Source organism: Shinella sp. OV683 (assembly GCF_057787725.1).
In genome coordinates this window covers 4,601,551-4,711,522 of sequence record NZ_CM173543.1, presented here as the reverse complement: position 1 = coordinate 4,711,522, position 109,972 = coordinate 4,601,551, and the positions used below count along the sequence as shown (strand labels likewise).

General features: G+C 59.7%; 120 protein-coding genes, 3 tRNA genes, 1 pseudogene and 1 riboswitch (2 of these 125 running past the window's edge). Of the genes and pseudogenes, 71 read left to right on the top strand and 53 right to left on the bottom strand.

All coding sequences use genetic code 11. The features are described 5' to 3' along the window. Together ACXHRN_RS22785 and ACXHRN_RS22780 are read right to left on the bottom strand one after the other, a co-directional pair. Nucleotides 1–857: the 5' portion of an NAD(P)/FAD-dependent oxidoreductase gene (locus ACXHRN_RS22785; RefSeq protein WP_488638565.1), read on the bottom strand. The gene continues 262 nt to the left of window position 1, outside the view; the window shows 857 of its 1,119 coding nt (coding positions 1–857); its start codon is at nt 855–857; its stop codon lies beyond the left edge, outside the window. A 75-nt stretch (nt 858–932) separates the two neighbouring features. Then, nucleotides 933–1,886, bottom strand: a complete 954-nt coding sequence (locus ACXHRN_RS22780; protein ID WP_488638564.1) for a LysR family transcriptional regulator — start codon at nt 1,884–1,886, stop codon at nt 933–935. 141 nt (nt 1,887–2,027) lie between these two features. Here ACXHRN_RS22780 and ACXHRN_RS22775 point away from each other — a divergent pair, with 141 nt between their 5' ends. After that, nucleotides 2,028–2,795 carry an ABC transporter substrate-binding protein gene (locus ACXHRN_RS22775; RefSeq protein WP_488638563.1) on the top strand — a complete coding sequence of 256 codons (768 nt, stop codon included), beginning with the start codon at nt 2,028–2,030 and terminating at the stop codon, nt 2,793–2,795. A 162-nt stretch (nt 2,796–2,957) separates the two neighbouring features. On the opposite strand, the gene ACXHRN_RS22770 is transcribed toward ACXHRN_RS22775, so the two are convergent. The 7 genes from ACXHRN_RS22770 to ACXHRN_RS22740 form a co-directional block, all read right to left on the bottom strand. Then, the gene (locus ACXHRN_RS22770; protein ID WP_488638562.1) at nt 2,958–3,494 is read right to left on the bottom strand and encodes a GNAT family N-acetyltransferase; all 537 of its coding nucleotides are present in this window, start codon (nt 3,492–3,494) and stop codon (nt 2,958–2,960) included. Nucleotides 3,495–3,498: 4 nt separating this feature from the next. After that, nucleotides 3,499–4,068: a helix-turn-helix domain-containing protein gene (locus tag ACXHRN_RS22765; RefSeq protein WP_488638561.1), complete on the bottom strand. Its 570-nt coding sequence runs from the start codon at nt 4,066–4,068 to the stop codon at nt 3,499–3,501. 55 nt (nt 4,069–4,123) lie between these two features. Beyond that, complete coding sequence (locus ACXHRN_RS22760; RefSeq protein ID WP_488638560.1) at nt 4,124–4,663, bottom strand: glutathione peroxidase; 540 nt, start codon at nt 4,661–4,663, stop codon at nt 4,124–4,126. 96 nt (nt 4,664–4,759) lie between these two features. Continuing rightward, nucleotides 4,760–5,575: a pyrroline-5-carboxylate reductase gene (locus tag ACXHRN_RS22755; protein WP_488638559.1), complete on the bottom strand. Its 816-nt coding sequence runs from the start codon at nt 5,573–5,575 to the stop codon at nt 4,760–4,762. A 49-nt stretch (nt 5,576–5,624) separates the two neighbouring features. Continuing rightward, nucleotides 5,625–6,887 (bottom strand): MgtC/SapB family protein, encoded by a 1,263-nt coding sequence (locus ACXHRN_RS22750; protein WP_488638558.1) that lies wholly within the window; start codon nt 6,885–6,887, stop codon nt 5,625–5,627. Between the two features lie 72 nt (nt 6,888–6,959). Next, the gene (locus ACXHRN_RS22745) at nt 6,960–7,838 is read right to left on the bottom strand and encodes a LysR family transcriptional regulator (RefSeq protein WP_488638557.1); all 879 of its coding nucleotides are present in this window, start codon (nt 7,836–7,838) and stop codon (nt 6,960–6,962) included. A 219-nt stretch (nt 7,839–8,057) separates the two neighbouring features. Further along, on the bottom strand, nt 8,058–8,354 hold the full coding sequence (locus ACXHRN_RS22740; RefSeq protein WP_488638556.1) for a putative quinol monooxygenase: 297 nt from the start codon (nt 8,352–8,354) through the stop codon (nt 8,058–8,060). A gap of 124 nt (nt 8,355–8,478) precedes the next feature. Here ACXHRN_RS22740 and ACXHRN_RS22735 point away from each other — a divergent pair, with 124 nt between their 5' ends. The 3 genes from ACXHRN_RS22735 to ACXHRN_RS22725 all read left to right on the top strand — a co-directional run bounded on the left by ACXHRN_RS22735 (nt 8,479) and on the right by ACXHRN_RS22725 (nt 12,267). Further along, the gene (locus ACXHRN_RS22735) at nt 8,479–9,975 is read left to right on the top strand and encodes a CoA-acylating methylmalonate-semialdehyde dehydrogenase (protein ID WP_488638555.1); all 1,497 of its coding nucleotides are present in this window, start codon (nt 8,479–8,481) and stop codon (nt 9,973–9,975) included. A 158-nt stretch (nt 9,976–10,133) separates the two neighbouring features. After that, a complete protein-coding gene (locus ACXHRN_RS22730) occupies nt 10,134–11,219 on the top strand; it encodes a YjgN family protein (protein ID WP_488638554.1) in 1,086 nt (361 codons plus the stop codon). Then, on the top strand, nt 11,209–12,267 hold the full coding sequence (locus ACXHRN_RS22725) for a M48 family metallopeptidase (protein WP_488638553.1): 1,059 nt from the start codon (nt 11,209–11,211) through the stop codon (nt 12,265–12,267). Before ACXHRN_RS22730 ends, ACXHRN_RS22725 begins: the two co-directional genes overlap by 11 nt. A gap of 5 nt (nt 12,268–12,272) precedes the next feature. Here the strand turns inward: ACXHRN_RS22725 and ACXHRN_RS22720 are convergent, their stop codons facing one another. Continuing rightward, nucleotides 12,273–13,298, bottom strand: a complete 1,026-nt coding sequence (locus tag ACXHRN_RS22720) for an extracellular solute-binding protein (protein WP_488638552.1) — start codon at nt 13,296–13,298, stop codon at nt 12,273–12,275. 202 nt (nt 13,299–13,500) lie between these two features. Between ACXHRN_RS22720 and rirA the strand changes: the two genes are divergently transcribed. Both rirA and ACXHRN_RS22710 read left to right on the top strand, forming a co-directional pair. Beyond that, nucleotides 13,501–13,959 (top strand): iron-responsive transcriptional regulator RirA, encoded by a 459-nt coding sequence (gene rirA / locus ACXHRN_RS22715; protein WP_488638551.1) that lies wholly within the window; start codon nt 13,501–13,503, stop codon nt 13,957–13,959. A 148-nt stretch (nt 13,960–14,107) separates the two neighbouring features. After that, entirely contained in the window at nt 14,108–15,034 is a 927-nt protein-coding gene (locus ACXHRN_RS22710; protein ID WP_488638550.1) for a carbohydrate kinase family protein, read from the top strand. Here ACXHRN_RS22710 and ACXHRN_RS22705 read toward each other — a convergent pair. Next, nucleotides 15,031–15,687, bottom strand: coding sequence for a glutathione S-transferase (locus ACXHRN_RS22705; RefSeq protein ID WP_488638549.1), 657 nt, complete (start codon nt 15,685–15,687; stop codon nt 15,031–15,033). The genes ACXHRN_RS22710 and ACXHRN_RS22705 overlap by 4 nt on opposite strands. A 108-nt stretch (nt 15,688–15,795) precedes the next feature. On the opposite strand from ACXHRN_RS22705, the gene ACXHRN_RS22700 reads away from it, so the two are divergent. Continuing rightward, nucleotides 15,796–17,010: a polyhydroxyalkanoate depolymerase gene (locus ACXHRN_RS22700; protein WP_488641991.1), complete on the top strand. Its 1,215-nt coding sequence runs from the start codon at nt 15,796–15,798 to the stop codon at nt 17,008–17,010. 3 nt (nt 17,011–17,013) lie between these two features. Here ACXHRN_RS22700 and ACXHRN_RS22695 read toward each other — a convergent pair whose 3' ends face one another. The 6 genes and pseudogenes from ACXHRN_RS22695 to ACXHRN_RS22670 all read right to left on the bottom strand — a co-directional run bounded on the left by ACXHRN_RS22695 (nt 17,014) and on the right by ACXHRN_RS22670 (nt 21,999). Further along, nucleotides 17,014–17,436 carry a hypothetical protein gene (locus tag ACXHRN_RS22695; RefSeq protein ID WP_488638548.1) on the bottom strand — a complete coding sequence of 141 codons (423 nt, stop codon included), beginning with the start codon at nt 17,434–17,436 and terminating at the stop codon, nt 17,014–17,016. Then, nucleotides 17,429–17,692: a type II toxin-antitoxin system prevent-host-death family antitoxin gene (locus tag ACXHRN_RS22690; RefSeq protein WP_488638547.1), complete on the bottom strand. Its 264-nt coding sequence runs from the start codon at nt 17,690–17,692 to the stop codon at nt 17,429–17,431. Before ACXHRN_RS22690 ends, ACXHRN_RS22695 begins: the two co-directional genes overlap by 8 nt. A gap of 67 nt (nt 17,693–17,759) precedes the next feature. Then, nucleotides 17,760–19,382, bottom strand: coding sequence for a glucose-6-phosphate isomerase (gene pgi, locus ACXHRN_RS22685; protein ID WP_488638546.1), 1,623 nt, complete (start codon nt 19,380–19,382; stop codon nt 17,760–17,762). A 62-nt stretch (nt 19,383–19,444) separates the two neighbouring features. After that, nucleotides 19,445–20,158, bottom strand: a pseudogene (locus ACXHRN_RS22680) (transporter associated domain-containing protein); the annotation flags it as partial. A 136-nt stretch (nt 20,159–20,294) separates the two neighbouring features. Further along, the gene (gene aroB / locus ACXHRN_RS22675; RefSeq protein WP_488638545.1) at nt 20,295–21,416 is read right to left on the bottom strand and encodes a 3-dehydroquinate synthase; all 1,122 of its coding nucleotides are present in this window, start codon (nt 21,414–21,416) and stop codon (nt 20,295–20,297) included. After that, nucleotides 21,409–21,999 (bottom strand): shikimate kinase, encoded by a 591-nt coding sequence (locus ACXHRN_RS22670; RefSeq protein ID WP_488638544.1) that lies wholly within the window; start codon nt 21,997–21,999, stop codon nt 21,409–21,411. The genes aroB and ACXHRN_RS22670 overlap by 8 nt, the downstream gene beginning before the upstream one ends. A 234-nt stretch (nt 22,000–22,233) precedes the next feature. On the opposite strand from ACXHRN_RS22670, the gene ACXHRN_RS22665 reads away from it, so the two are divergent. The 6 genes from ACXHRN_RS22665 (at nt 22,234) to ACXHRN_RS22640 (ending at nt 27,356) form a co-directional block, all read left to right on the top strand. Further along, complete coding sequence (locus ACXHRN_RS22665; RefSeq protein WP_488638543.1) at nt 22,234–22,386, top strand: hypothetical protein; 153 nt, start codon at nt 22,234–22,236, stop codon at nt 22,384–22,386. Nucleotides 22,387–22,398: 12 nt separating this feature from the next. Further along, nucleotides 22,399–23,340 carry a site-specific tyrosine recombinase XerD gene (locus ACXHRN_RS22660; protein WP_488638542.1) on the top strand — a complete coding sequence of 314 codons (942 nt, stop codon included), beginning with the start codon at nt 22,399–22,401 and terminating at the stop codon, nt 23,338–23,340. Between the two features lie 51 nt (nt 23,341–23,391). Continuing rightward, nucleotides 23,392–24,339: an acetyl-CoA carboxylase carboxyltransferase subunit alpha gene (locus ACXHRN_RS22655; RefSeq protein ID WP_488638541.1), complete on the top strand. Its 948-nt coding sequence runs from the start codon at nt 23,392–23,394 to the stop codon at nt 24,337–24,339. Nucleotides 24,340–24,543: 204 nt separating this feature from the next. Continuing rightward, a complete protein-coding gene (locus tag ACXHRN_RS22650) occupies nt 24,544–26,019 on the top strand; it encodes a L,D-transpeptidase family protein (RefSeq protein ID WP_488638540.1) in 1,476 nt (491 codons plus the stop codon). A 37-nt stretch (nt 26,020–26,056) separates the two neighbouring features. Beyond that, the gene (locus ACXHRN_RS22645; protein ID WP_488641990.1) at nt 26,057–26,266 is read left to right on the top strand and encodes a sulfurtransferase TusA family protein; all 210 of its coding nucleotides are present in this window, start codon (nt 26,057–26,059) and stop codon (nt 26,264–26,266) included. Nucleotides 26,267–26,456: 190 nt separating this feature from the next. Then, complete coding sequence (locus ACXHRN_RS22640; RefSeq protein ID WP_488638539.1) at nt 26,457–27,356, top strand: VOC family protein; 900 nt, start codon at nt 26,457–26,459, stop codon at nt 27,354–27,356. On the opposite strand, the gene ACXHRN_RS22635 is transcribed toward ACXHRN_RS22640, so the two are convergent. From ACXHRN_RS22635 to ACXHRN_RS22620, 4 genes are all read right to left on the bottom strand, one after another. Continuing rightward, nucleotides 27,357–28,136 carry a dioxygenase family protein gene (locus ACXHRN_RS22635; protein WP_488638538.1) on the bottom strand — a complete coding sequence of 260 codons (780 nt, stop codon included), beginning with the start codon at nt 28,134–28,136 and terminating at the stop codon, nt 27,357–27,359. A gap of 191 nt (nt 28,137–28,327) precedes the next feature. After that, nucleotides 28,328–29,203 carry a dienelactone hydrolase family protein gene (locus ACXHRN_RS22630; protein WP_488638537.1) on the bottom strand — a complete coding sequence of 292 codons (876 nt, stop codon included), beginning with the start codon at nt 29,201–29,203 and terminating at the stop codon, nt 28,328–28,330. A gap of 143 nt (nt 29,204–29,346) precedes the next feature. Continuing rightward, nucleotides 29,347–30,129 (bottom strand): 3-hydroxybutyrate dehydrogenase, encoded by a 783-nt coding sequence (locus ACXHRN_RS22625; protein ID WP_488638536.1) that lies wholly within the window; start codon nt 30,127–30,129, stop codon nt 29,347–29,349. A gap of 3 nt (nt 30,130–30,132) precedes the next feature. Beyond that, nucleotides 30,133–31,248 (bottom strand): DUF3734 domain-containing protein, encoded by a 1,116-nt coding sequence (locus ACXHRN_RS22620; protein WP_488638535.1) that lies wholly within the window; start codon nt 31,246–31,248, stop codon nt 30,133–30,135. Between the two features lie 179 nt (nt 31,249–31,427). Between ACXHRN_RS22620 and ACXHRN_RS22615 the strand changes: the two genes are divergently transcribed. Next, on the top strand, nt 31,428–31,790 hold the full coding sequence (locus ACXHRN_RS22615) for a VOC family protein (RefSeq protein ID WP_488638534.1): 363 nt from the start codon (nt 31,428–31,430) through the stop codon (nt 31,788–31,790). A gap of 2 nt (nt 31,791–31,792) precedes the next feature. Here ACXHRN_RS22615 and thiD read toward each other — a convergent pair whose 3' ends face one another. The 4 genes from thiD to ACXHRN_RS22595 all read right to left on the bottom strand — a co-directional run bounded on the left by thiD (nt 31,793) and on the right by ACXHRN_RS22595 (nt 34,541). Further along, on the bottom strand, nt 31,793–32,602 hold the full coding sequence (gene thiD, locus ACXHRN_RS22610) for a bifunctional hydroxymethylpyrimidine kinase/phosphomethylpyrimidine kinase (protein ID WP_488638533.1): 810 nt from the start codon (nt 32,600–32,602) through the stop codon (nt 31,793–31,795). Beyond that, a complete protein-coding gene (thiE, locus tag ACXHRN_RS22605) occupies nt 32,599–33,243 on the bottom strand; it encodes a thiamine phosphate synthase (protein WP_488638532.1) in 645 nt (214 codons plus the stop codon). Before thiE ends, thiD begins: the two co-directional genes overlap by 4 nt. Further along, nucleotides 33,240–34,034 (bottom strand): hydroxyethylthiazole kinase, encoded by a 795-nt coding sequence (thiM, locus tag ACXHRN_RS22600; RefSeq protein ID WP_488638531.1) that lies wholly within the window; start codon nt 34,032–34,034, stop codon nt 33,240–33,242. Before thiM ends, thiE begins: the two co-directional genes overlap by 4 nt. A gap of 61 nt (nt 34,035–34,095) precedes the next feature. Continuing rightward, nucleotides 34,096–34,192, bottom strand: a riboswitch (TPP riboswitch). A gap of 46 nt (nt 34,193–34,238) precedes the next feature. Further along, entirely contained in the window at nt 34,239–34,541 is a 303-nt protein-coding gene (locus tag ACXHRN_RS22595) for an ArsR/SmtB family transcription factor (RefSeq protein ID WP_488638530.1), read from the bottom strand. A 57-nt stretch (nt 34,542–34,598) separates the two neighbouring features. Between ACXHRN_RS22595 and ACXHRN_RS22590 the strand changes: the two genes are divergently transcribed. Continuing rightward, nucleotides 34,599–35,543: a threonine/serine dehydratase gene (locus ACXHRN_RS22590; RefSeq protein WP_488641989.1), complete on the top strand. Its 945-nt coding sequence runs from the start codon at nt 34,599–34,601 to the stop codon at nt 35,541–35,543. 231 nt (nt 35,544–35,774) lie between these two features. On the opposite strand, the gene ACXHRN_RS22585 is transcribed toward ACXHRN_RS22590, so the two are convergent. After that, complete coding sequence (locus ACXHRN_RS22585; protein ID WP_488638529.1) at nt 35,775–37,358, bottom strand: peptide chain release factor 3; 1,584 nt, start codon at nt 37,356–37,358, stop codon at nt 35,775–35,777. 90 nt (nt 37,359–37,448) lie between these two features. On the opposite strand from ACXHRN_RS22585, the gene dut reads away from it, so the two are divergent. The 7 genes from dut to ACXHRN_RS22550 all read left to right on the top strand — a co-directional run bounded on the left by dut (nt 37,449) and on the right by ACXHRN_RS22550 (nt 41,449). Continuing rightward, complete coding sequence (dut, locus tag ACXHRN_RS22580; RefSeq protein WP_488638528.1) at nt 37,449–37,922, top strand: dUTP diphosphatase; 474 nt, start codon at nt 37,449–37,451, stop codon at nt 37,920–37,922. A gap of 215 nt (nt 37,923–38,137) precedes the next feature. Beyond that, nucleotides 38,138–38,449: a hypothetical protein gene (locus ACXHRN_RS22575; RefSeq protein WP_488638527.1), complete on the top strand. Its 312-nt coding sequence runs from the start codon at nt 38,138–38,140 to the stop codon at nt 38,447–38,449. Nucleotides 38,450–38,459: 10 nt separating this feature from the next. Beyond that, nucleotides 38,460–38,840, top strand: coding sequence for a hypothetical protein (locus ACXHRN_RS22570; protein WP_488638526.1), 381 nt, complete (start codon nt 38,460–38,462; stop codon nt 38,838–38,840). Nucleotides 38,841–38,850: 10 nt separating this feature from the next. Then, nucleotides 38,851–39,018, top strand: a complete 168-nt coding sequence (locus ACXHRN_RS22565) for a hypothetical protein (protein WP_488642041.1) — start codon at nt 38,851–38,853, stop codon at nt 39,016–39,018. A 10-nt stretch (nt 39,019–39,028) separates the two neighbouring features. After that, complete coding sequence (locus tag ACXHRN_RS22560; protein WP_488638525.1) at nt 39,029–40,426, top strand: APC family permease; 1,398 nt, start codon at nt 39,029–39,031, stop codon at nt 40,424–40,426. Continuing rightward, on the top strand, nt 40,426–41,172 hold the full coding sequence (locus tag ACXHRN_RS22555; RefSeq protein ID WP_488638524.1) for a hypothetical protein: 747 nt from the start codon (nt 40,426–40,428) through the stop codon (nt 41,170–41,172). The genes ACXHRN_RS22560 and ACXHRN_RS22555 overlap by 1 nt, the downstream gene beginning before the upstream one ends. A 7-nt stretch (nt 41,173–41,179) precedes the next feature. Next, nucleotides 41,180–41,449, top strand: coding sequence for a hypothetical protein (locus ACXHRN_RS22550; RefSeq protein WP_488638523.1), 270 nt, complete (start codon nt 41,180–41,182; stop codon nt 41,447–41,449). Here the strand turns inward: ACXHRN_RS22550 and ACXHRN_RS22545 are convergent. Next, a complete protein-coding gene (locus ACXHRN_RS22545) occupies nt 41,433–41,999 on the bottom strand; it encodes an NADPH-dependent FMN reductase (RefSeq protein WP_488638522.1) in 567 nt (188 codons plus the stop codon). The two genes, ACXHRN_RS22550 and ACXHRN_RS22545, sit on opposite strands and share 17 nt — an antisense overlap. Before the next feature lie 63 nt (nt 42,000–42,062). Here ACXHRN_RS22545 and ACXHRN_RS22540 point away from each other — a divergent pair, with 63 nt between their 5' ends. The 6 genes from ACXHRN_RS22540 (at nt 42,063) to ACXHRN_RS22515 (ending at nt 47,236) form a co-directional block, all read left to right on the top strand. Beyond that, nucleotides 42,063–43,625: a VOC family protein gene (locus ACXHRN_RS22540; RefSeq protein WP_488638521.1), complete on the top strand. Its 1,563-nt coding sequence runs from the start codon at nt 42,063–42,065 to the stop codon at nt 43,623–43,625. Nucleotides 43,626–43,675: 50 nt separating this feature from the next. Further along, nucleotides 43,676–43,981 (top strand): NIPSNAP family protein, encoded by a 306-nt coding sequence (locus tag ACXHRN_RS22535; RefSeq protein ID WP_488638520.1) that lies wholly within the window; start codon nt 43,676–43,678, stop codon nt 43,979–43,981. Then, complete coding sequence (locus ACXHRN_RS22530; RefSeq protein ID WP_488638519.1) at nt 43,978–44,859, top strand: GNAT family N-acetyltransferase; 882 nt, start codon at nt 43,978–43,980, stop codon at nt 44,857–44,859. Before ACXHRN_RS22535 ends, ACXHRN_RS22530 begins: the two co-directional genes overlap by 4 nt. Before the next feature lie 156 nt (nt 44,860–45,015). Further along, entirely contained in the window at nt 45,016–45,633 is a 618-nt protein-coding gene (locus ACXHRN_RS22525) for a LysE family translocator (RefSeq protein ID WP_488638518.1), read from the top strand. A 131-nt stretch (nt 45,634–45,764) separates the two neighbouring features. Continuing rightward, complete coding sequence (gene cysK / locus ACXHRN_RS22520; RefSeq protein WP_488638517.1) at nt 45,765–46,733, top strand: cysteine synthase A; 969 nt, start codon at nt 45,765–45,767, stop codon at nt 46,731–46,733. A 104-nt stretch (nt 46,734–46,837) separates the two neighbouring features. After that, nucleotides 46,838–47,236 (top strand): VOC family protein, encoded by a 399-nt coding sequence (locus ACXHRN_RS22515; protein WP_488638516.1) that lies wholly within the window; start codon nt 46,838–46,840, stop codon nt 47,234–47,236. Between the two features lie 10 nt (nt 47,237–47,246). Here the strand turns inward: ACXHRN_RS22515 and ACXHRN_RS22510 are convergent, their stop codons facing one another. Next, nucleotides 47,247–48,779: a YifB family Mg chelatase-like AAA ATPase gene (locus ACXHRN_RS22510; RefSeq protein WP_488638515.1), complete on the bottom strand. Its 1,533-nt coding sequence runs from the start codon at nt 48,777–48,779 to the stop codon at nt 47,247–47,249. Nucleotides 48,780–48,977: 198 nt separating this feature from the next. Further along, a complete protein-coding gene (gene gshB / locus ACXHRN_RS22505) occupies nt 48,978–49,925 on the bottom strand; it encodes a glutathione synthase (RefSeq protein WP_488638514.1) in 948 nt (315 codons plus the stop codon). 172 nt (nt 49,926–50,097) lie between these two features. Between gshB and ACXHRN_RS22500 the strand changes: the two genes are divergently transcribed. The 3 genes from ACXHRN_RS22500 to ACXHRN_RS22490 all read left to right on the top strand — a co-directional run bounded on the left by ACXHRN_RS22500 (nt 50,098) and on the right by ACXHRN_RS22490 (nt 52,348). Next, nucleotides 50,098–50,511: a tellurite resistance TerB family protein gene (locus ACXHRN_RS22500; protein WP_488638513.1), complete on the top strand. Its 414-nt coding sequence runs from the start codon at nt 50,098–50,100 to the stop codon at nt 50,509–50,511. A 5-nt stretch (nt 50,512–50,516) separates the two neighbouring features. Continuing rightward, nucleotides 50,517–50,807 carry a TfoX/Sxy family DNA transformation protein gene (locus ACXHRN_RS22495; protein WP_488638512.1) on the top strand — a complete coding sequence of 97 codons (291 nt, stop codon included), beginning with the start codon at nt 50,517–50,519 and terminating at the stop codon, nt 50,805–50,807. 137 nt (nt 50,808–50,944) lie between these two features. Further along, complete coding sequence (locus ACXHRN_RS22490) at nt 50,945–52,348, top strand: DHA2 family efflux MFS transporter permease subunit (RefSeq protein ID WP_488638511.1); 1,404 nt, start codon at nt 50,945–50,947, stop codon at nt 52,346–52,348. A gap of 100 nt (nt 52,349–52,448) precedes the next feature. Here ACXHRN_RS22490 and ACXHRN_RS22485 read toward each other — a convergent pair whose 3' ends face one another. Genes ACXHRN_RS22485 through ACXHRN_RS22475 form a run of 3 tightly spaced genes read right to left on the bottom strand, consistent with a single transcriptional unit; the run spans nt 52,449 to nt 55,056 of the window. Beyond that, on the bottom strand, nt 52,449–52,838 hold the full coding sequence (locus ACXHRN_RS22485; RefSeq protein WP_488638510.1) for a VOC family protein: 390 nt from the start codon (nt 52,836–52,838) through the stop codon (nt 52,449–52,451). A 2-nt stretch (nt 52,839–52,840) separates the two neighbouring features. Further along, nucleotides 52,841–53,557 carry an RlmE family RNA methyltransferase gene (locus tag ACXHRN_RS22480; protein ID WP_488638509.1) on the bottom strand — a complete coding sequence of 239 codons (717 nt, stop codon included), beginning with the start codon at nt 53,555–53,557 and terminating at the stop codon, nt 52,841–52,843. Nucleotides 53,558–53,559: 2 nt separating this feature from the next. Continuing rightward, entirely contained in the window at nt 53,560–55,056 is a 1,497-nt protein-coding gene (locus ACXHRN_RS22475) for a Ppx/GppA phosphatase family protein (RefSeq protein ID WP_488638508.1), read from the bottom strand. Between the two features lie 325 nt (nt 55,057–55,381). Between ACXHRN_RS22475 and ACXHRN_RS22470 the strand changes: the two genes are divergently transcribed. Further along, nucleotides 55,382–55,455, top strand: a tRNA-Gln gene (locus tag ACXHRN_RS22470). A gap of 269 nt (nt 55,456–55,724) precedes the next feature. Here the strand turns inward: ACXHRN_RS22470 and ACXHRN_RS22465 are convergent. Next, nucleotides 55,725–56,048 carry a hypothetical protein gene (locus ACXHRN_RS22465; protein ID WP_488638507.1) on the bottom strand — a complete coding sequence of 108 codons (324 nt, stop codon included), beginning with the start codon at nt 56,046–56,048 and terminating at the stop codon, nt 55,725–55,727. Nucleotides 56,049–56,245: 197 nt separating this feature from the next. On the opposite strand from ACXHRN_RS22465, the gene ACXHRN_RS22460 reads away from it, so the two are divergent. Continuing rightward, the gene (locus tag ACXHRN_RS22460; RefSeq protein ID WP_488638506.1) at nt 56,246–57,787 is read left to right on the top strand and encodes a sensor histidine kinase; all 1,542 of its coding nucleotides are present in this window, start codon (nt 56,246–56,248) and stop codon (nt 57,785–57,787) included. Here ACXHRN_RS22460 and ACXHRN_RS22455 read toward each other — a convergent pair. Next, nucleotides 57,737–57,889, bottom strand: a complete 153-nt coding sequence (locus ACXHRN_RS22455) for a DUF1330 domain-containing protein (protein ID WP_488638505.1) — start codon at nt 57,887–57,889, stop codon at nt 57,737–57,739. The genes ACXHRN_RS22460 and ACXHRN_RS22455 overlap by 51 nt on opposite strands. A 9-nt stretch (nt 57,890–57,898) precedes the next feature. Then, the gene (locus ACXHRN_RS22450) at nt 57,899–59,239 is read right to left on the bottom strand and encodes an FAD-binding oxidoreductase (RefSeq protein ID WP_488638504.1); all 1,341 of its coding nucleotides are present in this window, start codon (nt 59,237–59,239) and stop codon (nt 57,899–57,901) included. 223 nt (nt 59,240–59,462) lie between these two features. On the opposite strand from ACXHRN_RS22450, the gene ACXHRN_RS22445 reads away from it, so the two are divergent. Next, nucleotides 59,463–59,933: an aminoacyl-tRNA deacylase gene (locus tag ACXHRN_RS22445; RefSeq protein WP_488638503.1), complete on the top strand. Its 471-nt coding sequence runs from the start codon at nt 59,463–59,465 to the stop codon at nt 59,931–59,933. Nucleotides 59,934–60,071: 138 nt separating this feature from the next. Here ACXHRN_RS22445 and ACXHRN_RS22440 read toward each other — a convergent pair. Both ACXHRN_RS22440 and ACXHRN_RS22435 read right to left on the bottom strand, forming a co-directional pair. After that, nucleotides 60,072–60,148: transfer RNA gene (locus ACXHRN_RS22440), tRNA-Arg, on the bottom strand. Nucleotides 60,149–60,296: 148 nt separating this feature from the next. Beyond that, a complete protein-coding gene (locus ACXHRN_RS22435) occupies nt 60,297–61,631 on the bottom strand; it encodes a sensor histidine kinase (protein ID WP_488641988.1) in 1,335 nt (444 codons plus the stop codon). Nucleotides 61,632–61,993: 362 nt separating this feature from the next. On the opposite strand from ACXHRN_RS22435, the gene rpmH reads away from it, so the two are divergent. The 5 genes from rpmH (at nt 61,994) to yihA (ending at nt 66,175) form a co-directional block, all read left to right on the top strand. Then, complete coding sequence (gene rpmH / locus ACXHRN_RS22430) at nt 61,994–62,134, top strand: 50S ribosomal protein L34 (protein ID WP_488638502.1); 141 nt, start codon at nt 61,994–61,996, stop codon at nt 62,132–62,134. A 21-nt stretch (nt 62,135–62,155) separates the two neighbouring features. After that, nucleotides 62,156–62,551, top strand: coding sequence for a ribonuclease P protein component (gene rnpA, locus ACXHRN_RS22425; protein WP_488638501.1), 396 nt, complete (start codon nt 62,156–62,158; stop codon nt 62,549–62,551). Further along, nucleotides 62,535–64,328 (top strand): membrane protein insertase YidC, encoded by a 1,794-nt coding sequence (gene yidC, locus ACXHRN_RS22420; RefSeq protein WP_488641987.1) that lies wholly within the window; start codon nt 62,535–62,537, stop codon nt 64,326–64,328. The genes rnpA and yidC overlap by 17 nt, the downstream gene beginning before the upstream one ends. A gap of 135 nt (nt 64,329–64,463) precedes the next feature. Then, nucleotides 64,464–65,450 (top strand): DMT family transporter, encoded by a 987-nt coding sequence (locus tag ACXHRN_RS22415; protein ID WP_488638500.1) that lies wholly within the window; start codon nt 64,464–64,466, stop codon nt 65,448–65,450. 77 nt (nt 65,451–65,527) lie between these two features. Further along, nucleotides 65,528–66,175 carry a ribosome biogenesis GTP-binding protein YihA/YsxC gene (gene yihA, locus ACXHRN_RS22410; RefSeq protein ID WP_488638499.1) on the top strand — a complete coding sequence of 216 codons (648 nt, stop codon included), beginning with the start codon at nt 65,528–65,530 and terminating at the stop codon, nt 66,173–66,175. 97 nt (nt 66,176–66,272) lie between these two features. Here yihA and ACXHRN_RS22405 read toward each other — a convergent pair whose 3' ends face one another. Beyond that, entirely contained in the window at nt 66,273–66,830 is a 558-nt protein-coding gene (locus ACXHRN_RS22405; RefSeq protein WP_488638498.1) for a fasciclin domain-containing protein, read from the bottom strand. 73 nt (nt 66,831–66,903) lie between these two features. Between ACXHRN_RS22405 and ACXHRN_RS22400 the strand changes: the two genes are divergently transcribed. Then, on the top strand, nt 66,904–67,173 hold the full coding sequence (locus ACXHRN_RS22400; RefSeq protein WP_488638497.1) for a hotdog family protein: 270 nt from the start codon (nt 66,904–66,906) through the stop codon (nt 67,171–67,173). 20 nt (nt 67,174–67,193) lie between these two features. Here ACXHRN_RS22400 and ACXHRN_RS22395 read toward each other — a convergent pair whose 3' ends face one another. The 3 genes from ACXHRN_RS22395 to ACXHRN_RS22385 all read right to left on the bottom strand — a co-directional run bounded on the left by ACXHRN_RS22395 (nt 67,194) and on the right by ACXHRN_RS22385 (nt 69,600). Then, complete coding sequence (locus ACXHRN_RS22395; protein WP_488638496.1) at nt 67,194–67,625, bottom strand: MarR family winged helix-turn-helix transcriptional regulator; 432 nt, start codon at nt 67,623–67,625, stop codon at nt 67,194–67,196. Between the two features lie 314 nt (nt 67,626–67,939). After that, nucleotides 67,940–68,368 carry an RbsD/FucU family protein gene (locus ACXHRN_RS22390; RefSeq protein ID WP_488638495.1) on the bottom strand — a complete coding sequence of 143 codons (429 nt, stop codon included), beginning with the start codon at nt 68,366–68,368 and terminating at the stop codon, nt 67,940–67,942. Further along, the gene (locus ACXHRN_RS22385) at nt 68,368–69,600 is read right to left on the bottom strand and encodes an ROK family transcriptional regulator (RefSeq protein WP_488638494.1); all 1,233 of its coding nucleotides are present in this window, start codon (nt 69,598–69,600) and stop codon (nt 68,368–68,370) included. The genes ACXHRN_RS22390 and ACXHRN_RS22385 overlap by 1 nt, the downstream gene beginning before the upstream one ends. A 231-nt stretch (nt 69,601–69,831) precedes the next feature. On the opposite strand from ACXHRN_RS22385, the gene ACXHRN_RS22380 reads away from it, so the two are divergent. From ACXHRN_RS22380 to pyrC, 4 genes are all read left to right on the top strand, one after another. Further along, nucleotides 69,832–70,857, top strand: a complete 1,026-nt coding sequence (locus ACXHRN_RS22380; RefSeq protein ID WP_488638493.1) for a substrate-binding domain-containing protein — start codon at nt 69,832–69,834, stop codon at nt 70,855–70,857. A gap of 114 nt (nt 70,858–70,971) precedes the next feature. Continuing rightward, a complete protein-coding gene (locus tag ACXHRN_RS22375) occupies nt 70,972–72,030 on the top strand; it encodes an ABC transporter permease (protein ID WP_488638492.1) in 1,059 nt (352 codons plus the stop codon). Beyond that, the gene (locus ACXHRN_RS22370; RefSeq protein WP_488638491.1) at nt 72,030–72,806 is read left to right on the top strand and encodes an ATP-binding cassette domain-containing protein; all 777 of its coding nucleotides are present in this window, start codon (nt 72,030–72,032) and stop codon (nt 72,804–72,806) included. The genes ACXHRN_RS22375 and ACXHRN_RS22370 overlap by 1 nt, the downstream gene beginning before the upstream one ends. 134 nt (nt 72,807–72,940) lie before the next feature. Then, nucleotides 72,941–73,978: a dihydroorotase gene (pyrC, locus tag ACXHRN_RS22365; RefSeq protein WP_488638490.1), complete on the top strand. Its 1,038-nt coding sequence runs from the start codon at nt 72,941–72,943 to the stop codon at nt 73,976–73,978. A 3-nt stretch (nt 73,979–73,981) separates the two neighbouring features. Here pyrC and ACXHRN_RS22360 read toward each other — a convergent pair whose 3' ends face one another. Beyond that, a complete protein-coding gene (locus ACXHRN_RS22360; protein ID WP_488638489.1) occupies nt 73,982–74,242 on the bottom strand; it encodes a BolA family protein in 261 nt (86 codons plus the stop codon). Between the two features lie 83 nt (nt 74,243–74,325). Here ACXHRN_RS22360 and ACXHRN_RS22355 point away from each other — a divergent pair, with 83 nt between their 5' ends. The 8 genes from ACXHRN_RS22355 (at nt 74,326) to ACXHRN_RS22320 (ending at nt 83,051) form a co-directional block, all read left to right on the top strand. Next, nucleotides 74,326–74,958 carry a J domain-containing protein gene (locus ACXHRN_RS22355; protein ID WP_488638488.1) on the top strand — a complete coding sequence of 211 codons (633 nt, stop codon included), beginning with the start codon at nt 74,326–74,328 and terminating at the stop codon, nt 74,956–74,958. Between the two features lie 66 nt (nt 74,959–75,024). Further along, on the top strand, nt 75,025–76,014 hold the full coding sequence (gene cobS, locus ACXHRN_RS22350; RefSeq protein ID WP_488641986.1) for a cobaltochelatase subunit CobS: 990 nt from the start codon (nt 75,025–75,027) through the stop codon (nt 76,012–76,014). A gap of 17 nt (nt 76,015–76,031) precedes the next feature. Then, the gene (gene cobT, locus ACXHRN_RS22345) at nt 76,032–77,933 is read left to right on the top strand and encodes a cobaltochelatase subunit CobT (protein WP_488638487.1); all 1,902 of its coding nucleotides are present in this window, start codon (nt 76,032–76,034) and stop codon (nt 77,931–77,933) included. A gap of 99 nt (nt 77,934–78,032) precedes the next feature. After that, entirely contained in the window at nt 78,033–79,058 is a 1,026-nt protein-coding gene (locus tag ACXHRN_RS22340; RefSeq protein ID WP_488638486.1) for an esterase-like activity of phytase family protein, read from the top strand. 189 nt (nt 79,059–79,247) lie between these two features. Then, the gene (gene sthA, locus ACXHRN_RS22335; protein ID WP_488638485.1) at nt 79,248–80,666 is read left to right on the top strand and encodes a Si-specific NAD(P)(+) transhydrogenase; all 1,419 of its coding nucleotides are present in this window, start codon (nt 79,248–79,250) and stop codon (nt 80,664–80,666) included. Between the two features lie 225 nt (nt 80,667–80,891). After that, entirely contained in the window at nt 80,892–81,248 is a 357-nt protein-coding gene (locus ACXHRN_RS22330; RefSeq protein WP_488638484.1) for a DUF805 domain-containing protein, read from the top strand. 259 nt (nt 81,249–81,507) lie between these two features. Then, nucleotides 81,508–82,398, top strand: coding sequence for a LysR substrate-binding domain-containing protein (locus ACXHRN_RS22325; RefSeq protein WP_488638483.1), 891 nt, complete (start codon nt 81,508–81,510; stop codon nt 82,396–82,398). 92 nt (nt 82,399–82,490) lie between these two features. Further along, nucleotides 82,491–83,051: a dihydrofolate reductase family protein gene (locus tag ACXHRN_RS22320; protein WP_488638482.1), complete on the top strand. Its 561-nt coding sequence runs from the start codon at nt 82,491–82,493 to the stop codon at nt 83,049–83,051. Here ACXHRN_RS22320 and ACXHRN_RS22315 read toward each other — a convergent pair whose 3' ends face one another. Both ACXHRN_RS22315 and ACXHRN_RS22310 read right to left on the bottom strand, forming a co-directional pair. After that, nucleotides 83,052–84,416 carry a Xaa-Pro aminopeptidase gene (locus ACXHRN_RS22315; RefSeq protein ID WP_488638481.1) on the bottom strand — a complete coding sequence of 455 codons (1,365 nt, stop codon included), beginning with the start codon at nt 84,414–84,416 and terminating at the stop codon, nt 83,052–83,054. 66 nt (nt 84,417–84,482) lie between these two features. Further along, nucleotides 84,483–84,809 carry a nuclear transport factor 2 family protein gene (locus ACXHRN_RS22310; protein ID WP_488638480.1) on the bottom strand — a complete coding sequence of 109 codons (327 nt, stop codon included), beginning with the start codon at nt 84,807–84,809 and terminating at the stop codon, nt 84,483–84,485. A gap of 54 nt (nt 84,810–84,863) precedes the next feature. On the opposite strand from ACXHRN_RS22310, the gene ACXHRN_RS22305 reads away from it, so the two are divergent. The 3 genes from ACXHRN_RS22305 (at nt 84,864) to apaG (ending at nt 86,585) form a co-directional block, all read left to right on the top strand. Next, nucleotides 84,864–85,244, top strand: a complete 381-nt coding sequence (locus ACXHRN_RS22305) for a winged helix-turn-helix transcriptional regulator (RefSeq protein WP_488638479.1) — start codon at nt 84,864–84,866, stop codon at nt 85,242–85,244. A gap of 90 nt (nt 85,245–85,334) precedes the next feature. After that, nucleotides 85,335–86,033 carry an orotate phosphoribosyltransferase gene (locus ACXHRN_RS22300; RefSeq protein ID WP_488638478.1) on the top strand — a complete coding sequence of 233 codons (699 nt, stop codon included), beginning with the start codon at nt 85,335–85,337 and terminating at the stop codon, nt 86,031–86,033. 159 nt (nt 86,034–86,192) lie between these two features. Further along, the gene (apaG, locus tag ACXHRN_RS22295) at nt 86,193–86,585 is read left to right on the top strand and encodes a Co2+/Mg2+ efflux protein ApaG (protein WP_488638477.1); all 393 of its coding nucleotides are present in this window, start codon (nt 86,193–86,195) and stop codon (nt 86,583–86,585) included. Here the strand turns inward: apaG and ACXHRN_RS22290 are convergent. The 3 genes from ACXHRN_RS22290 to ACXHRN_RS22280 form a co-directional block, all read right to left on the bottom strand. Further along, the gene (locus ACXHRN_RS22290; protein ID WP_488641985.1) at nt 86,578–87,567 is read right to left on the bottom strand and encodes an Hsp33 family molecular chaperone; all 990 of its coding nucleotides are present in this window, start codon (nt 87,565–87,567) and stop codon (nt 86,578–86,580) included. The genes apaG and ACXHRN_RS22290 overlap by 8 nt on opposite strands. 92 nt (nt 87,568–87,659) lie before the next feature. Beyond that, the gene (gene argF, locus ACXHRN_RS22285) at nt 87,660–88,574 is read right to left on the bottom strand and encodes an ornithine carbamoyltransferase (protein ID WP_488638476.1); all 915 of its coding nucleotides are present in this window, start codon (nt 88,572–88,574) and stop codon (nt 87,660–87,662) included. A 60-nt stretch (nt 88,575–88,634) separates the two neighbouring features. Next, nucleotides 88,635–89,825 (bottom strand): acetylornithine transaminase, encoded by a 1,191-nt coding sequence (locus ACXHRN_RS22280; protein WP_488638475.1) that lies wholly within the window; start codon nt 89,823–89,825, stop codon nt 88,635–88,637. Between the two features lie 427 nt (nt 89,826–90,252). On the opposite strand from ACXHRN_RS22280, the gene ACXHRN_RS22275 reads away from it, so the two are divergent. Beyond that, nucleotides 90,253–90,774 carry a GcrA family cell cycle regulator gene (locus ACXHRN_RS22275; protein WP_488641984.1) on the top strand — a complete coding sequence of 174 codons (522 nt, stop codon included), beginning with the start codon at nt 90,253–90,255 and terminating at the stop codon, nt 90,772–90,774. Between the two features lie 59 nt (nt 90,775–90,833). Here ACXHRN_RS22275 and ACXHRN_RS22270 read toward each other — a convergent pair whose 3' ends face one another. Both ACXHRN_RS22270 and ppk2 read right to left on the bottom strand, forming a co-directional pair. Next, complete coding sequence (locus ACXHRN_RS22270) at nt 90,834–91,226, bottom strand: GFA family protein (RefSeq protein WP_488638474.1); 393 nt, start codon at nt 91,224–91,226, stop codon at nt 90,834–90,836. A 16-nt stretch (nt 91,227–91,242) separates the two neighbouring features. Beyond that, complete coding sequence (ppk2, locus tag ACXHRN_RS22265; protein WP_488638473.1) at nt 91,243–92,124, bottom strand: polyphosphate kinase 2; 882 nt, start codon at nt 92,122–92,124, stop codon at nt 91,243–91,245. Between the two features lie 142 nt (nt 92,125–92,266). On the opposite strand from ppk2, the gene phoR reads away from it, so the two are divergent. The 7 genes from phoR (at nt 92,267) to phoB (ending at nt 99,979) form a co-directional block, all read left to right on the top strand. After that, nucleotides 92,267–93,493 carry a phosphate regulon sensor histidine kinase PhoR gene (phoR, locus tag ACXHRN_RS22260; RefSeq protein WP_488638472.1) on the top strand — a complete coding sequence of 409 codons (1,227 nt, stop codon included), beginning with the start codon at nt 92,267–92,269 and terminating at the stop codon, nt 93,491–93,493. A 193-nt stretch (nt 93,494–93,686) separates the two neighbouring features. Then, on the top strand, nt 93,687–94,721 hold the full coding sequence (locus ACXHRN_RS22255; RefSeq protein ID WP_488638471.1) for a substrate-binding domain-containing protein: 1,035 nt from the start codon (nt 93,687–93,689) through the stop codon (nt 94,719–94,721). A gap of 83 nt (nt 94,722–94,804) precedes the next feature. Then, on the top strand, nt 94,805–96,283 hold the full coding sequence (gene pstC / locus ACXHRN_RS22250; RefSeq protein ID WP_488638470.1) for a phosphate ABC transporter permease subunit PstC: 1,479 nt from the start codon (nt 94,805–94,807) through the stop codon (nt 96,281–96,283). Further along, nucleotides 96,280–97,596, top strand: a complete 1,317-nt coding sequence (gene pstA, locus ACXHRN_RS22245) for a phosphate ABC transporter permease PstA (protein ID WP_488638469.1) — start codon at nt 96,280–96,282, stop codon at nt 97,594–97,596. The genes pstC and pstA overlap by 4 nt, the downstream gene beginning before the upstream one ends. 18 nt (nt 97,597–97,614) lie before the next feature. Further along, complete coding sequence (pstB, locus tag ACXHRN_RS22240) at nt 97,615–98,427, top strand: phosphate ABC transporter ATP-binding protein PstB (RefSeq protein WP_488641983.1); 813 nt, start codon at nt 97,615–97,617, stop codon at nt 98,425–98,427. 39 nt (nt 98,428–98,466) lie between these two features. Then, nucleotides 98,467–99,183, top strand: coding sequence for a phosphate signaling complex protein PhoU (phoU, locus tag ACXHRN_RS22235; protein WP_488638468.1), 717 nt, complete (start codon nt 98,467–98,469; stop codon nt 99,181–99,183). A gap of 112 nt (nt 99,184–99,295) precedes the next feature. After that, nucleotides 99,296–99,979, top strand: coding sequence for a phosphate regulon transcriptional regulator PhoB (gene phoB, locus ACXHRN_RS22230; protein WP_488638467.1), 684 nt, complete (start codon nt 99,296–99,298; stop codon nt 99,977–99,979). Nucleotides 99,980–99,991: 12 nt separating this feature from the next. Here phoB and ACXHRN_RS22225 read toward each other — a convergent pair whose 3' ends face one another. Continuing rightward, complete coding sequence (locus ACXHRN_RS22225) at nt 99,992–101,263, bottom strand: hypothetical protein (RefSeq protein ID WP_488638466.1); 1,272 nt, start codon at nt 101,261–101,263, stop codon at nt 99,992–99,994. 261 nt (nt 101,264–101,524) lie between these two features. Between ACXHRN_RS22225 and ACXHRN_RS22220 the strand changes: the two genes are divergently transcribed. The 5 genes from ACXHRN_RS22220 (at nt 101,525) to ACXHRN_RS22200 (ending at nt 104,611) form a co-directional block, all read left to right on the top strand. Then, the gene (locus ACXHRN_RS22220; protein ID WP_488638465.1) at nt 101,525–102,484 is read left to right on the top strand and encodes an NAD(P)H-dependent flavin oxidoreductase; all 960 of its coding nucleotides are present in this window, start codon (nt 101,525–101,527) and stop codon (nt 102,482–102,484) included. A 178-nt stretch (nt 102,485–102,662) separates the two neighbouring features. Next, nucleotides 102,663–102,738 (top strand) — tRNA-Thr (locus ACXHRN_RS22215). A gap of 340 nt (nt 102,739–103,078) precedes the next feature. Further along, the gene (locus ACXHRN_RS22210; protein WP_488638464.1) at nt 103,079–103,702 is read left to right on the top strand and encodes a tyrosine-type recombinase/integrase; all 624 of its coding nucleotides are present in this window, start codon (nt 103,079–103,081) and stop codon (nt 103,700–103,702) included. Nucleotides 103,703–103,714: 12 nt separating this feature from the next. Further along, entirely contained in the window at nt 103,715–104,095 is a 381-nt protein-coding gene (locus tag ACXHRN_RS22205) for a DUF3768 domain-containing protein (protein WP_488638463.1), read from the top strand. A gap of 3 nt (nt 104,096–104,098) precedes the next feature. Then, entirely contained in the window at nt 104,099–104,611 is a 513-nt protein-coding gene (locus tag ACXHRN_RS22200; protein ID WP_488638462.1) for a hypothetical protein, read from the top strand. A 14-nt stretch (nt 104,612–104,625) separates the two neighbouring features. Here the strand turns inward: ACXHRN_RS22200 and istB are convergent, their stop codons facing one another. After that, nucleotides 104,626–105,420 carry an IS21-like element helper ATPase IstB gene (istB, locus tag ACXHRN_RS22195; RefSeq protein WP_488638461.1) on the bottom strand — a complete coding sequence of 265 codons (795 nt, stop codon included), beginning with the start codon at nt 105,418–105,420 and terminating at the stop codon, nt 104,626–104,628. Then, nucleotides 105,410–106,930, bottom strand: a complete 1,521-nt coding sequence (istA, locus tag ACXHRN_RS22190) for an IS21 family transposase (protein ID WP_488638460.1) — start codon at nt 106,928–106,930, stop codon at nt 105,410–105,412. The genes istB and istA overlap by 11 nt, the downstream gene beginning before the upstream one ends. 763 nt (nt 106,931–107,693) lie before the next feature. Between istA and ACXHRN_RS22185 the strand changes: the two genes are divergently transcribed. Continuing rightward, nucleotides 107,694–108,458 carry a DUF4145 domain-containing protein gene (locus ACXHRN_RS22185; RefSeq protein WP_488638459.1) on the top strand — a complete coding sequence of 255 codons (765 nt, stop codon included), beginning with the start codon at nt 107,694–107,696 and terminating at the stop codon, nt 108,456–108,458. Here ACXHRN_RS22185 and ACXHRN_RS22180 read toward each other — a convergent pair. Next, nucleotides 108,455–109,201, bottom strand: coding sequence for a DUF5677 domain-containing protein (locus tag ACXHRN_RS22180; protein WP_488638458.1), 747 nt, complete (start codon nt 109,199–109,201; stop codon nt 108,455–108,457). The genes ACXHRN_RS22185 and ACXHRN_RS22180 overlap by 4 nt on opposite strands. A 151-nt stretch (nt 109,202–109,352) precedes the next feature. On the opposite strand from ACXHRN_RS22180, the gene ACXHRN_RS22175 reads away from it, so the two are divergent. Further along, entirely contained in the window at nt 109,353–109,631 is a 279-nt protein-coding gene (locus ACXHRN_RS22175; RefSeq protein WP_488638457.1) for a RusA family crossover junction endodeoxyribonuclease, read from the top strand. Nucleotides 109,632–109,782: 151 nt separating this feature from the next. After that, a protein-coding gene (locus ACXHRN_RS22170; RefSeq protein ID WP_488638456.1) for a hypothetical protein crosses the window boundary here: on the top strand, nt 109,783–109,972 show its 5' portion. It continues 47 nt past the right edge of the window; only the first 190 of its 237 coding nucleotides appear in the window; the start codon lies at nt 109,783–109,785; its stop codon lies off the right edge, out of view.

Sequence of the window (109,972 nt, the reverse complement as noted above, 5' to 3'; positions counted from 1 at the left end):
TCGAAATGATGCGCCGCCCAGGCGATGTCGATCTCCTCGGGTTGCACGTCACCCGGCTCGCAAGGTGTTTCATCGGCGGGCGATACCAGCATCCGGCGAGCATCCGGCTTGATGTAGAAGGTGTCGTCGAGTTCGTTGATCTCGGGCATGTCGGTCGGATCAATGTCGCCGGGCAGGTCGATGAGGATGGCTGTCCGTCGATGCGGTACGATGCCCATCGGCCGTATCCCGAAGATTTCGGCTGTTTTGTCGGCCCAGCCGCCTGCTGCGTTGACGACGGTTTTGGCTGCCAGCGATCCGCCTGGTGTTTCGATGCGCCAGTTCTGCCCATCGTGGCGAACGGATGTGACGCCGGCATCGGTTCTAATCTCGGTGCCTGCTCGCCTTGCACCTTTGACATAGCCCTGCAGCAGGCTCTCGACCTCGATGTCCCAGAAATCCGGATCGTGATAGGCGGCGGTCACATAGGCAGGATCGAGAAACGGCACCATGGACATGGCTTGGTCGACATCAAGCATCCTGAGTGGCGCATTGTGGACCTCGCCGGCAAAATGAGCCCTGAGCCGTTCCGCCTTGTCGGCATCGGCGATCATGATGCCGCCTCGGCGTTTGAGCAGCGGTGTATCGGAAAAGCCGGGTGGAGGGCTGTCGAGAAAGTCGCGGGAAATGGCCGCGAGCTGACAGACTTCGACGCTGTTGTAGCGCAACACGAATTCTGCCGCCGAACGTCCGGTCGAGTGGTAGCCGAGCGCGCTTTCGCGTTCGAGCACCACGACGCTGCGGCGATCACCGAGGAAATAGGCAAGCGACAGGCCTGCAATGCCGCCGCCGATAATGGCTATGTCGTAAGTCTGCATGGCTCGCCCCTGATTTCCGGGCGAACCTAAAGCGTCACGCACAGGCCTTCAAATTTATAGTCGGAAAGGTCGATATCAATTCTCTTGATAATGGAAAAGGTCATCGAATGTCTCCAGCCCATCCATATGCGCCAGGAACGCCGTTTCAGCGGGATTGAGGATCGCTGTGGGATTGGTGATCCGAAACACTTCGGCGATTGGCAGGATCTCGTAGGGCGGCAATTGCCATAGCTTTCCCTGCTCAGCCAGGGGCGCAGCCAGATGATGCGGCAGCATGCCGATGCCGACATTGGCCGCGACCAGCCTGATCACCTCCTCGACATGCGAGGAGACCGCCCGCACTTCATGGCCGAAGGAGCCCATGGCGCGAACGGCGGTGACGGCATTCATGTGCTGGCCACCCAACACATCAGCGGTAAAGGCGACATAGGGATCGCCGCGCAACGCGTTGAGATCGGCGCCGTCGACACCGAACAGCCGGTGGCCAGGACCGCAATAGAGTGCATAGCGTTCCTGCTTGTAAGGCAGCTTGTTAAGTCCTGGCGGAATGATGCCGTCGCACAACCCGACCGTGGCGATACCGCGCTCGACCGAGGTGATGACATCGGCCGTGGTTTCGATGGTCACATTCATCGTCACCTTGGGATGCATCTCGAAAAAACTCGACAGCCGCTCGTCCCAGCCGGGATGATGCGCATGGCTGACGGCGTGGACGCTGACATGACCGGAAACATCGGTCCCGGCGCTTTCGAGCACATCGGGCAACCGCACCACGGCGGCAAAGATTTCGCGCGCCTGCCGGTGCAGCCGTTCTCCCGCTTCGGTGACCTCGAACCGTCCCGGACGCCGGTCGATCAGCCGATGCCCGGTCGTCTGCTCGAGACGCTTGAGTGCCATCGACACGGCGGGTTGTTGCAGCAGCAGCCGGTTGGCTGCAGCGGTAATCGACCCTTCCTCGACCAGCACCACGAAAGTGCGGAGCAGGTTCCAGTCGAGATTGTGGGCAAAGCGCTCCAGCCGGCCTGCCATCAAAAGTCCCTCCAGGCTTGCGTGACAGGCAATAAATCACATTGATATTGACTATTGCAACTATCTATTTCGCTTATGTTGCAGCTGCGCATAGACTGGAAATCAAGGCATCGCAAAGGTGCCAGCAACAGGGGAATCTCAATGAAAAAGCTCGTACTCGCATTGGCCTTCGCGGCCATGTCCAGCCTTTCTGCACAAGCGGCCGACAAGCTCGTGATCGGCACGGAAGGTGCCTATCCACCATTCAATTTCGTCGATTCCGCCGGCAAGGTCGATGGTTTCGACATCGATATCGGCCTGGCACTCTGCGCCGAGATGAAGGTCGAATGCACTGTCGTGACTCAGGATTGGGACGGCATCATTCCGGCGCTGCAGGCGAAGAAATTCGATTTCATGATCGCCTCGATGTTCATCACGCCGGAACGTGCCCAGAAAGTCGCCTTCACCAAATCCTACTACAAGGCGCCGATGACCCACATCGCGCCGAAGGGTGCCAACATCACCGAGTTCACCAATGAAGCGCTGAAGGGCAAGACGATCGGTGCGCAAGCCGGCACGACCCAGGCCGAATATGCCACGGCCATGTATCCCGACGCCAATATCAAGCTTTACCCGACCCAGGACGAGGTCAATATCGACATGGTCAACGGCAGGCTCGATCTCGAAGTCGGCGACATGCTGCCGATGATGGCATGGCTGAACGGGGAGGACGGCAAGTGCTGCGAACTGATCGGCAAGCCGATCGGCGACGAGAAATATATCGGCCAGGGCGCCGGCATCGCGGTCCGCCTCGAAGATAAGGAACTGCTGGCAAAGCTGAATACTGCAATCGACGCGATCCGCGCCAACGGCACCTACCAGAAGATCAATGCCAAATACTTCCCGATCGATATCTACGACATGAAATAATCGCAGCGTCATTCCGACGACAGAGGCCGGCTTCATGCCGGCCTTTTGATTCAGGGATTGCTCATCTCGCGGTCGGGCTTCCGACATTCTCCAAGAAATTCCGCCGGCTGCGCCATGCACACAAGGCCGCGGACGTCATCATCTTTCGATGCGTCACGTCGCCTAGATCTGCTTGAACATGAAGGTTGCCGGATCGTAGTGATCGACGCGCGCGTCTCGGCTGTAGTTCGGGATGATCCCGGCCACCTGGAACCCCAGCGATGTGTAAAGCGTCTCGCCCTTGTCGCCTGTGCGGGTATCGAGGGTCAGCAGCGTGCGGCCGAGATCCGTTGCGATCCTCTCGATTTCCTTCATCAACATACGGCCGATGCCGCGTCGCTGGAACTCCGGATGCACCAGCAGTTTCTTGATATCGGCGCGATGCGGCTGGTTGGGTGGAGTGTCGTGGTCGAGCTGGACCGAACCGGCGATCCGACCATCCTGTCGGGCAACCAGCACGACAAGCCCGCCATCGGGCATGCGCGGCAGTACTTTCCTGCGCCAGAAGTTCTTCGCGTCCTCTATCGAATAGGGCAGGATGAAGTTGACGCTCGCTCCGTCGACGACGCAGGCCTGCAGGAGCCCGGCGAGTTCGTCGAGACTGGTCTCGACGTCTGTGGCGCTAAATTTAGAAAGTGTGATGGTCGGATCTGTCATCATCGTTTCAAACCATGAAAAGGAAATATTTGGCGGGAAGGGCGCCGGTCACGAATTCGCTTCGGCCGAACAACTGGTAGCGCAGGCAATCGCCCGGCTTGAGTTCGTGCTGCCGGCCTTCGACTGTGACGGCCAGCGCACCTTCGGTGAGGATGATATGATGCTCGAGCCCGGGGCGCGGCGGCTGCTCATAGACGATTTCCGTCCCGGGTTCGAGCCGGCATTCCACCGCCTCTGCGGCCAGCATCTGCGACGGTGGCGACACCGAGCGCCGGACAAAGCCAGTCTTCGGATCGGTCCAGACTGGCTGGGCGTTCCGCTCGATGAAGGGCGAAAAATCATTTTCGGCAAGCCGGATCAGCCGAGACAGCGTCATGCCATAGGCCGCGCATAGCCGCCCGAGCACGGCTGCCGTGGCGCTGACCTCGGCATTTTCCAGCCTCGACAGCGTCGCACGACTGACAGTGCTGCGTTTGGCAAGCTCGTCCAGTGACCAGCCCCGCTCGGCGCGCAACGCCTTGAGGCGTTGGGCGATCTGTCGGTCGATAGCGGAGTCGTCGGTAACTAGATTTTCCATATACGAGAAATATTCTCAAATATGGAAATATGTCAAGCCGGCAAGCGTGACGAAATCAGGCCAGGGCTTTCTCGATATCGGCGGCGATCACCGGATCGGTCACCGTCATGTTGGGCGAATAGCGGCCGATGACCTTGCCGTCGCGCGAGATCAGGAACTTTTCGAAATTCCACAGCACGTCGGACGGGCTGCCCGTGGCGATGCCGTTTTCCTCGAGTCGCTTGCGGAAGCCTTCGGTGCCCACAGCTTCAGGCTTGGCTTCAGTCAATGCGCGGTAGAGCGGATGCGTGTCCTCACCTTTGACGGACACTTTGCCGAACATCGGGAAGGTGACGTCATAGGTGAGCGTGCAGAATGCGGCGATATCCTCGTTGCTGTCCGGTTCCTGCTCCTTGAAATTATTGGCGGGGAAGCCGAGGATTTCGAGCCCATCGTCCTTCTTGTCGCGATAGAGCGCTTCCAGCCCTTCATATTGCTTGGTCAGTCCGCATTTCGAGGCGGTGTTGACCACCAGCAGCACCTTGCCGGCATAGTCGCCAAGCGTGGCTGATGTGCCATCGATGCGGGACAGGGGAATGGATTGGATGTCGGTCATGCGAAGCTCCGGGGAATGATTATCAAGGAGAGATAGGAAGGGGCGGCGGCGATGGGAAGATGTGCGATGCAAGGCTTGGCGCTGCAATTGGTCGCATCAATTTTCGACGCCGCCTCTGATGCGGCGGTGAATACGATCGAGACTTGCGGACATCGTATCGAAGATGCCTGCGTCCATGAGTTCGCGCAGCACCTGTTCGTTGACGCCGCCACGCGTCGCATATTCCTGCGCCAGTTGCGTAAAATCACTCTCCTGATCAATTTCGGGTGCGATCGCCAGCGCCTTGTAGATGCCGGTGACGTAATCGCGCGCCTTTGGCTCGGCCACCCCATGAGCGGCCACCCAACTGGTGACCGTATCCAGATACTTGAAATAGGTCGCAAACGTTGTGGTGACCACGCTGAGCGCATCGAACTCGGCGGCATCCTCGACTGCAACGACCTTGCCAAGCCGGCTAAAGATCTCCGCCGTCACCGGGTCAGGCGGATAGACGATCGTCGGTGCCTGCCGCTGGGCAACCATCGGCATCGGCAGCGCCTTGATCACCTGCCGGGCCGGCGTGGTAAAGCTGGCGATGTCCTCGCGCGAAATCGTGGCGATGAGACTGATGACGAGATGATCGGCGCGGAACTTGAGTGCGGGCAGGACATCCGCCGCAATCTGCGGCCGAACCCCGAGCATCACGACATCCGAGCCGTCAAGCACCGCCTGATTGTCGGACGCGACACGAACATCGCTGAACTGAGCCGCGAGACTTGCCGCGATCTCCTCATTGCGAGGCGACAGCAGGATGGAAATTGAATTGTCCGTAACGCACTTCAGCCCGGTAACGATCGCGGAAGTGAGGGCGCCGGTGCCGATGAAGCCGATTTTCATGTCGCGATAATCCATTTCATGCCGTACGTCGAACATAGCTTGTGCCTGACGTCGGGCAAGCGCTTGAGCCTCGATTGAGGCTGGCTTATCCGGCCCCAGCGGAACCCGCAAGCGTTGGAACAAGAAAATAAGCCGCCACGCCGGCTGTCGCCGCAGCGACATTTACTCCAGCGAGAGGCAGCGAAAACTCGCGCGGTCCCACGGCTGCTCCACCCAGGAACCGGACAAACGCGTTCGATGCAAGCGCCGCCAGCAAGGCCTCTCCTACAAGATGGTTCGAGAGGCCGCCGCTCAGCCGCAAGACGGACAGGACTGCGACGTCCACATCAACCATGCCGGAAATCGCCGTGGTGACAGCAAGGCCGCTATTTCCGAAATAACGCGAGGAGAGCACACTCACCACCGCCACTACTGCGAATATTACGGCGAACAGGACGAGGGGCTTGATTTCAAACGGATTGCGGACGGTATTTGGGGGCATATCTTCCTCCGACATGCCTCTCAACATCAGCCACCCGCAAAGGCCAAAGACGATGGCAGCAGCAACGGTGGCAGGCCCCGCCGTCAGCAGCGCGAGGGGCGATATTATTGCCGCGAATACGAGTACACGCAGCGTCGAGACCATTGCTGCAAGCGAAGCCGCGCCGGCAAGGCGTCGCCCATTCCCTGGAGTGCGTGCGAGCGAGAGTGTCATCGCCGTCGAGGAGACGAGGGAGCCTGCAAGACAGCCATAGAGAAGGCCACGCGCCGGCCCGAGCGCCTTGGTAGCAATATAGCCGAGGTAGGAGAGCGCGGCCGCGAGTAGGGTGAAGACCCAGATTTCCCGCAGATTGAGCGCGCCCCACGGATCGATTGGTTGGTTGGGCAATAATGGCAGAACAACCGCAGTCATGACCGCCAGGATCAGGGCCGAGCGCACTTCTATCCATGAGAGCCGCTGAAGAAGGCCGTGCAGTATTTCGCGACCTGCAAGCAATGCGGCCAGCGCGGCGCCCGCCGCCGCTGCCGCCGCATGATTGCCTGCGACAGCGAGGCCACCGAGCGCGAAGACAGCTAGCGCGGCAGCAACGCTGGTAAAGGAAAAATCCTCGTCGTGCTCTGCTTCATTCCACTTGAACCAGGCGAAAGCGAAGCTGTATGCGACGAAAGCTAGAGGCAGCAGCCACACATTCGCAGTGGCTTGGCCGAGTGCCGTCACCACGCCGCCCAGCAAGCCACAAATACCGTAGGTGCGGATACCCGCTGTGCGGCTGCCTGCAGGCGCTTCGCGCTCGCGCCAGCCGCGCTCCAGCCCCACCAGCAAGCCTATGGCGAGAGCTAAGCCCAGTCTCAGAATCAGTGGTTCCAATGGCCAACCCTTCTCCAGATAATGTCCCCGTCATAGCGCGTGCCGCTTACGGAGGCGTCAATCGACCTGCGATCACCAGATGCCTCGCGCCTCACGCACGATCTCATGCAGGAAATCTGCAACGATCCGCACCCGCGCCAGATCCCGCGCGCTCTCATGGAAGATCGTCCAGTAGGTGCGTTGAATCGAGGTGGCCGGCATGACGCGGACAAGGTCGTCATATTGGCGGGCGACGTAATTATGGAGGATACCGATGCCGGCGCCGGAACGCACGGCCTCGTTCTGGCCGATGGCCGAGGAGATCTCGAAGCCCGCATCCCAGTTGCGCATCACTTCGCCGGTGAATGCAAGCGATTGCGAGAAGATCAGGTCCTCGACATAGCCAATGCGGCGGTGCGCCTTCAGCGCTTCGGCATCTTCCGGCAGGCCATGCTGATTGGTATAGGCGCGGGATGCATAGAGGCCGAGCGTGTAATCGGTGAGTTTCGACGACACCAGCCGGCCTTGCTCTGGCCGTTCAAGCGTGACCGCGATGTCTGCCTCGCGCTGCGAAAGCGAAAACGAGCGCGGAACCGGCACCAGCTGGATCTTCAGTTCGGGATGCCGCTCGATGAGCCTTCCGAGGCGCGGCGCGAGGAATGAGACGCCGAACCCGTCCGGAGCACCGATCCGCACCGTGCCGGCGATCGCGGTATCGGTGCGGCCGAGATTGGCCTGCGCCGCCAGCATTTCCGTTTCCATCCGCTCGGCGGAGCCGAGAAACACTTCGCCCTCGGCGGTCAATTCGCAGCCATTGGTCCGGCGGATGAACAACCGCGTTTTCAGTGCCTCCTCCAGCGCGGTGACACGGCGGGAAAGCGTCGCATGATTGACGCCCAGCCGCTTGGATGCAGCCAGGATCTGCCCCGTGCGGGCAACGGCGAGGAAAATGCGGATGTCATCCCAGTTCATGGTTGATCCTGTTGTGGTCGGGCTTCACCCCTCACCAAGCGCGTCCAGCAATCGGCTTCGCCTCTTGCGGACTTGCTATCCTCTCCCACAAGGGGAGAGGCAAACCTGCGGCGATGCCACACTTCTACCTCTCCCCTTGTGGGAGAGGATATGAAGGCCGGGCGAGTTTACGAGCCCTTGGCCGTAGTTGGTGAGGGGTGGATCTGGCGTTCCGCATCCTCACTTCCCTCGCATCATCACCGGATCCACATCCACCAGCCTCAGCGAGCGGACCATGTCAGCCGTTCCCACCTTGTATTTCAAGAAATGCGGTGTCAGCAGATGCGCCTCGTAGGCCTGCCGGCTGGCATAGACCTCGAGGATGCGGATCTGCTCGGGCCTGTCCTTTTCCGCCACGGCATGCAGCATCAGCACGCCGGGCTCTCTCTCGACCGATGCCTCGATCTCTTCGGAGAGCAGCGCTCGATAGGCGTCCAGCTGATCCGGATCGATCTCCAGTTCCGCAATTCTGACCATTTTGTCATCCATGATTTGGCGAACCTTACATCAATCCATGCACAACGGATGCTTATCCCAGATCATTGCTTTGTGCAAATTCAAGTGCAATGATCGCTCATCAAAATAAACAGGAGGATCATCCATGCGTCAGATCGGTCATTTCATCGGCGGCAGCCACGTTGCCGGCACGTCCGGCCGCAAGGCCAATGTTTTCAATCCGGCAACCGGCGAAGTCCAGGCTGAAGTCGCGCTTGCCAGCGATGCCGAACTCGATGCAGCGGTACAGAACGCCAAGGCTGCCCAGCCGAAATGGGCTGCCACCAACCCGCAGCGTCGCGCCCGCGTGTTCATGAAGTTCGTCGAACTCCTCAATACCCACATGGGCGAACTCGCTGAAATGCTCTCCAAGGAGCACGGCAAGACCATCGAAGACGCCAAGGGCGACGTGATCCGCGGCCTCGAAGTCTGCGAATTCGTCATCGGCGCCCCACACCTGACCAAGAGTGAATTCACCGAAGGCGCCGGCCCGAACATCGATATGTATTCGATCCGCCAGGCCGTCGGTATCGGCGCGGGCATCACCCCGTTCAACTTTCCCGGCATGATCCCGATGTGGATGTTTGCCCCGGCCATCGCCTGCGGCAATGCGTTCATCCTCAAGCCGTCCGAGCGCGATCCTTCTCTTCCGATCCGTTTGGCCGAGCTGATGATCGAAGCCGGCCTGCCCGCCGGCATCCTCAACGTCGTCAACGGCGACAAGGGTGCGGTCGATGCGATCCTGACGCATCCGGACATCGCCGCCGTCTCCTTCGTCGGCTCGACCCCGATTGCCCGCTATGTCTACGGCACGGCAGCGATGAACGGCAAGCGTGCCCAGTGCTTCGGCGGCGCCAAGAACCACATGATCATCATGCCGGATGCCGACCTCGACCAGGCCGCACAGGCGCTGATCGGCGCGGGCTACGGTTCTGCCGGCGAGCGCTGCATGGCGATCTCCGTTGCGGTTCCAGTTGGCGAAGAAACCGCCAACAAGCTGATTGCCAAGCTGACCCCGATGGTGGAATCGCTGCGCATCGGCCCCTATACCGATGACAAGGCCGATCTCGGCCCGGTCGTCACCAAGGAGGCTCAGGCCCGCATCACCGGCCTGATCAACCGCGGTGTCGAAGAAGGCGCCAAGCTCGTGGTCGACGGTCGCGATTTCAAGCTCCAGGGCTATGAAAATGGCTATTTCGTTGGCGGTTGCCTGTTCGACAACGTCACCCCGGACATGGACATCTACAAGACCGAAATCTTCGGACCGGTCCTGTCGGTCGTTCGCGCCAAGAACTATGAGGAAGCCCTCGACCTGCCGATGAAGCATGAATACGGCAATGGCGTTGCGATCTACACCCGTGATGGCGATGCGGCCCGTGACTTCGCATCGCGCATCAACATCGGCATGGTTGGCGTCAACGTGCCGATCCCGGTGCCGCTCGCCTATCACTCCTTCGGCGGCTGGAAGTCCTCGTCCTTCGGTGACCTCAATCAGCACGGCACGGACGCGATCAAGTTCTGGACCCGCACCAAGACAGTGACCTCGCGTTGGCCATCGGGCATCAAGGATGGCGCCGAGTTCTCCATCCCGACGATGAAGTAAGCATCCACACCCAAAAATAAGAACGGGCCCCTTGCGGGCCCGTTTCAATTTCCGCTTGCAAATCATCGCATCGCCATGCTCATCTCCGGCGACCCGGTTCTGAATAAGAGGGGCCACCGGGCCGTATCTTGAATACGATGCGATGATGAGGGGCATGCATGACGGCGGCAACACTAACAGCCGGCGCGCCGGCAAAGCGTGGCGAGTTTCGCGGCAATGCGGGCGAATATTTTGGTATCTGGATCGTCAATATCCTGCTGACGATCGTCACCTTTGGCATCTATTCCGCGTGGGCTAAGGTGCGTCGCAAGCGCTATTTCTACGGCAACACCTTTCTCGACGGCTATTCCTTTGACTATCACGCCAAGGGAAAGCAGATCTTCATCGGGCGCATCATCGTCTTTGTCGTGCTGGGCATCGTCCAGGTCATCTCGGCGATCTCGCCGATCGCAGCCCTGATCGCGCCGCTGCTGTTTCTTCTGGCGCTGCCATTCTTTATCGTTCGCAGCCTGCGCTTCAATGCGCGCGTGACAAGCTATCGCAACATCCATTTCGATTTCACTGGCAAGTCCTGGGGCGCGTTTACTGCGATCATCCTCGGCAGTCTTGTCGCGACATTCTCGCTTGGCATCCTGGCGCCGCTCGCCAGCCGCTGGGCCAACCGATACATCTTCAACCACTTACACTATGGCGACCGGCCATTTTCGTCCGATCCGCGGCTGAAATCGCTTTATGGCGCCTGGGTGGTGCCAGCGCTGATGGTGGTCATCGGTATCCTCATTGCCGCGGCATTAGGCTGGGTCCTCGCGTGGCCGGCCTTCCGGCAGTTTGCCGAGGGTTACAACGATGGATCAGAACAGCATCAGATGATCATCGGCATTCTGGTGATCTATAGCATCCTCATTCCGCTGATCCTGATCTATGTGCTTTCCGGCTTCGTCTATCGCATCGCCGTTCGCAATGTCGTGCTCAACAGCACCCTGCTCGATGGCAAGCATCTGCTGGTCAGCGATCTCTCCCGCCTTAGAATGCTCTGGATCATGCTTTCCAATACCGTCGTCACCATTGTCACCATCGGCCTCTTGCGCCCATGGGCGGCGGTGCGTGAGCAGCGCTATGTGGTCAGTCGCACCGGCATCGCGCCGCAGGGCGATATGGGCGTGATCATGGCGTCGATCGAAGCGAGCGGCTCGGCATTCAGTTCGGAGTATATGGATATCGAGGGGATGGATTTTGGTTTCTAGTGCCGTCGACATCGCCAGGGGTACATGGCATCCGCCCGGCTCCAACCAGGCAAGCGATGCCGTGCTGCTGGCTCAGGGAGGTACCCTGTCGGTGCGGTTGGTTTCCGGTCAGGCACTGCAGGCGGCAGACGATATCGCCAAGGTCGATGTCTCTGATCGGATCGGCCGCATTCCGCGCCGCCTGCGCTTCGTCAATGGCGGCGCCTTCGTCACCGAGGACAATGACGCCGTCGATATGCTGCTCGCGGCGCATGGCAGCAATCGCACCGGCTGGATTCATGAGATCGAGCGCTTTCATCCGCGGCTTGCCGGATTTGTCGTCCTGGTCTTCCTGCTCGGCGCGCTGATCTATCGCTTCGCCCTGCCGGCGCTGGTGGAGGCCGCCGTCTGGGCGACGCCACCCGCCGTCAGCGACATGATGGCAAGCGGCACGATGGCATCGCTCGACAAAACCATTCTCTCACCCAGCAAGCTGGCACCAGCCGAGCAGAAAGTCATCCAGGACGGGTTCAATCGGCTGGCATCATTCTCCAGCCGTGGCGCTGATGGCTATAAGCTCAATTTCCGCGACGGCGGCTATATCGGCCCGAACGCCTTCGCGCTGCCCGATGGCTCGCTTGTCCTGACCGATCAACTGGTCGAGATGGCGGGCGGCGATACCGAGATGATCCTCGGCGTGCTGGCCCATGAGATCGGCCATGTCGAGAAAAGCCACTCGCTTCGCCAACTCTATCGTGCGGCGGGCACGGCGGGCCTGATCATGCTGATCGCCGGCGATATCGGTTCGGGCGGCGAGGAGATTCTCACCGATGGCGCCGCCCTGCTGACACTCTCCTATTCGCGCGGTGCTGAAAGCGAAGCCGACCGCATCTCGGTCGAACTGATGTCGAAGGCAGGCAATGATCCGACAGCGATCGGCCGCTTCTTCGCGCTGCTCGAAAAGAAGCTTGGTGATCACGGCTCGACCAGCATGCTCTCGACCCATCCGGGCACGCCCGAGCGCCGGCAGGCAATTGAGGATTACGCCAAGGAGTTAAAGGAAAAGTAGACGCCCTAATTTGTGGGTCCGTCGTTGAACTGGACTTTTTCAACAAGGTCGAGCGCCTGCTTGCGCAACGTGCTGACCTGGCTCATCGGCAAATCCGCGGCCTTCCAGGGCCCAAATCCACCCAGGATCTCTGAGGGTTGGGCGCCCGGCAGCACGGGATACTCATTGGTCTCCTGCGAGTAAAGCTCCTGCGCCGGCTTGGCGGCGAGGAATTCCATCAACGCGACGGCATTGTCACGGTTGGGCGCAAATTTTGCCATTGCCATGCCCGATATGCCGACGCTCGTGCCGCGGTCGGCGGCATTCGGGAAAATCACTTTCACCTTGCCCGCAATATTCTTTGAGGCGGGTTCGGCAATCACTGCAGCGAGATATTCCGTGTTGCCGATCGCCAGCGCGCATTCACCCGAAGCGACGGCTTCGACCTGGCTGCCGTCATTTCCCCTGGGCTTGCGGGCGAGATTGGCCTTCAGGCCGGTCAGCCACTTCTCGGTAAAGGTCTCGCCGTGCAGGTCAAGCATCGAGGCAAACAGGCCGATATTGGAGGCATGGCGGCCATCGCGCAGGCAGACCTTGCCTTTCCATTCCGGCTGGGAAAGCTCTTCGTAGGTGATCTTCGTCGCTATGGCGGTCGACACGTAGAACACGCGTGGGCGCAATGTCAGGCCGAACCAATACCCCTCGCTATCCCGATATTTCGCGGGGATCTCGGCATTGAGCTTGGCGTCGGTCAACGCCTGTGTCACGCCGCCCTGTTTGGCTTCGCTGAGGCGGCTGTCATCGACGGTCAGGATCACATCGGCGGGCGAATACTCGCCTTCCGACTGGATGCGCTCAACCAGACCCTGGTCGAGATAGAGCAGATTGGTTTCAATCCCTGTCTGTTTGGTGAAGGCGTCCAGCAGCGGCTGGATGAGCTCAACGGGGCGATTTGAATAGACATTCACCTCGCCTGCCGCCTGCGCCGCGTTGGCAGACAGGATGATAAGGGTGGTAGCGAGGATCGAGGCTTGCTTGGAGCTGGGGCCCATGGGGTTCTTCCCGGACTGGAGTCTTTTAGTAAAGAAAAACCTCTATGATTCATCGCATGTTGCTGTCAATGATCGACGGTGAATTCCCGCGTCCTAAAACATGCCCCGAAAACCTGATTGTAAATTTCTTATTTTTGGAATTGTTCCAAACTGCAGGAGGCTCTATATAAGCCTACTGCATCGAAATCCCGAGGAGCATGGAATGCGGCTGACAAAGCAGACGAACTACGCAGTTCGCATCATGATGTATTGCGCGGCCAATGGCGACAAGCTCAGCCGCATCCCGGAAATTGCGAGAGCGTATAACGTTTCCGAGCTTTTCCTGTTCAAGATCTTGCAGCCGCTGCACAAGGCGGGACTGGTTGAGACCCTGCGTGGCCGCAATGGTGGTGTTCGCCTTGGTCGCGCGGCCGACAAGATCACCCTTCTCGATGTCGTCCGCGTCAGCGAGGAAAGCTTCTCGATGGCGGAATGCTTCGACGACAATGCGACGGATTGTCCGCTGATTGATAGCTGCGGGCTGAATTCCGCGCTTCGCCGCGCGCTCAACGCTTTCTTCGATGTGCTGAGCGAATACACGATCGACGATCTCGTCAAGGCCCGTCCGCAGATCCATTTCCTGCTTGGCCTCGAAATCCCCACCGCGACCGTGGCGGCTTGATCGCCACACATCAACCCGATTACAATCCCCTTCGTTGACAACGCGGTGATGCAGACGATGCTCAGCCCGGAAATATTTTCGGGCCTACTGGCGTTTCGTGCCGCGTTGTATTAAATCGATTGAAAAATCCGCGGGGAGGCATCCGAAAATGATTATCTGCTGTGGCGAAGCCCTGATCGACATGCTGCCGCGGCAGTCAACGCTCGGCGAGGCCGCCTATGCGCCCTATGCCGGCGGCGCCATCTTCAACACCGCCATTGCGCTCGGGCGTCTCGGCATTCCGACGGGTTTCTTCACAGGCCTTTCCAGCGACATGCTGGGCGATGTGTTGCGCGAAACGCTGGCCGCATCGAATGTAGATGCCAGTTTTTGCGCCATATCAGCCCGGCCGACCACCGTCGCCTTCGTCAAACTGGTCAATGGTTCGGCCACCTACGCCTTCTATGACGAAGGCACCGCGGGCCGGATGATCACCACCGATGACCTGCCGGTGCTGAGCGCAGATTGCGAAGCGTTGCATTTCGGTGCGATCAGCCTGATCCCCGATCCCTGCGGCGGCACCTACGAGGCGCTGTTGGCGCGCGAGCACGAAAGCCGCGTCATCTCGCTCGACCCCAATATCCGCCCCGGCTTCATCAAGGACAAGCCTGCCCACCACGCCCGCATCCTGCGGATGGCAGCGCAATCTGACATCATCAAGTTCTCCGACGAAGATCTCGAATGGTTCGACATGCACGGCGATCACGATGCGCTCGCGCAGAAATGGCTCGACATGGGCTGCAAGCTGGTCGTGATCACCAAGGGCGCTGACGGCGCTGACGGCTATACGAAGAACGTCAAGGTCTCGGTTCCGAGCCAGCGTGTCACCGTTGTCGATACGATCGGCGCGGGCGACACATTCGATGCCGGCGTCCTGGCGTCGCTGAAGCGCGACAATCTGCTGACCAAGGCGCAGGTCGCCAATCTCGATGAGAAGGCCGTCCACAACGCGCTGTCGCTGGCGGCCAAGGCGGCGGCGGTCACCGTATCACGCGCCGGCGCCAATCCGCCCTGGGCAAATGAAATCGGGCTCTAAAATTCGACCTCGAGCTCGATGATTTCATCGGCCTCGGTGCGGGCGCCTTCCGTCCATTCCGTGAATAACGGCCAGCTGAGGATCAGATCGCGGTAAGTCGCAAGTTCAGGTTCCAGATCGACGGCATAGGTCTTGAAGCGTGAGCAGACCGGCGCATACATCGCATCCGCCACGGTCGGCTTCTTGCCGAAAAGGTAAGGGCCGCCATAGGCCTCCAGACACTCCGACCAGATCGTGCGGATGCGCTCTATATCCGGTTTGGCCCCGGAGAAGATCTTGAACGTGTCGTGATGCGCCTTGATGTTCATCGGCAGCGCCGAGCGCAGATTGTGAAAGCCGGAATGCATCTCGCCTGAAACCGCGCGACAGTGGGCACGGGCCGCCGCCGCTTTCGGCAGTAGACCTTTTTCGGGCACGATCTCGTTGAGATATTCAGCGATCGCCAGCGTATCCCAGACGACCACTTTGTTATGTGTCAGCCTTGGAACCAGCACCGAAGGCGACAGCAGCAGCAGCTCGCGCCGTGCGCTGGCGTCGTCGATATCGACCGGCTTTTCGACGAATTCCAGACCGGCCATCTTGCAGAGAAGCCAGCCGCGCAGCGACCATGACGAGTAATTCTTCGAGGAAATGGTCAGAGTCGTCTCAGCCATGATCGGGTCTGCCTTACACGTTAAGCTTAAATCACACTATTCGCTGGTCAGGTGATAAAAAATGCACTAGTTTTTTGCATTGCACAATGGGTAATGCGAGACATGATTATGCTCTATCAGGCCTATCAGTTCCAGGATGACCTGGTCGCGCCGTTCCGGTCAATGGCGCGAAGCTGGCTCAACATTTTCGGAACGAGCCTGTGCAACGTCAAGGGATTGATGGGCGGTCAGTATCTCGCCGCGCTGGAGATGATATCCCGCTTCGAGCTCACCCATGTCAGGCCCGATTTCGCCATCGAGAAGGTCATGTCGGGCAATGCCGAAGTCAAGGTGACGCCGGAAGTGGCACTTGCCCTCCCATTCGGCAATCTCCTGCATTTCGCCAAGGATTCGGATGTCCGCCAACCCAAGGTGATGGTGATTGCACCGCTGTCGGGACATTTCTCGACGCTGCTCAGGGGCACGGTCGAGACGCTGCTGCGTGACCACGATGTCTATATCACCGACTGGGCCAATGCCCGCGACGTGCCGGTCGAGGCCGGCAAGTTCGGCGTCGAGGACTACGTCACCTACATCGTCCGGTTCCTTGAGGAGATCGGCCCCGGCGCCCATATCCTTGCGGTCTGTCAGCCCTGCGTCCAGGCGCTGGTTGCCGTTGCCGTCATGTCGGCCGACAATCATCCGGCAACGCCGCGCAGCATGACGCTGATGGCTGGCCCGATCGATCCGCGCGAAAGCCCGACCGAAGTCAATGAATTCGCCGTTTCCAAGTCGCTTGCTTGGTTCGAGCAATCGGTCATCTCGACCGTTCCCCGGCGTTATGCCGGCGGTGGCCGCAAGGTCTACCCCGGCTTCCTGCAGCTGATGGGTTTCATGGCGATGAACATGGAGCGCCACAAGAGCGCCCACCAGAAACTCTACGATCATCTCGCCGCCGGCGAAATCGAGGCCGCCGAAAAGATCAAGACATTCTATGACGAGTATTTCGCCGTGCTGGATCTGACGGAAGAGTTCTATATTGAAACCATCGACCGGATTTTCCACAAGGCCGAACTGGCGACTGGTGATTTCACCTACCACGGCGACAAGGTCGATCCCGGCCTGATCCGCCGTACCGCATTGCTGACCGTCGAGGGCGGTCGCGATGATATCTGCGCGCTCGGCCAGACAGCGGCTGCGCATGATCTGTGTCACTCGCTACGGCCGCATCTCAAGCGCCATCACCTGCAGGCCAATGTCGGCCACTACGGCGTTTTCAACGGCAGGCGCTGGGAAAACGAGATCTATCCGGTGGTGCGGAACCATATATTGGCGATGGAGTAGGTCTCAGAGCGTACGGTCGACACGACCGGTGCCCTCGCGAAATGAGATGTGTAGCTCCTTCCAAACTCTGTTCATAAAAACGCTGCTAAAACGACCCTTTCTACGCTGGCTCGGCTCGAGAAAAAAGGAACGTTCGGCAATATCATAGTTGTATTCGTTAACCGTTATCCAAGCCTGCTTGAAGATGGAAAGCCCGGCACGTTTGATCTCAAGTGCAGGCATTTCGATTGCTCGCTGCCCGGCATACGGTGGCGTACCGGATATGGCAAGAAGCACGAGATGCGTTAGATCCTTGGCTTCATCACGCATCACAAGCGCCAGACAAACGGGTCTGTCTTTCTCGGCGTTCGAACGACCTTCATCCTGTTGCCAGCGCCACAGATAAGGGTAGCGGAGGATATCGCCGTTTTCGAAGCCCTCAGCCATCTTCGCCCTCGAATTTTTCTATTTGGCGCTCAAGTTCCTTTATTATCATGTCAGCGAGTTCGGGGGGGGTCTCCTCGATCGCGTAGGCTCTTCTGGGGTTATCTTGTCCGGACAGTCGTTCAAAGGCTTCTACCGACATTACAACTACGGACGCACGTCCGTGCTTGGTCAGGGTGATAGGAGCACGTTGCGCTTCGTCGTGATACTGACCGAAGTGACGGATGAATTCAGCGGTTGAAATGGTTTTTTTCGACATCGAAGTGGCCTCTCTGTATTTTCTGAATTATACAGAAAATACAGAGACGTTCAAGAGAAGATAAAAATCAGCTTGGCGATCTCAGCGCTGCCACCAATCCCACCGTTGACGAATCCAGCCCCTCCGTACCCTTCTTACCCTGAATGACCGGCAGCAGCCCGGTCGCCAGTTCCTTGCCCAGTTCCACGCCCCACTGGTCGAACGAATTTATGCCATAGAGCACGCCTTCGACGAACACCCGGTGCTCGTAGAGCGCGATCAGCCGGCCGAGCGCAAATGGCGTCAGCTTGTCGTGGACAAAGGTGATCGTCGGACGATTGCCGGTAAAGACGCGATGCGGGGCGATGTGGTCGATCTTCTTGTCGTCCCAGCCCATGCCCTTCAGCTGAGCCTTGGCTTCCTCCAGCGAGCGGCCCTTCAGCAGCGCTTGCGATTGGGCGACGCAGTTCGACATCAAGAGCTCATGCAGATAACGCAGCTCCGGCTCGAAGCCTTGCTTGGCGATCACGAACTCGACCGGAATGATGTCCGTGCCCTGATGCAAAAGCTGGAAGAAGGCGTGCTGGCCGTTGGTGCCTGGCTCTCCCCAGACGACAGGCCCCGAGGAACCGGCCACCGGCGAGCCATCCATCGTCGCGCCCTTGCCGTTGGATTCCATGTCGAGCTGCTGCAGATAGGCCGGAAAGCGGCTGAGCCGCTGGTCATAGGGGATCACAGCGCGCGAGGTCAGGCCGAGCACATTGCGCTGGTAATAGCCGATTAGCCCCAGGAGATAGGGAAGGTTCTTGTTGAGCGGTGCCGAGCGGAAATGGTTATCCATCGCGTGAGCACCATCAAGGAACTTGCCGAAGTCGTCGGCACCGATGGCGATCATCAGCGGCAGGCCGATGGCCGACCAGATGGAATAGCGGCCGCCGACCCAGTCCCAGAAACCGAACACGCGGCTCTGGTCGATGCCGAAGGCCGCAACCTTGTCGAGCGCGGTGGAGACAGCGGCGAAATGATGCTGGACGGCATCCTCGCCGAGCGCCGTGGCGATGAAATCGCGGGCCGTCTTGGCATTGGTCATCGTCTCGATGGTGGTGAAGGTCTTTGAGGCGACGATGAACAGCGACGTCTCGGGATCGAGCAGCTTGATCGTATCGGCGACATGCGCGGCATCAATGTTGGAGACATAGTGCAGCCGTGGGCCATCATGGAACGGCGCGAGCGCCAGCGTCGTCATCACCGGGCCGAGGTCCGAGCCGCCAATACCGATATTGATGACATCGGTGATCTTCTTGCTCGTTGCTCCGGTTGTCCTGCCCGAGCGGATGGATTCCGCGAATTCGCCCATCGCCTTCAGCACGGCGTTGACGTCGGGCATGACATCCTTGCCATCGACCAGCACGGGTGTGTTGGAGCGATTGCGTAGCGCGGTGTGCAGGACGGCCCGGTTTTCGGTGAAATTGATGATCTCGCCGGTAAACATCGCCTCGCGCTTGGTGGCGACGCCAGCCTTTTCGGCGAGTTCCGTGAGCAGGCCGAGGATGGTGTCGTTCACCGCCGTCTTGGAATAATCCATCAGCAGGTCATCAAACCATGCATGGTATTTGTCGAAGCGCTGGGGATCCGCGGCAAAGGCTGCGCGAATGTCGGCGGCACTGGTGGAACGGGCTGCTTCTTTCAGCTTGGCAACGATATCTTGCATGGAAAAATCCCCTGAATTCGTGATGGGAAACTAGCGATTTCAATCGATTTGAGCAAGCGCTCTTACTGTGCCGCGCCACTTTCGGCCGCCGGTCTGATCCGCAACCGTGTAATGCGATTCTTGATCCGTTTCATGACGATGAAGCGTTTTCCATGAAAGGTGAAGGCCTGCCTTTCGTCCGGAATCGAGCGGGATTCATGGATCACCAGCCCCGCGATCGTTGTCGCCTCGCTGTCCGGCAGCGCCCAGCCCATCGCCCGGTTGAGATCGCGTACCGTGACATCACCGTCAACGACGATAGAACCATCGGCCTCCTTGCGGACGCCGGTCAGGCCCACCTCGCGTTCGTCGGATACATCGCCGAGAACATCCTCAAGAATGTCCTGCATCGTCACCATGCCCTGCATCTCGCCATACTCATCGACGACGATGGCGAAATGCGTGTTGCGCTTCAGGAAGGCGCTGAGCTGTTCGCGCAGGCTGGTCGTGTCGGGCACGAACCACGGTCGGTCGGCGATGCGCATGATCTCGAGGGTTTCCGGCGATGCTCCCGGTTCGGCGAGTGCCCGCAGCAGATCCTTTGCATGCAGTACGCCGATGATGTTGTCGGTCGAGCCGCGCCAGACCGGCATGCGGGTGAAGGGACTGTCGAGAATGGTGCGGACGGCAATTTCCGGCTGGTCGTCGGCGTTGATCATCCGCATCTGGGTGCGATGGATCAGGATATCGGCGATTTCCCGCTGGTCGAGTTCAGCCCAGCCGCTGGGCCGGTCGCGCGGGCTGTTTTCACGCTGCGGTGAGGGTGTTCGATCGCTCGGCCCAGCATCGCGCTCGATCCGCCGCCCTTCGCCGGTAAAGCACTCAATCAGCCATGCGAAGATCGATCGGCCGCTCATGTCAGCTCCACTAACTCTACTTCTCGCCCAGCTTTTCCTTGAGAAACGACAAGACTTCCGAAGTCGGCACATCATCGGCGACGAAGGATTGGCCCAGACCGCGCGTCAGGATAAACGTCAGCTTGCCGCTCTTGACCTTTTTGTCCTGGGTAATGGCTTCCAGCAGCACTTCCGCCAGCGGCAGCTCGCCTGGTATCTCGTCCATCGATACCGGCAGGCCGACATCCCGCAGATGCTTCTCCACCCGCTTGCCGAGATCAGGACTCACGAGGTTCATGCGTGCCGAGAACTGATGCGCCAGCACCATGCCGATCGAAACACCTTCGCCATGCACGAGCCGTGAAGAATCGTATTGTGTGGCGGCTTCCAGCGCATGGCCGAATGTGTGGCCGAGATTGAGCAGCGCACGCAGCCCGTTCTCGCGCTCGTCCTTGGCGACCACATCCGCCTTCGCCTGGCAGGAAATGGCGATCGCCTCGATGCGCGATGGGCCACCGGCAAACACGTCCTGCCAGTTCTTTTCCAGCCATTCGAAGAAGTCCGGCTTGTCGATCAGCCCGTATTTGGCGACTTCGGCATAGCCGGCGCGGAACTCGCGCTTGGAAAGCGTGTTCAGCACGTCCGTATCGGCGAGCACCAGATCCGGCTGGTGGAAGACGCCGATCAGGTTCTTGCCGTGGCGCGAATTGATGCCGGTCTTGCCGCCGACCGAGGAATCGACCTGCGCCAGCAGCGATGTCGGGATCTGGATGAAGCGCGTGCCGCGCCGTGCGATGCCGGCTGCAAAGCCGGTGAGATCGCCGATCACGCCGCCGCCCAGCGCGATAACCGCATCGTTGCGTTCGATCTTGGAGGCGAGTATGTGGTCGGTGACCTGCATCAGCGGCTCAAAGCTCTTGGTCTTTTCGCCGGCGGGCAGCACCAACGGATAGACGGAGATATCGGATGCCTTGAGGCTTTCCGTCAAAGCGTCGAGATAGTGCGGTGCCACGTGCTCGTCGGTGATGACGGCCATGCGCTTGCCCTTGAGCCGGCTGGAGATCTCGCGGCCAGCCTCAGCAATCAGTCCGGGGCCGATCTGGATATCGTAGGCGCGATCGCCGAGTTCGACGCGCACCGTCTTCGTCACACTAGTCATCACTTTTCATCTGTTCCAGCGTTGCGGCAAGGGCGGCGATCACCTCGTCTGCCATGACTTCTTTTTTTACGTCGCGCGATTTGACCGTCAGATGCGCCAGCGCATAGGTGGGATATCTCAGGTTCATCAGGTCTTCGAGCGTCTTCTTTGGGTTCTCGGTTTTCAACAGCGGCCGGTTGTCGCGCTTGATCACCCGCTCCCAGAGCGTATCGAGGTCGGCTTCGAGCCAGAGCGATATGCCGGCATCGTCGATAGCCGCCCGCGTCTCCTCATTCATGAAGGCGCCGCCACCGGTCGAAAGCACACGCGGCCCAGTCTTCAGAAGTCGCTTGATAACACGCTGCTCAAGCTTGCGGAATTCAGGCTCGCCATAGGCCTCGAAGAGTTCGGGCACAGTCATTCGCGAGACGCGCTCGATCTCATGGTCGGAATCGATGAAGGGAATACCGAGCCCATGGGCAACCAGCTTGCCGATCGCCGATTTCCCAGCGCCCATCAGACCCACCAAGACAAGGTTGCGCTGGCCGAGTGCCTTTCGGGCCATCTCCACCGTGGAGTCGGCGCCTGGGCTGAACTCCTCCATATATCCCCTTTTCCGGTCAAGCCGCCGGCTCGTTATCGTACGTTCCGTTCCTATGGGAAAAAGAACCGTTGGCGTCAAGTCGGAGCTATGGCCGGGAGCCGCCTGCGCAACGTAATACCGGGCAATTCCTTTCGCACTTGCGCCGCCTGATTTGCCGAACCATAAAGAACACCATAATTGTTTGGAAATAGAGTGCGGAACACGAATCGATCCCGCAGGGTTATGATCAGATAAATGCCCACGCTTTTCAGGTTTCTCTATTGGTGCGGATTGCTGGCGGGCCTCGTCTATGCGGTGCTGTTCTGCCTTGCCTATCTGGTCGAACCGCGCGAGCGGCCAGCGACGATCGAGATTCCCTCCGAGCGTACCAATCCGCCGGCGACCTGAGAGGCGAGCCTCATGAATGACCTGTCGGCGGCGCATGCCGAAGCCTTCCTGGAGATGATGAGCGCCGAGCGCGGTGCGGCCAGGAACACGCTGCTGTCCTACGAGAAGGATCTGGATGAGCTCCGCTCGTTCCTGATGTCACGCAAGTCGACCTTGAACAGCGCAGGCTCCGCCGATCTCCAGGCCTTTCTCAGCCATATGGCGCGCGAGGGTTACAAGGCTTCGTCCCAGGCGCGCCGTCTGTCGGCCATCCGTCAGTTCTACAAGTTCCTGTATGGCGAAAATATCCGCGACGATGATCCATCGGGCATTCTCGATGCGCCGAAGAAGGAGCGCTCCCTGCCGAAGACATTATCGGAGGCCGATGTCAGCCGCTTGATCACGCTTGCCGCCGAGGAAGCCCAGGCACCTGATCCGGGACGGCTCGACCGACTGCGCATGCTGGCGCTGATCGAACTCTGCTATGCCACCGGCATGCGCGTCAGCGAACTCGTATCCCTGCCTGCCCGCGTGCTGGCCGAGGAAGGCCGCTATCTGATCATTCGTGGCAAGGGCGCCAAGGACCGGCTGGTGCCGCTGACCAAGGCGGCGATCTCGGCTGTGGCCGCCTATGGCGAGGAGTTGCGCAGGATCCATGGCGACAAGGAGTTCGCCTTCCTGTTTCCCGCCCACAGTTCCACCGGCTATCTGCCGCGCCAGGTTTTCGCGCGCGATCTCAAAAGCCTGGGCGCGCGCGCGGGCATCCGCAGTGCGATGCTGTCGCCGCATGTCATCCGCCACGCCTTTGCCAGTCATTTGCTTGCCAATGGTGCGGATTTACGTGCCGTTCAGGAATTGCTGGGACATTCCGATATCTCGACGACCCAAATCTACACGCATGTACTCGACGAAAAGCTGCGAGATCTGGTGGAAACGCACCACCCTCTTGCAAAAGCCACAAAAAACAGGGATTAGGAGCCCCAACGAACGGCGCCTGACCCAATTGGCCGTACGGAACGGATAAAAATGTACAACTACCTCGATTTCGAAAAGCCGATCTCCGATCTTGAAGGCAAGATCCTCGAGCTGAAGACCCTTGCCGCGCAAGACGAGAGCGTCGATACGTCGGAAGAGATCGCGCGCCTTGAAGGGCGCGTGCGCGATGCGATGGTCGATATTTATTCGAAGCTGACGCCGTGGCAAAAGACGCAGGTCGCCCGCCATCCGCAGCGCCCGCATTTCATCGATTACCAGACCAGCCTGTTTACCGAATTCACGCCGCTGGCCGGCGACCGCAAATTCTCCAACGATGATGCGATCCAGGCAGGCTTTGCGCGATTCCGCGGCCAGGCCGTCGCCGTCATCGGCCAGGAAAAGGGCAACGACACCAAGTCCCGTATCCGCCACAACTTCGGCTCTGCCCGTCCTGAAGGTTACCGCAAGGCGATCCGCATCATGGAACTCGCCGATCGCTTCAACATGCCGGTCGTCACGCTGGTCGATACGGCTGGTGCCTATCCCGGCGTCGGAGCCGAAGAGCGCGGCCAGGCCGAGGCCATCGCCCGCTCGACCGAAATGTGCCTCAATCTTCGCGTGCCCATCGTCTCCGTCATTATCGGCGAGGGCGGTTCGGGCGGCGCAATCGCGATCGCCACCGGCAACCGCGTCTACATGCTCGAGCATGCCATCTATTCGGTGATCTCGCCGGAAGGCGCGGCTTCTATCCTGTGGCGGGATTCGACCCGCGCCAAGGAAGCCGCTTCCAATATGAAGATCACCGCCGAGGATCTGAAATCGCTTGGCGTCATCGACGCGATCATCCCCGAACCCGTCGGCGGCGCCCACCGTGATGCGGAAAAGGTCATTGCTGCGACCGGTGACGTCATTGCCAATGCGCTGGCCGAACTTTCGCAGAAAAACGACCTGCGCGGCGATCGCAGGCAGAAATTCCTCGATATGGGCCGTCAACTCTAGGCTTCTCGGCATTCTGCCCCAATCACGCCATATTCCAAGGATTGGAAATGGGCTCGGGCAGAATCTTAAGGCATTGCAAATTGATAGCGTTAATCGGATGTGAATATTCCGGTAACTGTTTTTGCCTTATAAGGCTCTGAGTGTGATTCCCTACCCCGGGCGGGCGGGCATTTTGGCATTGTTGTGATGGCGGAACGGTCTGGCATGCGTCTCGTAAATATCGGATTTGCAATTGTCGTGGCTCTTGGACTGGGTGCGCTCGCGGGCTGCACCCCTCAGGAGACGCTGCAGATCGAGAATGTTTCAAACCGGATCGAACATCCGCTTCCGGCAAAGATGCGCGACAAGCTGCGGACAATGAATCTGGCAATGTCGTCGCCGATCATGATGCGCCTCTTCAAGGAAGAAGAGGTCATGGAGGTCTGGAAGGCGAACGCCTCCGATCGCTATCAGCTCGTCGCCACCTATCCGATCTGCGCCTGGTCCGGCATGCTGGGCCCGAAGAAGAAGGAAGGTGACCGCCAGGCGCCCGAGGGTTTCTACAACATCACGCCCGGCCAGATGAATCCGAATTCGAGTTATTATCTCTCGTTCGATATCGGCTACCCCAACAAGTTCGACCGCGCCTATGGCCGTACCGGCCGCAACATCATGGTGCATGGCGCCTGCTCGTCTGCCGGCTGCTATTCGATGTCGGATGCTGCGGTGCTACAGATCTACGCTTTCGCACGCGAAGCTTTCAAGGGCGGACAGAAGAGTTTCCAGGTCCAGGCCTACCCATTCCGGATGACAGCCGAGAACATGGCCAAGCATCGCTTTTCCGAGAATTATGACTTCTGGAAGAACATCAAGACCGGCTACGATTACTTCGAGATCACCCATCGTCCGCCTGAAGTCGATGTCTGCGGCAAGAAGTACGTCTTCAACCAGGTGGGTGGCGCGTGCTCCAACAGCACGCCGCCGGCACTGGTCTCGGCCTATTCCTCCTATTCCAAGTCTTATGAGACCGCTTTTTCAGCGGCATCCGGCAAATATGGCCAGAGCAGCTGGAAAGACACGCCGGAATTCGATCGCAAGGCCGCCGAACGCCTGGCGCGCCGAACGGGCAAGGCCAAGAAGGTGCCGAACGACGCCGACTACGTGCTCGTCGATCCCAGTGCCAAGCTGACCGCCACATCCGACACGGTCACCAGCTATTCCGCAGCCTATGCCAAGATCGAGGCCCGCAAGAACGGCACCGAACATCAGGTTGAGTGGATCTCTGTTGCCGAGGTCGCGGCCCGCAAGAAGGCAGCCGAGGAAAAGGCCAAGGAAGATGAGAAGCTGGCAAAGCGAATGGCCAAGGCTAACATTCCAGTGCCGCAGGCAAACCCGCTGAAGCCAGTGGTCGTAGCCAACAACGTCCAGACAGTGGACCAGGGCGACGTCGATACCAAGCCCTTCTGGCAGATCTGGAAGAGCGATGAGCCTAAGCCGAAGCCGGTCCAGACGGTGACGGCAGATGATCAGGTTATACCGATGCCGGATGCGGAAGCAGCCGAGCCTGCCAAGAAAAAGGTGGACGCTGCAGCAAAGAAGCCTGCTGATCTGGCCGAGCAGCCCGTAGTCGAAGCACCTGCGGTCCAGACCCTGACCACCGACAATGCGCCCAAGGAAAAGCCGTTCTGGAAGCTCTGGTAAGGCAGTGTCTGCGACCGATCCGAACCATTTGGCGCTTATGCTGGACCTTCGCGGGCTGAAATGCCCGCTGCCTGTGCTGAAGACACGCAAGGCAATGACATCGCTTGAGGCGGGCAGCCTTGTCTCTGTCGAGACCACCGATCCGCTTGCAGGCCTCGATATCCCGCACTTCTGCAACGAGGACGGACACCTTCTGGTCTCGCAGGAAAAGACCGATGCCGGACATCGCTTCGTCATCCGCAAATAATGAACAGTGTGTCGTCCCGCGTTTGGCCGCAAAAGGCCGCCTTCACCGACATGTGATCTTGGCCTGAATTCCGCAAGCCCCTATTTGTTGTTATCGAAGCATGGACACCAAGGGATGGAATGCCATGATCTTCGCCAACGACATTACGCGCCGCACAGTTCTTCAATTTCTTTCGACAGGAGCGATCATCATGGCGACAACGCCCACCAGTTCAGCCAGCACGGCGCCTGCTCCATCCTTTGCGGTGACGACGCCCATTCACATCAACTCGGTTTCGCTGAGGGTCCGTGATCTCAAGCTGATGACCGGCTATTATCGCGATGTCATCGGCCTCGACCTGATCGCGAGCACCGACAATCAATCGGTGCTCGGCAAGGACGGCCAGACGCTGTTGACCCTGATCGCCAGGCCGGGCGATGCGCCAGACGACAAGGTGTCCGCCGGCCTGTTCCACACCGCGTTCCTGATGCCGTCACGCGAAGCGCTCGGCGAATGGCTGATCACGGTGGCAAGGAATGGCGTGAAATTTACCGGATTCTCCGACCATCTCGTCTCGGAAGCCACTTATCTCGATGATCCAGAAGGCAACGGCATTGAAGTCTATGCCGACCGTTCGCCGGTGAGTTGGAGATGGGAAGACGGCTCGATCAAGATGGCGACGGAACGGCTTGATATCGACGATCTGGTCAAGGGCCAGCCGACCGACAACACCTTGCCCTACACCGCGCCATCCGGCTTCCGTATCGGCCATGTGCATCTTCGTGTCGGCAATGTCCCGAAGGCCGAGGAGTTCTATATCGGCACGGCCGGGCTCGAGCGCATGGCCAGCTACGGCGGCAGCGCCACCTTCCTTGCCAATGGCCACTACCATCACCACATCGGCGCCAATGTCTGGCAGAGCCGCAATGCCGGCCAGCGCAGCAATGTGATGTCCGGGCTTGGAGATGTGGCGTTTTCCACCGCCCTGCCGTTGATGGACGGGCTGCGTAACCGTCTGAAGGCCAGCGGTGCGGATTTTCACGAAAAGGGCGATGTGATCGAAGCACTCGATCCGTGGGGCACCAAGGTTCGCTTCATCCCGACGGCGTGATCAGGACGCCACGCCAATTGTGATGCTGGCGGAAAGCGCGCCCGCGGCGAGTTTTTCGAAATCGAAGATGTAATTCTCGCTGTGTTCGGCGGGAATGAGGTTGTCGTCGTTGTTGCGCGTCTCGCGCATTGGCCGCGAGTCGTAATCGGGGTGCTCGCCGTGGACGATGTCCGTGAGGCCATCGTCGAAATAGATTTGGCTGATCAGCAACTCCTTCTCGCCGGCCACGATGCGGCAGTGAATGTGGATCGTCCGTCCCCGGTACCAGCCGGGATAGACCGTGAGAAACGACGCAACACCGTCTGAGTCGGTCTTTTGCAGGCCTCGGCATGCCAGTCCGCTGAGCGCCAGCTTGTCATCGAGAGTACACATCCTGTCCGTCTCCGCGCCCGAATAGATGCCGCGCGCATCGGTATGCCAGATCTCGATATCTGCATCGGGGATGGGCTTGCAGGTCGCTGCATCCACCAACCGGAAGGCAACCCGCGTCGGCAATCCGGGGCGCCCCTCTGTGACGTCGAACCGTGCGGGTACATCGTTGGCATGGCAGGGTCCTATGGTTTGCGCTTCGGTCACGACACAATTGGGCAAGCGCCGGAAGACGGGCGCGGGAAGGGATGTCGCATCCAGTTCCCTGGTGCCACCGGCGAGAAAATTCTTCCCTGTCCAGTCAAACCGCTTGGCGGCAAGCACGGCATGCGGATGCGGCCAGAACAAGGCGCCAACACCGACCGCACCAATCGCCGCTGTACCGCCGAGAATGATCGTCCGTCTTTTCATCGCCAAGCCCGTGTATCGATTTTTGATGCGGCAGGCATATTACGGTAACGGTTGGTTTACAAATTAAATGACGGTAATGCCGGGGAATTTTAGAACATAGCTTTTAGCTCCGTCATCCAGCCTCTGTCGCCAACCATGCAAAAAAAGCTGAAAGAAGGCTGAACGACGACGATTGGCGATGTTGAGTGACGCTACCCGAGTTTCGCCTTTAGGAATTCCACTGTCCGCGACCAGGCCAGATCCGCCGCCTTCTTGTCGTAGCGCGCGGCCGAAGTGTCATTGTTGAAGGCGTGGTTGGCGCCGTCATAGACGAAGATCTGGAAATCCTTCTTGTCGGTTTCCAAGGCCTTCTTGTAGGCGTCGATGCCCTTGTTGACGCGGTCATCAAGGCCGGCATAGTGCAACAACAAGGAGGCCTTGATCTTCGGCACTTCGTCGGCCGGCACCTGCATGCCGTAATAGGCGACGCCGGCCTTCAGGTCGGGATCGGCTACCGCCAACTTGTTGACCCAGCCGCCGCCCCAGCAGAAGCCGATGACCCCGACATTGCCGTTCGACTGCGCGAAGGTCTTGAGGAATTCATGCGCGGCAAGCAGATTGGAGCGGGTGATATCGTCGGTGAGCGCCGAGATCGCCTCGCGCGCCTGGTCCTCGTCCTTGGGCGTGCCGCCGGAGGGCGACAGCAGGTCGGGTGCAAGTGCCACGAAACCTTCAAGCGCCACGCGTCGGGTGACGTCCTTGATGTGATTGTTCAGCCCGCGATTCTCGTGGACGACGATCACTGCCGGCAGCTTGCCCGTCGTGCCCTTGGGCATCGCCATATAGGCTTTGATGTCGCCAGGCGCACCGCGATAGGTGACGTCGCCTGTTTCAAGCCTATTGTCGTCGGGCGGGATGATATCGGCCATGGCGCTGTTGGCAGCCAGCAATGGAGCGATCGCGGCAGCGGCAGCACCCGAACCGGCGAGCAACTGCAGCTTGCGCATGAAGTCGCGCCGGTCGAGCGTCAAATGGGTATATTCATCATAGGCGTTGATCATCGCCTGCGTGATTTTCGGCTGGTCCATATCCGTTCTCCCTATGATTTCCGAGGCATACTATGCCGCTAGGAGTAGGAGCAAACCACGCGATCAACCCACAAAATATGTCCGCCGCCATCAAATTAATGTGATGGAACTGCAAGCGCCCAAGGGCGTTTTACACTCTTGGCCTATTCGATATGCCAGCCATGGCTGACGATCACCGACTGACCTGTTAGCGCGTTGCTTTCGAAACCGGCGAAGAACAGGGCCGTCTCGGCCACATCCTCGATGGTCGTGAACTGGCCATCGACGGTCTGTCCGAGCATGACCTTCTTGACGACATCCTCTACGGAAATTCCAAGCGTCTTGGCCTGCTCGGGGATCTGCTTTTCCACCAGCGGCGTGCGCACGAAGCCGGGGCAGATGACATTGGTGCGAATGCCGAACTCACCGCCTTCCTTGGCGACCGTGCGCGCCAGGCCCAAGAGACCATGCTTTGCAGTCACATAGGCCGACTTCAGCGGCGACGCCTCCTTGGAATGTACCGAGCCCATATAGATGATCGCGCCGCTGCCCTGCTTTTTCATCAACGGAATGCAGGCCTTGGTGGTCAGGAAGGCACCGTCGAGATGGATCGCCAGCATCTTCTTCCAGTCCTCGAACGGGAAATCCTCGATCTTGTGGACGATCTGGATGCCGGCATTGGAGACCAGCACATCGACCCGCCCCCACTTTTCCGCGACGGCTGCGATGCCCTTGTTGACCTCGGCCTCCGACGTCACATCCATGGCAATGCCGATCGCTTCGCCGGGACCCATCTTGCTGAGCTCGGCGGCGGCGGCATTGGCGGCGTCTGCCTTGAGGTCAGCGATGGCGACCTTGGCACCTTCCTCGACATAGCGCTTGGCGATGCCGTAGCCGATACCGCCGGCCGCGCCGGTGACGATGCAGATCTTGCCGTTCAGTTTCATTTCTTAGCTCCAGGTTTTCCAGTGATCGATGGCGAGGAAGCCGTCGTGGGGAATGGCACGGTTTTTCCAGCTCGAACAGGCGAATGTTTGCTTGACGTCGTCGTATCCAGCCTTCCAGTGTTCTTCCATCGTCAGCCGCGAAAATTCGTTGTCCATCGAGTGAGTCTCGTATGGCTTGCGGCGATAGATGAGATGGACGACGGTGACAGCGCCGCGATGCTCTTCGCGACGCAGAAACTTCACGTCGGGATCATCGACCATCTTGGCCGGCAGTTTGCCGAGCAGCCGGTGCAAGGCCTTGTCGATCCGCTCGTTGCGGGCAACTTCATTGGTGTTGTAACGCGTGCGGCTTGAAAAGCGGATTTCCTTTTCGCGCGCCAGCACGTCGGAGAGATCGCGGGGCAGGTTGCCGCGTGCCGAAAACAGATCGACCTGGAAGATGCAGACATCGTCGCCATTGTGCCTGCGGTCCATCACCCATTGCAGCGGCGTGTTGGAAACCAGCCCGCCGTCCCAATAGAATTGCCCGTCGATTTCCACAGGCGGAAAACCGGGCGGCTGCGCGCCCGAGGCAGCGATATGTTTTGCGGTCAAGGGCTCTTTGCCGTGATTGTCGAAATAGGCGAAATTGCCCGTCGCGACATTCACCGCACCGACGCTCAACCGCACTTTACTGCTATTGACGAGGTCGAAATCGATGAGGTCGTCCAGCGTCTTGAGCAGCGGCGAGGTGTCATAGAGGCTGATCGCGGCCGTCGGGTCGGTCATGTACTGCCAGGGCATCAGCACGCGCGGCACATAGAAACCCTGGATACCCGTCATCGAACTCGCAGCTGCGGAATATTCGTTGAACCATTTGCGGATTGGTGGATCGAGCGTGGCGACGGCCGTTCCGGGTCCCGACGACACCATGTCCCAGAACGCGCGGAGATTTTCAACGCGTCGATCCTCGGGGCTGCCGGCGATGATCGCTGCATTGATCGAGCCGATGGAAATGCCGGCGATCCATTCCGGCCGGATGCCAACTTCATGCAATGCTTCATAAGCGCCGGCCTGATAGGCGCCGAGCGCACCACCACCTTGAAGCACCAGGAGTTTCTTGTCTTCGCCGAGTTCCATGGAGATGCCTTTCGCACTGCACCATAACTGGAACTTATATAGTTTTTTCGGTTTTTAAAGCGCATGCGTCACAAGGCAGCATGGGCGAGATAGCATGACGGTGCCTTGTCCCCGCCGCATTCGCCTTGTGCTGCGAATATTATCTGCCAGTATTCGCACGAGGAACGGGAGATGTAAGCATGCTCGATCACGTCGGACTGCGGACACAGAAGGTCAAGGAACTGGTGGCATTTTATGAGAAGGTGCTGGCACCGCTCGGCTATTCGAAATTGCGCGACTTCGGCGTTGCCGCAGGCTTTGGCCAAGGCCAGGAAATTCCGCTCTGGATTGGAGAAGGGCAAGGTGCCTCCTCGGTTCATCTGGCGGTCACCGCAACCGATCGCGCCTCGGTCGATGCCTTTTACAAGGCCGCACTTGATGCCGGCGCCCGTGACAACGGCCCGCCCGGCATTCGCTCGCAATACCATGAGCACTACTACGGCGCCTTCGTGCTTGATCCGGATGGCAACAATCTTGAAGCCGTTTGCCACCAGCCGGAATAGGCTTAGCCGGCCGCGCCCCACAGCGCATGAAAATGATGAACCGGACCATGACCGTTGCCGACCGATAGCTGTTCGGCGCCAGCGATGGCCATGGTGAGATAGAGCTTGGCGGCGCGAAGCGCCTGCTCCAACGTCTGTTGCTTGGCAAGCTCGGCGGTGAGCGCGCTGGAGAGCGTGCAACCCGTACCATGGGTGTTGGCGGTCCGCAGGCGCGGTGCTTCAAACCATGTCGTGCCTGTCTCGGCCACCAGCACATCAGGACTTTCGTCTCCCGGCAGATGTCCGCCCTTGAGCAATATGGCTCGGGGCCCGAGCTGCCGCAGACGCTCGGCCTGGCTCTCCATGGTCTGGCGGTCCGTCGCTTCTGCCTCGCCCAGCAAGGCGGCCGCTTCCGGCAGATTGGGCGTCAACAAGGTCGCAAGCGGCAGCAGGTGTCTGGTCAATGCGGCAACGGCATCCTGTTGTAGCAGTGGCGCACCGCCCTTGGCGATCATAACCGGGTCGAGGACGATCGGGATCGTCCGGTGTGGCGCGAGAGCCCCGGCAACTGCTTCGGCAATCTCGGCATTGGCGATCATGCCGATCTTGACGGCATCGACGCGGACATCGGCAAACACCGTACGAATCTGCTCGGCGACGAAATCCGGGGGCACGGCACGCACGCCTGTCACCCCCAATGTGTTTTGCGCCGTCAGAGCCGTAATCGCCGCCATGCCATAGACGCCGCGCGCGGCAAACGTCTTGAGGTCGGCCTGGATACCTGCGCCGCCGGACGGATCGGAGCCGGCGATGGAGAGAACGTTACGGATCATCGACGCGCCTCCCGGGCCTCGGCGATCGCGCGGGCGATGTCGAGGGTTGCAGCTTCAGGATCCGGCATGCCACAGATGGCGGAAACGACCGCCATGCCGCGTGCTCCCGCCGCAAAGCAGGCTCCGGCATGCTCCGCCTTCAACCCGCCAATGGCGACCACAGGAAGCCTGGACGCTTCGACGATCCGCTTGAGCCCGTCAAAGCCCGTCGGCGGCTCGTGGTCGGGTTTGGTCGATGTGGCGAAGACCGGCCCGGCGCCCACATAGTCTATGATGCGAGCATCGACATCCAGCGCGCGCTCGACGGTTTCGACGGAGATGCCAAGGATCATTTGGTTGCCGATCTGCTCGCGAGCCAGCTTCGCCGCCATATCCGATTGGCCGACATGCACACCATTGGCCTCGATAGCGATCGCCGCCTCGACATCGTCGTTGATGACCAGCAAAGCCCGGCTCCCCGCAAGCGCCTGTTTCAAGGCTCGGCCTGTCTCGATCATCGTTCGCGTATCAGCCTGCTTGTCGCGCAACTGGATCATCGTCGCTCCACCGGCCGCCGCAGCACGCGCCGTCTCGATCATCCCCAGGTCTCCGCAGAGAATCGGATCCAGCACCAGATAGAGGCTGAGATCGAAGGCCTTCATGACCGTTCGATCCGCGCATCGTCATCGAGGCCAGCTCCGTCAAGGGCAGCCAGATGATCGAGGAATTGCCACGCAAAGGAGCCCGGCCCCACTGCACGTTTGGCGCGCTCGCCGGCGACGGCAAAGGTGGCCAGCGCCGTTACCGTCGCCTCGAATGGATCGTCCGGATTGGTCGCGGCGTAAGCGCCCACCAGGCAGGTTAGCGAGCAGCCAAGCGCTGTAACCATCGGCATCAGCGGCGAGCCGCCGAAGATCCGCGCGGTTCTGTCTCCGTCAGTGACGAAGTCGGTCGGGCCGGTCACGGCAACGACGGCCTTATGGTGGCTCGCAAGCTGCCGGGCGGCATCGGCCGCGGCTTCCACCGGGTCGCCACTGTCAACGCCCTGTCCCTGGCTGGCGCCGCCGGCCAAAGCGATGATCTCGGAGGCATTGCCGCGAATGATCGTCGGCTTGAGCGCCAGAAGCTCGGCGACGGTCTCACGGCGATAGCTTGTGGCGAAATGTGCGACGGGATCGAGTACCCATGGTCTGCCGGCAGCATTGGCTCCCTGGATCGCACGCCGCATACCCTCGACCCATTCCTCCGACAGCGTGCCGATATTGATCGTCAGTGCGCCGGAAATGCCGGCAAACTCGGCGCTCTCTTCGGGCGCATGCACCATGGCGGGTGAGGCGCCGGCGGCGAGCAGCACGTTGGCCGCGATATTCATCGCCACGTAATTGGTGATGCACTGAACGAGCGGCGCCTTAGTGCGCATGTCGGTCAGCAGGCTTCCGGGAGTGTCGATCATCGCAGTCTACCCTTCATTTTGCGGGGTAGACGCTGGGGGGTTCTTCAATGCGAATCGAGTTCGAAGGCCCCGAGCGACTCCCTCCGCCAGCATTATCTGGTTCAGGTTCTAAGGGTTCGTCTCAGTCCACCTTGCGGCAAACGCCCCCGTCTCTCATTGGTTTAGATGCCAGAATTGCCGCCTGATGTCACGTGGCAATTTGGGTCAGAGGTTTGCCAGGAACGCCTTCTTGACGGCCTCGATCCGTTCCTCGTTCCGTCGGTAGAAGATCCATTGCTTGATCTTCTTGGGTGTCACCAGCCCAGCCGTGGTCAGTACACGCATATGCTCGCTGAGCGTTGCCTGTCCGACCCCCAGTTTCTCTGCGATGAAGAGGGCGCATACGCCGTCTTCGACGAGGTCGCCATCGACCTGCGGCGAAAAATGCGCGCGCGGATCCTTCAGCCATTCGAGAATGGCGAGCCTTTTGTCGCTCGCGAGCGCTTTGTAGAGATCGGCATCTTGCATTTCGTTATTTTGCGAAGTAACGAATTAATGTCAACATAAAAGAGGCCGGCCATGTCCATGTCCTTCGCTACCACCATCACCCCGCAACGGATTGCCGAAGTCGAGCGGCTGATCCGGCCGCATATCCGCCACACGCCGGTGATGCGGGTGGCGATGGCCGACTTTGGGCTCTCGCACGCCGCCCTCGATCTCAAGCTGGAATGCTTGCAACATTCCGGCTCGTTCAAGGCGCGCGGGGCTTTCACCAATCTCCTCATGCGCGACGTGCCGAAGGCGGGTGTGGTCGCTGCATCCGGCGGCAATCATGGTGCTGCGGTCGCCTATGCCGCAATGAAGCTCGGTATCAAAGCGACAATATTCGTCCCCAGCGTCAGCCCGCAGGCGAAGACCGATCGCATCCGCAGCTATGGCGCTGATCTGGTGATCGGTGGCGACCGCTATGCCGATGCGCTGGCCGCAAGCCAGTCTTTTGCCGCTGAGAGTGGTGCGCTGCAAGTGCATGCCTACGACCAGGTCGAGACTTTGCTCGGCCAGGGCACGCTGGGCAAGGAAATCGAGGCGGATCTGCCTGATATCGACACGCTGCTGGTTGCCGTCGGCGGTGGCGGGCTGATCGGTGGTGTGGCCGCATGGTATCAGAACCGGATCAGGATCGTCGCCGTGGAGCCGGAGGAGGCCCCGACGCTCAATCGCGCGCTGGCGGCCGGCGCGCCGGTGGATTCGCCAGCCGGCGGCATCGCCGCGGATTCACTGGCGCCGAAGCAGGTCGGACAGTTGATGTTCCCGATCGCGCAAAACTACGTGGCGCAATCCGTGCTGGTTTCGGATGATGATATCCGTGCCGCGCAAAAGGCCTTGTGGGACCGGGCGCGTATCGTCACCGAACCCGGCGGGGCCGCCGCCTTCGCCGCTGTTCTGTCGGGAAGATACAAGCCGGCGCCGGACGAGCGTGTCGCCGTGCTGGTCTGCGGGGCCAATACGACGGCGGTGAAGTTCGATTGAATTGCAGTTGGAACATACCCCTCACCAACTGCGGCCAAGGGCTCGCGAAGCTCGCCCGACCTTCGTATCCTCTCCCACAAGGGGAGAGGTAGGGTGCCACAAGCTCCGCTTTCTTTCGGGTAAAGCGCCGCCGCGGATTTGCCTCTCCCCCTGTGGGAGAGGATAGCAAGTCCATGAGAGGCAAAGCCGATCACTGGACGCGCTTGGTGAGGGGTAACAACCCCAATCCGCTTACGCCGCCTTGAGGACGTGATATTCCTTGATCGCCACCATCTTGATTGCCGGATAGCGCTCGGACTCATAGCGCAGCGAAAACGAATCCTGTGCGAGGAACACCGGGTCGCCGTCGAGATCGCGGGCGATGTCGCCGCGCCGGGCGGTGAGGAACTTGTCGAGTTCCAGCGGGTTGTCCGCCGAGATCCAGCGGCAGACCGAGAAGCGCGACATTTCGAAACTGACCGGCAGCGTATATTCGCCCGACAGCCGTTCCTTCAGTACGTCGAGCTGCAGTGCGCCAACCACGCCGACGATTGCCGGCGAGCCATCTTCCGGCGAAAATAGCTGCACGACGCCTTCCTCGGCCATCTGGTGCAGGGCTTCCTTGAGCTTCTTGGCCTTCATCGCGTCTTCGAGACGGACGCGGCGCAGGATTTCCGGCGCAAAGTTCGGCACACCCTGGAATACCAGCTGTTCGCCTTCCGTCAGCGTGTCGCCGATGCGCAGCGTGCCATGGTTGGGAATGCCCACCACATCGCCGGCATAGGCAGTGTCGGCAAGCTGACGCTGCGAAGCGAAGAAGAATTGCGGCGCCGTCAGACCCAGCTGCTTGCCGGTGCGCGCGAGCCGCGCCTTCATGCCGCGCTGGAGCGTGCCCGAGCAGATGCGTGCAAAGGCGATACGGTCGCGGTGATTAGGGTCCATATTGGCCTGGATCTTGAAGATGAAGGCCGTCATCTTTTCTTCATTTGCATGGACTGTTCTTGTATCCGCGACCTGGTCGCGGGGCGGTGGCGCAATGACGCCGAGCGCGTTGATGAGGTCGCGGACGCCGAAATTGCGGAGCGCCGAGCCCCAGAAGACCGGCGTCAGATGTCCCTCGAGGAAACTCTCCTGATCGTAGGGCCGGCAGGCTTCGCGAGCGAGCAGGAGCTCGTCGATGAAGGCTTCCTGCTCGTTCTGAGGCAGTCGATTGGCGACTGCCTCCGGCCCGTTGACCTTCTTGGTATGCTCTTCCGTGTCGGAGCCGCGCACCTCGTTATCAGCCAGGTGATAACTGCCGCAGAACGTCTTCGAGCGACCGATCGGCCAGGTGATCGGCGCGGTGTCGAGCGCCAGCTTTTCCTCGACTTCATCGAGGATTTCAAACGGATCTCGGCTTTCTCGGTCCATCTTGTTGACGAAGGTGATGATCGGGATGTTGCGAAGGCGGCAGACCTCGAAAAGCTTCAGCGTCCGTGGCTCGATGCCCTTTGCCGCGTCGATCACCATGATCGCCGCGTCGACCGCTGTCAGCGTGCGATATGTGTCGTCGGCGAAGTCTTCGTGGCCTGGTGTATCGAGAATGTTGAAGACATTGCCATCGTATTCGAACGTCATCACCGATGTGACGACCGAGATGCCGCGTTCGCGCTCGATCTTCATCCAGTCAGAGCGAGTCTGGATGCGATCCTTCTTGGCCTTGACCTCGCCGGCGAGCTGGATCGCGCCGCCGAATAGCAGCAGCTTTTCGGTCAGCGTCGTCTTGCCCGCGTCCGGATGTGCGATAATAGCAAAGGTGCGGCGGCGGGAGATCGCCTCGGCCAGTTCGTCGGTCATCAAAGAAAATCCTGTTGAATGCCGGCCTTCTAGCCATTTGGGCCGGAAATTGCAATTGACCCGTCCCGGGCAACAGGCAAGAAAGCATCCATGACCCAGATAATCTCCCCCACGCCCGTCATCGGTCTCGTTCGCCTGCCGCATGGCGCCGATCTGCCGCTACCAGCTTACGAAACCGCGGGTGCCGCCGGCATGGATATTCGTGCCGCAGTTCCGGAAGACAAGCCGCTGGTATTGAAGCTCGGCAATCGTGCGTTGGTGCCGACCGGCTTCATCTTCGAGATCCCGCCCGGCTACGAAATCCAGGTGCGGCCTCGCTCGGGACTCGCCTTCAAATATGGCGTCACCTGCCTCAACACACCAGGCACCATCGACAGCGATTATCGCGGCGAGGTGCAGATCTTGCTGATCAATCTCGGCGAAGAGCGGTTCGTCATCGAGCGCGGCATGCGCATTGCCCAATTGGTCGTCGCACCCGTCGTGCAGGGGCTGGTCGAGGAGCGGGCGCTGGCTGGAATGACCGAGCGCGGCGCTGGCGGTTTCGGATCGACTGGCCTGCAGTAAGCGTCCCGTCCAGGGCTTTTCCATCATTAAGATTGGTCGTCCGACTTCGCCCGGTGTCGGCGCGTGACCGCTGTCGCCGCATAATTGTGCATATGCGACATTAAAGCGCACAGTTCGCTTGACAGCGCTAACATCGCTTCGTATTCCTTTTGGGAAATTAAATTGCCTGGGAGGCAATATTCGGCCGGTGAAACGGTACTCTGGGAGGGGACCTAATGACATCGCATAAACAAGGTGCCGATGAGCACCTTGCGCGACGCATTGACAAGATGCATTCGCGCGATCGGGTAGGACTGATCATTTTCATTCTCGTGCTCTGGTGCACGCTTTTATTCGCGCTTTTCAGCATCTGGCCGTACATTTCCATTCCGGCCATTCGCATCATCCTGGCAATCGCCTGCGGCCTGGTTCTGGCCTTCAACACGGCGGCCATCGTCGCCATGCTGCGTCACTACACCGAAGACAAGCACTTCATTTATGGCCTCGACATCAAGCATCTCGACGAGATGCGCCGTCGTCGGCGCTGAGGAGGGGACCATGGCCTATCAACCGCCAAAACAAAGTTTTGCAGCGCAGATTTTCGACGTCATCACATTGCTCGTGCTGACGGTCGGCGCACTCTACGTACCGCTCTATCTGGGTCTCGCTGGCGCAGCCAAGATCCCCAAGCCCATTGCCAACCCCACATGGGAGGCGCTCGGCCAGAATGCTACCGAGCAACAGCAATGGGCTGCCCTTGGCGTCACTGATCCCGCCGCGGCCAATGACATCATCACGGCCCGGTTTGACTATTCGTTCAGCTGGGTGGCTGTCGTGGTCATGGCGGTGCTGGTCATCGGCTATTTCCTGCTGGTGGTGAAGCTGTCGGATCGGGAATATCGCGACGTCATCGAAGAACGCTTCGGCTCGAAGAAGTAGTGGGGCTCCAATGGATATCTGGACTTTTCTGGAATACGCCGCCTGGGCACTCTCGGCGATCTTTGCGGTTTTGATGATCTACGACCTGGTTCGTATCGACACGACCTATGACAACGAGTTGCTGACTTCATCACGCGAAGGCGAGATCGAAGCGGCCGCCGAACGTCACATCATTTGAGGGAGCTGACATGGTAGACGCAAAATCCACTGCGGCAGAGCCTCAACGCCTGCAGCTGCTGCGGGTGCTCGGCCCGGCTCACATTTGGGCGCTCGGCGTCGGCATCGTTCTCGTCGGCGAATATATGGGTTGGAACTTCTCGGTTGGCAAAGGCGGCATGATTGCCGGCCTGATCGCTTGCTGGGTGGCCGGCCTGCTCTATACCTGCGTGGCGATGATCGATTCCGAGGTCACCTCGACGGTCGCCGCCGCCGGCGGGCAGTACGCCCAGGCCAAGCACATCGTCGGGCCACTGATGGCCTTCAATGTCGGCCTGTTCCTGGTCATGGCCTATACGATGCTGGAGGCCGCCAACGCCATCACCATCGGCTACCTCTTGGATACGGTGGCGGGCATGCAGGGACATTCCGGGTTGCACCAGCAACCGTTCATCATCCTCTGCGTGATGTTCCTGGCATGGCTGAATTATCGCGGCGTGCTGGCAACGCTGACCTTCAACCTCGTCATAACAGCCATCGCCTTCCTCGCTATCATCGCGCTGTTCATTACGGTGCAGTTCGGTATCTCCAATGTGCCGCTGGATTTCTCGGCGGTAACCACGGATCCGCTTCCCTATGGCTGGGTGGGCATCGTCGCCTCGCTGCATTTCGGCCTGTGGTACTATCTCGGCATCGAAGGCACATGCCAGGCAGCCGAAGAAGTGCGCTCGCCGGCGCGGTCGCTGCCTTACGGCACCATGGCCGGCATCATGACGCTGCTGATCGCTGCGACCATGACCTGGTATGTCTGCTCGGGTCTTATCCCCTGGGAATATCTTGGCCAGGCTGGCACGCCACTCTTCGATGCGGCGCGCGTATCGGGCAACAGCGGATTGATGGTGCTCTTGTTTATCGGCACGATCTTCTCGACGCTCGCCTCGGCCAATGGCTGCATCAACGATGCATCCCGCGCCTGGTTCTCGATGGGTCGTGACCGCTACCTGCCGAGCTGGTTCGGCGCGGTGCACCCGAAGTACCGGACACCGTATCGTTCGATCGTCTTCCTGGTGCCGATCGCCCTGATCTTCGCACTGGGGGCGCCGCTCGACCAGGTCGTGACATTCTCGATCTTGTCAGGGCTGCTGGGCTACACCTTCATGACCTTCAACATGGTGATGTTCCGCAACAAATGGCCGCTCGGCACGATCAAGCGTGGCTATGTGCATCCGCTGCATCCGCTGCCGACGATCGTGTTGCTGATCCTCTGCGCCACCGCCTATTTCGCCGTGTTCCTCGGCTATGGCACGCAGCTGATCGCAATGGTCGGATTCTACATCATCGCCTCGCTCTGGTTCCACTTCCGGCGCTACCGATATGTGCGTCGCGGCGACCAGTTCACGATGCCGTGGCCCAAACCACAGGGCTATTGATGCCATCGCCGGCGGCCACCTCGGCCGCCGGCTTTTTCGCAGGGGCGGTCGGCATGATGACAACAGTGTTTTGCGTCTTCGGGGTTCTTGCCTGCGCCTGGCTCGTCTGGCGCGGCATGGTCGAACACCGCGAGGCGATTGCTCGCCGGCATGGCCTGCTTGAGGAAGCGCGTGGCCTGCTGGGCAATGCCAGCGTCACCTTCGCTGACGACCAGTTTCCTGTCGTCACCGGCCGCATAGGCGACGGCAACTGGGTCAAGATCGAACTGATCGCCGACACCATGATCGCGCGGAGGCTGCCGCAACTCTGGCTGCGGGTGACACTTGCCGATCGCGTCAAGCGCGACGGCCCGACGCTCGGCGCATTGGCGCGGCCGACCGGCGCCGAATACTATTCAATGGTTCATGGGATGCCGGAATGGATGGCGCCGCCGCAAACCGGCATATCGATGCTGATGCGCGGCGATGGACGCGCCACGCCGATGCAGGCAGCTCTGGTGACCGCACATTTCCAGAATCTGTTTGCCGATCCGCTGGTCAAGGAGGCGGTGATCTCCCCACGCGCCTCGCGAATCATGATGCAAGTGTCACAAGGTGAGCGCGCGGCCCACATGTTCTTGCGGCAGGCAAGCTTTTCCCTGGCCACGGTGCCGGCGGAGAGCATCGAGCGGGCAATCCTGCTGGCCAGATCCCTGAGTTTGGTTCTCGCGGAGCCGGAACGCGCCAGAATTCCCCAGTCAGCATGAGGTTGCCATGTCCAAGCCGATGAACCCCTATCTGGTCCTGCTGTTGGCGATCATCCTGCCGGGCGCCGGCCATGTCGCTATCGGCGAGGCACGGCGCGGACTTGCCTTCGCGCTGTTCGTGGTGCTGTTTTCAGTGCTGACCTACATGACGACCACGCCGGATCACTCCTTCATCGGCCGCCACGCCGGCGGCCTGTTCGTCTGGGCGCTGTCCATCCCCGACGCCTATCGCCGCGCCAGGATCAATGCGGCAAGAGGCACTAGCCCGCTGACTTGATGGAGCCGGCATAATCGGCGAAGGCGGAGACGAATGCCTCCAGCCGCTTGGCGATGGCTTCATCGATCAGGTTGCCTTCTGCATCGAAGACCGACCCGGCGCGCGGCACCATCAATCGTTTGCCCGACCAGATGCGCGCGCCGAGCGTATGCAGCACGCTCAACCACGCATTCTGCGACAATTGGGTTCCGAAATTGCCGGGTGATGCACCGGCAATCGCAAATGGCCTGTCACCGAAAACTTTCGATATGTCGGACGCGGGACGCGACAGCCAGTCAATGGCGTTCTTGAAGACGCCCGGGATGGAATTGTTGTATTCGGGGGTAAATAGAATGACGCCATCGGCCGACTGGATGAGGTCCTTGAGCGTTTGCACCGCCAGCGGGATGCCTTCGGCCGCCTCGACATCGCCGTTATAGAGCGGGAACGCGTTGATAAAGCCCGGCGTCAGGGTCACCCCGTCGCCAACCCCGGCGATTGCAGCTCGCAGCAGGGCGCTGTTGAAGGACCCCTTCCTCAAGCTGCCCGAAATTCCCACAAGCTTCACCATTGCATTCTCCTGGCTACCGTTTCATGTATGGTCGAAACTCTAGAATAAACAAGGCAATGGGCGATGACCAGCGGTCTGCACCACATCACGCTTATTACCCGGAAAGTCCAGGCCAACGTCGATTTCTACGCTGGCTTCCTTGGGCTGCGGCTGGTCAAGCGTACGGCGGGTTTCGAAGACGCAAGCCAATTGCACCTGTTTTATGGGGACGCCGAGGCAAATCCGGGTTCGCTGGTGACCTTCCTCGTGTGGGAGGATGGCTCGCCGGGCCGCGTTGGCCACGGCGCGCCAAGCGAGATTTCACTGGCAATCCACCCGGAGGCGATCGGTTTCTGGCTGTCGCGGGCGCTGCGTTTCGGCGTGAAGACGAGCGGCCCGGCGATGGAGTTCGGAGAGTCCGTTCTGCGCCTGAGCGATCCCGATGGCATCATCGTCAAGCTGGTCGGCACGCGTGACCCCTCGCTGAATACCCCTTGGAGGTCTGCCGATATCTCGAAAGACGAAGCGATTGTCGGGCTCAGGGGAGCAACGATCCTGTCCGAGCAGCCGGCGGAGACGATCACCTTCATCGAGCGCTGCATGGGGTTCAAGGAGATCGCGCGCGAAGATACCCGCACGAGGCTGAGGTCGGATGACGGGGGTGTCATCGACGTCAGGGATGCCGGTGGTTTCTGGACGGCCGCGCCGGGCACCGGCACGATCGATCACATCGCGGTAAGAGCGCCCGACCGGCACCACGTTTTGGACGTGTCCGCCGAACTCAATGACAAGGGCCACGGCCCGACCTCGGTCCACGACCGCAAATATTTCTATTCGCTCTATGTTCGCGAACCCTCCGGGACGTTGATGGAAATGGCCAGCGACGGCCCGGGATTTGCGATCGACGAACCCGTGCAAGCACTGGGAAGCGAGCTGTTCATCCCGCCGCATTTCCTCAAAAACGAAGACGACATAAGGGTGATCCTGCCGCAATTCGGCATGCCGGGCGAGCCGAGGACGATCTATCGCGACCTGCCCTTCGTTCACCGGGTCCATGTGCCTGACGTGCCTGATGGGTCCATGCTGTTCCTGCTGCACGGAACCGGTGGAAGCGAGACCAGCCTTATGCCGTTGGGGCGACGAGTAGCGCCGAACGCCACATTGATCGGCGTCCGCGGTCGCTCCGTCGAGGAAGGCGTCGCGCGCTTCTTCCGCCGCTTTGATACCGGGACGTTCGACCAGAAGGACATAGCAGCCGAAGCGGAAGCATTCGAGGCTTTCGTCGAAGGCGCCGTCAGCGCCTATGACATCCACGCAAGCAAGATGATGTTTATGGGCTATTCGAACGGCGCCAATTTGCTCGGCGCCACCATGTTGCTCCATCCCGATCTCATCAGGAGTGCGATATTGTTTCGGCCGATGATGGTGCTGGAAACAATGCCCGACGTTGTGCTTGCTGGTAGCCGGGTGCTGCTCGTGGAGGGTGCCGATGATCCATTGGCAGCCGAGGCCGAAGCGCTTGAGCGAGTGTTGAAATCGGCTGAAGTCGATGTGACGCGGGCCAGCGTGTCGGCCGGCCATGAGCTTGCTGGCGCTGACCAGACGCTAGCGGCGGCATGGGTATCCGGCCGCCTCGATCCGAATTGACAGGATCGTCCGCTGCCTTCACAGCAAACAACCCGGCGAGGAGAATTCGCATGATCACCTGCTACCTGCGCTATGTCATCGATCCCTACAAGTCAGCCGAATTCGAGCACTATGCGAAGCTCTGGATTCCGCTGGTCAACCGGCTGGGCGGCACCCATCACGGCTATTTCATGCCGCACGAAGGCGCCAACAACATTGCGCTGGCTCTCTTCAGTTTCCCGTCGCTGGCCGCCTATGAGATCTATCGCAAGGAAATGGCAGCGGATTTTGAATGCAAAGCCGCCTTCGCCTATGCCGAGGAGACGCGCTGCATCATCAGCTATGAACGCAGCTTCATGAAGCCGATCTTTGGATGACGGCCGGCCTTACATTTCGGCAGGACTACTTTGCAAATCCGGCGGCCTATAAGGGGCTCGTCGATCTGTTGCGTGACACGTTCGACATCGACATCTCACAGCAGGATCGCTTGGGCGGTCCCAATCCTTCTTCGATGCCATTCGGTTACTTCGAGGTCGAGGGCCGGTGCGTTGCCAATCTCAGTGCCTTCTCCATGCCCCTCGTCATCAACGGCAAAGGCGTGCGTGCCGTCGGCTATCAATCCGGCGCCGTCAGGCCGCAATATCGCGGGCAGGGGCTCTACCGTGATCTGATGCAGCGCGCCTTTGGCTGGGCGGCGGCGCAGAGCTTCGATCTCGGCATTCTGCTGACCGACAAGCCGGCGCTCTATCAGCCCTATGGCTTCCGGTCGCTGCGCCAGTACGCATTCCATGGTAAAGTCCCCAAGGCCTCAAAGCCGCAACTCCCCGCACGGGCGCTTTCAGTCGAGAACGCGGCCGACGTCGATCTCATTCAGCGCCTGCTCGCCCGAAGACAGCCGGTTTCCGATGTTTTCGCTGTGACGACGGAAGCCTATTTCCTGCTGAACGCATGCTTCGATCCCGAGGTCCGTCTTGGCTATATGCCGGATTGCGATGCCGTCGTTGCCTGGAAGGACAGCGGCGGAAAGGTCAGGCTGCTGGACGTCGTTGCGGCTGAAATCCCGCCGCTTGCTGCGATTGTCGCGGGGCTTGGATTGGAACAGGACAGCGTCACTGTTTGCTTCCCGCCGGATCGGATCGATTGGCCCGCCGAAGCGCAGCCCTATTTGGGCGATTGTGATTTGATGGTCGCTGACATGAATGATATCCGCTTGCCAAGCGCGCCCTTCATGCTGTCGCCAATGGCGGAGTTCTGATGCCATTCGTATGCATCGGCTACGAAACGGCAATGATGGAAATTTCCGTAAATAAAGCGGATATTTAACTAAATTCACACTGAAACTTCAATTCTGTTTTACAATTTCCGTCTAGATGGTAATATCAGACCTCATAGCAAATCGTCGAGCCTGAACATGACAGCAGCCACAATCGCAACCTACGCCTTCGCCCTTTTCATGGTCGCGCTCATTCCCGGGCCGGGAATTACGGCGCTGGTAGCGCGTGCGCTGGGCGCAGGATTCAGCGAGAGCCTAGCCATGGCGATCGGTATTTCGCTTGGTGATGTTGTCTTCCTAACGGCTGTCGTGCTCGGTCTTTCGGTCGTGGCCCAGACATTCGGCACGGTCTTTCTGGTCATCAAATATGCCGGCGTCGTCTACCTCGTCTGGATGGCCTACAAGATGTGGACGGCTGGCTTGTTGAAAACCGAGGTGGGTGCCTCGCCCAGGCGCACGATGGTGCAATCGCTGCTTTCGGGTCTGTTCGTGACGCTCGGCAATCCCAAGGCGATGCTGTTCTATCTCGCGCTGGTGCCGACGCTACTCGACATCACGTCGATCACCTTGCGCGACTACTTCATCCTGATCGTCGTCTCGGTGGCCGTGCTGCTGGTAGTGACCATCCCTTACATTCTGCTCGCCGCCAAGGCCCGCGACTTCTTCCGTCACCCCCTGGCGCTGAAGCGGTTGAACAGGATCTCCGCGAGCTTCCTCGCCGCGACGGCAGGTTACATAGCAATTCGGGCGAATTGATAGAAAATAATTTCTCCGGAACTGCCAATCTGGGTGTTTATTCCGAAAATATTCCTTTCCGCGCGCGAATCTGTCTGGAAAGAACGCGGCCGACAGCCTAACTTCGCCCCGATACAACAGGGAGAAACGCCATGTCGGATACACGCAAGCCTGGTCGCGGCCGGATTTACAATTCCATCACCGAAACTATCGGTGATACGCCTATCGTGCGGCTGGACAAGCTGGCGAAGGAGAAGGGCGTCAAGGCCAACCTGCTGGCCAAGCTCGAATTCTTCAATCCGATCGCCTCGGTCAAGGACCGCATCGGCGTGGCGATGATCGAATCGCTCGAAGCCCAAGGCAAGATCGCACCGGGCCGCACCACGCTGGTCGAACCGACTTCGGGCAATACCGGCATCGCGCTCGCCTTTGCCGCAGCCGCCAAGGGCTACAAACTCATCCTGACCATGCCGGAAACCATGTCGGTTGAACGCCGCAAGATGCTGGCGCTGCTCGGCGCCGAACTGGTGCTGACCGAAGGCTCCAAGGGCATGAAGGGCGCGATCGCCAAGGCCGAGGAACTTGCCGCCACGCTTCCCGACGCCGTCATTCCGCAGCAGTTCGAAAATCCGGCCAATCCCGAGATCCACCGCAAGACCACCGCCGAGGAAATCTGGAACGACACCAATGGCACGGTCGATTTCCTGGTGTCCGGCATCGGCACGGGCGGCACGATCACCGGCGCCGGCCAGGTGTTGAAAGCCAAGAAGCCGTCGATCAAGGTCATCGCCGTCGAGCCGGCAGACTCACCGATCCTGTCGGGCGGCAATCCCGGCCCGCATAAGATACAGGGCATTGGTGCAGGCTTTGCACCCGCTATCCTCGACAAGTCGGTCTATGACGAAGTCGTCACCGTCACCAATGACGATGCCTTCGCCCATGCACGCCTCGTGGCCCGCCTCGAAGGCGTGCCGGTCGGCATTTCCTCGGGCGCGGCACTCGCTGCTGCCATCAAGATCGGCCAGCGCGAGGAAAATGCCGGCAAGAATATTGTCGTCATCATTCCCTCATTCGCTGAGCGGTATTTGTCGACGGCTTTGTTTGAAGGCCTGGGCAGCTGAGCGAATTCTAGGCGCGCTCCACATCTCATCCAAAAGGCCGGGGTCATTGCCGGCCTTTTTCTTGAGCTGCTCGACAGTTCGGCGAATAACGGAGACCGGAATTCATGCTTCATCATGTCTCATTTGGCGTCGCGGACATCGAGCAATCCGGAAGGTTCTACGACGCTGCTCTTGCTCCTCTCGGATACGTCCGCGTCTGGGAAGATATCCGCCCTGGAGAGCCAGACCAGGCGATAGGTTACGGCGTTCCGGGCGGCGGCGATAAACTGGCGATCAAACATCGGCCGGACAGCGGTCGGCCGCCGGGTCTTGGCTTTCATCTCGCGCTTGCGGCCCCGAGCCGACTGGCTGTTGCGGGCTTTCACAGCGCGGCGCTGGCGCATGGCGGCGCCGACAATGGTGGCCCCGGTCCTCGCCCGGATTATGGCCCGAACTACTATGCTGCCTTCGTCGTCGACCCGGACGGCCATCATCTCGAAGCAGTCTACAATTCCGCCGATTAGTCGCGCTGCCTCACGCCGCAGTCATCAACCGGTCGCCGGCAATGCGGTAGGAGATTGCCTCCGCCAGATGGATGCGCCCAACCGTTCCCACACCATCGAGATCGGCCAGCGTCCGGGCCACCTTCAAGATACGATGATAGCCGCGCGCCGAAAACTTCATCCTTTCCGCAGCATCGCGCAGCAATTGCAGGCCGCCGGCATCGGCCTCGGCGATCTTCTCGATCAATGCGGTCGAGCAACGGGCGTTGCAGGTAATGCCGGGAAGCCCGGCCGCAATGAAGCGGTCGCGTTGTAGTTCACGCGCTCGCGCCACGCGGGCCGCCACGACCCCGCTTTTTTCGGCCGCCATCGGCCGTATCAGGTCGGATGCCGAGACCGACGGCACGTCGATGCGGATATCGATGCGATCGAGCAGTGGCCCGGAAATCCGCCCCTGATAGTCGCTCGCGCAACGCGGACCCCGTGCACAGGAGTGGCCTGGCTCGCCGGCCATCCCGCAACGGCATGGATTCATGGCGGCGATCAACTGGATGTCAGCGGGATAGGTCACGTGGTGATTGGCGCGTGCGATGATGCACTCGCCGGTTTCCAGGGGCTGGCGAAGCGCATCCAGCGTCTGTGGATTGAACTCCGGCAGCTCGTCGAGAAACAGGATGCCCTTGTGCGAGAGCGATGCTTCGCCCGGCTTGGCGCGCAAGCCACCGCCGATCATCGCCGCCATGGTCGCCGAATGGTGCGGCGCGCGGAACGGTCGCCGATCCGACAATTTGCCGCCCGAAAGCTGGCCGGCGATCGAATGGATCATCGACACTTCGAGCAGTTCGGCCGCCGATAGCGGCGGCAGGATGGACGGCAGCCGCTGCGCCAGCATCGATTTTCCGGATCCAGGCGGCCCGATCATCAGCAGGTTATGGCCGCCCGCCGCGGCCACTTCCAGCGCCCGCTTGGCGCTTTCCTGACCGCGGATGTCGACGAGATCGGGCAGGTTTGCCGGGTTCTGTCGTATCGCCGGCTCCGGACGCAACAACACCTGCGTGCCACGGAAATGGTTGGCGAGCCCGATCAGGCTACGTGGCGCCAGAATATCGATGTCGGCGCCGGCCCAGGCCGCCTCCGGCCCGCTGTCATGCGGGCAGATCAGCCCCTTTCCCATTGCATTGGCGGCGATTGCAGCCGGCAGGGCGCCGGAAACGGCCGCGATGGTGCCATCGAGATTGAGCTCGCCGATAACCAGGAATTCCTGCAAGGTGTCGGCCGGAATGGCGCCCAGTGCTGCCATCAGCGCAAGCGCGATCGGCAGGTCGAAGTGACTGCCTTCCTTGGGCAAATCAGCAGGCGCAAGATTGACGGTAACTTTTTTGGGCGGCAGTGCCAACCCGGAGGCATGCAAGGCGGCCTGCACCCGCTCGCGGCTTTCCGCAACGGCCTTGTCCGGAAGCCCGACGATCTGCATGCCGACTTTCCCAGGCGCAATCATCACCTGCACATCGACGGGCAACCCATCTATGCCCTGGAATGCAACCGTGCCGACCCGCGCCACCATGCCCACGCCCCCGAAGCCCTGCGCCTTTTCATTGAAACACTCGTTTCTGGCGCTGTACGGTTGTTAACTAAGCATGGAAATAGGAATAAAACAAGAACAATTAACGAACGAAAATCGCCGCAAAAGTGTAATCTGGTTGCGCTTGGTTGTGGTCGATAGAACAAAGCTGATCGGACCGGGAACGCTCCGGGCAGCGCCTCAGGCGCGCTTCTTCTCGACGGCATCCCAGAACAGTGCAGCGATGTCGGCGCCGCCGAATTTCCGCACTTCGCGGATGCCGGTCGGCGACGTCACGTTGATTTCGGTCATGTAGTCGCCGATCACATCGATGCCGACGAGGATGAAGCCGCGCTCGCGTAGCGCCGGCCCGATGCGGGCGCAGATTTCCTTTTCGCGGGCCGTCAGCTCAGTGTGCTCGGCGCGACCGCCGACATGCATGTTGGAGCGGGAATCGGTTTCGGATGGCACGCGATTGATCGCTCCGACCGGCTCGCCGTCGATGAGGATGATGCGCTTGTCGCCCCTGCGCACGTCAGGCAGATATTCCTGGGCTATGAAAGGTTCGACGAACATCTCGCCGAACATTTCCAGCAGCGAGGAGAAGTTGCGGTCGTCGCGCGACGAATGAAAGACGCCGGCGCCGCCATTGCCGTAGAGCGGCTTGAGGATGATATCGCCCATTTCGGCTCGGAAGCGGGCGATCTCCGAGACGTCGCGGGTGATCAGCGTCTTCGGCATCAGGTCGGCAAATTCGGTGACGAAGATCTTTTCCGGCGAATTGCGCACCCAGGCGGGGTCGTTGACCACCAGCGTCTTCGGATGCAGCCGTTCGAGCAGATGCGTCGAGGTGATGTAGCCCATGTGGAAGGGCGGGTCCTGGCGAAGCAGGATGACGTCCATGGACTGCAGGTCTATGCGTTCCGGCTCACCGAGCGTAAAGTGGTCGCCCTTGGTGTCACGCAGTGTCATCGGTTCGACGGAGGCGTAGACCTTGCCGTCGCGCATCGACAGCCGATCGGGCGTGTAGTGAAAAAGGTTATAGCCGCGCTGTTGCGCCTCCAGGCTCATGGCAAAGGTCGAATCGCCTGAAATGTTGATGGATTTCACATGATCCATCTGCACGGCGACGTTCTTGATCCCAGCCATTCCTAGCGCTCCTGTTGGCTCAAAGTCCGCATGATGTAGGACGGCTTCCGCATCGTGGCAAGCCCGGAACTCTTTGCTGGCGATGCGGATCGAGAAATCTCGGCTCCGGCTTGATTTATCAGTCCTGTCGCTCTAACTCAGGCGAAACAATCTCTGGTGAGGACATATCCGGATGGCAAAGAAAGTCACGGCACAGGCGGCTCTTATCTATGTGATGGTGATGGTTGCCGCAGCCGACGGCCATATGCCGGATACGGAGCTGCAGCGTATCGGACGGCTTGTCCGCTTCCTGCCGGTGTTCCAGGGTTTTGATCCGGAAGAGATCATTACCACGGCTCGCGATATCCAGGCGATCGTTGCCGGACCCGAGGGCCTCGAGATCGCGCTCGAGACCATCCGTGATGCCCTGCCACAGCGGCTTTATGAGACGGCCTATGCGCTTGCCGTCGAAGTGGCCACCGCCGACCTCTGGCTTGACAACACCGAGGTCCGTTTCCTGCAGTTGCTGCGCGCCCGGCTCGATATCGACAAGCTGACGGCGGCTGCCATCGAACGCAGCGCCATTGCCCGTTTCCGCAAGGTGTAAACCGCGTGGCCGAGGTGAGCGAACTTCGCAACCTCGGTCCGAAGTCACGTGCCCGGCTGGCAGAAATCGACATCACCACATCTGAAGATCTCCGGGCGATTGGCGCTGTGGAGGCATATGCACGCCTGCGTTTCCGCTTCGGCAAGGTTATCAGCCGCAACATGTTGCATGCTCTCGCCGCTGCGCTGGCAGATATCGACTGGCGGCATCTGCCCGCTGAGCAAAAGGACGAGCTTGATCGCGCCGCATCTAGGCGGTTGACGCAGTTCGAAGCGAGATCGCTCGACGAGGTTTGAGCAAGTCGCACGGCTGGCGGGTCAGAACATGCGATTTTGAACGGCTTGACCTTGCCGTCACGCGGATTTGGGTGTCTATGTGAGGATATCCTCGCATTCTCGGGTCTCCGAGTCGCAGCCACTTCCGGAATGTCGCCTTGCATCGCTATGCGCCCCTCATCCTTGCCGTCGCCCTGTTCATGGAGCAGATGGATTCGACGGTGATCGCCACCTCGCTGCCCGCCATCGCTGCCGACCTGAATGTTGGCCCGATCACGTTGAAACTTGCCATGACCTCCTATCTGGTGGCGCTCGGGGTCTTCATTCCGCTGTCGGGCTGGGCGGCCGATCGCTTCGGCGCCAAACGCGTATTCCTGAGTGCGATCGCCGTGTTCATGCTGGGTTCGGTGCTTTGCGCCATGTCGCAGAGCCTGGTGTCTTTCGTGCTGGCGCGCTTCCTGCAGGGCATGGGTGGGTCGATGACCACGCCGGTGGCGCGCGCCATCCTGCTGCGTTCGACCAAGAAGTCGGATCTGGTTTCGGCAATGGCGATGTTCACCATCCCCGGCGTGATCGGCCCGTTGGTCGGACCGCCGATCGGCGGCTTCATCACCACCTTCTTCCGCTGGGAATGGATCTTCCTCATCAACATTCCCATCGGCTTCATCGGTCTCGCGCTGTCGGCGATCTTTCTGCCGAAGATCGAAACATTGCGGCCACCGCCGGCGGACATCCTCGGCTTCCTCCTTTCGGGCATCGCCGCCGCCGGCGTCGTCTTCGGCCTATCGGTCGTCAGCCTTCCGGCTCTGCCGCCTGTCGTTGGATTTAGCGCGGTCGGGATCGGTGTGGCCTCGATGATCCTGTTCGTGCGTCACGCGCGGCGGCATCCGCATCCCGTTCTTGATCTCGATCTCTTCAAGATCGACACGTTCCGGATCTGCGTCACATCCGGCACGATTTTCCGCATCGCCATGGGTGCCGTGCCCTTCCTGCTGCCGTTGATGCTGCAGCTCGGCTTCGGGCTCACAGCGTTTCAGTCCGGCATGATCACCTTCATCGCTGCCGGTGGTGCGCTGTTTACGAAATTTATCGCCCGCATCGTGTTTTCCCGGTTCGGATTTCGTCGCACGCTGATCCTGGCCGCCATGCTGTCGGCTGTCGGTACAGCCAGCAATGCGCTGTTCTTCCCCGAAACGCCGCATGTCGTTCTCATCACGGTGCTGTTCCTCACCGGCTTCGTGCGCTCGTTCTTCTTCACCGGCATCAACATTCTCGGCTTTGCCGATATCGAACAGAACCAGACGAGCCAGGCGACCGCGCTGAACGCAGTGATCCAGCAGATATCGGGGGCGCTGGGCGTTGCCTTTGCGGGTATCGTGCTCGAACTGCATGGATTGGCGACCGGTGAACCGCTCGGCATTTCCAGCTTCCACATCGCCTTCCTGGGTGTGGCGGCGCTGAACCTGATCACGGTGCTGCCGATCTCGCGGCTGCGCCCAGGCGCCGGTAGCGCGGTGTCCGGCCATCAAATCGTAAAGATCGAGGAGAAACTGGAGGTTTAGAGCATGTTGCGCAAAAGTGTGCAGCGGTTTTGCGCCTAAAACATGCGTCAAAACAAAGAGCTAAAGCGCAACAAGCGAATCCCGGGGATCGCGACGCGCTTTAGTTGTCTTCGGCTTCTTCGCACACCGCCGACAGCTTGTTGCCATCGGGATCCCGGACATAGGCGCCGTAGAAACTGGGATGAAAGGGTCTCAAACCCGGTTTGCCCTCATCCTCGCCACCATAGAGCAGGGCCGCGGCGTGGAACGCCCGCACCGAAGCACGATCGGCCGCAACGAAAGTCGTCATCGAGCCGTTGCCATGCGTGGCCTCCTGCTTGTCGTAGGGATAGAGTACCCAGAAGCGGCATCGCTGGTCCTCCGGCGCACCATAACCGGCCTCGTCTTCATTCAGCTCTCGCCTCGCATAGCCCAACGTGGCCAGGACGGGATCATAGAATTCGATTGCGCGTTCGAGATTGTTGGTGCCGACGGTCACATAAAGCAGCATGCTCACTCCGGATCGTTGGTAACTGCTCTTCGCCCCTTGAAGCCTTTGGCGAGCAGGAACATCTCGACAGACTCTTGTCGGGAAGCCCCTGGCTTGACATGCACGACCTTGGTGAAGTTGTGCTTGAGTAGTGTCAGTAATTCGCGCTCAGCCCCACCCTGGAAGGTCTTGGCAAGAAAATGCCCGCCTTCACGCAGAACTTCAATGGCAAAATGCGCCGCGACTTCGCACAGATGCATCGTGCGAAGGTGGTCGGTGCGTTGATGACCCGTCGTCGGCGCCGCCATATCCGACATGACGAGGTCCGGATTGCCGCCGATTGCATCGATCAGCTTCTGCGGTGCTTCGTCCTCGAGAAAATCCATCTGGATGAAATTCACGCCCGCAATCGCATCCATCTCGAGGAAATCGATTGCGGCAACACGGATGTTGTCATTGGTGGATTCGGTGACCTTGGCGGCAATCTGTGACCAGCCGCCCGGTGCAGCGCCGAGGTCGATGATCCGGCGCGCGCCCTTGAGGATATGGTGTTTCTCGTCGATTTCCAGCAGCTTGTAGGCGGCGCGCGAACGATAGCCGTCGAGATGCGACCGCTGCACATAGGGGTCGTTGATATGCCGCTGCAGCCAACGACGTGAAGATTCCTTCAGCTTGGTATTCTTGACCTTCTGCGTCAGTAGCTTGCGGCCGGCACCCTTGCCGCCTTCGGGAGGCTTCATGATCAATTCCTCTGGTAGGGCGAGCGTGGCTTCTGGCGCCGCCAGACGCCGTCATCCGCCATCATTTCGGTTAGCAGGCCTTCGCGCAAGCCCCGGTCGGCAACCCGCATGCGGCTGGCCGGAAAACGCCGGCGAATGGCCTCGAGAATGGCGCAGCCAGCAAGCACGAGGTCGGCCCGGTCCGGGCCGATACAAGGATTGGCGGCGCGCGCCGCAAAATCCAGCATCACCAGCTTGTCCTGCATGGCGGTGACTTCATCGGCGCTCATCCACAATCCATCGACCTGGCGGCGATCGTAGCGCGGCAGGTTGAGATAGACGCCTGCCAGCGTCGTCACCGTGCCCGACGTGCCGATCATGTGAAAGCCGCTGTCGTCGCCGTTCAGCTCTTCGGCGAGCGGCGATTCGAAGCTCGAAAGCATGCGCTCGACTTCCTGCACCATCGCCTCGAAAATCTCCGGCGTCACATGCATGCCGCCAAAGCGCTCGGACAGTGTCACGACCCCCACCGGCAGTGACGTCCAGTGGGTGATGTGGTTGGCCAGCCTGGGCGAACGGATGCCGTTGATCTGCAGCACGGCGATTTCCGAAGAGCCGCCGCCGATATCGAAAAGCACGGCTGAGCGCGCTTCGCGGCCGACCAGCGACGCACAGCCGGAGACCGCCAGCCGCGCCTCGGTTTCGCGGTTGATGATTTCAAGCTCAAGCCCGGCTTCCGCCACCACCCGCGCCAGAAATTCTTCGCCATTGCCAGCGGCCCGGCAGGCCTCGGTAGCGATCAGTCGCATACGGCGGATCTGCTTGGCTGCGAGTTTGGAGGCGCAGACCTTTAGCGCCTCGACGGCGCGGTCCATCGCCTCTTCCGACAGCATGCCACTGGCGCCGAGCCCTTCGCCGAGCCGCACGATGCGCGAAAACGCATCGACGACACGAAACTGCCCCGGCCGCGTCGGCTGCGCGACCAGCAATCGGCAATTGTTGGTACCGAGGTCGAGGGCCGCATAGAGGCCGTCGTGCTGCGGGTCGTTGTATTGGCTGCGCCGAGACGGCGGATTGGGCGCACTCTCCTGCACCGCTTGCGGCTTCGGCTGCTGCTCCGGCTGGCGTTGTTCCGCCTTGGGCGCTTCCTGCGGCGGCAAGGGTCGTCCTTGCAGCCGGCGACGATTGCGCGAATGCTTCTGTTTGGACGGGTGCTTTTGGCTGACGGCCTGCGGCTGCGGATTGGCGTTCTGCGTTTCCTGCGGGCGCGGTTCCGTGCCGCCACGCGACCGCCGTCGGCGCTTCTTCTTGCGCTCCGGGCTTTTCGCCTCGCTGGTATTTGCTTGGGGCGTCGCTCCGCCGGAAGACTTTTCCGGACTGGACGATGCAGGCGGCAATGAAGAGGGACCACCCCTCTTGCGCTTGCGTTTACCGCGCCGGGACCGATGTGATCCTGGTGCTGTACCTGCTTCAGACGCCCCGGCATCAGACGGCTTTACGCCGGATTCGGGGTCACTCACGTTACTGATCCACCGCACCGCGCAAGACCCTGAGGCCGCAGCAGATGCTCATTTGATGTCAATGTTGGTGCGAATGTAACAGCTTGTCATCAAATGGACAAATTCTTTTTCGGTGCAGCAACACTTGGCAATCCGCATCGATACGCAAGGCCACGAACCCGCACGCCTTGCATTATTCTTTGCAGCCGCCTGCAATTTGCTCTTGATCAACCGCGCGAATATGCTAGAAGGCCGCACGAAACGGAAACGAGCCTGTCCTGCCGTGGACAATATCTGTGTCTCGACACCTCGCCCGCTTCAGGCCAACACGCTGATTTTCAGCTATTGGGGAATAGGTTAACGGTAGACCCACGGACTCTGACTCCGTTAGTCCTGGTTCGAATCCAGGTTCCCCAGCCAAATCTCTTCAATTTTGCGGATCGTTGATTTCGTGTGATTCCGCGCGCCTCTTCGAGAACCGGCAGCCTGTTGGGAATCATCGTCGCGTGACTTGATCGCATCGAGGCATTCGCAACGACGGTCAGTCTCGCCATTTCACTGACCGCCGTCGCCCATCCTTCCCGGGTAGTGAAATTCGACGTGCCCAGAATCGCGACACGAAGTGGCGCCAATATTCTCTACCCCCGATTCTCTGCCCCCGCAAAGTTCGCTGAAGTCAGCATGGCTTTTCAGCGATCGAAGTTCAATGTCAACAGAGCGGCCACGTATGCTCGTGGCAGCGAGGTAGACGTCAATCGCCCGCCCGGCCCCATCCTAAAGTTGATGGCGGCCGCGCTCTTGATGCCTTCTTGCAGATTTGAGCACGAATTGAAACAGATTATCGGCTGTGCCATCACCGTTTGCTGCGAGCCCGCGACCGTGTCATTACCGCCGCCGGCGCGGATCGTGTCGTCGCCGGAGCCAGGAAAATCGCCGCCGTTTGCTACGACACTCGGCGACACGAAGGTTGGGGTGATCGTCTCGTTCTTGTTCGTACCCTTGAAGGTTGCCATCGGACTTGACCTCAGCGACAGTTCGAGAGTGCACATACTAGCGTAGAAGCGCTTGTCGGCAACGCAAATTGGCGCTTGACCGAGCGGCCTCGGCCTTGCGTTGAAAGTTGGGAGGAAAACACAGATCGCAGCGTGACTTGCCGGCCGAATTATTCCATGTTGCCCGCGGGCAGGTGGTGTGACCGGAGCAAGCCGAGGTGGACAATCAAAAGCCATCCCTGTGGCAGAAGTTGACCGAAGCGCGGATTGGCACGCCCTGGCTGCTGTCGCTGTTTGTCGCAGCCTTGCTTGGCCTCGCAGCGTTGATGAGCTGGCAAAATTATCGCTCTGCCATTGCGGCTGGCGAAGCGCGGGCTGTTTCATCCGCCCATGTCGTTGCTGCTCACGTCGAATGGATGATCGAGGCCAGCGCCCAGGCGCTGCAACGCATCGATACGAGTCTTGGGCCGGACCCGTTTCACGAAGCCGAACGATCGATACCCGATATCGCGGAGACGGTGAGTGGCCTGCCGCAGGGTTTCGAATACGCCGTCTATGATTCCAGCGGCCAGCTCAGGCTTGCCAGCAAGCTGACGACCGGCCTGACCGATATTTCCCAGGAGGACTATTTCAAGGCGCTCAAATCCGGCGCGAAAATCACCATTGCCCCCCAGACCCAGCGTGCAGCCGACACGAGGTCGATTTTTGTCATCGCCGGCAGGGTGGACAGGGCGGGCTTTCGTGGGGTCGCGGTCATCGAGATCCCGAATGCCAAGATGGACGAATTCTGGGGATCGATTGGGCTTGGGCCGCATTCGACGGTGTCTGTTATCAGAATCGATGGAACGCTCATCGCCCGCCATCCCCATCTGCCTGGCGCTATGAACCTGTCTGCAACGCCGCTTTTCACCACCTATCTGCCGAAGAACCCCTCCGGTTTTTATCATAACTCCATTTCGATAGCCGACGGTTTGTCGCGCATTGTCGGCTACTGGAAAGTCGAAGGCTGGCCGCTGGTTGCGACTGCAGGAGTCGATAGCAACGAGGCGCTCGAGCTGTTCTGGAAGAACCTGAAGTCGGAATTGGCCTTCGGGCTTCCGGCGATCGCTTTGCTTTTGTTTGGGGCTTTCTGGATCACCCATCTTCTCGACCGGTACGAGGCACGCAATCGCGATCTCGAGCGTGCGGTCGAGCGCAACCAGTATCTGATGCGCGAGATCCATCATCGGGTGAAGAACAATTTCCAGGCGGTCGCTTCTCTGGTTCGCCTTCAATCGCTGCCGAAGGAGGCGCAGAAAAGCATAGAACTCCGGATTGCCGCGATGATCGCCATCCACGAGCAGTTCTATGGTGGCGACCAGTATGAGCAGGTTGATGTGGCGCCCTATGCGAAGCGCCTGGTCGAGGATGTCTCCCGCGCCTATCCCAACGATGTGCAGATCGAGATGGATCTGCAGCCGCTGAACGTTCATCCCGACCGGGCGTTGCCGATCGGCATGATCATCAACGAGGTCGTGTCCAACGCCTTCAAATATGCTTTTGCCAATCGCGGCAGCGGCAATCTCAGGATCGAGCTTTCGCGGCAGGACGACAACACAGCACTGCTGACCATTCGCGATGACGGCCCTGGCAGCGGCGAATCGGATGTGAAGAAGGGCATGGGTAGCCGCCTGATCGCCGGCTTTGCATCGCAACTCGGTGCCACGGTTTCATCGAAGAATGAGAACGGCACCGTCTTTACGATGACGTTTCCGGTTTAGGCCACCGCCATGGCGTGCGGTTATGTCAGACGCTTCATGGCGATACTGCTCGTACAGAACCGAATTTTTGACAGTGATGCGCGCGATGAAATAGGCGGCCATGGCTCGTTCTCACGTTGCCGGTTCAATGTTCTGATTGAGGCGAAAGAGATTGTCGGGATCCATTCGCGACTTCAGACGCACCAAGCGGCTGTACTTGTCTGCCCCATAGGCGCTGCGAGCTACATCTGGACCAGCATCGCTTTGCTCGTTGACATAGTTGCCGGCCATGGAAAGTGCGGCAAGCCTGGCCGCAGACGTCCGCCCCCAAGCGAGGCAGCTGTCGTCATCGGCGGGCCGGTCCCAAACGGGTTCTGCAATCCAGTAGTAGCCCGCCGCCCGCCCGGAATAAGCGGTTGCATCTTCCGCAACGTCGCCAGTGGCGCCGCCGAGTTGAGCCACGAAAAGCTCGCAATCGGGTGTGGGCGCTTTGGCGATGTCCTCGATCATATAGTCGATCGCCTGATCGCCGACATCTCTCCAGAACCCGCCCTTGGCATAGTATCGGCGCGACCATGAGAAGTGTTCGTCATTGCGGCTCTGCAAATGAACAAACGGCATGTTTTCGATGGTTCCGGTTCCCGAACCCGCGAGCCTTCCAAAGGGTGACAGCATGGAATCGGCAAGGCTTGCGTCGCCCAGCCAGACCGTAGCAACACTGAGGCCCGTCACGGCGAGCGTAAAGGAAACGGCGAAGTCGCGCGGTCGTTCACGAGCGATATCCCGCAGCGTTGAGATTGCTTTGCCGGCGCGAGCCAATGGATAATGCCACAGGCCCACCGCAATCGGCCCTAGCGGATGCATCTCGAATCTGAAGCGCGTGACGACGCCAAAATTTCCGCCTCCGCCGCGAATGCCCCAGAACAGTTCCGGATCGTTGTCCCGGTCGGTCCAGATAACATCGCCGCCAGCCGTCACGATTTCCGCGCCGCGCAGGCTGTCGATAGTCAACCCGTACTTCCGGTTGGTCCAACCCATGCCGCCGCCAAGCGTCAGGCCACCGACACCGGTATGGGAAACGACGCCGGCCGGCACGACATGGCCGATCGACGTCGTCGCCCGGTCCATATCCCCAAGCAACGCGCCACCGCCGACATCGATGGTACCTGCTTGCCGGTCAATGCTGACAGAGTTCAATTGCGAAAGTTCAAGAACGAGGCCGTCGTTGCAGGTCGACAGGCCGGGGAAGCTATGACCACCGCAGCGCACGGCCAGCAGCGCCTTGCTCTCCGCAGCAACCTCCACGGCTCTGCGAACGTCATCGACGGTTTGCGCTCGCAAGATCGCCGCGGGCCGTCGGTCGACAAGGCCGTTCCACACTCTTCGATAGCGCTCATAGTCGCGCTGGTCTGCGGTGATGATCGGACCAAAGCATCCAGCTGCGGCAAGCTTCGCCAAAAGCACGTTGCGCATCCGGTCCCTCCACGGTCCACAACTCAAGCCTGCAGCATGGTGCCAGAAAGGGTTGCGTTTCGCAATGTGTGAACGGAAGGGAGAAGAATGGCGCACCCGACAGGGCGAGGAGGCTGGTCAATCGAACAGAACCAGTTCCTCTATTTGCGACTTTCCATTGGTCGTTGACTTCGCAGCTTATGAGAGGAAAATATCGTCACCTCGCAACAGAAGGATGCCTACGATGACGATCGCAAGGAAACTTCAGAACTACATCGACGGCGAGGGTGTCGCCTACGACACCGTCCCTCATCACCGCACGGCAACAACCAGCCAGTCGGCGCTAGCAGCACATGTTCCGGGCAGCAGACTGGCCAAATCCGTGGTCGTGCATCATGAAATGGGCTACGTCCTAGCCGTTGTTCCGAGCACGCACCGGATCGAGCTTTCCACATTGCAGGATGTGATGAACAAGCGTCTTGGCCTCGCCTCGGAGGAGGAGGTCAGCTCGCTTTTCGCAGATTGCGATATCGGCGCGGTGCCGCCCATCGGATCGGCCTATGATGTGCCGGTGATCCTCGACGAAAGCCTCGACGGCGCCAACGACGTCTATTTCGAGGGCGGCGATCACAAGACACTGGTGCATGTCAGCGGACTTAACTTTCGCAGCCTGATGAAGGATGCGCGGATCGCCCGCTTCAGCCACCGACCGTAAATGTCGCGATCCTGGGTCGCGGGCGGAGCGGCGCGTAGAGTTGATGCTTGCAGCGGAGTTGGCCGCCTCATCGCTCATGAGACCGGAAGCCGACTCTTCGCAGCGATCTGAAAGTTTAGTGCGGATTTGGGAGAAAAATGGCGCACCCGGAACGATTCGAACGTCCGACCCTCAGATTCGTAGTCTGATGCTCTATCCAGCTGAGCTACGGGTGCGTGCCGAGCGGACGTGTCCGCTGACGTGGCGCTCTCCTACTAACTTGCCGCGCGGAAAGCAAGCGCCTTTGTGAAAAAAATTGCGTATACGTTCGTTCTGCGCACACGCAATCTGCAAAATCATCAGTAAAGACAGAGGCTTGAAGGCTCAACCGACCTGGCGGTCGGGAAGGTCGATGCGGAAACGGGTGCCGCGTTCGCCTTTTTCCTCGAGCATGATCGTGCCGCGATGGGCTTCGATCAGTTCGCGGGCGATCGCCAGGCCAAGCCCGGTGCCGCCGGCCCGGGCCGAACCCCGGAAGGCGGAGAACAGGTTTTCGCGCGCTTTTGCCGGCATGCCCGGGCCGTTGTCGTCGATGACGATATGCACCACCTTGCCGTCGCGGCTGGCCGAAACGGTGATGCGCTTGCTTTCGTTTTCATCGCTCTCCAGCGCCTGGACGGCGTTGCGGCAGAGATTGTAGATGACCCGGAACAACTGCTCGGGGTCGGCATCGACCTCGAGGTCGCGATGCAAGTCGGCGACGAAGCTGATATCGGTGCCGCTGCTCAGCCCAAGAATCTCCCCGGCATCTTCGACCAGCGGCCGAAGTGGCGCCCGATTGCGGCGTGGCGCCGTCTCGCTGGAACGGCCATAGGCCAGCACCTCGGAGGAATAGCCGATCGCCCGGCCAAGGGTGCGCATCAGCTTGGAGGACAGGCCGCGGATCACTGGATCGCCGACATCGGCAAGCCTGTCCGACATCAGCTGCGCCGAGGACAGGATGTTGCGCATGTCGTGGTTGATCTTGGAAACCGCCAGCCCGAGATCGGCAAGGTTTTTCTGCTGCTTGATGGTCTTTTGCAGCTCCACCTGCATGGCGGCGAGATGCCGGCCCGCCAGCGCCAGCTCGTCGGCGCCTTGCGGCGGCTGCATGATCGAGCCGGGACTGGAGGGATCAGCCGCGAATTCCTGCATGCTCGCGGTCATGCGGGCCACCGGCCGGATGAGGATGCGGTTGATGACCAGGAAGATCAGGAATGCTGTAATGAGGGAGATGATGATGGTGAACAGCAGGATCTCGCGGCAATAGACCAGCATGGCGCTGCGCAATGCCGCATCCTCCATCACCAGCTCGATCTCCATCTTGCTGTTGCCGATCGGCCCGCGCACCGAGAAAACCTGGTTTCCGCCCCAGATCAGAGTGGAGAGTGCATCGCGCGCATTGGGCAGGAAGCTCATGTCGCTGAGGTCATATTGCGCGTTGATCATCGGCGGCATGTCGGAAACCACGATCATCCGCGTGATGTCTTCCTTATGCAGCGCAATAGCCTTGGTGCCGGTGGCCATCAGCGTCGAGTCCTGCAGGGGGCGCGGCAATTCCACCTTCGGCAATCCGTCGATGACGATGGCAGCGGCCGCGGCGGTGTTCAGGCGGTCGCGCAGCCAGGAAAGCCGCATCGTGGTGACTGAGGGCACGAAGATCAGCACTTCGGCCAGCATGACGAACAGGATTGTCAGCGCCAGGATCCGGGTGGAAAGCCGCGCCGAGAAAGGCACTGTCCCGCTTTCGGGAGCTTTGAGCCCGGCTGGCGGTCCGCCAATGATATCCACGCCTTACCTCGTTGTGCCGCCCGATGCGATGTCGGGCATCTCAGGTCCTATTAGCACAGGTAAACACAATTCAAATCGGCGAATGTGGTCAAAAAACGGAAATTCGCGGCCATTGTTGACTTTGCGGGCCTCTTTCCCTATAAGCCCGGCACGTTCGGAGGGACCGATCTGTTGCATGGCAGGCAGGCGTTTCGATCGAAATCCAAAACACGCTCATCCAAGAAGGGCCGCACTCCGCGGTAATTAAATAAATGTCTACAAAGCGTACCTACCAGCCTTCGAAGCTTGTTCGCAAGCGTCGCCACGGCTTCCGCGCACGTCTGTCCACCAAGGGTGGACGCAAGGTCCTGTCTGCACGTCGCAGCCGTGGCCGCAAGGTTCTGTCCGCTTAAGCGGTCGGGACCCGAGGGCCGATGTCGACCCAAAAATATGACCACATTGCCGGTCGGCTCAAGAGCCGGCCGGAGTTTTTGCGTGTGCGCGAGGGCGAACGCCGCAAGGGGCGTTACTTCATGCTCGAAGTCCTCGACCGCAAGACGGCCGATGAAGCGCCGCGTGCCGGCTTTACCGTCACCAAGAAGCAGGGCAACGCCGTGGAGCGCAATCGCATGCGCCGCAGGCTGAAAGAAGCCGTGCGACACACCGCCCAATTTGCAATGCAGCCAGGCCATGACTATGTGATCGTCGGCTACCGGGACCTGCTGCGCGTGCCATTTGACGAATTGACAAACGCGCTTGTAACGCGCATTGCCAGCCGACCGAACTTGAAGGGCCGGACATCGGGAAAGAATGATGCAAAACAACCGTAATTATTATATCGCGATCGTTCTGTCTGTCCTGATCGTATTTGTCTGGCAGTTCTTCTACATGGGCCCGAAGATGGAAGCCCAGCAGAAGATCGAGCAGGCCCAGCAGGCCGAGCTCGCCAAGCAGCAGAAGGCCAATCCAAACCAGGTCAAGCCCGTCGTCGTCGACGCCAACGGCCAGCCTGTTCCGGGTGTCGAAGGCACCAACATTGCCATGGTCGATCGTGCGCAGGCACTGTCCCAGGCCAAGCGCGTCGAAATCGACACGCCGGCTCTTTCCGGCTCGATCAACCTGACGGGTGCACGCTTCGACGACCTGAAGCTCAAGAAGTACACCGAGACCGTCGACAAGAATTCTCCGATCATCGAGCTCCTCAACCCCGGCAACAGCAAGGACGGCTATTTCGTCGAGCTCGGCTTCACCGGCGGCAACAAGGATATCGCCGTTCCCGGCATGACGACCGAATGGACCGTCGATGGTAATGCCAAGCTGACTGCGGAAACGCCTGTCACGCTCAGCTACACCAACCCGGCCGGCGTTGCCTTCAGCCGCAAGATCTCGGTCGACAAGGACTATATGTTCACTGTGGAAGACACGGTGAAAAACGCTGCCGCCACCGATATTCCGCTGACGCCCTACGGCCGCATCGTCCGCTATACGATTCCCGCTGTGGCCCCGGCCTATGTCTTGCATGAGGGCTTCGTCGGCGTTCTCGATGGCGTGCTGCAGGAAACGACCTGGGCAAAGGACACCGATCCAGTCAAGCATCCCGGCAACAAGGATGGCTGGTTCGGCATGACCGACAAATATTGGGCGGCCACGATCGTACCGCCTGCGGGCGTCGTCTTCGATACCGATTTCAGCCATATCACCAAGGGCCAACCGCTGTTCCAGGCCGATTACCGCGAACAGTCCGGCACGTTGAAGGCGGGCGAAAGCAGGTCCTACACCACCAAGGTATTTGCCGGCGCCAAGGAAGTTCCGGTCATCGACCGGTACCAGGACGAGTACAAGATCACCGACTTCTACAAGCTGATCGACTGGGGCTGGTTCAAGATCATCACCCGTCCGATGTTCAAGCTGATGGACTGGCTCTACAAATATTTCGGCAATTTCGGCCTTGCCATCCTCGGCACGACCGTCATCGTCAAGACGCTGTTCTTCCCGATCGCCAACCGGCAGTATGCCTCGATGGCCAAGATGAAGATGCTGCAGCCGAAGATGGAAGAGCTGAAAGCCAAGCTCGGCGACGACAAGATGGCTCTGCAGACGGCGATGATGCAGCTCTACAAGGAAGAAAAGGTCAATCCGCTTGCGGGCTGCTGGCCGGTCCTCCTGCAGGTGCCGGTGTTCTTCGCGCTGTACAAGGTCATCTACATCACCATCGAAATGCGCCATGCGCCATTCTTCGGCTGGATCCAGGACCTTTCGGCTCCCGATCCGACGACGCTCTTCAATCTCTTCGGCCTGATCCCCTGGACGCCGCCGCATGCATTGATGCTGGGCGTCTGGCCGATCATCATGGGCATCACCATGTTCCTGCAGATGCGCATGAACCCGACGCCGCCGGATCCGACCCAGGCCATGATCTTCACCTGGATGCCGCTGGTCTTCACCTTCATGCTCGCAGCCTTCCCGGCTGGTCTGGTGATCTATTGGGCCTGGAACAACACACTGTCTGTTCTCCAGCAGGGCATCATCATGAAGCGCAATGGCGCCAAGATCGAGCTGTTCGACAACCTCAAGGGTCTGTTCAAGCGAAAACCATCATCGGCGTGAATGGATATTGAAAAGATGTGATGGATGGCGGATGTCGCATTTACATAGTCCGCCATTCAGATATCCCGCTAATATCTAGACATGAAGGGTTTCCTGCTTTGCTCGGAAACCCTTTTTGCTTTGTGGGGAGCGACTATGACCAGCACGGTTGCCGAACGATCAGGAACGCATGAGCGGCTGGGCGCGACGCTGGTCTTTGCCTCGGCCGTTGCCTGGAGCTTTGGCGGCGCGATCGCCCGTTATCTCACCATCGAGGACAGCTGGGTCGTGGTCTTCTGGCGCTGCCTGTTCTCCGGCCTGTTCCTGCTCGGCTTCCTGCTCTGGCGCGACGGACCAAGGGAGACGGTCAGGCTCTATCGCAACATGGGCATTCCGGGTCTTGCCGTCGCCTTCGGCTTTGCCACTGCTTCCACCTGCTTCGTCATCGCCATCTCCTACACCACGGTCGCCAACGTCGTGCTGATCCAGGCAGGCGTACCACTGCTTGCCGCACTGATGGCCTGGATCGTCTATCGCGAGAGGATTGCCTTCTCGACCTGGGTCGCCATCATTGCCGTCATCCTCGGGGTGGCGATCATGGTCACCGGCGCCCCGATGCTGGACTGGCTGGACAATGTGCTGGGGGTCGGCTTCATCGATAGCGGCATGGCGTCTCCCGATCTCATCGAAAATGGCGACAAGGCCTGGATCGGCAACGCGCTGGCGATGATGATCGCCGTGGTCTTTGCCATGACGACCGTGGTAACGCGCCGCTTTGCCAATGTCCGCCAGACCCCTGGCGCCAGTGTCGGCTGCTTTGCCGCCGCCGTCGTTGCCGGCGTCGTGACGGTGTTGCATGGATCGTCCTTGCAGGTCACGGGCGGCGAGCTCGGCATCCTGGCCGTTTTCGGCGCACTCAATCTCGGCCTCGGTATGGCACTGTGGGTCACCGGTGCGCGGCTGATCCCTTCTGCTTTTGCAGCGCTGTTGGGCACGGCCGAAACCATGCTTGGCCCCGTCTGGGTGGCGATTTTCCATGGTGAGATCCCCGGCGTCGAAACCGTTGTCGGCGGCCTGATCGTGCTCGCGGCCCTGATTGCCTACCTGACGATTGCCTTCCGGAAACAGGCTGCTTCCGCCTGATCGCGGCCTTGCGCCTTGACAAGTGACGCTAAAGCCCCGAAAGCCGGGGTTGATTGATCAACACCCAAGGCAAAGCCATGAACACCGAGGCTCTTACAGCCCGCATCTTCCTCCAGCCATGGATTTTCATCCGCGGCGTTCCCGCCATGAAGTTCCTGCCGCCGGAAGGCCCTGCCGAGATTGCCTTTGCGGGTCGCTCGAATGTGGGAAAATCGTCTCTGATCAATGCACTGGTCAACCAGAACGGTTTGGCGCGGACGTCCAATACACCGGGCCGCACCCAGGAACTCAACTATTTCGTCCCGGATGGCTATTCGGGTGAGGCAGGCGATCTGCCGCCCTGCGCGCTGGTCGACATGCCAGGCTATGGTTATGCCGAGGCACCCAAGTCCCAGGTCGACGCCTGGACCAATCTCGTCTTCGATTACCTGCGCGGCCGCTCGACGCTGAAGCGCGTCTATGTGCTGATCGATAGCCGCCACGGCATCAAGAAGAACGACGAGGATGTGTTCAAGCTTCTCGACAAGGCTGCCGTGTCCTACCAGATCGTGCTGACCAAATCGGACAAGATCAAGCCACCGGCCGTTGTCAAATTGCTGGCCGAAACCGCAGCTGCCATCGCCAAGCACCCCGCAGCCTATCCGGGAATCCTCGCGACTTCATCGGAAAAGGCCGAAGGCATCGAGACATTGCGCGAGGCCATCGTCACGGCTTTGAACACCTGAGCGTCATCGTTCCAAAATAGAAAAGCCGTTCCGGTGGTTAAACCGGAACGGCCTCAGGTCCGTCGCGCAAGCTCTTGTCTATCAGGCCTAGCTGACCTCAGGCTTTCGGCAACAGAACCTTGTTGATCACGTGAATCACGCCGTTCGACTGCTGCACGTCGGCGATGGTCACCGTGGCGACGCCGCCGGTTTCATCCTTCAGCATGATCTTCTTGCCCTTCTTCATGGCGGTCAGCACGCAGCCACCAACGGTGGTGATCTTGTGCGCGCCGCCATCGTCCTTGATCATCTGGCTGATCATCTTGGACATCGCATCGGCCGCCACGACGTGGCAGGTCAGTACCTTGACGAGCTGGGCCTTGTTTTCGGGCTTCAGCAGGGTGTCGACCGTGCCGGCCGGCAGGGCTGCGAAGGCTTCGTTGGTCGGCGCAAACACTGTGAACGGGCCCGTGCCTTCAAGTGTCTCAACCAGGCCGGCAGCCTTGACGGCGGCAACGAGCGTGGTGTGATCCTTGGAATTGACGGCATTCTCGACGATATTCTTGGTCTTGTACATGGCTGCGCCGCCGACCATCGGATTCTTGGCCTGAGCGGCAAAGGCCGAAGCGAGTACGATCGAGACGATGGCTGTGGTGCGGATTGCGGTCTTGAACATCTGATAACCCTTCCTGTTGATCTCGCCGCTTCGTTTCTCGAAGTCCGGCGTCCTCCCGTTTCCCGCGGGATAAATGGACTTACGGGAGGGCTCGGAAATAAGTTTCAGCTCGCAATACGATTCATTGCAGATCGCGGCGCGCCAGACGCCGGCGGCTGGGCCGCTGCAGGCGAATTATCTGTTGCGGCTTGCAATCGAGAGCCGTGGCGGACAACTGCCGCGCACTTTTGCTTTCCGGTCTGTCAGCCCGCTGTTTGGCGGCCAAGTCGTCACGTTGAATGCAAGGGATGGCGGCGAGGAAACGAAGCTCTGGGTCGCCGATGCAGCCGGCGTCCGACCATGACGGCAGTCGCAAAATAGAGACTATTGCTTTCGGGCGTTCTCGATCGCCCAGCGCATATATTCCAGCATCAATTCCTTCTCGAACCGGCGGAAACCCTTGAACAGGGCTTGATCTGCTTCTTCTGCGGCGATAATGGCTTCCGCCTCGATCGCCCGGCCTTTTTCCGTGAGATAGTTCTGCGTGGCGCGCCTGTCGGTGGGATGCGGCCGGCGGTCAATGAGGCCATCGCGTTCCATGCGAGCAAGTGTGTTGGCCAGCGTTGCCTGTTCGATGTCGAGCCGGTCGAGGATTTCGCGTTGCGTCAGCCCATCCGCATTCCAGAGTTCGATCAGCACCGGGAACTGTCCGGGCGAAAAACCGAGGTCGGAGGCTTTGGTCAGCAACGAACGGGAGAAGCCCTTGGCGAGCAAATTCGCAAGATAAGTTGCCGAATCCATCAGGTTGTGGGCCATGGCAATCAGTAAGCCAGATTTGGTTGCGCCTCAACAAAAATCGCATGCGATGTATCGCCACGAATAGAAAAGCCGTTCTGACGAGGGGGGATGTCAGAACGGCTTAAGCGCAAGGGCGGACAAAGGCCCGGAGAGGGGGGAAGGGCCTTTGTCCGTCGTACCTGGCAAGGCGGGGGACGGGCCATTGGAGCCAGGTGGAGGCGATCTTTCATGACCGCCTGTGTCTATTATGTGAGTGGCCAATTGCGGCAATTCAAGGGAAGACTGATTACAATTCTGTAATGTACCGAAGGTTGCGATCGCCAGCGCAGCCGTCAGGCGTGAACCACGCCCTTGCGCAGGATAATATTGCCGTAAAGCCTCGATTCCGAGGTCTGAACCACCGCGTGCGCGGCCTTGACCCGCGCATAGAACGCATCAGGAGGTAGCGCGATGACAGATCGCTGCGGCTCCCATTTCGCGCAAATTGCGATCATATTTTCGTGAACGGGATCGAGAGCGACGAGATCGCCGCGCACGCTGGCTCGAAATATGGCGTTTTCAACAAAATCATCAATCGGCATCAGCGATAAAATCGCATCAAGCAGGCGGATCACGTCGTGCCCGTCGGCCCTCACCAGCCGGCGAGCATGTTCGGCGCCGGGATAGTTGCCGTCGACCAGTGCGATCTCGTCGCCGTGACCCATGGCCCGCAGCGTTGCGAGCAGTTCCGGGCCGAGTACGGGGTCGATACCTCTAAGCATCAATTGGTTTCCTTGAACAACACACTCTGGTCGATGTGGTAGCGCGAAAACAGCGGCAGGCTGCCTGCTCCGATCGCGCGGGCCGCCGAGCCGACGCGGCCCTCGGCGATAACAGGCGGCTCGATGCCCTGCAGATCGAGCTTGAGGATCTCGTCGCGTGTCGCCTGGACGATGGCGCTGCGAATTTCCGGCGCAAAGCCGCCGTCGATGATCACGGCCTCGAAATCAATCACCGAACAGACCGTCGCCGCTGCCGAGGCCAGTGCGCGGGCGGTCATCGCGATCCAGATTTTACCGGTCTGTCCGAAATCCGCCCAATCCTCAGGGGTGAGCCATATGGATGAAGGATCCTTATCCGCGTCGATCAGCATTTTTTCCAGCAGGAAGACCGAGGCGCTGTCGATGAGTTGGGAAGGCTTGCCCTCGCCATCGGGATAAGGCATCGAGCCGAAGGCGCCTGCATTGCCGGTCCGGCCGGCATAGAGTGCGTGATTGAGCACCACACCACCGCCAATGAATGAACCAATGAAGAAATAGGCGAAATCGGCAAACTGCGAGCCGCTGCCAAAGGCAAGTTCCGCTGCACAGGCCGCTGTCGCGTCGTTCTGCAGGAAGATCGGCAGGTCGAGTTTTTTAGCCAGCGAAGCTGCGATATCGGCATGGCGCCAGGCGTCCATATCCTCCTGTGGCGCCCCCATTTCCTCGACCCAGTTCCAGAGCTCGAAGGGCAGAGCGACGCCAAGGCCGGCGACCTTGCGACGATCGCCAGCGCGCATCGTCCCGTACATCGTTCCAATCGCCTGCTCGGCAAATTGCAGCACGCCGGCAGGCGTTGGATAGCGATAGGTCTCGTGCAACTGCATGCGGATATTGCCGACGAAATCCATCAGCACCAGATCGGCGCTGCGGCGCCCAATTTTGAGACCGAAGGAAAAGACGCCGTCGGCATTGAGGCTCATGGGGATGGAGGGCTGCCCGACGCGGCCGCGTTGTGGCGCGCCACGGGCCAGCAAGCCGTCCTTTTCCAGGGCGCGCATGATCACCGAGACTGTCTGCGCCGACAGTCCGGTTCGCCGCGCGATTTCCGCCTTTGAAAGGCTGCCATGCCGACGCACGAGCGACAGCACCAGACGCTCGTTATAGGCGCGCACGCGTATCTGATTGGCGCCGCCCATAGGGTCGACGACACCAGACGATTTTTCCTGGTCCTGGATCAAGCCAAGGTCCGCCATGCCCAATCTCCTCCCGGGCATTGCCTATATGATTTCACCCGAAGCATGCCACAGATGATTAATAAATCAATTCGATTTATTTATTGACAGGCATTTTGTTTGATGTTTAGTTGAAGGTGGCAGGTCGCACTGAGCGGGAGGAGCTCTGTGGGTGAATACTCGTGACGAGTGCGAAACGCTTGAGCGGCGACGGTTAGCCGTTGCCATCGTTAAATTCCTTGGGAGGAAATCATGAAGACATCTCTTATCGCTGCCACGATTGGCGCACTGGCACTCGGCGTAGCCTTTGCAGGCGCTGCACGTGCTGACGGCGTTTCTGCATGCCTTATCACCAAGACGGACACCAACCCCTTCTTCGTCAAGATGAAGGAAGGCGCGACGGCCAAGGCCAAGGAACTGGGCGTTGACCTCAAGTCCTATGCCGGCAAGGTCGATGGTGACCACGACAGCCAGGTGGCTGCGATCGAATCCTGCATCGCCGACGGCGCCAAGGGTATCCTGATTGCTGCCTCCGACACCAAGGCGATCGTCGACCAGGTCAAGAAGGCCCAGGCTGCCGGCTTGCTCGTTATTGCACTAGACACTCCGCTCGATCCGCCGGAAGCGGCTGACGCGACTTTCGCAACAGACAACCTTCTCGCCGGCAAGCTGATCGGCCAGTGGGCAGCCGCCACCCTCGGCGACAAGGCAAAGGATGCCAAGATCGGCTTCCTCGACCTGACCCCATCCCAGCCGACTGTTGACGTCCTGCGCGACCAGGGCTTCATGATCGGCTTCGGCATCGACCCGAAGGATCCTAACAAGATCGGCGATGAAGACGATCCGCGCATCGTCGGTCATGACGTGACCAACGGCAATGAAGAAGGCGGCCGCAAGGCCATGGAAAACCTTCTACAGAAGGATCCTGATATCAACGTCATCCACACGATCAATGAACCGGCCGCTGTCGGCGCCTACCAGGCGCTCAAGGCTGTCGGCAAGGAAGGCGACGTGCTGATCGTTTCCGTCGACGGCGGTTGCCCCGGCGTGAAATCGGTTGCCGATGGCCAGATCGGCGCGACTTCGCAGCAGTATCCGCTGCTGATGGCATCGCTCGGCATCGAAGCAATTGCCCAGTATGCCAAGGACGGCACCAAGCCGAAGCCGACCCCGGGCAAGACCTTCTTCGACACCGGCGTGGCGCTGGTGACAGACAAGCCGGCAGCAGGCGTCGAGTCCATCGACACCAAGGCTGGCACGGACAAGTGCTGGGGTTGATCCTCAAGCATTTTAGGATGAAGATGACAACGATCAGGGCGGTTGGGAGGCCGCCCTTTTCATCAGCGCGGACATGATTTGCGTAACAACAAGATCCGGGAGGGAGAACATTCCATGGCGGGTATCCAGGAATTCGAAAAAGTCCTCGACCAGAGCGACAAAGCGGTAGCATCTTTTGAGGATCGCTCGCCACTCAGAAGAGTACAGCATTTCCTACATTCCACACCGGCTGCCGTGCCGCTGATTGTGCTGATCGCATCGATCATCATCTTCGGCCTGGCCATCGGCGGCAAGTTTTTCTCCAGCTACACGCTGACACTGATCCTGCAGCAGATCGCCGTCGTCGGTATTCTGGGCGCGGCGCAGACGCTGGTGATCCTGACCGCCGGCATCGATCTTTCGATCGGCGTCATCATGGTGATCTCGGCCGTCGTGATGGGCAAATGCGCCGTTACCTACGGCATTCCGGCGCCGTTCGCGATTCTGATCGGCCTTCTGGTCGGTGGGCTATGCGGCCTTCTTAACGGCTTCCTTGTTTCGAAGATCAAGCTGCCACCGTTCATCGTCACGCTCGGCACCTGGAACATCGTCATGGCGACGAATTTCATCTATTCCGCCAATGAGACGTTGCGTGATGCTGACATCGACGCCGTTGCCCCATTCCTGCATTTCTTCGGCAACAGCTTCCATATCGGCAAGGCCGTGTTGACATTCGGTGTCATCGCCATGGTCCTGCTGGTCGTGGGGCTATGGTACATGCTCAATCACACCGCATGGGGCCGCCATCTCTATGCGGTCGGCGACGATCCGGAAGCAGCAAAACTCTCCGGTATCCGAACGGACCGTGTTCTTCTTGGTACCTATGCGATTGCGGGTCTGATCGCAGCGCTCGCGGCCTGGGTTTCGATAGGCCGCAACGGCTCGATTTCACCTTCGGCGGCGGTCACCGACTACAATCTTCAGGCCATTACCGCGGCGGTGATCGGCGGCATCTCGCTATTCGGCGGTCGCGGATCGATCCTTGGCACGCTGTTCGGCGCATTGATCGTCGGCGTCGTGTCGATGGGCCTCAACATGCTGGGTGCAGATCCGCAATGGAAAGTGCTGCTCACCGGCGTTCTTATTATCTCGGCCGTGGCGGTCGACCAGTGGATCAGAAAGGTGGCAGGCTGATGGAACCTCTTCTCACCGCGCGTGGTGTCGTCAAGCGCTACGGCCGCGTCACCGCGCTCGACCACTCTGATTTCGACCTCTATCCCGGCGAGATTCTCGCCGTGATCGGCGACAACGGTGCCGGCAAATCGTCGCTGATCAAGGTGATCTCCGGCGCTGTCCGGCCCGACGAAGGCGAGATCCGCCTCGAGGGTAATGTCGTGCACTTCTCCAACCCCATGGAGGCGCGCGCGGCCGGCATCGAGACCGTCTACCAGAATCTCGCCTTGTCGCCCGCCCTGTCGATTGCCGACAACATGTTCCTCGGCCGGGAAATTCGCAAACCTGGCCCGATGGGCAGCATTTTTCGAATGCTCGACCGGCCCAGAATGGAAAAGATCGCGCGTGACAAGTTGACTGAACTTGGCCTTATGACCATCCAGAACATCAACCAGGCCGTGGAAACACTGTCGGGTGGGCAGCGGCAGGGCGTCGCGGTGGCGCGCGCCGCGGCCTTCGGCTCGAAGGTGATCATCCTCGATGAACCGACAGCTGCTCTTGGCGTCAAGGAATCGCGCAAGGTTCTCGAACTGATCCTCGACGTGAAGTCGCGCGGCATGCCGATCGTATTGATCTCGCATAATATGCCGCATGTCTTCGAGGTCGCTGACCGGATCCACATCCACCGCCTCGGCAAGCGGCTGTGCGTCATCAATCCCAAGGACTATACGATGTCGGATGCCGTGGCGTTCATGACGGGGGCCAAGGCGCCGCCGGCGGAATCCCTGGCGGCCTGATTTCTACGACCGTTTCCTCCAAGAAGCGCTGACCGAATTGCCGGCGGACTTCGATCCGCCGGCTTTTTCTATTGAACAGTCCCAACCCTAGGCGCTATTGGCTGTCGCAGATCCCCGCTTAAGGAATGCCTCCGATGACCTCGCTTACGATCCGCCGCCCCGACGACTGGCACCTGCATTTGCGCGACGGCGATATGCTGAGGGGTGTCCTGCCGTATACGTCGGCGCATTTCGCACGCGCCATCATCATGCCCAACCTGGTGCCGCCGGTCGTGACGACGGGCAATGCGCGAAGCTACTACGAGCGGATCATGGAGGCCCTGCCTGAGGGCCATTCTTTCGAACCGCTGATGACGCTCTACCTCACCGAGGGCACCGATCCCGACGACGTCGAGGCCGGCGCGAAATCGGGGCTGGTCAAGGCGGTGAAGCTTTACCCGGCCGGCGCCACCACCAATTCGAATTCGGGTGTCCGCAATTTTGACAATGCCATGCCGGTGCTGGAACGGATGGCGAAGATCGGCCTGCCGCTCTGTGTGCATGGCGAGGTCACAAGTTCCGATGTCGATATTTTCGACCGCGAGGCAGTGTTCATCGAAGATGTGCTCGATCCGATCCGCAAGCGCCTGCCGGAACTGAAAGTCACGATGGAGCATGTGACGACCAGCGACGGCGTTGATTACATAAAAGAATCCAAGCAAAACCTTGCGGGTACGATCACCACACACCATCTTATCATCAACCGCAATGCGATCCTCGCGGGCGGCATCCGACCTCATTATTACTGCCTGCCCGTTGCCAAGCGCGAGAGCCATCGGCAGGCGTTGCGCAAGGCGGCCACTTCGGGTAACCCGAAATTCTTCCTCGGCACGGACTCCGCACCGCATGTCGATCCGTTGAAGGAATGTGCCTGCGGCTGCGCCGGCTGCTTCACCTCGATCAACACGCTGTCGTGCCTTGCTGAGGTGTTCGAACAGGAAAATGCCTTGGACCGGCTAGAGGCTTTCGTGTCGCTGAATGGTCCGGCCTGGTATGGTCTGGAGCCGAACGAGGAGCGTATCACGCTGACGAAGCAGGACCGGGCGATCGACTATCCTGCCAGGATCGAAACAGGTGCGGGTCCGGTGACGGTGTTTGATCCGATGTTCGAGATGTTCTGGGCCGTCGGCTGAGAATTATTTTTGGATCTCGATCGCCAATGCATGCAAGCCCTCGTCGAAAGCGAAGGCCAGCGCCTCATTGATGGCACGATGGCTCGCTACGCGATTGACGCCAGAAAATTTATCGGACGTGATCCTTATCCGGAAATGCGTCTGGCCCGTTGCCGCCGCTTCCGGATTATGTCCGGCATGTTGACGGCTTTCATTGATAACTTCGAGATAAGAAGGTGCAAACGCATCGCTGAGAGCCGATTTGATTTTGTCTTCGAGGGTCATGCTGTATCCGCTGCAAAAACCTTCACAAAGACAAGAACTTTCCGCTTTGTCAATTCTTGAAGCAAACGAACGCGAGACCCATAATGGGCGACATGAAACTCGACTCAAAATATTTCGATTCCATCCGTTCCAAGCGCAGCAAGACCGCGCGTGCAGACGACGTGCCGACCAAGCCCATCTGTCAGTGGGATGGTTGCGAGAAACCTGGAATCCATCGCGCCCCCGTCGGACGTAACGCCGAGGGCCAGTATTTCGTGTTCTGCTTCGAGCACGTCAAGGATTACAACAAGGGCTACAATTATTTCTCCGGCCTCTCCGACACCGAGGTCGCCCGCTACCAGAAGGAAGCGGTGACCGGCAACCGGCCGACCTGGAGCATGGGTGTCAACAAGAACGCCAAGTGGTCGCCGGCAATGAACCAGGCGCGCACCGGTGCCGCCAAGCTGCGCGATCCGCTGGGCTTTGCCGGCTGGCGGATGAACGGTGGCAAGCACGAGGAAAGCGGACGTGACCGAAAGCTCAAGCCGCTGGAAGGCAAGGCCTTCGAAACGCTCGGGCTTGCGGCCAATGCAACCTCCAGCGACATCAAGTCGCGGTACAAGGATCTCGTTAAAAAGCACCATCCTGACGCAAATGGTGGCGATCGCGGCTCTGAAGAGCGATTTCGCGAGGTGATTCAGGCCTATCAATTGCTGAAACAGGCTGGCTTTCTCTGAGAACCAGTTGTAGGACATTGCCGGTTATTTTGGCGGACGACGACCGTCGTTCGCGCTGGAGATATGATGAACAAGATAGACGTTGATATTGCAAAGCTTCCCGACACCAGCGTTTCGGTCCGGGAGGTGTTCGGCATCGATTCCGATATTCGCGTGCCCGCCTACAAGGAAGCCGACGCCCACGTGCCGGATCTTGACCCGGATTATCTGTTCGATCGCGATACCACGCTCGCCATTCTCTCCGGCTTTGCCCACAATCGCCGCGTGATGGTCTCCGGTTATCACGGCACCGGTAAATCGACCCATATCGAACAGGTCGCAGCCCGCCTCAACTGGCCTTGCGTCCGCGTCAATCTCGACAGCCATGTCAGCCGTATCGATCTGATCGGCAAGGATGCGATCGTTCTCAAGGACGGCAAGCAGGTCACCGAATTCAAGGACGGCATCCTGCCGTGGGCCTACCAGCACAATGTCGCGCTCGTCTTCGACGAATACGATGCCGGTCGCCCGGACGTGATGTTCGTCATCCAGCGCGTGCTGGAATCCTCCGGTCGCCTGACGCTGCTCGACCAGAGCCGGGTTATCCGCCCGCACCCTGCGTTTCGCCTGTTTGCCACGGCCAACACCGTTGGCCTCGGCGATACGTCCGGCCTCTATCACGGTACGCAGCAGATCAACCAGGCACAGATGGACCGCTGGTCGGTTGTCACCACGCTCAACTATCTGCCCTATGACCACGAAGTGAACATCGTCGTCGCCAAGGTCAAGACGCTTTCGGGCGACAAGGGCCGCGACACGATCGCCAAGATGGTGCGCGTTGCCGAACTCACGCGCGCCGCCTTCATCAATGGTGACCTGTCGACCGTCATGAGCCCGCGCACGGTGATCACCTGGGCGGAAAATACAGCGATCTTCGGAGACATCTCGTTTGCTTTCCGCGTGACGTTCCTCAACAAATGCGATGATCTCGAGCGCGCCCTGGTGGCTGAGCAGTATCAGCGCGTGTTTGGCGTCGAACTCAAGGAAAGCGCCGCCAATATGGTTCTCGGCGTCTAACAACGGGAGAGCAGGCAATGGCAGCGGGACCGGGCGATAATTCGCGAGCAAGGGCTGGGCTGGGTGTCGATCTCGAACCCTTCCGCCGGGCGCTGACCGGCTGCATCCGCTCCGTTGCGGGTAGCGCCGAAGTCGAAGTCACCTTTGCCAATGATCGGCCGGGTTTTGCCGGCGATCGCATGCGCCTGCCCGAGCTTTCCAAGAAGCCCACGGCCACCGAACTTTCGGTGTTGCGTGGCCTCGGCGATTCCATGTCGCTGCGCAAGGCCTGCCACAACGAACGCCTGCACACGCAGTTCGCGCCGCAAGGCCAGGATGCCCGCGCCATCTACGACGCCGTCGAGCAGGCCCGCGTCGAGGCGATCGGTGCCAGCCGCATGACCGGCATGGCCTCGAACCTCAAGTCGATGCTGTCGGAGAAATATGCCAAGGCGAATTTCGCCGGCGTTGGCGAGCGCGAAGATGCGCCGATCGAAGAAGCGATGTCGCTGCTGGTGCGGGAGGCCCTGACCGGCGAGCGTCCGCCCGAGAGCGCCGGCAAGGTACTTGATCTCTGGCGTGAATTCTTCCAGCAGACCGCCGACAAGGAAATCGGTTCGCTCAAGTCGGCGATGGACGATCAGGAAGCATTTGCACGCCTGGTGCGCAACATGCTGGCCTCGATGCATCTGGCCGAGGACATCGGCGACGAGTCGCAGAACTCCGATGACCAGGACACCTCCACCGAGGAAGACCAGCCCCGTAGCCAGGAAGAAAACGACGACGCCTCCGACGAGGAGGAAGGCATCGAGGAGGCGCCTGCCGACGAGAACGAAGCTGCCGAAGAGCAGATGGAGCAAGGTGAAACCGACGGCGCCGAGATTTCCGACGACGATCTGGTCGATGAATCCGACGAGGATTCCGAAACACCCGGCGAGGTCAAGCGCCCCAACAATCCGCTCTCGGACCTCGATTTCAAGGTCGATTATTCGACCTTCACCCAGGAATTCGACGAGGTCATTTCCGCCGACGAACTCTGCGACGAAGCCGAGCTCGATAGGCTGAGGGCATTCCTCGACAAGCAGCTCGCCCACCTGCAGGGCGCGGTCGGCAGGCTCGCCAACAAGCTGCAGCGTCGGCTGATGGCGCAGCAGAATCGCTCCTGGGATTTCGATCTCGAGGAAGGCTATCTCGATAGCGCCCGTCTCGTGCGCCTGGTGATCGACCCAATGCAGCCGCTGTCCTTCAAGGCGGAACGCGACACCAAATTCCGCGACACGGTCGTCTCCCTGGTCATCGACAATTCCGGCTCGATGCGCGGCCGGCCCATTACGGTCGCTGCCACCTGTGCCGACATCCTTGCCCGCACGCTGGAACGCTGCGGTGTCAAGGTCGAGATTCTCGGCTTCACCACCAAGGCGTGGAAGGGCGGCCAGTCGCGTGAGAAGTGGCTGGCAAACGGCAAGCCGGCGACGCCCGGCCGTCTCAACGATCTGCGCCACATCATCTACAAATCGGCCGATACGCCTTGGCGCCGCGCCAAGCGCAATCTCGGCCTAATGATGCGCGAAGGCCTGCTCAAGGAGAACATCGACGGCGAGGCGCTGATCTGGGCGCACAATCGCCTGCTGGCCCGGCCCGAACAGCGCCGCATCCTGATGATGATTTCCGATGGCGCGCCGGTCGACGATTCCACTTTGTCGGTCAATCCCGGCAACTATCTCGAACGCCATCTGCGCGCGGTCATCGAGGAGATCGAGACCAAATCGCCGGTGGAACTGCTGGCGATCGGTATCGGCCACGACGTGACGCGCTATTATCGCAAGGCGGTCACCATCATCGATGCGGACGAATTGGCGGGCGCCATGACCGAGCAGCTCGCGGCGCTTTTTGCGGATGAAGCGCAGCAGTCTTCGGGACGAAAGCGTCGGCGGGCTTAAGATTGTCACAAGTCTGAGGGATTACTGCTATCCCTCCGGCAGACCCGGTTTGGAGGAGCCGGGCTTCGGGCCATGAGTTCTGAAACAAAGGAAATTCGCTTGGCATCGAAAAAAGTTCTCGCCCTCCTCGCCTTTCTGCCCTTCCTCGCCTTTGGAGTTGCCTTTCCCGTCGCTTTCGGCGGCCAGCCTTCTATGGCCGACGGCAAGGAAATCCCGGTCAAGGCCATGCAGATCCCCGAATTCAAACGCGGCGCTGGCAAAGTCTACGGCAAGCTGGAATTCGTAGGTGGCCTCGTTCTCGCCACCAAGAATGGTGAAATGGGCGCAGTATCCTCGATCCGGCTCGCCGACAACGGAACGAAATTCCTCTCGGTCATGGACACCGGTCATTGGGCGACCGGCAACGTAGAGCGAGACACTGACGGCAAGCTCGCCGGCATCAAGGATTACAAGATCTGGTCGATGAAGGATGCAAGCGGCCGCAGCGCCCATGACAAGGACGGTTTTGACGCCGAGGGCATGGTGCTCGGCAAGGACCGGGTCTATGTCAGCTTCGAGCGCAGCCACCGCATCGCAGCCTTTCCCTATCCCGGTTTCGAGACGTCTGCGCCGATCGATGTGCAGGCGCCGGTTCTGACACCTGGCGAACATCTCCGCGAAAACGGCGGCATGGAAGCGGTATTGAAGGACGCCGACAGTGGACCGCTGGGCGGTGCCTTGTTTTTCGTGGCTGAGCGCAGCTACAACAAACAGGGCAATTTCATTGCCGGCGTGCAATCCGGCCCGAAGAAGGGCTCCTTCTACGTCGAGCGGCTGGCGCCCTATGACGTCACCGATGGTGTCGTGCTCGAAGATGGCAGCTTCCTGCTGCTCGAACGCAAATTCGGCCTCAACGACGGCATCGGCATGCGCATCCGCAAGTTCTCGACGGCTGACATCACTCCCGGTGCGACGCTGAAGGGCGAGACGCTGATGGAGGCGGACTTCTCCCACCAGATCGATAATATGGAAGGTCTGGATGCCTATAAGGCGGCGGACGGCTCGACACATTTGATCGTCATTTCCGACGACAATCATTCGCTGCTCGAGCGCAATCTGATGCTGGAATTCAAGATGCTTCCGTAAGGGGCGAGAAATCTATACTGCACCGCGAAAATGCGTTATTGTCTGGCGTGAATTCGCGCTTGCACAGCGCTACGCCACAAGCTTGGCATATCGTCCATCTGCTATGAATCAGTAACATTGAGTTGATAGACTGCTTGCGGGGGCGCTATTGTTGCGGCGCAATATGCATTCGAAAATCGGGACAGACTTATGAACCAGTATGATCTTATCGTGATTGGTAGCGGCCCGGCGGGTCGTCGCGGCGCGATCCAGGCTGCCAAACTCGGCAAGCGGGTGCTCGTGGTCGAGAAGGGAACGCGGGTCGGCGGCGTCTCCGTGCACACCGGCACGATCCCGTCCAAGACGTTGCGCGAAACCGCGTTGAACCTGACGGGCTGGCGAGAACGCGGCTTCTATGGCCGTGCCTACAGGGTCAAGCAGGAAATCAGTTCCGAGGACCTTCGCCGCCGCCTGCTGATCACCCTTGATCATGAAGTCGAAGTGCTGGAGCATCAGTTCTCCCGCAATCGCGTTCAGCAGATCCGCGGCACCGCCCATTTCGTCGACAAGAACACGCTGGAGATCGAAAAGAGCGACGGCGAGATCATGCGCGTCACCGGCAATGCGATCCTGCTGTCGATCGGCACCAAGCCGTTCCGGCCAGACAACGTGCCGTTCGACGACAAGATCATCGACAGCGACGAACTGCTCGAGATCAAGGATATTCCCCGTTCAATGATCGTCATCGGCGCCGGCGTCATCGGCATCGAATATGCGACGATCTATTCGGCGCTCGACACGGCAGTCACCGTCATCGAGCCGCGCGCCACCATGCTCGACTTCATCGATCGCGAGATCGTCGAGGATTTCGCCTATCAGCTGCGTGACCGCAACATGAAGCTTCTGTTCGGCCAGTCCGCCGAGAAGATCGAGCGCGAGCCGAGCGGCAAGTGCAAGGTCACGCTGTCCAACGGACGTACGGTTGTCGCCGACATGGTTCTCTATGCGGCCGGCCGCATGGGCGCCACCGCATCCCTGCATCTTGACGCTGCCGGATTGACCGCTGATGGCCGCGGCCGCATCAAGGTCAACCAGGAAACCTTCCAGACCGAAGTGCCGAACATCTATGCCGCCGGCGATATCGTCGGCTTTCCGAGCCTTGCCTCGACCGCCATGGAGCAGGGCCGCATCGCTGCCCGTCACGCCATCGGCGCACCGACATCCGAGCCGCCGCAATACTTCCCCTACGGCATCTATTCCGTACCGGAAATCTCGACCTGTGGCCTGACAGAAGAAGAGGTCAAGAGCCGCCACATCCCCTATGAATGCGGCATTGCCCGCTTCCGCGAGACGTCACGCGGCCATATCATGGGTCTCGACAACGGCATGCTGAAAATGATTTTCTCGCTGAAGACCCGCCGGCTGCTCGGCGTCCATATCCTGGGCGAGGGTGCCACGGAGCTCATCCATATCGGCCAGGCCGTGCTCAACCTCAAGGGAACGGTCGACTATTTCGTCGAGAACACCTTCAACTATCCGACGCTCGCCGAGGCCTACAAGATTGCCGGCCTCGATGCCTGGAACCGGATGGGCGAAATTGACGAACACCAGGCGGAAGCCGCGCAGTAAGCTTCGACAAATCACCAGTAAATAAGGCGCTTCGGAGTGGTTCGGAGCGCCTTTTTCACGCTCTTCGAAATAATGTGACAATATCCGAATGAGACGCTAGTCTCGCGGGTGGGGAGACTTGCAGGGAGGATGAATAAACCAGGCCTGTGTCCCGTTATGACGCTAGCGGCTCGACTCATTCAGTCGAGCGCGAGATGAAGTATTCACATCTTTTTGGGGGTCCAAATGAATTTCGCCGATGCAGTCAAAACAGTTCTCACGCAGAAATACGCCGATTTCAATGGCAGGGCGAGCCGCTCTGAATTCTGGTGGTATGTCCTTTTCGCCATTATTGTTTCCGTTGTCCTTGAATTTGTCGACAACGCCATTCTCGGTTTTCCTGTCCTGGCCTCGATCTTTGGACTTGCGACCCTCATTCCGGGTATCGCTGTCAGCATTCGCCGCCTACATGACAAGGACAAGTCCGGCTGGTGGATCCTGATCGCGCTTGTGCCGCTCATCGGGGGCATTCTGCTGATCTACTGGTATGCCACGGAAGGCACCCCGGGCGACAACCAGTTCGGTCCGCCGCCGGTCGCCTAACATATCAAAATGCGTTTCGAAGGCCCGGCCCCGCCCTTGATAGGCGCGGCCGGGCCTTCGCGTTTCAATAATCCCTGCATGTCGGGCAATCGCATCTTGGTGCTGTTCGTTGCTGGGTGACCAGCATCACGACATCGAGATAGATCTGTAAAATGGCGGCAATCATGGCTTTATCCTTTCCGATTGCCCGCATTGTCCGCCCGTTGCCCTCGTTGCTCAAACGAGTATAGTGACCACCTCACATGACTTGAGGTTATGCATGAAGCGTGGTCGTTTGCCGTTGACGGCATTGAGAAGTTTCGAGGCGGCGGGGCGACTGCAAAGCTTCACCGGTGCGGCTGAAGAGCTGTTGGTTTCGCAGGCGGCGATCAGCCGGCAGATTCGCGATCTCGAGTTCCAGCTTGGCCGGCCGCTGTTCGAGCGGGTGCATCGCGGCGTGGTGCTGACGGCGGATGGCGCCAGGCTGCTGGCCGTCCTCACCGCGTCATTCGACAGCATCGATACCGCGCTGACGGATATTATCGGCACGGATGCGGCCCAGCAAGTGACGATCAGCAGCGAGCCGACATTCGCGGCGCTTTGGCTTGTGCCTTATCTCCAGAAGTTCCGGATGATGCATCCGAATGTCGAAGTCATCATCGACTCCGATCCGCGCGCCATCGAATTTCGCACCCATCAGGCCGAGATCGCCATACGCTTTAGCGAAAAACTGAGCGCATGGCCGCGCACCGAGGCAATCCGGCTGGCGCAGACGAGTATGGTCCCGGTCGCGGCACCGCAGCTGGTGGGCGGAAGCGCACCGATTCGGCAGCCCTCTGACCTTCTCGACCAGACATTGCTACATGACGAGACCCGCAATATCTGGAGCCGGTGGTTTCAGCTTGCGGGCATCAACCCGCCCGAGAATGAACGTGGCCCGGTCTTTGCCGATGGCGCTCTTGTGCTCCAGGCTGTGCTGCGCGGCCACGGCGTCGGTCTTCTGGACAGGATTTTTGCCGATGAGGAAATAGCGGCTGGTCGTATACTGCCGCTTTTCGATGTCGACTTTCCCTGTGGCGCGTACTTCGTCGTTGCACGCGATTTCTCGCTGATATCACCGGGAGCGAGACGTTTCGTGGATTGGATCACAGGCAGGTTCGCCAGCTCTTAGCCGGCGACCGGCCGCGCAGGAGAATAAATTCCGAGCCTGTCGAAATGCGCGGAGGTCAGGCGTCATTGTCGTGTTCAACAAGGAGTGATCCAATGCGCCGACTGACATCCTTCACCAACATTTCGCTCGACGGCTATTTCTCCGGCCCGGACGGCGACTTTCGCTGGGCCCATGAGGGCAATGACGATGAGTACAAAGCGTTCGTCGCCGACAATGCCAAAGGCGGCGGCACGCTGCTGATGGGTCGCGTGACCTACGATCTGATGGCGAGCTACTGGCCGACGCCGATGGCCGCCGAAAGCTCTCCGGTGGTTGCCGAACGGATGAATGCCATGCCCAAGCTCGTCGCCTCTCACACGATGCGCACAGCCTCGTGGCAGAACACCACGTTGCTGAAAGGCGACCTGGTCGAGGAGATTGCTGCCCTTAAGAAGGGCGAAGGCGACGATATCGCCATCCTCGGTTCGGGCAGCCTGATCATGCAACTGACCGAAGCCCGGCTGATCGACGAATACCAGCTGGTCGTCAATCCCGTGGCGCTCGGGGAGGGCCGCACACCCTTCGAAGGCATGCGAAACCACGCCGATTTCACGCTGGGCCGCTCGCGTGTTTTCAAGAACGGCAAGGTGTTTTTGAGTTATGTGTTGAGGTGATCACCCCAGCGTCAGCAGTTTGTCCGATGCCAGCCAGAACGGCGGCAGGCAGAGGGGAATGTTGGAGGTCGGCAGAACAGGCGGCTTGAGATCGACGCCGATCTCGTCCCTCATGAAGGCCCGCCGTGCCTCGATGCGTGAATAGACGTCGGGGTAAAGCCGCTTCAGCTCTCCCCGCAGGCCGTCATCGGCGATGATAATTGAGTCCTCGTTGTTGAGCGCCCAGTTGTCCGGCATTGGCGTCGGGATGATGTCGACCTGTATTGGCATGCCGGACCTGATGGTCTCGGTCGAGCCTGGCCGGATCGGTGTGTGCGACCACTCGTCGTGGCCGATCAGGTGGCCGGGATTGAGGGCGGAATTCAGGCCGCCCTCCTTCAACTTCCCGACCGTCCTGTCGAACATCTCGCCGCCGCTGACGCCGATGTCGACAGTCCTGTACCACTCGACCAACCCACGGAAATAAGATTTGGCAATGTCGAGAAACCCGTCGTCATGCTCCACAAACAAGCCGGCACGCGACGAAAGGCCGCCCCAATAGCCGACCGCCGTGGTGATGCCGTCGCCGCGGTTGATGTTGCGGCCATTCGGGCTGCGAAGGCCGATGACAGGACTGCCCGATGACGCCGAGGCGAGCATGACATGGCAACTCAGTTCCTCGCCGGCGTAACCCATGCGGCTTGCGGCAATGAATTCGTCATCACCATCTTGCACGCCGTGGACGATCCGCCAGACGGCGGCGGAAGACCGCGCTGAGCCCCATTCGATTGCAGCGAGCTGATGGACGTCGACCACCGAACGCAAGCCGTCCTGCGGGTGCATGAGGACGGCAGTGGCGTCACTTACAGCCGCCGGGTCGCCCGATATCGCGCGCAGCGCATCGACCACAAGGGCAGGCGCCTGGAAGCTCGGCAGCACGCCTGCCCACTCATCCGGAGCCAGATATTTCCAGCCGATGAGCCCAATACTGTCACCCTTGGCGAGACCCGCGCCAGTCAGCACATCCATCAAGTTTGGCTTCGTCGCTCGCGTCTGTCCCATCAAGCTGAATGTCTGGCAGAGCAGAACCTCGATACCGGGCAATCCAGCCACGGGTGCGTAGCTCATGCTCTCGTTGCCCACCACGAGAATGCGCCGCCTGCCAGGCCCGAGGATCAGCAGTGCCTCTTCGAAACGCGGCTCGAAGCCTGAGAGAAACGCTATGTTCGCCAAGTGCTCGCGATCGGCGTAGATCACCAGCCACTTGGCTCCCGCCCGTTGATAGGCGCTGTCGGCGCGCGCGGAATAGATCTCAGCCGGAATGATGGGTCTTGAATGCGGGATGCCGAAATCGGGGATCTGAACGGGATGAAGCGTGACGGGCATGGTTCCTCCTCAGGGCGATGTGCGACCAGCATAGGACGGCAGATGCGCTGCCGTCCATCCCGCTTCTCACAACACCTTCAACGAAGCAATTTGCCCATTGATCACGCTGAACTGGTAGGTCAATTCGATGGGGCTACCGGGAAACGTCCCTTCGACCCGCGCAGTGACCAGCTCATAGCCGTCTGCGGCGCTCGAGTGTAGTGGCTCGATGGCGACATTATATTTGTCGCGTACCCGCTCCTTCCAGGCCCGGATATTGTCGCGGCCGACAATGTCTTGGCCTTCGTCGCGAACTTTGGCATCGATCGCAAAACAATCGACTAGTCTTTCGATATCATGCGCATTCTGCGCGGCGAAATACGTTACTAGCGTCGGTGAGAGGCTCAAGCTCATGGCCGCTTCCTTCATTTTGTTGGCTCTCTCCGAACTTGGTGATAAGCTGTGGAAATGGCAAGAACAGACAAAAAAGTGGGGTACTCACCGACTGGTAAGGTCGAGGACGTCACGCCCGACATGGCAGCCAGCGGCGTCGAGGGCGCGCTGCATTTGATCGAGGGCCGCTGGAAGATGATCATCATCTTCCAGATGTTTGCACATGGCATTTTGCGGTTTTCAGAACTCGAACGCGCAATCCCGGCCGTCTCGCAGAAGATGCTGATCCAGCAGCTTCGCGAACTGGAGCGCGATGGCATCGTCTTTAGAACCGTCCATTCGCAAGTACCGCCAAAAGTCGAATACGGCCTGACCGAATGGGGCAGTGCGCTGTGCCCGGCCCTGGACGCCTTGCTCGAATGGGCGGCTCTGCGGAACCCGGCCGCCGGCAAATAACGCAGGGCCGGTGCATTTCTGGCTGATCGGTCTTCCCTGCTGGATCGCTTCTTGCTAAGCGCTCTAAAACGCCAGCCAGGAGCCAGATCGATGTTTTCCAACGCCTTCACCGACAAATCCACCATGGCCAATCTGATGGCGAAGATGCTCTGGGAGATCAAGGCGGTGCATTTCCGCGCCGATCAGCCCTACAAACTGGCATCCGGCATGATGAGCCCGGTCTATATCGATTGCCGCAAGCTGATCTCCTATCCGCGTATCCGTTCGGCAGTGATGGATTTTGCCGCTGCGACCATCATGTCGGAAGCAGGCTTCGAACAGTTCGATTGCGTGGCGGGCGGCGAGACCGCCGGCATTCCCTTTGCGGCCTTTCTGGCCGAGCGCATGTCGCTGCCGATGATCTATGTCCGCAAGGCGCCAAAGGGCCACGGCCGCAATGCCCAGATCGAGGGTGAAATGAAGGAAGGTGCCCGCGTCCTGGTCATCGAAGACTTGACCACCGCCGGCGGCTCGATGTTCACCTTCATCGATGCGATCCGCGCAGCAGGCGGCATCGTCGATCATGGCATGGCACTGTTCTACTACGGCATCTTTGAAGCGGCCGAGACGCGCTTTGGCAACGGCAAGGTTGCCCTGCATCACATCGCTACTTGGCGGGAAGTGCTGCAGGTGGCACGCGACCAGAAGCTCTTCGATGCCGCAACGCTCAACTCCGTCGAGGCATTTCTCGATGGGCCGCTCACATGGTCGGCCGCGCATGGCGGCGTATCGGAGCTTCCGACAGCTTAGAGCCGTTTGCGGTTCCGGTAGGCTAGGAAAAGGTGTCGGCTGTCACAAAATCGGACAGTTTCGGTCACCTGATGTTCAGGTTTTGGAGACTATTCTTGACCGCAACCCACATTGCAGTTAGGGACTCGCCAAAATAGCGGCCGACTGGGAAGGAACCGCATGTATCAGGCCACTACACGGGATATCGAGGTTGCTGTCGAGCCTTACTATCTCGCCGAGCAATCAGATCCTGCAGACAGCCGCTATGTCTGGGGATACAAGATCGTCATTTCCAATCATTCCGACCTGACGGTCAAGTTGCTCAACCGTTATTGGAATATTACCGATGAAAATGGCCAGATCGACGAGGTTACCGGCCCCGGCGTTGTCGGCGAACAACCCGTGCTCGGTCCCGGCGACACGTTCGAATACAATTCCGGCTGCCCGCTGGACACGCCGTCAGGCATGATGTTCGGCCACTACCAGATGCAGGCCGAGACGGGCGAGACGTTTGAAGTCGCCATCCCGGCCTTTTCCCTCGATTCCCCTGGCCTGCAGCGCACGCTTAATTGACCAGAAATTCTTCCGGCTTGAAGCGGTAGGTGGTCGAACAAAATTCGCATGTCACGCTGATCTCGCCATCCTCGATCGTCGAAGCGATCTCCTCGGCTGAAAAGCCTGAAATCACACCACGGATCTTGTCTTCCGAGCACGAACAACGGTCAAACACCGGCTGGGCGTCGTAGGCGCGGACACCGCGTTCATGGAACAGCCGATAGAGCAGCCGCTCGACGCCGAGGCCCGGATCGGTCAGTTCTTCCGCATCCACCGTCGAGGCCAGCATCTGCGCCTCTGCCCAGGTGTCGTCTTCGTCAAAACTGTGCGAACCGTCGTCGCCATCGCCGCCATGCAGGTCGCGCTGACGCATGCGCTCGGGCGATTGCGGCAGGAACTGCACGACAAGGCCACCGGCGCGGTAGGTGTGGCGCAGCTTGCCGTCCTCGTCGCGGTCGAAGAGTTCGGCCGAAGCGAGCTTCACCTTGGTCGGGATCTGTTCGGACTGTCGGAAATAGGCCGCTGCGGCTTCCTCGAGCGTTTCGCCGTCGAGCGCGACAATGCCCTGGTAGCGCTGGGTGTCGGCACCCTGGTCGATGGTGAAGGCAAGTACGCCCTTGCCGAGCAGTTCATGCGGCTCGGTCTTGCCGTCCTTGACTGCTTGCGACAATGCCTCGTCATCGAAGCGGGCATAGGCACGCACGCCATCGGGCGCAGCGAAATCCGCCACGAGCAGGTTCACCGGCCCATCGCTCTGGGTCTGGATGATCAGCTTGCCCTCGAATTTCAGCGAACTGCCAAGCAGCACTGTCAGCGCGATGGCTTCCGACAGCAGGCGCGCCACCGGGGCCGGATACTTGTGGCGGCTGAGAATGGTGTCAGTGAGAGGGCCGAGCGTGACGGCGCGACCGCGCACATCGAGGCCTTCGACCTGGAAGGGCACAACATGGTCATCGCCAGCAAAGCCGGGTTCTCCGGTATGAAGAGTGTCTGAAATCATCATTTGTCTCGGAAATCTGGCACGCCGGTGCGTGCCGCTACTGAAGCGACACAAATAATCGATTACCGGCGAAATTCAAGGTTACGCAGGCTTCAGATGGCGCCGAGGCACCAGGCCAGCACGGATTTCTGGGCATGCAATCGGTTCTCGGCCTCATCAAAGACCACCGACTGCGGACCGTCGATCACCTCGTTCGTCACCTCTTCGCCGCGATGGGCGGGCAGGCAATGCATGAACAGTGCATCCGGATTGGCGTGCTTCATCAGGGCGCCATTCACCTGGAAGGGCATGAAGACATTGTGGCCGCGCGCCTTGTGTTCCTGGTTCATCGACACCCACGTATCGGTGATCACGCAATCGGAACCCTCGACCGCCTTTTCGGCATCATGCGTGAGCATGACGTGGCCGCCATTGTTGCGTGCCCAGTTCAGATACTTGTCGTCGGGCTCGCTGCCGAGCGGTACAGCCATGTTCATCCGATAGCCAAACCGCGCAGAACCTTCGATCAGCGAATGCAGCACATTGTTGCCGTCGCCGGTCCAGGTCAGCGTCTTGCCCTTCACATGGCCACGATGCTCCTCGAAGGTCATGATATCGGCCATGATCTGGCAGGGATGGGTGGCATCCGTCAGGCCGTTGATGACGGGCACAGTGGCATGCTCTGCGAGCTCCAGCAGCCGCGAGTGATCGGTGGTGCGGATCATGATGGCATCGACATAGCGAGACAGCACCTTGGCGGTATCGCCGATGGTTTCGGCGCGGCCGAGCTGCATTTCAGTGCCGGACAGAAACAGCGTCTCGCCACCCAACTGGCGCATGCCGACATCGAAGGAAACGCGCGTGCGGGTCGAGGGCTTCTCGAAAATCATTGCCAGCATCTTGCCAGCCAGCGGCTTGCTTGCGGTACCCTCTTTCAGCGCCGCCTTGCGGTTCTTGGCGTCGTCGAGGATATGCCGCAGCTGGTCCGCCGTCATCGCCGAAAGATCGAGAAAGTGCCTGGATTCCATAGTGTAATTCCTTGTCAAACCGAATGAGAAACTATGCCTTGTCGCCTGCGGAGGAAACCCTCATCGCAAGCGGTCGGCTTCGAGTTTCTCTGCGGCTTGCTCAAGCAGGGCCAGACCCTGCCGTGCTTCCTCGGCCGTTGTCACAAGCGGCGGCAGCAGGCGGATGACATTGTCGCCGGCCATCACACCCAGCAACTTCTCGGCACGCATCGCCTGCAGGAGGTCGCTTGCGGGGATCTTGGCCTTGATGCCGATCATCAGGCCTTCACCGCGAATTTCGGAAATGATCTCCGGGAAACGATCCTGCAGCGATGCAAGGCCCTGCCGGAAGACGAGCGCGACGTCACGCACATGCTCGAGGAAGCCATCGGACAGCACCACGTCGAGCACGGCATTGCCCACCGCCATCGCCAGCGGATTGCCGCCATAGGTCGAACCATGTGTTCCCGCCACCATGCCGGAAGCCGCCTCGGCGGTCGCAAGGCAGGCGCCCATCGGAAAGCCGCCGCCGATACCCTTGGCCACGGCCATGATATCGGGCTCGAAACCCAGGTGCTGATAGGCAAACAGTGTACCGGTCCGGCCGATGCCGCACTGTACTTCATCGAGAATGAGCAGCAGGCCCTTTTCATCACAGAGTGCGCGGACGGCTTTGAGGAATTCGGCCGAAAACGCCCGCAAGCCGCCTTCACCTTGCACCGGCTCCAGCAGGATCCCGGCAGTCGCATCCGTGATTGCGGCCTTCAGCGCGTCCATGTCCTCGAACGGCACCTGATCAAATCCCGGCGCCTTGGGGCCGAAGCCATCGATGTATTTCTGTTGGCCACCGGCGGCGATGGTCGCGATCGTGCGGCCATGGAAGGCACCTTCGAAGGTAATGATGTGGAATTTTTCCGGATGGTCCTTGGAATAGTGGTAGCGGCGCGCCGTCTTGATCGCGCATTCCAGCGCTTCGGCGCCCGAATTGGTGAAGAACACCTTGTCGGCGAATGTGTTCTCGCACAGCCGCCGGCTCAGCTTTTCCTGGCCGGGCGCCTGGTAAAGGTTTGACGTATGCCAGAGCTTTTCGGCCTGCGCCTTCAGCGTCTCGACCAGATGCGGATGGGCATGCCCCAGCGAGTTGACGGCGACACCGGCGGCAAAATCGAGATATCGCTCGCCGGTTTCAGTGATCAGCCACACGCCTTCGCCACGCTCGAACCGCATGGGAGCGCGTGCGTAAGTGTCGTATAGCGGTGTGACATCACTCATGTCGTTCGTCCCTGTTCGCGCCGCAGCCGGTGGGTATATCCCGCGTAAATGTGGCCGGAGTGGCGCCATGCACAAATCAAAAAGCCGCCCCAACGGGCGGCAGCGGCACTATCCTCATTTCCTTCGCCGCCGTCAACAAAAACCCGCAATTGCTGACTAAGCAGCGAGTCGAACCGAGAGGCATGCCTCCGACGGATTTTCCTGCAGGATAGATGGTTGACAAATCAATCTTGGGGATAACTCGAAAATCGATTCCGTCAGATTCGCTCGTCTCTTGTCATGGAGTCCCCGGCTCTTTAGGTTATATGCAAATACTAGATCGCATGCGGCGGAACTAGTCACCGAAATTTCAGGCGAGTTGCACTTCGGTATATGCCGGAGTTCGGTGAGAGATTCCGCCAGAAGGAACATTTCTATGGATAATACCGTGAATTGGACCGACGACCGCGTCGAAAGGCTTAAGAAGCTTTGGTCCGAAGGATTAAGCGCAAGTCAGATCGCCGCCCAACTGGGTGGTGTCAGCCGCAACGCCGTCATCGGCAAGGTCCACCGCCTCAGCCTGCCTGGCCGCGCCAAGGCCGGCGGTACGACGGTCGCCCGATCCCAGAAGCGAGCGACGGTGACCACCCAGGCGCGTCCCGCATCCTATGCGCCGCGCACGGTCACACGGACTGTGACCCGGCCGAGTGGTGCGACCATGCTCAAGGAAGAGGTCGAGATCGAAGTGTTCGAGGAGATGGAAACATCCTCCAACAATGTCGTCGTGCCGATCTTCAAGCGCGTACCGTTGATCCGCCTGACCGAGCGCACCTGCAAGTGGCCGATCGGCGATCCGCTCAAGGAAGACTTCTGCTTCTGCGGTAACGACTCCCCGGATTCGTCGCCGTATTGCGGCTTCCACCAGAAGCTCGCCTATCAGCCTTCTGCCGAGCGTCGTCGGGTTCGCTAACAAGCGAAGCACCAAAAACGAGCAAAGGGCCGCCTGATGGCGGCCTTTTGCTTTTGTTCTCACAGCGATTTTTCAAGCGGCCCGACGCCGGCATGCCACCAATCCGGCATGCCGTCCTCAAAGGAATGAGAGGTTGGCGCCAGAGCGTCGTCACCAGTGTCATCGAACCCTCCGACCAGCAGGGCGATCGTCGGATCATCGTCGATCGCACCGATCGAACTTCCGCACGTCGCGCAAAAGGCCCGGCTGGAATAATCCGAGGATCGAAATGTCGAAGGCGCGCCTCCCGGCCCCGTCCATTGCACCCTGTCACGAGGGAACTCGACCCAGAGCGCGGTCAGCGCGCCTGTGTGCTGCTGGCAAAGCCTGCACGAGCAGGTATGCGGGTTGCCGGCCGGCCCAAGCGCTTCGTAGCGGATCGAGCCGCAGAGACATCCGCCCTTATAAATCATCGGCTTCACCAACACGCTATTTCAAGAAGCCCAAACCCTTGCCGATAATCTTGTCATCGACGTCGCCGATTATCTTCTTGTCCTTGTCGTCATAGTCGAGCTTGTCGAGAATGTGCCGGATGATGTTGAGGCGGGCGCGGCGCTTGTCGTTGCCAAGCACCAGGGTCCAAGGCGCATGATCCGTGTGCGCCGCCTTCAGCATGTCGTCGCGCTTTTCGGAATAGTCCTTCCACTTGGTCAGCGCCGCAATATCCATCGGCGACAGCTTCCATGACTTGAGCTTGCTGTGGCGGCGATCGTGGAACCGCTTCAGCTGCATTTCCCGGCCGATATCGATGTAGAACTTGAAGAAGCGAATTCCGTCATCGACGATCAGCTTCTCGAAGTTTGGCGTGCTCTTGAGGAACTGCTGGTATTGTTCCTCCGTGCAGAAGCCCATGACCGGCTCGACACCGGCGCGATTGTACCAGGAGCGGTCGAAATTAACGAATTCGCCCGCCGTCGGGAAGGTCGAGACGTAGCGCTGGAAATACCATTGGCCCCGTTCGGTCTCGGTGGGCTTGGTGAGTGCGACGATGCGTGCTGTGCGGGGGTTCATGTAGGCCATCAGGGCATGGATCGCACCGCCCTTGCCGGCGGCGTCGCGGCCTTCGAACAGGCATATCACGCGCTGGCCTGACTTCTGCTGCCAGAACTGCACTTTGACCAGTTCTGCCTGCAGCTCCTCCAGCGTCGTGTCGTATTCCTCCTGGACGAGCTTCTTCTTGTAGGGATAGCCACCCGAAGCCAAAGCGCAATCGTCGATCCAGGCCGGAAGCACGGGATTGTCGATATCGAAGACCCGCTTCCTGCCATCGATCTCAAGCTCGACCGGAGCTATCTTTTCACTTTCCGCCATATTATCCTCCTTGCAGCCTTCCCGGCTTTTATCCGAAACAGCCATATCCAGCTTGTGAATTCAAGCTTGCAGTGCAAAAGCTGTTACATTCGACAGATAAGACGGCTGATTGCAATGAGGCATCGGCCGGCCGGGGACATGAATGCGAGAGGCGATTTTCAGTTGGATTTCACGGAATGTCCTGAGTTTCGTCAGTGCGGCCATCGCTCTCATGGTCCTGCTTGCCGCAGGCCTTAACGGCTGGCTGGCCGCTGCCGCAATCCTTATAGCACTTCTGCCGTCATTTTTCCGCGGACCCGCTCCCAGCAACCGACAGGCCGGATCGCCGTCCGCTACCGAAGCCGTGGATGCCGATCGGTTGGCGGAGGTGAAGTCGGCCTTTGCAGGCTTTGACAGCCCCGCATTCCTGCTGGATGCGCAGGGCACTGTCATCTATCAGAACCCGTCCGCGAGGCATCTCTTCGGAGAGATCGAATCCGGCCAGCACATTTCCGCCCGCATCCGTTCACCGGCAATCGTCGAGATGATCCGCCGCTCGCTGGCCCAGGGTCGCAACGGCCAGATCGAATACACCTCGACGCTGCCGACCGAGGGCGTCTATCAGGTGCGTTGCGTGCATGCGGACGGGGCGCTCGGCAAGACGGATTTCTATGTGCTGATTTTCCGCGACATCTCCGAATCCCGCCGCATCGACCGGATGCGGACCGATTTTGTCGCCAATGCCTCTCACGAACTGCGTACGCCGCTCGCCTCGCTGCGCGGCTTCATCGAGACCTTGCTGGGTCCCGCCCGCAACGATCCGAAAGCCCATGAGCGCTTCCTGACCATCATGCTCGAGCAGGTGACGCGCATGAGCCGGCTGGTCGACGACCTGATGTCGCTTTCGCGGCTCGAACTCAAGGCGCGGCTGGCGCCGGAGGAGCAGGTCGACCTCGTGCCGCTGATCGGTTCGGTCTGCGATGCACTGGCGCCGTTGGCCGCCGACGTCAATGTTGTCATCAGCCAGGAACTGCCCGATCATCCCGTCATCGTCGCCGGCAATCGCGATGAATTAACCCAGGTTTTCGAGAACCTTATCGAAAATGCCTGCAAGTATGGCCAGGAAGGCAAGGCCGTCGATGTCATGCTGGAAGAAGACGGGCCGGAGGGCATCGAGGTCAGCGTCACCGACCATGGGCCAGGCATTCCGGAAGATCACGTGCCACGCCTGACGGAACGCTTCTATCGCGTCAATGTCGAGAGCAGTCGGACCAAAAAAGGCACCGGATTGGGCCTCGCAATCGTCAAGCACATTCTCACCCGGCACCGGGCGCGGCTGATCATCCGCTCCGAAATCGGCAAGGGCAGCACCTTTACAGTACGTTTTTGACATAAAACTCCGAATGAATTCCCGCAAATTCTAAATTACATAATAAATACATATAGATAGACTGTCACAAATCTTTCACCAAACTGACATAAAAATACGGGTGTCCAAGGTCTAGTGAAGTTGCGGCCGGACAAAAAAGGCCGAAGGTGCCGCGCCTGGCGCCTCCAAATCCAGCCCGAACGGGAGAACCACTATGAAATTCACCAAATCCACGCTGGCAGCGCTCATCGCGTCTGTCGCTTTCGCCGGCGCCGCACAGGCCGCCGATCAGATCCACGTCGCCGGTTCGTCGACCGTGCTTCCTTATGCCAAGATCGTTGCCGAGCAGTTCGCTGAAACCTATCCTGATTTCAAGGCTCCGGTTGTCGAGTCCGGCGGTTCGGGCGCAGGTCTGAAGGAATTCTGCAAGGGCGCTGGCCCGGAAACCATCGACATCGCCAATTCTTCGCGTCCGATCAAGAAGTCCGAAATCGAGACCTGCAAGTCGAACGGCGTGACCGACATCACCGAAGTCAAGATCGGCTATGACGGCATCGTGTTTGCGACCGACAAGTCCTCGCAGGACTTCAAATTCCAGCCGGCTGACATCTATCTGGCCATCGCTGCTGAAGTTCCGGTTGACGGCAAGATTGCTGCTAACCCGAACACCAACTGGACCCAGGTTAACAAGGCCTTCAAGGACCAGGAAATCCAGGCTTTCATCCCCGGTGAAAAGCACGGCACGCGCGAAGTGTTCGAGCAGAAGGTGGTCCTCGCTGGCTGCAAGAAGACCGGCGCATTCGACCTCTACGTCAAGGCCGGCGTTGCTGAAAAGGACGCCGAAAAGAAGTGCGTTGCCATCCGTAAGGACGGCAAGGCTGTCGACATCGACGGCGACTATCCGGAAACGCTGGCCCGCCTCAATGCCGACAAGAAGGCCGTGGGCGTATTCGGCCTGTTCTTCTATGAGAACAACCTCGACAAGCTGAAGGTCGCTACCGTTGGCGACATCACCCCGAGCCAGGCCACCATTGCTGACGGCACCTATCCCGTGTCCCGTCCGCTGTTCTTCTATGTCAAGAAGGCTCACCTCGACTCCGTTCCGGGCATGAAGGAATATGTCGAATTCTTCACCTCCGACCAGATGATCGGCCCTGACGGCCCGCTCGTCGAGCAGGGTCTCGTCCCGGCTCCTGACAAGGAACGCGAAGCAATCCGCACGGCGGTTTCTTCCTGGAAGAACATGTAAATCCTGCGAGGGCCGGCGGCTATTTCCCGCCGGCCTTTCCTTAAGTATTTTGCGGGCATTGCGCCCCGGATTAGGATTTAGATATGGGTAGCGCCCTCACGTTCCTGATTATCGCTGTCGTGGGCATCGTCGCCTATTTCCTGGGCCGCTCTCGGGCCGCGACTGTATCCGGCGGCGAGCTTCAGAACCTTCATTCACGTCCTACATATTTCGGTTCCTACGCCGCCATTCTCGCCATCCTGCCTGCCACGGTTGTGCTCATCATCGGCCTTGTAGTCGGTGGCGGCATCGTCGAGCGTTCCGTCCGCGGTGCTTTCCCCGCCGACGTGCTGGCCAAGCCTCAGAGCGAACAGAATGTCGTCTACGAGATGGTCAACGCCATGGCCGGCGGCCTGAGCCGCTTGACGGTGGATGAGGAAAAGCTCGTCAATTCCGACATCAATAAATTCAAGGAAGTGCTTGGTTCCAAGGGTGTTCCGCTCGCCCAGGCGCCACAACCCTATATGGTCGAGGCGGCGCGCAAGCTCGCCAGCGTCTCCACAAGCGTTCATTGGGGTGTAGGTATCCTCTCGATCCTCGTCGCCGCCATCGGTGCTTACTGGGCAATCTCGCGCACCTCGCTGACCTTCCGCGCCCGCAACCGGGTGGAACGGATCGTGCTGGTTACACTCGTCGTCTGCTCGGCGATCGCGATCCTCACCACAGTCGGCATCGTTGGCTCGCTGATCGGCGAAACCATCCGCTTCTTCTCCGTCGTGCCGCCGTTGAATTTCTTCTTTGGCACCGTGTGGGATCCGCGCTTTTCGACCGACGGCAGTTCCGTCGGCCAGTTCGGGTTGATCCCGCTCCTTCTCGGCACGCTCTATATCGCTATCGTCGCCATGATCATCGCCGTGCCGATCGGTCTGTTCGCGGCGATCTACATGGCCGAGTATGCCTCCAGGACTTTCCGCTCGATCGTAAAGCCGTTGCTTGAGATCCTGGCGGGCATTCCGACGATCGTTTACGGCTTCTTCGCCTTGATCACCGTCGGTCCGTTCCTCCGGGACTTCTCTGCCGATCTCTGGGGTGCCCTGACTGGCAACCATCTCAACTTCATCGAGGCCCAGAGCGTACTGACCGCAGGCTTCGTCATGAGCATCCGCCTCATCCCGTTCGTCTCGTCGCTTTCCGACGATATCATCACGGCGGTGCCCCGGGCGATGCACGATGGTTCGCTTGGTCTTGGTGCAACCCGTTCCGAAACCATGAAGCGCGTTATCCTGCCGGCTGCTTTGCCGGGCATTATGGGCGCGCTTCTTCTCACAGGCTCCCGCGCCATCGGCGAAACCATGATCGTGGTTCTCGCAGCCGGCGTTGCCGCCAACCTGCAGTTTTCGCCTTTCGAGCCGATGACGACGATCACCGTCAAGATCGTCAACCAGCTCACGGGTGACCTCGAGTTCAATTCACCGCAGACTCTGGTCGCCTTCGCACTCGGCCTGACGCTGTTCTTCATCACGCTGGCGCTCAATGTCTACGCGCTCTACATCGTCCGTAAATACCGGGAGCAGTACGAATGACCGACGCAGTCTTAAATCCAGCCGCCGCCAGCGCCGGCGCAGATAGACGGGACATCGGCATCCGCAGCCGCCGCGCCTCCGAGAAGCGCTTCCGCGCCTACGGACTGATTGCAATCACGCTCGGCCTGCTCTTTCTGGTCATGCTGCTCGTCTCCATCGTATCGAAGGGCTATACCGCCTTCTTCCAGACGATGATCACCGTGCCGGTCGAGTTCTCCGAAAAGGTCATCGACCCCACAGGCAAGCGGACAGAAAACCCGAAATTGCTGGTCACCGCCAACTACCCGGTTCTGGCGCGCGATGCGGTGGCCAAGGCCGCCGGCATCGACACCACCGACAAGGCGGCGCTTGCCAAGCTCAAGGGCTTCATCTCCGATGGCGCCCGTGCCCAGCTGCGAGACCTGGTGATTGCTGATCCAAGCATTGTCGGCAAGACCGTTCCCGTCACTTTCCTCGCGGCAGCCAACATCGACTCGGCCTTCAAGGGGCAGATCGACATTACCGTGCCGGAAAACGACCGTAAGGTTACGGACGCCCAGGTCACGGTGATGAAAAAGCTCGCCGAGAGCGGTGCGCTCGCAGAGCATTTCAACCCAGCCCTGTTCACCAATGGTGCATCGAGCCGTCCGGAAGCGGCAGGCCTTGGCGTGGCCATCATCGGCTCGGCCTACACGATGCTGATCGTGCTGCTGCTCGCTTTGCCGATCGGCGTGTTCGCCTCGATCTATCTCGAGGAATTCGCGCCGAAGAACCGCTGGACCGACCTTATCGAGGTCAACATCAACAATCTCGCGGCCGTCCCGTCAATCGTCTATGGTTTGCTGGGCCTGTCGATCTTCATCAACTTCCTCGGCATGCCGCGGTCGGCGTCGGTCGTCGGTGGCGTCGTGCTGGCGCTGATGACGCTTCCGACCATCATCATCGCCACCCGCGCCGCCCTCAAGGCTGTGCCGCCTTCGATCCGTGCCGCCGCGCTCGGGCTCGGCGCTTCGAAGATGCAGACGGTCTTCCACCATGTCCTGCCGCTCGCCATGCCCGGCATCCTCACAGGCACGATCATCGGCCTTGCAAACGCGCTGGGCGAAACCGCGCCGCTGCTGCTGATTGGCATGGTGGCCTTCGTGGTCGACTATCCCAGCACTCCATTCGAGCCGGCCACCGCGCTGCCGGTGCAGATCTACATGTGGGCGAACGAGGCGGAACGTGCCTTCGTGGAACGCACTTCGGGAGCGATCATCATCCTGCTCGTGTTCCTGATCATCATGAACCTTGGCGCCATCATGCTGCGCCGGCGTTTCGAACGCCGCTGGTAAGGAGATATTGAAATGAATATGCTGACAGATGTCGAAGTCGAAAAGACGGTAGCAAGAAACATGAGCAACCAACCTGAAATGAAAATGGTGGGCAAGGATGTCTCCGTCTACTACGGCGAGAAACGAGCCCTGTTCGACGTCAACCTGAATGTTCGCAAGAACACAGTCACGGCGCTGATCGGCCCGTCGGGTTGCGGCAAGTCGACCTTCCTGCGCAGCCTCAACCGCATGAACGATACGATCGAAGGCTGCCGCGTCACCGGCAAGATCACGCTCGACGATGGCGACATCTACGATCCGACACTCGATGTCGTCGAACTCCGCGCCCGAGTCGGCATGGTGTTCCAGAAGCCCAATCCGTTCCCGAAGTCGATCTATGAGAACGTCTCCTACGGCCCGCGCATCCATGGCCTTGCCAAGAACAAGGCACAGCTCGACCAGATCGTCGAATCCAGCCTGCAGCGCGCCGGCCTGTGGAACGAGGTCAAGGACCGCCTGCTGGAAGCTGGTACCGGCCTCTCCGGCGGCCAGCAGCAGCGCCTGTGCATCGCGCGCGCCGTTGCCGTCAGCCCGGAAGTCATCCTCATGGACGAGCCATGCTCGGCGCTCGACCCGATCGCCACTGCCAAGGTCGAGGAACTGATCCACGAACTGCGCGAGAACTTCACCATCGTCATCGTCACCCACTCGATGCAGCAGGCCGCCCGCGTTTCCCAGCGCACCGCCATGTTCCACCTCGGCTATCTCGTCGAGGAAAACGACACCGACAAGATTTTCACCAATCCGGATGACCAGCGCACCCAGGATTATATCATGGGCCGCTTCGGCTGATCATTTTTCGCCTGCATCAGCAGGCATGGGGTTCTCGTCATGGTAACATCACATATCTATTCCGTCTTTGACGACGAGTTGAAGCATCTTGCCCGCCGTATCGCAGAAATGGGCGGCATGGCCGAACAGATGGTATCCGACTCGATCCGCGCACTGGTCACGTCAGACGCTGCCCTTGCACAGCGGGTGATCTCGCAGGACGTGGTCGTCGACCAGACCGAGCGCGACATCGGCGACAATGCGATCCTGATGATCGCCAAGCGCCAGCCGGTTGCCTCGGATCTGCGCGAAATCATCGGCTCGATCCGTATCGCCTCCGACCTCGAACGCGTCGGCGATCTCGGCAAGTCCAATGCCAAGCGCGTCATCGCCGTCCAGAGCTCGGGCATCCCGCGCCCGCTGGCACGCGGCATCGAACATCTCTCCGAACTGGCCCTGTCCCAGCTCAAGGACGTGCTCGACGTCTATTCGACGCGCTCGGCCGAGAAGGCGGAAGCCATCCGCCTACGCGACGAGGAAATCGACGCCATCTACACCTCGCTGTTCCGCGAGATGCTGACCTACATGATGGAAGATCCGCGCAACATCACGCCCTGCACGCATCTGCTGTTCTGCGCCAAGAACATCGAGCGCATCGGTGACCACGCCACCAACATCGCCGAGACCATCTACTACATGACGACCGGCGAGCAGCCGGCCGGCGAGCGCCCCAAGGATGACAATACGGCATCCGTCATTCAGCAGCCCGCCGAGTAAAAGATAAGCCATCCGCGCCCGATTGGCGGGCGCGGATCCGAGATCTGCCCGAGCCCACCGCCAAGCGGTATGATAGCGGGGCAGATGACGACTGCGAACGGAGCAAGCCCTTATGCAGCCAAGAATCATGGTTGTCGAAGATGAAGAAGCGTTGGGCACTCTGCTCAGCTACAATCTCGAAGCCGAAGGCTACGACGTCGAAGTGATCCCCAGGGGTGACGAAGCCGATATCCGCCTCCAGGAACGCGTTCCCGATCTTCTGCTGCTCGACTGGATGCTGCCGGGCGTCTCGGGCATCGAACTGTGCCGTCGCCTGAGGATGCGTCCCGAGACCGAGCGCCTGCCGGTGATCATGCTGACGGCGCGCGGCGAGGAAAGCGAGCGCGTGCGCGGGCTTTCCACCGGCGCCGATGATTATGTCGTCAAGCCGTTCTCGACGCCGGAGCTCATGGCCCGCGTCAAGGCGATGCTGCGACGTGTGCGCCCGAACGCCATCTCTTCGTTGCTCAAATGCGGTGACGTCGAGCTCGACCGCGAGACCTACCGCGTCCATCGCCGATCGCGCGAAATCCGCCTGGGACCGACAGAGTTCAAGCTGTTGGAATTCTTCATGGCGTCGCCGGGTCGGGTATTCTCGCGCTCGCAGCTTCTCGATGGCGTGTGGGGCCACGACATCTATGTCGATGAGCGCACCGTCGACGTCCATGTCGGCCGCCTGCGCAAGGCACTCAACCTCTCCAACATGCCCGATGTGATCCGCACCGTTCGCGGCGCGGGCTATGCGATGGAAGTCTGAGCGCCGGAGCGCTTACGACCCCGGCAGCACTCTGATCCCATAGAGGCGGATGGCGCGGCCTTCGCCTGTCAGGTCGCTGTTGATGACGATGTAGCCCGGATCGGTTGGGCCGAGCTTGCCGTCGAAGGCAATCGGGATCAGCTCATCGACCCGTTCGTTGGTGATGGTGAAGCGATGCCGGCCGCAATCGCCGAGCGTCGTGAACTCGCACTGGATATAGATCTGCGCCGGCTTGTCGCCATCGGCACGCAAGGTAATGGCCAGCGTCGACTTCTTGCCGGCGAGATCCTGCAGGATGCCGGCCGGCACTTCGATCCGCACTTCGCCATCCTTGTCCGGCGAATTGGAAGCGATGGTGACAGCTGCGCCATCGCTGTCCGTCACGTTGCCGATGACAGCATCGCCGCTGGCGGTAATCTGCGCCTTGCCATTCGGCTTGAAGACATCGACCCAGTCGCCGGAGAAACCGCGCAACGGGTCGAGCCTGGTACTCTTCTCGTTGGGATCGAAATTCTCGCTTTGTAATTCCTTCGGGATCAGGTCGAAATCCGAATTGCCCTTTAGGGCGGCATCGAGCATTCCCGTCGTGTAGACCCACCAGACGCCGGCCGCGACCACGCCGATGAGCACGGAATAGACGAATAGCGAGGCAAGCCACGAGCCTTTTCGGCGGCGCCTGGTGCGCCTCTCCGGTGTGACTGTGCGGCCCTCGGGCGTCGACGGCTCGGCCCAGGCGGGATCCTCCTCTTCACGGATCACCTGACCCTGCTTGCGTGCTGCTTTACGAGCCTGCTTCCTGTTCTTGCCCTGGCGCTCGTCGCGGATGGCGGAAAGCCCCGACAGCGAGCCGTCTTCTTCCTCCGCATAGTTGTCGCTGGCAATGGACCGTTCTCCTGTGACAACTGGCGGCGGCGCAACATGCTCGATCACCGGATTCCGCCGGAAGACCTCCGCCTGCCGCATCGGCTCGGGCTCGTTGAGCGTCGGTTCCGGCTCGATCGTGTCTTCCCGTTCCATCGGTTCGGCGGGCGTATCTTCAACGATGGTTTTTTCCAGCCGCGCCGCACTACGCAGTTGCTCTAGTTCTTCGTCCTCGATCGCGCGAATGGTGATTTCCAGCCGCTGGCGCTGCCGCTCGACTGTCTCGGGGTCCTCGATCTCCTGCTTGCGGAGCCCGGCGTCCAGTGCGTTGCGCGCCGATTGATAGATACGCGAGCGGATTTCCGGATTGGACCGCTCTGCCCGTTCCAATGCGTTTCGGATCGCCTGTTCCAGTCCGCTCAATATGCCATACCCTGAAGGCGCCGTGTCTGGCGCGAGAATTTCATTCTTCGGTAACCATTCGATTCCGCCTTTGCAAGCGCCGGGCACCGCAACGGCCATCGCTCCCCCGCAAAAATCCCAATGGCGGAGAAAAATGGCTTCCTTCGGGCGGAGGAGAAAATTCAAGGTTGAACAATTTTTGCAAATGACGATATCTTGCAGAAAGGATGCGCCGACCTTTGGCGGATTCCCTTATCACATCGCTTTCTGCCGGATCGACCCATGACACTGCCTGCTATTCTCAAAGACAATCTGCGCATTCCCGTCGTTGCCGCCCCGCTGTTCATCATTTCCCATCCCGACCTGGTGATCGCCCAATGCAAGGCCGGCGTGGTCGGTTCGTTTCCGGCGCTGAACGCTCGGCCTGAAAGCCAGGTGGATGAATGGCTCGCCGAGATCACCGAGACGCTTGCCGCCCATGATGCGTCCAGCCCTGAGCGCAAGAGCGCCCCGTTCGCCGTCAACCAGATCGTCCACACCACCAACCGGCGGCTGGAGCACGACCTGCAGATGTGCGTCAAATACAAGGTGCCGATCGTCATCTCCTCGCTCGGTGCCGTGCCCGAAGTCAATGACGCCATTCATTCCTATGGCGGTATCGTGCTGCATGACGTTATCAACAACCGTCATGCCAATTCGGCCATCCGCAAGGGTGCCGACGGCCTGATCGCGGTCGCGACCGGGGCAGGGGGCCATGCCGGCAAGCTCTCGCCCTTTGCACTGGTGCAGGAGATCCGCGAATGGTTCGATGGGCCGCTGCTGCTCTCCGGCGCGATTGCCAATGGCGGCGCCATCCTCGCGGCACAGGCCATGGGCGCCGACATGGCCTATATCGGCTCGCCCTTCATCGCCACGCCTGAAGCGCGGGCAACGGACGCCTACAAGCAGATGATCGTCGACAGCCGCGCCGACGACATCGTCTATTCCAACTATTTCACCGGCATCAACGGTAATTATCTCAAGGGCTCCATCCTCGCCACGGGCATGGATCCGGATCATCTGCCGGAAGCCGATCCGAAGAAAATGGATTTCGAAAAGACCGAAAGCGGCCCGAAGGCCTGGAAGGAAATCTGGGGCTGCGGCCAGGGAATCTCTGCGGTCAAGGCTGTCGAGCCAGTGGAGACCTTGGTCAGCCGGCTTGAATCCGAATATCGAGCGGTCAAGGCAAAGCTCTGCGGCTGAGGCATCCGGCCTGGTTTTCGTGCTTTGGATAGGCGCAATTGCATCTCGGCACCACAGTGGATCCCATCCCATCCAATTTTCAGGATTTATAGCCGATAGCGGCTTGCATTCCCCAGCCGATTTCGCTATCAGCGCCCGCATACGCTCTGTCCGCGCCCCGCGCCGGACTTTGCCGGTCGCCGCTTTAGCTCAGGTGGTAGAGCACATCATTCGTAATGATGGGGTCGCAGGTTCGAGTCCTGCAAGCGGCACCACTTTTTCCCAAACATATTCAGTGGTTTGGACGAGAAGCGCCCTGAAGGCATTTCTCGGTGAATTTTTGCCAGTACTCACGCAGTACTCACTTGGGAGAGAACTGCAGAGAACTTCCTGTGTGCTTTTTTATTTTCCGGTCACGGTTTTATCCGCGCCGCAAGTGACTCCTCCCCGCGGCACAATCGTTAAGAGGGCAGCGGGGAGGAGTCACTTGCGGCGCGGATAAAACCGTGACCGGAAAGTAACATAAGTATATGATATTGTTGTATTTTTAGACTTGATAGTGCGGCTTCGCTGTGATTCAATGGGTGTGCAAACACACCCCAATCCGAGGATCAAATGGCCGGCGGTCAGTCAAAAATCCTATCCGACGCGGATATCAGGCGACTCCTGAAGGTCGCCAAGGAATCGCGGCATCCCCTTCGCAATTCGGCAATCGTTCAATTGAGTGTCCGCGCGGGATTGCGCGCCTCCGAAATCGCACTGCTGGACTGGTCCATGGTGACGGACGGGCGAGGCAATGTGGCAAATGTGATCACGCTTCCCGGTGCGATCACCAAATACGGCCTTGCACGCCGCCTCCCCATACATAGCGAGCTGAAGCGCTCACTTGCCAAACTCAGAAGCCGGAACATGCGGAAGGGTCCGGTTATTGTTAGCGAAAGAGGGCCTGTTGAAACACTATTTGATGGGTTTGTGAGTGAGTCCTTAGCTCCACTCCCGATGACGCCGAAATCGATCGTGAATTGGTTCACCCAAACATGCCGCCAAGCCAACTTGGAAGGATGTTCCTCCCATTCGGGTCGGCGGACATTCGTAACAAGGGCCGCGCGTTTGATCTCGAAGGCTGGCGGCTCTCTCCGCGACGTGCAACAGCTTGCCGGTCACCGATCGATTGAGACGACGCAAGCCTATATCGACGGCGATCACGATATCCAGCGCCGCCTCATTCGAATGATGTGAAGGAAGATGCAGATGGACGGAGCGGTTTCAGTGAAAGAACAAACGATGAACAAAGTGCACGATCGTCAGGAAGCCGTATCGGCCACCTTACGGCGGAATGATCAGCTCCGTATTGAAGGACGCGGCGGAAAAATCCTGATGACAGCCAGCGTCGCTGCGTTGAGTGACGAACGTAGACAGAGGGTCATCAACGCCCTCCGCGCATACGATGCTTTTACGCCTGATAATGATCCCTATGGCGAGCATGATTTTGGCGAGTTTGAGGTGGGCGGTGCCTCGATCATGTTTAAGATCGATTACTACGATCTGGGAGGCTCTCACCATTCCCCCAATCCGGCCGATCATTCGGTGACAATGCGGGTCATGACGCTGATGTTCTCAGACGAGTACTGAAACATGGGAGTGAAGACCGGGAGACATGTCGAGCGAACGGATGCGCAACGTGAACTTGCCACAATTGCCCGTCCGTTCCAGCAAGGCTCGCTGGATTGCTATTGTGGCCTGTATGCCGTGGTCAACGCCATGCTGCGCTTAAAGCCTGAAGCTTTCTTCGGCAATGAAGACGGCGCCTGTGACGTGTTCTCCGCAATGATTAAGGCGGCCGCACGAGTGTGCTCGCCGGAAGAGCTTTGCGGCGAAGGAATGAACAGCATCGAACTCGAATATGTTGCCAAGGCCGGGATCAGGCATATGCGTCGGAGGGGCTATGCATTCAAACTGCTGGCACCCACGCAAATTGGGCTAAACGTTTCGATTCAAGATATCGGGGCGTGGCTAACAGCGGCCCAAGCTCAAACGTCGTTCGCCGTCATACTCTACGTTGAGCAGAGCAATTTCAGTCATTGGTCAGTTGTTGGTTTCCGCGCGGAACTGAGCCGGTTTTTCCACCGAGAAGTGAGCCACCTCTAAGTATGATTTTCTGATCAGGGTTTGGTCAAGGGGTTGGCTTTTTCTCCTCTCTTCTGGGCTGCCGCCGCCGAGCTGGCTTTGAATCTGAAGCTGTCGTTGCCGGTTTCCAGGATATGACAACGATGGGTCAGGCGGTCGAGTAGAGCGGTTGTCATCTTGGCGTCACCGAATACGGTGGCCCATTCACTGAAGCTGAGATTGGTGGTGATGATGACACTGGTGCGTTCGTAAAGCTTGCTCAGCAGGTGAAAGAGTAATGCACCGCCGGACGCGCTGAACGGCAGATACCCCAACTCGTCCAGGATCAACAAGTCGAGCCGTACCAGGGCCTCAGCGATCTGACCTGCCTTGCCCTTGGCCTTCTCCTGCTCGAGAGCATTGACCAGTTCGATGGTCGAGAAGAAGCGGACCTTGCGGCGATGATGCTCGATGGCGTGGATTCCAAGAGCGGTCGCGACATGCGTTTTACCAGTGCCAGGGCCACCGATAAGGACAACGTTCTGCGCCCCATCCATGAACTCGCATCGGTGTAGTTGGCGCACAGTGGCCTCGTTGATCTCGCTGGCGGCGAAGTCGAAGCCGGAGAGGTCTTTATAAGCCGGGAAGCGGGCAGCCTTCATGTGATAGGCGATCGAGCGAACCTCGCGCTCGGCCAATTCAGCCTTCAGCAACTGGGACAGGATGGGCACGGTCGCATCAAAGGCGGGAGCCGCTTGCTCGATAAGGTCTGTGACGGCCTGGGCCATGCCATACATCTTGAGGCTCCGTAGCATGATGACGACGGCAGCACTTGCGGGATCATGACGCATGGCGACCTCCTGCGATCCGGGCGCGTAGGCCATCGTAGCGTTCGACGTTGGCCTTGGGTTCACGCAGCAAGGTCAGCGCCTGTGGCGTATCGATGTCGGGACCGTCAGCCGTCTTGCCGTCGATCAGCCGATGCAGCAGATTCAGCACATGCGTCTTGGTCGCTACTCCTGCATCCAGGGCGAGTTCCACAGCCCTGAGTACGACGTGTTCGTCGTGATGAAGGACAAGGGCAAGGATATCGGCCATCTCGCGATCACCGCCGGGGCGGCGAAGCATCTGGTCCTGCAGTTGCCGAAAGGGCAACGGCAATTCCAGGAAGGGTGCACCATTGCGCAAGGCACCGGGTTTGCGCTGGATGACGGCAAGGTAATGTCGCCAATCGTAAATCGTTCGCGGCGGTTTGTCGTGGCTGCGCTCAATGACCCGCTCATGCTCGCATAGGATATTGCCCTCCGCCGCAACGACCAGTCGCTCGGGATAAATCCGCAGGCTGACGGGCCGGTTGGCAAAAGACGCAGGCACGCTGTAGCGGTTCCGCTCAAAGGTAATCAGGCATGTCGGCGAGACGCGCTTGCTCTGCTCGACGAAGCCGTCAAACGCGATAGGCAATGCCATCAATGCTGCCCGCTCATCAGCCCAAACATCTGCGATCGAACCGGACAAGGTGCCATGCGCCGTGTCCCGCCACAGGTCCTGGCAATGCTGTTCCAGCCAGGCATTCAATGCCGCCAAGTCCGGGAAGTCAGGCATCTGTTGCCACAGTCGTGGACGAGCATCCTGGACGTTCTTCTCGACCTGACCCTTCTCCCAGCCTGCCGCCGGATTGCAGAACTCAGGTGCAAAGACGTAGTGGTTCGTCATAGCGAGGAAGCGGATGTTGACCTGTCGCTCCTTGCCGCGACCCACCCGATCGACCGCTGTCTTCATGTTATCGTAGATGCCGCGACCAGGTACGCCGCCAAACACACGGAAGCCGTGCCTGTGGGCGTCAAAGAGCATCTCATGCGTTTGCAGTAGGTAGGCCCTGACCAGAAAGGCCCGACTGTGCGATAGCTTGATATGTGCAACCTGAAGCTTCGTGCGCTCGCCGCCTATCACGGCATAATCTTCACTCCAATCGAATTGGAATGCTTCGCCTGGGCGGAAAGATAGCGGAACGAATATGCCGCGGCCCGTCGTCTGCTGCTCAGCCCGCCAATCACGGGCGAAAGCGGCAACCCGGCCATAGGAGCCGGTAAAGCCAAGAGCCACCAGATCGGCATGAAGCTGCTTCAGCGTTCGGCGCTGCTTGCGCGACCTCCCGGCCTCGGTCTTCAGCCAGCCAGCCAGTTTGTCGGAAAAGGGATCAAGCTTGCTCGGTCGTTCCGGTACCGTGAACGTCGGCTCGATGGTGCCTGCGCTCAGATACTTCGCGATCGTGTTGCGTGACAGCCCAGTACGCCGGCTGATCTCGCGGATCGACTGCTTCTCGCGCAGCGCCATCCGCCGGATAATATTTAAAAGTCCCATGTGGATCACTCCGTTGCCCCCGTCGCTGACCGCGTTGGGGGGAAGGTTCACATGGCTCAATTCTCAATGGAAATTATGCGCCTAACCGGCTCAGTTCTGCGTGGAAACCAACACTGTAGGGCCGGTAGAGACGATTTTCGCGATTGCGACAGCGTATTGCTCTAGGACAGCAATGTGTGGGGGTGGTCGACGTTCTTCCATAATTACTCTTTTCAAACGTGCTGCGCGCGAAAGTTGTTGCCAACTTCTACATTATCAGTGACGATTCCCACAAGGGGTGCGGACCCAAGCCCGCATCCCCGCCTAATATCAATGACGCTTGGGAGGCAAAAACAAAGGAAAGCCTTGGGATGTGGAACGTCCTATTATTCTCAAAGCCCACGAAGTCCGTGGCATCTTAGACGGCAGACAAACTCAGCTCCGGCGTATTCTAAAAGTCCCGAAATGGGGTCACTTAGATGACCTTGGGTTCTGCAATGGTCAGCCGTATGCCGACGACACTTTCGAGGGCAATCATCGGGATATTGAATGCCCCTTTGGCTAAGTAGGTGACCGCCTGTGGGGGAAAGAAACGTGGCAGCAATTATGGGCTGAATGTGAGGAAGCTACCTCCACTCTCGGTCTTCATCTCCGATGTCAGGCTGGCGGTCGGCGGCAATGTCCTGCAGCGTCGGAAAGCCTTGGAGGGTTGGCTTACGCGCGTGTAGCAGGCGCTCCGGTTGTATGCTAGCACGGCTACACGGTGGGTCTTGGGGAGAGTGCGGTGGACGACAAACTCTGGAAGGCAAAATACGGCGGCTTCCCCCGGTTTCCCTGTCCGCGTTGCGCGAATGGAAAGCTTACTTGGAAAAGTGCTGATTACCTCAATCGGCAGCCTAGATATGTGGCTGCCCAGTACGAAGCAGACGATCTTCACGGCGAAATCGAGAGCGGCCAATTCGCCTGCTTGATGGTGCGCGGTGTCTCCTTTTGCGGGCAGGTGGTCGCGGTATCAGGAGAATACGAGACTAGGTTTTTCTACACCAACGATAATGAGACGGGTGAGGAAATCTCGTGGGATGACACCAATTACTACATCCGGGCGATGTTCCCGCCGCCGCCAATCATTTCCGTCCCGAAAGCTTTAAACGCTGTCGCCCATAAGCATGTTAAGAGGGCGTACTCGCTCTTCTGGGTGGACTTAGGGTCATGCTCGAACGCCTTGCGGGCGGCCGTGGAAGCCCTGTTAGACCAGTTTGAAATAAAGCGGGAGTACAAGAACAAGAAGGGCGAAGACACGCCTTACAGCCTCTCGGTGCGGATAGACAAATTTGGCGAGCTGAAGCCGGATTACAAGGACGCTCTCCATGCTCTCCGCTACGTCGGGAACCACGGCAGCCATGAGGGCGAGGGGGATTTCCAAACGGTGCAGGACTGCTTCGACGTGCTGGAGGACGCCCTTATAGAGATATTCGAGGAGCGGCGTGCTAAGCGAGCGGCTAAGATCCAGAAGATTATCGCCAGCAAGGGAAAGCCCACCAAGAACTAGGTTCCCAACGTGTCCCTGAATGCGAGCAGCCGCTTTTCAACGTCGAGAAAGCTGTCAGGGAGCGTCGCGTCTTGGTTCTGATAGATGCTGGCCAGTCCGGCCCGTAATGGGTCTGCAAACAGGTCAATCATCGTTAGAAGGTGGTTTTCTCGCGGTTCCTTGAAGACAGTGATATTCACCTCGCCGTCAACTACATCCCAGTGCCGCTCACGCAGTGCCCGCATGTTGTTGTGCCCCTCGGCGCAAAGCTGGTTATAGACCGCCGTGTAGATGTTTATCATCCCAACGCCGTCAAACTTGTCCCTGACGGTCATTGGTTTTGAGCCCTTTTGCTTGAGCTTATCCAGCCGTGTTTTGAAGTCGGCCAATCCCTGAGTCACGCTGGCATTGTTTGCAAACCCCGCTGAATAGGGATTGTTGCCGGTGGCGCCATCCTCAAGCATTTTTATGTATTCGTGATAGAACGAAGCCTCCATCCGGTCGAGATAGCCATCGTCGGCCGCCAGATTTTTCAGGTCAACCCAAGCTTCGAGCGTGCTCCGACCTATGGCACTCAGCCCCGCTTCCTTGTTGTGGCGAAGGAGAAAGAGCCCGGTGTCCGCGAACGCGAAGATCGAGGCATAGAGCGAGGCAAGTGTCGTAGTGACAATGCCCCGCGTGTTGACTGGAAGCTTAGCAAAGGCCGCTTCAGCTTCGTGATGAAGCTCCTCCACTAAGCCCAGATATTCGCCGACCTTTGACATTCGTCCCCCAATTCTCGTGCCGGACGCTACGAAACGCGGTAGTATTTGGCAATAACCAACGACTGACCCGCATATCGCTTCTTTCACCGCCACACTTCCGTTCCCGCCCTCGGTCATCAACCTGTTCCACAACGTGGTCCGTGGTGGCCGGGTGAAGACTGCCAAATACCGGGAATGGGAGAAGGCGGCTGATGCTCGTAAGCCATCGGGTATTGTAAAGCTGCAGGGCGAGGTTATCGCCGTTTATACGTTCGGGCGTCCAGACCGGCGCCGCCGTGATGTTTCGAATCTCGAAAAGGCCCCCGGTGACACAATCACTCGCTGGGGCGTACTAGACGATGACAGTCAGATAGTCGATATCTGGATGGGCAAAGTCCCGGCGAACTGGGTCAAGTCGGAAAGCTTCAACGGCCCTGATCGCCGCAGTTAGCCACGGGGAGGGTGCCGATAGTGGAGGCTCTCCTGCACAATATGCCGTTCCTCATTGCCGTAGACATTGCCGGACTGGTTCTCGTCTTCGGTCCGGCGCACGTCGCTGTCAAAGTGGTGCACCGCAAACCAAAATCCATGAAAGCCTAATTATGAGATTTGAGAAACTCGACTGCGTAACGGCCGGGGAGCTGCGCCGCAAGCTGGCAGAACTCATCGGCAATCTCGGCAACCAATACAAGGCCGCTGACGCAATGGACGTATCCCAATCTATGGTCACGCGCGTCATCCGTGGCAGCAACAACGTTGGGCAAAAGATTCCCGCGTTCTTCGGCCTGAAAC

Coding starts and splice junctions, on each gene's coding strand:
- ACXHRN_RS22545 (WP_488638522.1), bottom strand. CDS start 41,999: ATGGTGAAGCTTGTGGGAATTTCGGGCAGCTTGAGGAAGGGGTCCTTC.
- ACXHRN_RS22535 (WP_488638520.1), top strand. CDS start 43,676: ATGATCACCTGCTACCTGCGCTATGTCATCGATCCCTACAAGTCAGCC.
- ACXHRN_RS22570 (WP_488638526.1), top strand. CDS start 38,460: ATGGCCTATCAACCGCCAAAACAAAGTTTTGCAGCGCAGATTTTCGAC.
- ACXHRN_RS22220 (WP_488638465.1), top strand. CDS start 101,525: ATGACACTGCCTGCTATTCTCAAAGACAATCTGCGCATTCCCGTCGTT.
- ACXHRN_RS22755 (WP_488638559.1), bottom strand. CDS start 5,575: ATGTTCGACGTACGGCATGAAATGGATTATCGCGACATGAAAATCGGC.
- ACXHRN_RS22720 (WP_488638552.1), bottom strand. CDS start 13,298: ATGGGCCCCAGCTCCAAGCAAGCCTCGATCCTCGCTACCACCCTTATC.
- pstB (WP_488641983.1), top strand. CDS start 97,615: ATGCTGACAGATGTCGAAGTCGAAAAGACGGTAGCAAGAAACATGAGC.
- ACXHRN_RS22270 (WP_488638474.1), bottom strand. CDS start 91,226: ATGATTTATAAGGGCGGATGTCTCTGCGGCTCGATCCGCTACGAAGCG.
- pstA (WP_488638469.1), top strand. CDS start 96,280: ATGACCGACGCAGTCTTAAATCCAGCCGCCGCCAGCGCCGGCGCAGAT.
- ACXHRN_RS22320 (WP_488638482.1), top strand. CDS start 82,491: ATGCGCCGACTGACATCCTTCACCAACATTTCGCTCGACGGCTATTTC.
- ACXHRN_RS22760 (WP_488638560.1), bottom strand. CDS start 4,663: ATGACCGACATCCAATCCATTCCCCTGTCCCGCATCGATGGCACATCA.
- ACXHRN_RS22290 (WP_488641985.1), bottom strand. CDS start 87,567: ATGATTTCAGACACTCTTCATACCGGAGAACCCGGCTTTGCTGGCGAT.
- ACXHRN_RS22445 (WP_488638503.1), top strand. CDS start 59,463: ATGACGATCGCAAGGAAACTTCAGAACTACATCGACGGCGAGGGTGTC.
- ACXHRN_RS22730 (WP_488638554.1), top strand. CDS start 10,134: ATGACGGCGGCAACACTAACAGCCGGCGCGCCGGCAAAGCGTGGCGAG.
- rnpA (WP_488638501.1), top strand. CDS start 62,156: ATGTCGACCCAAAAATATGACCACATTGCCGGTCGGCTCAAGAGCCGG.
- ACXHRN_RS22690 (WP_488638547.1), bottom strand. CDS start 17,692: ATGTCGAAAAAAACCATTTCAACCGCTGAATTCATCCGTCACTTCGGT.
- phoU (WP_488638468.1), top strand. CDS start 98,467: ATGGTAACATCACATATCTATTCCGTCTTTGACGACGAGTTGAAGCAT.
- rirA (WP_488638551.1), top strand. CDS start 13,501: ATGCGGCTGACAAAGCAGACGAACTACGCAGTTCGCATCATGATGTAT.
- ACXHRN_RS22500 (WP_488638513.1), top strand. CDS start 50,098: ATGGCAAAGAAAGTCACGGCACAGGCGGCTCTTATCTATGTGATGGTG.
- ACXHRN_RS22315 (WP_488638481.1), bottom strand. CDS start 84,416: ATGCCCGTCACGCTTCATCCCGTTCAGATCCCCGATTTCGGCATCCCG.
- istB (WP_488638461.1), bottom strand. CDS start 105,420: ATGCGTCATGATCCCGCAAGTGCTGCCGTCGTCATCATGCTACGGAGC.
- ACXHRN_RS22550 (WP_488638523.1), top strand. CDS start 41,180: ATGTCCAAGCCGATGAACCCCTATCTGGTCCTGCTGTTGGCGATCATC.
- cobS (WP_488641986.1), top strand. CDS start 75,025: ATGAACAAGATAGACGTTGATATTGCAAAGCTTCCCGACACCAGCGTT.
- ACXHRN_RS22325 (WP_488638483.1), top strand. CDS start 81,508: ATGAAGCGTGGTCGTTTGCCGTTGACGGCATTGAGAAGTTTCGAGGCG.
- thiM (WP_488638531.1), bottom strand. CDS start 34,034: ATGATCGACACTCCCGGAAGCCTGCTGACCGACATGCGCACTAAGGCG.
- ACXHRN_RS22710 (WP_488638550.1), top strand. CDS start 14,108: ATGATTATCTGCTGTGGCGAAGCCCTGATCGACATGCTGCCGCGGCAG.
- ACXHRN_RS22485 (WP_488638510.1), bottom strand. CDS start 52,838: ATGCTGCTTTATGTGACCGTCGGCACCAACAATCTCGAACGCGCAATC.
- ACXHRN_RS22385 (WP_488638494.1), bottom strand. CDS start 69,600: ATGGCGGACCTTGGCTTGATCCAGGACCAGGAAAAATCGTCTGGTGTC.
- ACXHRN_RS22770 (WP_488638562.1), bottom strand. CDS start 3,494: ATGATGACAGATCCGACCATCACACTTTCTAAATTTAGCGCCACAGAC.
- argF (WP_488638476.1), bottom strand. CDS start 88,574: ATGGAATCCAGGCACTTTCTCGATCTTTCGGCGATGACGGCGGACCAG.
- ACXHRN_RS22560 (WP_488638525.1), top strand. CDS start 39,029: ATGGTAGACGCAAAATCCACTGCGGCAGAGCCTCAACGCCTGCAGCTG.
- ACXHRN_RS22375 (WP_488638492.1), top strand. CDS start 70,972: ATGGCGGGTATCCAGGAATTCGAAAAAGTCCTCGACCAGAGCGACAAA.
- ACXHRN_RS22280 (WP_488638475.1), bottom strand. CDS start 89,825: ATGAGTGATGTCACACCGCTATACGACACTTACGCACGCGCTCCCATG.
- ACXHRN_RS22480 (WP_488638509.1), bottom strand. CDS start 53,557: ATGAAGCCTCCCGAAGGCGGCAAGGGTGCCGGCCGCAAGCTACTGACG.
- ACXHRN_RS22615 (WP_488638534.1), top strand. CDS start 31,428: ATGCTCGATCACGTCGGACTGCGGACACAGAAGGTCAAGGAACTGGTG.
- ACXHRN_RS22775 (WP_488638563.1), top strand. CDS start 2,028: ATGAAAAAGCTCGTACTCGCATTGGCCTTCGCGGCCATGTCCAGCCTT.
- ACXHRN_RS22640 (WP_488638539.1), top strand. CDS start 26,457: ATGGCGACAACGCCCACCAGTTCAGCCAGCACGGCGCCTGCTCCATCC.
- ACXHRN_RS22630 (WP_488638537.1), bottom strand. CDS start 29,203: ATGGACCAGCCGAAAATCACGCAGGCGATGATCAACGCCTATGATGAA.
- ACXHRN_RS22200 (WP_488638462.1), top strand. CDS start 104,099: ATGGGAGTGAAGACCGGGAGACATGTCGAGCGAACGGATGCGCAACGT.
- ACXHRN_RS22565 (WP_488642041.1), top strand. CDS start 38,851: ATGGATATCTGGACTTTTCTGGAATACGCCGCCTGGGCACTCTCGGCG.
- ACXHRN_RS22650 (WP_488638540.1), top strand. CDS start 24,544: ATGCGTCTCGTAAATATCGGATTTGCAATTGTCGTGGCTCTTGGACTG.
- aroB (WP_488638545.1), bottom strand. CDS start 21,416: ATGACTAGTGTGACGAAGACGGTGCGCGTCGAACTCGGCGATCGCGCC.
- ACXHRN_RS22530 (WP_488638519.1), top strand. CDS start 43,978: ATGACGGCCGGCCTTACATTTCGGCAGGACTACTTTGCAAATCCGGCG.
- ACXHRN_RS22655 (WP_488638541.1), top strand. CDS start 23,392: ATGTACAACTACCTCGATTTCGAAAAGCCGATCTCCGATCTTGAAGGC.
- ACXHRN_RS22705 (WP_488638549.1), bottom strand. CDS start 15,687: ATGGCTGAGACGACTCTGACCATTTCCTCGAAGAATTACTCGTCATGG.
- ACXHRN_RS22465 (WP_488638507.1), bottom strand. CDS start 56,048: ATGGCAACCTTCAAGGGTACGAACAAGAACGAGACGATCACCCCAACC.
- ACXHRN_RS22300 (WP_488638478.1), top strand. CDS start 85,335: ATGTTTTCCAACGCCTTCACCGACAAATCCACCATGGCCAATCTGATG.
- ACXHRN_RS22700 (WP_488641991.1), top strand. CDS start 15,796: ATGCTCTATCAGGCCTATCAGTTCCAGGATGACCTGGTCGCGCCGTTC.
- ACXHRN_RS22635 (WP_488638538.1), bottom strand. CDS start 28,136: ATGAAAAGACGGACGATCATTCTCGGCGGTACAGCGGCGATTGGTGCG.
- dut (WP_488638528.1), top strand. CDS start 37,449: ATGACCCAGATAATCTCCCCCACGCCCGTCATCGGTCTCGTTCGCCTG.
- ACXHRN_RS22180 (WP_488638458.1), bottom strand. CDS start 109,201: ATGTCAAAGGTCGGCGAATATCTGGGCTTAGTGGAGGAGCTTCATCAC.
- ACXHRN_RS22450 (WP_488638504.1), bottom strand. CDS start 59,239: ATGCGCAACGTGCTTTTGGCGAAGCTTGCCGCAGCTGGATGCTTTGGT.
- ACXHRN_RS22390 (WP_488638495.1), bottom strand. CDS start 68,368: ATGCTTAGAGGTATCGACCCCGTACTCGGCCCGGAACTGCTCGCAACG.
- ACXHRN_RS22645 (WP_488641990.1), top strand. CDS start 26,057: ATGCTGGACCTTCGCGGGCTGAAATGCCCGCTGCCTGTGCTGAAGACA.
- yihA (WP_488638499.1), top strand. CDS start 65,528: ATGAACACCGAGGCTCTTACAGCCCGCATCTTCCTCCAGCCATGGATT.
- ACXHRN_RS22670 (WP_488638544.1), bottom strand. CDS start 21,999: ATGGAGGAGTTCAGCCCAGGCGCCGACTCCACGGTGGAGATGGCCCGA.
- ACXHRN_RS22625 (WP_488638536.1), bottom strand. CDS start 30,129: ATGAAACTGAACGGCAAGATCTGCATCGTCACCGGCGCGGCCGGCGGT.
- ACXHRN_RS22310 (WP_488638480.1), bottom strand. CDS start 84,809: ATGAGCTTGAGCCTCTCACCGACGCTAGTAACGTATTTCGCCGCGCAG.
- ACXHRN_RS22415 (WP_488638500.1), top strand. CDS start 64,464: ATGACCAGCACGGTTGCCGAACGATCAGGAACGCATGAGCGGCTGGGC.
- gshB (WP_488638514.1), bottom strand. CDS start 49,925: ATGGCTGGGATCAAGAACGTCGCCGTGCAGATGGATCATGTGAAATCC.
- phoB (WP_488638467.1), top strand. CDS start 99,296: ATGCAGCCAAGAATCATGGTTGTCGAAGATGAAGAAGCGTTGGGCACT.
- pyrC (WP_488638490.1), top strand. CDS start 72,941: ATGACCTCGCTTACGATCCGCCGCCCCGACGACTGGCACCTGCATTTG.
- ACXHRN_RS22595 (WP_488638530.1), bottom strand. CDS start 34,541: ATGCAAGATGCCGATCTCTACAAAGCGCTCGCGAGCGACAAAAGGCTC.
- ACXHRN_RS22515 (WP_488638516.1), top strand. CDS start 46,838: ATGCTTCATCATGTCTCATTTGGCGTCGCGGACATCGAGCAATCCGGA.
- ppk2 (WP_488638473.1), bottom strand. CDS start 92,124: ATGGCGGAAAGTGAAAAGATAGCTCCGGTCGAGCTTGAGATCGATGGC.
- ACXHRN_RS22355 (WP_488638488.1), top strand. CDS start 74,326: ATGGGCGACATGAAACTCGACTCAAAATATTTCGATTCCATCCGTTCC.
- yidC (WP_488641987.1), top strand. CDS start 62,535: ATGCAAAACAACCGTAATTATTATATCGCGATCGTTCTGTCTGTCCTG.
- ACXHRN_RS22665 (WP_488638543.1), top strand. CDS start 22,234: ATGCCCACGCTTTTCAGGTTTCTCTATTGGTGCGGATTGCTGGCGGGC.
- ACXHRN_RS22620 (WP_488638535.1), bottom strand. CDS start 31,248: ATGGAACTCGGCGAAGACAAGAAACTCCTGGTGCTTCAAGGTGGTGGT.
- ACXHRN_RS22455 (WP_488638505.1), bottom strand. CDS start 57,889: ATGGCCGCCTATTTCATCGCGCGCATCACTGTCAAAAATTCGGTTCTG.
- pstC (WP_488638470.1), top strand. CDS start 94,805: ATGGGTAGCGCCCTCACGTTCCTGATTATCGCTGTCGTGGGCATCGTC.
- rpmH (WP_488638502.1), top strand. CDS start 61,994: ATGTCTACAAAGCGTACCTACCAGCCTTCGAAGCTTGTTCGCAAGCGT.
- ACXHRN_RS22205 (WP_488638463.1), top strand. CDS start 103,715: ATGGACGGAGCGGTTTCAGTGAAAGAACAAACGATGAACAAAGTGCAC.
- ACXHRN_RS22405 (WP_488638498.1), bottom strand. CDS start 66,830: ATGTTCAAGACCGCAATCCGCACCACAGCCATCGTCTCGATCGTACTC.
- ACXHRN_RS22695 (WP_488638548.1), bottom strand. CDS start 17,436: ATGGCTGAGGGCTTCGAAAACGGCGATATCCTCCGCTACCCTTATCTG.
- ACXHRN_RS22540 (WP_488638521.1), top strand. CDS start 42,063: ATGACCAGCGGTCTGCACCACATCACGCTTATTACCCGGAAAGTCCAG.
- pgi (WP_488638546.1), bottom strand. CDS start 19,382: ATGCAAGATATCGTTGCCAAGCTGAAAGAAGCAGCCCGTTCCACCAGT.
- ACXHRN_RS22735 (WP_488638555.1), top strand. CDS start 8,479: ATGCGTCAGATCGGTCATTTCATCGGCGGCAGCCACGTTGCCGGCACG.
- ACXHRN_RS22780 (WP_488638564.1), bottom strand. CDS start 1,886: ATGGCAGGCCGGCTGGAGCGCTTTGCCCACAATCTCGACTGGAACCTG.
- phoR (WP_488638472.1), top strand. CDS start 92,267: ATGCGAGAGGCGATTTTCAGTTGGATTTCACGGAATGTCCTGAGTTTC.
- ACXHRN_RS22435 (WP_488641988.1), bottom strand. CDS start 61,631: ATGCTGGCCGAAGTGCTGATCTTCGTGCCCTCAGTCACCACGATGCGG.
- sthA (WP_488638485.1), top strand. CDS start 79,248: ATGAACCAGTATGATCTTATCGTGATTGGTAGCGGCCCGGCGGGTCGT.
- ACXHRN_RS22575 (WP_488638527.1), top strand. CDS start 38,138: ATGACATCGCATAAACAAGGTGCCGATGAGCACCTTGCGCGACGCATT.
- cobT (WP_488638487.1), top strand. CDS start 76,032: ATGGCAGCGGGACCGGGCGATAATTCGCGAGCAAGGGCTGGGCTGGGT.
- thiD (WP_488638533.1), bottom strand. CDS start 32,602: ATGATCCGTAACGTTCTCTCCATCGCCGGCTCCGATCCGTCCGGCGGC.
- thiE (WP_488638532.1), bottom strand. CDS start 33,243: ATGAAGGCCTTCGATCTCAGCCTCTATCTGGTGCTGGATCCGATTCTC.
- ACXHRN_RS22525 (WP_488638518.1), top strand. CDS start 45,016: ATGACAGCAGCCACAATCGCAACCTACGCCTTCGCCCTTTTCATGGTC.
- ACXHRN_RS22210 (WP_488638464.1), top strand. CDS start 103,079: ATGGCCGGCGGTCAGTCAAAAATCCTATCCGACGCGGATATCAGGCGA.
- ACXHRN_RS22590 (WP_488641989.1), top strand. CDS start 34,599: ATGTCCTTCGCTACCACCATCACCCCGCAACGGATTGCCGAAGTCGAG.
- ACXHRN_RS22740 (WP_488638556.1), bottom strand. CDS start 8,354: ATGGTCAGAATTGCGGAACTGGAGATCGATCCGGATCAGCTGGACGCC.
- ACXHRN_RS22330 (WP_488638484.1), top strand. CDS start 80,892: ATGAATTTCGCCGATGCAGTCAAAACAGTTCTCACGCAGAAATACGCC.
- ACXHRN_RS22510 (WP_488638515.1), bottom strand. CDS start 48,779: ATGGTGGCGCGGGTCGGCACGGTTGCATTCCAGGGCATAGATGGGTTG.
- istA (WP_488638460.1), bottom strand. CDS start 106,930: ATGGGACTTTTAAATATTATCCGGCGGATGGCGCTGCGCGAGAAGCAG.
- cysK (WP_488638517.1), top strand. CDS start 45,765: ATGTCGGATACACGCAAGCCTGGTCGCGGCCGGATTTACAATTCCATC.
- ACXHRN_RS22395 (WP_488638496.1), bottom strand. CDS start 67,625: ATGGCCCACAACCTGATGGATTCGGCAACTTATCTTGCGAATTTGCTC.
- ACXHRN_RS22400 (WP_488638497.1), top strand. CDS start 66,904: ATGGACTTACGGGAGGGCTCGGAAATAAGTTTCAGCTCGCAATACGAT.
- ACXHRN_RS22555 (WP_488638524.1), top strand. CDS start 40,426: ATGCCATCGCCGGCGGCCACCTCGGCCGCCGGCTTTTTCGCAGGGGCG.
- ACXHRN_RS22255 (WP_488638471.1), top strand. CDS start 93,687: ATGAAATTCACCAAATCCACGCTGGCAGCGCTCATCGCGTCTGTCGCT.
- ACXHRN_RS22745 (WP_488638557.1), bottom strand. CDS start 7,838: ATGAACTGGGATGACATCCGCATTTTCCTCGCCGTTGCCCGCACGGGG.
- ACXHRN_RS22585 (WP_488638529.1), bottom strand. CDS start 37,358: ATGACCGACGAACTGGCCGAGGCGATCTCCCGCCGCCGCACCTTTGCT.
- ACXHRN_RS22370 (WP_488638491.1), top strand. CDS start 72,030: ATGGAACCTCTTCTCACCGCGCGTGGTGTCGTCAAGCGCTACGGCCGC.
- ACXHRN_RS22660 (WP_488638542.1), top strand. CDS start 22,399: ATGAATGACCTGTCGGCGGCGCATGCCGAAGCCTTCCTGGAGATGATG.
- ACXHRN_RS22305 (WP_488638479.1), top strand. CDS start 84,864: ATGGCAAGAACAGACAAAAAAGTGGGGTACTCACCGACTGGTAAGGTC.
- ACXHRN_RS22360 (WP_488638489.1), bottom strand. CDS start 74,242: ATGACCCTCGAAGACAAAATCAAATCGGCTCTCAGCGATGCGTTTGCA.
- ACXHRN_RS22380 (WP_488638493.1), top strand. CDS start 69,832: ATGAAGACATCTCTTATCGCTGCCACGATTGGCGCACTGGCACTCGGC.
- apaG (WP_488638477.1), top strand. CDS start 86,193: ATGTATCAGGCCACTACACGGGATATCGAGGTTGCTGTCGAGCCTTAC.
- ACXHRN_RS22765 (WP_488638561.1), bottom strand. CDS start 4,068: ATGGAAAATCTAGTTACCGACGACTCCGCTATCGACCGACAGATCGCC.